The organism is Anoxybacillus sp. ST70, from assembly GCF_019553625.1.
Lineage (GTDB): Bacteria > Bacillota > Bacilli > Bacillales > Anoxybacillaceae > Anoxybacillus > Anoxybacillus gonensis.
Map to the genome: position 1 here is coordinate 113,241 of NZ_JAHZOF010000003.1, position 115,343 is coordinate 228,583.

Consider the following 115,343-nt stretch of genomic DNA (forward strand, 5'->3'; position numbering starts at 1 on the left):
ATTGCCGAAATTCATCAGTTGCACGAAGATTTAACACTCATCATGACCGCGCTTGGCACTCGAACGATTGCTGATTTGCAAAACGTTCCGCTCGTCGTGACGGGAGCAACATATCATTGGTTGCGGGAGCGTGGCATTGAAACGACCCGATATAGCCAACGATAACGGAAAAAAGGTGTCCGAGAAAACGAGGACACCTTTTCCTATGTTTATATTTACTGTTCTGTTTTTGTACTTCCTTTAAAATTTTTTGCTGGATCTCGATCGGACTCGACGCGACGCGATTGCTTTAATTTTTTTTCTTGGCGATCTTTCCCCATTTTCATCCCTCCTTAGTCCTTTATTTTCTCCATTCCCTTTTTTCGCATACAAAGATTAAATTTTTAAAAATAAGACATAATGGAAAGTGGAGGTGTTATGGTTGGAAGGAGGTTATTTTTATTGGCTTTCTTGGTTTTTATGGATTGTTTATACGTTTTTCGCTCCGAAAAATCATGTTCGTTTACGCATTTGCCTATATAGTTTATTGTTAATTACGCTATCTGTGTATGAGATAACGATTTATTCGTTTCACATTTCATTGGCTTACATACTGATGTTGATTGTTAGTTACTCTTTTGTCATGAAACAAACAGGAACAGCATTTATTTATTTTTCCTTTGCCAGTGCGAGTGTCACGATGTTGTATGCTGCGTTTCATTTTTTATTATTGTTCGATCCGGTTTGGGTGTTTGTTGAAGCGACATGGTTGCTTGCATTTGCGCTTTTGTTTGCTTCATTTGCGCTATATCGATCATTTTATGAACGTTTACTTGTTTTGACGGTCGGATGCTGTCAAGGTGATTTTTTGTATGCGTTTGTGTTAAAACAATTTTCTTTTCCACATTCGATTGGTTCCCTTTCCTTTTTAGATGGATGGGCGTTAGCAACCGTATGTTTATTTTTATGGAAATGGCTCGAACAGTTACCGATATATATCGATGCACGATTTCAAAAGCGAGCAAAGGAGGCTAATACGTGAACGAATATACGTATCCCATTTTATTTGGTGTAACCGTTGGTGTGGTAACGAGATTATACTTATTAAAAACAGATTATCGCCAATATCCGACATATTTACATGGGAAAATTATTCATATTGCTTTAGGTTTTATTGCTGCAGGGCTTGGGACGATTGCAGTGCCTGCCATTATGGAAAAAGAGTTTGCTGCCATTACATTTTTAGCACTCGCCGCCTCACAGTTTCGCGATGTGCGCAATATGGAGCGAAATACGTTAAATGAGCTTGATCAGTATGAACTCGTCCCACGCGGAAAAACGTATATTGAAGGAATTGCGATTGTTTTTGAAGGAAGAAACTATTTAGTTATTTTCGCGTCATTCTTAAGCACGTTCGCTTATTTAGTTTGGAATATATGGCTTGGAATTGTTGCGGCAGCGATTGCCTTTATCGTTGCTCGTAAACTGATGTCTGGCAGCCGGCTCGGCGATATTGTTGACGTAGAATACGTGAAGCCGCATTTCAAAGGAGCGGGATTATACGTTGACAATATTTATATTATGAACATCGGTTTAGAAGCGCGGCGAGAAGAAATTTTACGGTATGGCATGGGATTTATTTTAAAACCGAAAAACTTTAATGCTCGCTCAACAATCGCTAATCTCGGACAACGTCAAGCGATTTTACACGATATTTCAACGGCATTAGGTGTATACCGCGATTCAGGCACACCAGCGCTTGTGCCCCTTGCGAAACGCGATTTAGATGATGGGCGAGTTGGTATTTTTATTTTGCCTCAAGAAAAAGATGTTGAAAAAGCAAAAGCGATCATTCGCAATGTACCGACGTTAGAAAATGCGATTCGCATGCCGACGAAATCTGAAACGAATCAAGCGGGGAGGGTGTTACGATGACTGTAGAAAAAATGATTTTAGCGGTCATTACAACGTCGCCACATAAAGTAGCTGGTGGCGTCACGTTCGTTTGTGAAAACGATGAAGAAATGCAACGAATCGCAGCGAATTTAGAAGCGATTTTAGACGGGATTGCCCATGCGCTAAGCGACGATTTGCTCATTATTGTGAAACATTGATTTTTTTGATAAAATGGGAAAGCTAGACCCTTCAGTCGAAGGGCTTCTTTTTTGTTCGGGTTTCGAATTTTAGTGAAGGAGTGTGAGAATATGACGAAACCAGTTGTAGCAATCGTTGGTCGTCCAAACGTCGGAAAGTCGACGATTTTTAACCGCATTGTCGGGGAACGCATTTCGATTGTAGAAGATATACCGGGAGTGACACGCGACCGAATTTATAGTAGCGCAGAATGGTTAAATACAACGTTTAACATTATTGATACAGGCGGCATTGACATTGGTGATGAGCCGCTATTAACGCAAATTCGTCAACAAGCGGAAATTGCGATCGATGAAGCGGATGTGATCATCTTTATGACAAATGGTCGGGACGGTGTCACAGCAGCAGATGAAGAAGTGGCGAAAATTTTATATCGTTCCAATAAGCCAGTCGTTTTGGCGGTAAACAAAATTGATAATCCAGACATGCGTGAAAACATTTACGATTTTTATACGCTCGGATTCGGAGAGCCGATTCCGATTTCCGGCACGCATGGATTAGGGATCGGAGATTTGTTAGATGCCGTCGTTGCCCATTTTCCAAAGCGCGAAACGGAACAATACGACGCGGATGTCATTAAGTTTTGTTTAATTGGTCGTCCAAATGTCGGGAAATCCTCGCTTGTGAACGCCATTTTAGGTGAAGAACGGGTCATTGTGAGCGATATGGCAGGAACGACGCGCGATGCGATCGATACGACATTTAAGCGCGACGGGCAAGAATATGTCATTATTGATACAGCAGGGATGCGCAAAAGAGGAAAAGTGTATGAAAGCACCGAAAAATATAGTGTGTTGCGTGCGTTAAAAGCGATTGAGCGCTCCGATGTTGTGCTTGTCGTCATTAACGCAGAAGAAGGAATTATTGAACAAGATAAAAAAATTGCAGGATATGCGCATGAAGCGGGTCGTGGTGTCGTGATCGTTGTGAATAAATGGGACGCGATTGAAAAAGATGAAAAGACGATGAACGAATTTGAGAAAAAAATTCGTGATCATTTCCAATTTCTAGACTATGCACCTATTGTATTCGTATCTGCGAAAACGAAACAACGATTGCACAAGTTACTTCCAGTCATTCAAATGGTTAGTGAAAATCACGCGATGCGCGTTCAAACGAACGTATTAAATGAAGTGCTAATGGATGCAGTGGCGATGAATCCGACACCAACGCATAACGGACAACGATTAAAAATTTATTACATGACGCAAGTAGCGGTAAAGCCACCAACGTTCGTTGTATTCGTCAACGATCCGGAATTGATGCATTTCTCATACGAACGCTTTTTAGAAAACCGAATTCGCGATACGTTCGGATTTGAAGGAACGCCAATTAAAATTATTGCACGCCCACGAAATTAAGGGGGGATAACATGGTTACTGTATTAGGTGCAGGTAGTTGGGGCACAGCTTTAGCGATCGTTCTTGCTGATAACGGACATCACGTTCGGCTGTGGGGACAACGGCAAGAACAAATAGATGAAATAAATGAAAAACATACGAACGAAAAATATTTGCCGAATATTCATCTCCCTGAGGCGATTGTTGGTTATACCGATCTTGCCCAAGCGCTTGAAGGGGTTGAAACAGTTGTATTAGCCGTTCCAACAAAAGCGATTCGCGAAGTGTTGCAGCGTGTTCGTACGTGCTTGAAACAGCCAATTACAATCGTCTCCGTCAGTAAAGGAATTGAACCGGATACACATAAACGCATTTCAGAAATTATTGAAGAAGAAATGGCAGAACAATTGAAAGATGTCGTCGTTTTATCAGGTCCAAGTCATGCGGAGGAAGTAAGTTTACGCCATCCAACGACCGTGACGGTGTCATCGAAAAACATGGAAGCAGCCGAACGCATTCAAGATTTATTTATGAATCATCAATATTTCCGCGTATATACAAACCCAGATTTAATTGGCGTAGAAATTGGCGGAGCGTTAAAAAATATTATTGCGCTAGCTGCTGGAATTACGGATGGACTTGGTTATGGGGATAATGCAAAAGCAGCGCTTATGACGCGCGGACTTGCGGAAATGGCTCGTCTCGGTAGCCGTCTCGGTGCCAATCCGCTCACATTTGCAGGGTTGACTGGAATCGGTGATTTAATTGTTACGTGTACAAGCGTCCATTCACGCAACTGGCGTGCGGGCAATTTGCTTGGAAAAGGATATGCGCTTGATGATGTGCTAGCAAATATGGGAATGGTCGTTGAAGGTGTGCGAACGACAAAAGCTGCCTATCAGCTAGCGAAAAAAATGAATGTGGACATGCCGATTACAAATGCACTTTACGATGTTTTGTTTAACGGAAAAGATGTGAAAAGTGCAGTCGATTCGCTTATGGCGCGCGGGAAAACGTCAGAACTTGAAGATTTAGCGAACATTTCGTTATAATTTTCTTTGAAATAGGCATGTGAAGAGAGCTTTGTTATGTATGTTGCATACAATGCTATGAAAACATTCTCAGACTCGAATGGATGGTGCATGTTTAGTCATCGTCTGAAGTAAAGAAGCCCCGCTTTACTTCAGCTTTTTTATGCAGCAATTAAGAGAAAGCGAGGGAGAGGAATGTCACCAGGTCTTTTAAAAATGTGGATTTCGTTAACAGGAATCGGTTTAATGTTTATTGCTGTATTTTCGATTTATTTTAGTCGATATAAGGTGAAACATAAGGCGGTAAAAATCGTTTTAGCGACGATTGCATACATAAGTATGATCATCGCTGGCCTTATTATTGTATTTGTCGTATTTAGCGGGCCGGTGCAAGAATAGAAGGATGGATGAATGATGAAAAAGTGGCTATTTTTTGTAATGATCGTTGTCGTGTCCATATTATTATCTGGGTGTTTATATCCGCAAGAGCGGCTAACGCAAAACCAAATTCCATATAAAGAACAAGTCGAACGTGTTCAACAAGCAGTCAATGAATATCGGCAAGCGACAGGCGGTTTGTTACCTATTAAAACGCGAGATATGTCTACGCCCATTTATCAAAAATATCCGATTGATTTCAATTTACTTGTGCCGCGATATATGGCTGAACCACCGGGCAATGCGTTTGAAAGCGGTGGCGTATATCAATACGTTCTTGTCGATGTAGAAACAAATCCGACGGTAAAATTGCTAGATTTGCGTGCGGCGGAAGCCATTCGCGATTTGAAGTTGCGCATTCGCATGTATCAAGACGCCCATGGTTATCCGCCGTTTAAAGACGTGCTCGCTAAAGGGGTATTTACGCTCGATTATAAAAAACTTCGTTTAGACGCCCCGCCTTACGTCGTGAGCCCATACTCAGGGAAAAACCTTCCGCTCATTATTGACGGCAAGGGAGAAATTTATATCGACTACCGTATGGATTTGTATGAAAAATTGCAATCAGAAGCGCATCACTATCGCTATGGAGATGATATTCGCCACTTGCTTGTCAAGCATTCGCTTTTTGTTCCTGCTTATTCCCTTCCCTACACGATTGATGAAAAGAAAAAAGAACCTATTTTTCTTGTGAAATAAGTCATGATCCCTTCTCTAAGCAAATACATTTTAGAGAAGGGATTTTTTTAGTCATAAACAATTAGGACAACGACATATGCATATAGTGTCCTCATATGTTTTAAATATAAGGGAGGGAAGGCAGTTGGAAAAGGTCGATCTTTTTAAAGATATTGCTGAACGAACAGGCGGAGATATTTATTTAGGAGTGGTCGGCGCCGTTCGAACAGGCAAATCAACATTTATTAAAAAGTTTATGGAACTTGTTGTCATTCCGAATATTCAAAACGAAGCAGATAAAGCTCGGGCGCAAGATGAACTGCCACAAAGCGCAGCAGGAAAAACAATTATGACGACAGAGCCAAAGTTTGTTCCAAATCAAGCGGTAAAAGTAAAAGTAGACGATGGATTAGAAGTCAATATTCGCCTCGTTGATTGTGTCGGCTATACCGTACAAGGGGCAAAAGGATTTGAAGATGAAAATGGGCCACGCATGATTCATACGCCGTGGTATGAAGAACCAATTCCATTTCAAGAAGCCGCTGAAATTGGTACGCGCAAAGTCATTCAAGAGCATTCGACGATCGGTGTTGTCATCACAACGGATGGCTCGATTGGAGAAATTCCGCGCGAAAACTATGTGGAAGCGGAAGAACGTGTGGTCAATGAATTAAAAGAAGTGGGTAAGCCGTTTATTATGATTATTAATACCGTTCGTCCACAACATCCGGAAACAGAAACATTGAAGCAACAATTAAGTGAAAAATACGATATTCCAGTATTAGCGTTAAGTGTCGAAGGAATGCGTGAAGCGGATGTGTACCAAGTGCTTCGTGAAGCATTGTATGAATTCCCGGTGTTAGAGGTGAATGTGAATTTACCGAACTGGGTCATGGTTTTGCGCGAAAATCATTGGTTGCGTGAAAGCTATCAAGAGGCGGTGCGCGATACAGTAAAAGATATTAAACGCTTGCGTGATGTTGATCGCGTCGTTCAACAATTTAGTGAGTACGATTTTATTGATGAAGCTCGTTTGGCTGGCATTGAAATGGGGCAAGGGATTGCGGAAATTGATTTATATGCCCCAGACGAACTGTACGATCAAATTTTAAAAGAAGTTGTCGGCGTAGAAATTCGCGGGAAAGATCATTTGTTGCAATTAATGCAAGATTTCGCTTATGCGAAGGCAGAATACGACCAAATTGCCGATGCGCTCCGCATGGTGAAACAAACTGGCTATGGCATTGCTGCTCCATCACTTTCTGATATGAGCTTAGATGAACCGGAAATTATTCGCCAAGGATCACGTTTTGGTGTGCGCTTAAAAGCGGTAGCACCTTCTATTCATATGATTAAAGTCGATGTCGAATCGGAGTTTGCACCGATCATCGGAACAGAAAAACAAAGCGAAGAACTCGTCCGTTACTTAATGCAAGATTTTGAGGACGATCCGCTTTCGATTTGGAACTCAGATATATTTGGCCGCTCGCTCAGTTCGATCGTTCGTGAAGGCATTCAAGCAAAGCTTGCTCTCATGCCTGAAAATGCGCGTTATAAATTAAAAGAGACGTTAGAGCGCATCATCAATGAAGGATCCGGTGGACTCATTGCCATCATCTTATAAAAAGACTCCATTTGGGGTCTTTTTTGCTTTTAGGCGAAAATTTTCTCTTGCAGTGAAAAAGAGCAATATGATAATCTTTATTCAGAAAATGTTAGGCTCCTTGGAGAATAATAGGCAAATTGCATGATTTTGCTGAAAAAATGTTGAATTATGAGCAAGAATCAGTTAATATAAGGCGTGTTAATGTATAGAAACAATAGAAAGTGTAAACAACTGAAAGTAATGTATAATACATACGATTTGGGAGGAGGTGAATGGCATGAACAAAACGGAATTAATTAATGCGGTAGCTGAAGCAAGCGGTCTTTCTAAAAAAGATGCATCTAAAGCAGTTGATGCTGTTTTTGACGCGATTACAGAAGCGCTTAAAAACGGTGATAAAGTGCAATTAATCGGTTTTGGTAACTTCGAAGTGCGTGAGCGTGCGGCGCGCAAAGGACGCAACCCGCAAACAGGAGAAGAAATCGAAATTGCTGCAAGCAAAGTTCCTGCTTTCAAACCTGGGAAAGCGTTAAAAGATGCTGTAAAGTAAGAAATTACATACAGCCAAGAGGTAGCCGGTTGCGAGCTACCTCTTCTTTTTTGCCTTTTTTCATCTTTATATGCTAGAATCGGATTACGTGAAGTTGAATGCTAGGAGGATGCAACAAATGAATGTAGAACAAATCGAACAGGCGGTCCGTTTAATTTTAGAAGCGATTGGTGAAGATCCGAATCGTGAAGGGTTGCTCGATACACCGAAGCGAGTGGCGAAAATGTATGCAGAAGTGTTTTCAGGCTTGAATGAAGATCCAAAAATACATTTGCAAACGGTGTTTAGTGAAGATCATGAAGAGCTTGTCCTCGTCAAAGATATTCCGTTTTATTCTATGTGCGAACATCATCTCGTTCCGTTTTTCGGTGTGGCTCATGTCGCATACATTCCGCGTGGCGGCAAAGTGACAGGGTTAAGCAAACTCGCGCGAACAGTCGAAACAGTGGCGCGACGTCCGCAGTTGCAAGAACGAATTACAGCAACGGTAGCTGATGCGATTATGGAAACGCTCGAGCCGCATGGAGTGATGGTTGTTGTTGAGGCAGAACATATGTGCATGACGATGCGCGGCGTGAAAAAACCAGGAGCGAAAACGGTCACAACTGCTGTGCGTGGAACGCTTGCAACGGATGAGAAAGCACGTGCTGAAATATTAGCGCTTATTAAGTAGGAGGGATCATGATGCAAGGAGATTATGTCGTCATTAAAGCGTTAGAGGACGGAGTGAACGTCATTGGATTGACACGCGGTTCAGATACGCGTTTCCATCATTCAGAAAAGCTTGATCAAGGAGAAGTGCTTATTGCGCAATTTACAGAGCATACATCAGCGATCAAAGTGCGCGGAAAAGCGCTTATTCAAACGCAGCACGGTGAAATTCAATCTGATGCGAAAAATCATCGTTAACGTAAAGGCAGTTTATGATATAATAAAGTTTGAGTTTTTGGGAAGCAAGGGTGATGAGTCATGGATATGCAACAGCAAATGGAACAAGTACGAACGCGCATTCAACGGGCAATTGCCCATTCGTATGTCGATCGCTATATACAACCACGCATCGTAGATGAAGATCGCATATCGTTTGCTCTTTCTATGCTACGTTCGGCTCAAGTGGACGCAAACATCGCACTCGATTATGTGTTTGCCATGATGCTCATTCAGCTCGCCCTTGACACCCATGATGAAATAGATGAGCAACAAACGATGCAACAAAAGCAATTAACAGTGCTAGCAGGAGATTTGTATAGCGGATTGTATTACGAGTTTTTAGCGCGACGACGTGACATTTCACTCATTCGTCGCTTTGCTGAAGCGATTAAAGAGATCAATATACAAAAAATCCGTTTACAGCAACTATCTCCGAACGATCTCGAGCGCTTTCATTGCATCGGTGTCATCGAGTCCGCCTTGCTTTGTAAGCTTGCAGAGCATGTTCATGCTGACGAATGGGGAGAATTAGCATATTACTTGTTCTCACTAAAGCGCATGCATCGTGATGGAGCGAAATCAGGAGCGTCAATGGATTATATCGACCACTGTAAGCGGAAACTACAAGATCTTCTTCCGTTTCATATAGATGAAGAGGTAAAAGAGCGGTTTTCTCATCTCCTCGCTTGATTTCAGTTGAAAGAAGGGGATTTTTATGCAACAGTCGAAAGAAGAACGTGTTCATCGCGTATTTGAAAAAATTTCAGATCATTATGATCGTATGAACTCAGTCATTAGCTTTAAACGTCATGTCGCATGGCGAAAAGATACGATGAGACGAATGAATGTACAAAAAGGAGCGAAAGCGCTCGATGTCTGTTGTGGAACAGCAGATTGGACGATTGCGTTAGCGGAAGCGGTCGGGCCGAGCGGCGAAGTGTACGGGCTTGATTTTAGTCGCAATATGTTAAAAGTCGGAGAAGAAAAAGTGAAAGAACGAGGGTTTCAACATGTGACGCTCGTGCACGGAAATGCGATGAGCTTACCGTTTCCTGACAACACGTTCGACTATGTGACGATTGGTTTCGGATTGCGTAACGTTCCCGACTATATGACCGTATTAAAGGAAATGTATCGTGTCGCAAAGCCAGGCGGAAAAGTCGTTTGTTTAGAAACGTCACAACCAACGCTCATCGGTTTTCGACAACTGTACTATGCATATTTTCGTTACATCATGCCTTTTTTTGGGAAAATTTTTGCAAAAAGTTATGAAGAATACTCATGGTTGCAAGAGTCGGCACGTGAATTTCCGGGAATGGACGAGCTAGCAGACATGTTTCGCCAAGCCGGTTTCGTACGCGTACAAGTGAAACCGTATACGTTCGGAGTGGCAGCGATGCATCTCGGATATAAACCTGATGGACGTTAAGGTGAATAGTGATGAAGCTAAAAGCGATGTATTCGTTTTTAAACGGAGATTTAAACCGAATTGAAGAACAACTAAAAATGACGGTGCAAACGTCTGATCCGCTCGTCAATGAAGCATCGTTACATTTGCTTGAGGCGGGCGGAAAGCGCATTCGTCCGGTTTTTGTTTTACTTGGTGGACAGTTTGGCACATATCATTTCGAGAAAATGAAACGGGTAGCTGTCGCTCTTGAACTTATTCATATGGCTTCTCTTGTCCATGACGATGTCATTGATGGCGCGATGTTGCGACGTGGAAAAGAGACGATTCAAGCGAAATGGGGCGACCAATTTGCCATGTACGTTGGGGACTATTTGTTCGCTCGAGCGCTTGAACAAATGTGTGAAATTGATGATCCGGTTGCCCATCATATTTTAGCGAAAACGATTGTCGAAGTATGTCGTGGGGAAATTGAACAAATTAGCGACAAATATCGCTTTGACCAAAATTTGCGTCGCTATTTACAACGAATCAAAAGAAAAACAGCTTTACTTATTGCGGCAAGCTGTCAGCTTGGCGCCGTCGTGGCAGGGGCGCCTGAAGCGGTTCATAAAAAGCTATACTGGTTTGGTTATTACGTTGGGATGTCTTTTCAAATTACAGACGATATTCTTGATTTTATCGGAACAGAAAAACAGCTCGGCAAACCAGCAGGCAGCGACTTATCGCAAGGAAATGTGACGCTCCCTGTTTTGTATGCGATGAAAGAGCAAGCAGTAAAAGAACAAATTATGCGAGTAAATGAACATACAACAAGTCATGAAATGGCGCACGTGATTGATGGGATTAAGCAAACAAACGCTATTGAGAAATCGTACGAACTCGGAGATCGTTACTTGCAAAAAGCGCTTCACACATTACAAAAGTTGCCGCGCAACCGCGCTTGGACAGCATTGTATAACATTGCGAAATATATCGGAAAACGAAAATATTAGACGGATGAAAAGAAAAAATTAAATCGTTTTCATGGCGAATATTGCTAATTTTCATATAAGGTGATATAATTGCGGAGGAGTGAATTCCAATACATAACGTATCAGGGGTGGAGAATTCGTCATGGAAAGAACATTTCTAATGGTCAAACCAGATGGGGTACAACGCGGTGTCATTGGTGACATCGTTGCGCGTTTTGAGCGCAAAGGCTTTCAGCTTGTAGGTGCAAAGCTTATGCAAGTATCGCGCGAGCTTGCTGAACAACATTACGCAGAGCATAAGGAGCGCCCGTTTTTTGGTGAACTTGTTGAATTTATTACGTCCGGTCCAGTATTCGCGATGGTATGGGAAGGCGAAAACGTCATCGCTACAGCTCGTCAAATGATGGGCAAAACAAACCCGCAAGAAGCGTTGCCTGGTACAATTCGTGGCGACTTCGGTTTAACGGTCGGAAAAAATATTATTCACGGTTCTGACTCAAAAGAAAGCGCAGCGCGCGAAATTCAACTATTTTTCAAAGAAGAAGAGCTCGTTTCTTACAGCAAACTGATGAACGAGTGGATATACTAATAAAAAGGTAGGCATACGCCTATCTTTATTTTTTTATTCCTGTTTTTTCACATTTTCGTTATACTGTATTTATGAAAGAAAAGGAAGAGGAGTTTTTTGTATGAGTGATTATCAACAATTTATTGCAAACGTGAAACGAAAAACAGGCATTGATTTAGCGCTGTATAAAGAAGCGCAAATGAAGCGGCGCTTAACTTCCCTATACGAAAAAAAAGGATTTAAAAATTTCGACGAATTTTTTCGGGCGATGAATCATGATCAAGCGTTGTTTCATGAATTTTTAGATCGCATGACGATTAATGTATCTGAATTTTTCCGCAATGTGAAACGATGGGAAGTGCTTGAAAAAAAGATTATTCCAAAACTTCTTGAAAAAAATAAACGTTTAAAAGTATGGAGCGCTGCTTGCTCGACAGGAGAAGAGCCGTATACGTTGGCAATTATTTTGTCCAAATTTATGCCGTTATCGCAAGTCAGCGTGCTAGCGACTGACATTGATGATAACGCGATGGCTCGGGCGAAGCTCGGCATTTATATGGAACGTTCCCTTCAAGAAGTGCCAGAAGATGTGAAGAAAAAATTTTTTGTCAAAGAAGGATCTCATTACAAAATTATTGAAGACATTAAACGAACGGTCACATTTAAAAAACATAATTTGCTGGCCGACCCGTTTGATACAAATTTCGATTTAATCGTTTGCCGCAACGTGCTCATTTACTTTACGGAAGAAGCAAAACATGAATTGTATTTGAAATTTAATCGCGCTCTTCGTCCTGGAGGAATATTTTTTGTCGGTAGTACGGAACAAATTTTTAATCCGACTGCATACGGTTTTGAAGTGGAAGATACGTTTTTTTATCGAAAAATGTAGCCGCGGCCGAACTCGGTCGCTTTCTGTATAATTAAGGGGTTACGTCTGTAGAAAAAATGTGCTATATTCATACATAATCGCTTTAAAGAGATGAAGGGAGAGAGGAAATTGCGGTACTTAACAGCTGGTGAATCTCACGGTCCACAACTGACAACAATTATTGAAGGTGTTCCAGCAGGATTGACGCTTTTAGCAGAGCATATTAACGAAGATTTAGCGCGTCGGCAAAAAGGATACGGTCGCGGACGACGCATGCAAATTGAAAAAGACGAAGTGAAAATTTTAAGCGGGGTTCGTCACGGGAAAACGCTCGGTTCTCCGATTACCCTTGTCGTTGAAAATCGCGACTGGAAACATTGGACGAACATTATGGGCATTGAACCGTTAGCTGACGATACAGAAGAAGTGAAAAGAAAAGTGACGCGTCCACGCCCAGGGCATGCAGATTTAAATGGGGCGATGAAATACGGCCATCGCGATATGCGCAATGTGTTAGAGCGCTCGTCAGCGCGTGAAACAACGGTGCGCGTCGCTGCTGGTGCGGTAGCGAAACGAATTTTGGCGGAGTTAGGCATTCGCGTCGCAAGCCATGTCGTTGAAATTGGGGGCGTCAAGGCCGAGCATACTGCATATACATCGTTAGAAGAGTTGCAACGAGTGACTGAGCAATCCCCTGTTCGCTGCTTTGATGCAGAAGCGGAAAAAAAGATGATGGCGGCCATTGATGAAGCAAAAGAAAAAGGTGATTCGATCGGTGGAATTGTCGAAGTCATTGTCGAAGGTGTTCCGGTTGGCGTTGGAAGCTACGTCCATTATGATCGCAAGTTAGATGCAAAAATTGCCGCAGCTATTGTAAGCATTAATGCGTTTAAAGGGGTTGAGTTTGGTATCGGCTTTGAAGCGGCACGCCGCTTTGGAAGTGAAGTGCATGACGAAATTATATGGAGCAAAGAAACGGGATATACGCGAAAAACGAATCGACTTGGCGGATTTGAAGGCGGAATGACGACAGGGATGCCGATCGTTGTGCGCGGGGTGATGAAGCCGATTCCGACGTTATATAAACCGCTTATGAGTGTCGATATTGAAACGAAAGAACCGTTTGCCGCAAGCATTGAACGTTCAGACAGTTGTGCAGTCCCTGCCGCAAGCGTTGTCGCTGAAGCAGTAGTGGCGTGGGAAATTGCTGCAGCCATTGTCGAACAATTTGGACAAGATCGCATGGATCTGATTATTGAAAATGTCGAAAACATGCGTCGGTACGCAAAGGAGTTTTAATGATGAAACGCATTCACATCGCTACGCCGTCGAAACGATATGAAGTGGTCATTGGGAATGAATTATTGCACATGATTGATCGAATGATTGATCGCGTTTGCCCGCATGTGACAGCTGTGCTCATCATTACAGATGAAACGGTCGCTTCGCTTTATTTAGCTGATGTGCAACAAGCTCTTCATCAAACATATGACCGTGTGTACGCGCATATTATTCCGAGTGGGGAAGAGGCAAAGTCGTTTGAACAATTTTATGCTTGTCATACGGCAGCGTTAACAAACCATTTAGATCGTGATTCATTAATTGTTGCGCTTGGCGGAGGGGTCGTCGGAGATTTAGCTGGTTTTGTCGCAGCAACATATATGCGAGGCATTCGATTTGTTCAAGTGCCGACGACATTATTAGCGCACGATAGCGCTGTTGGAGGAAAAACGGCCATCAATCATCCGCTTGGAAAAAATATGATTGGTGCTTTCTATCAACCTGAACTCGTTTTTTATGATATTTCTTTTCTATCTACGCTCCCAAAAAGAGAAATGCGGTCTGGTTTTGCGGAAATTATTAAACATTCCTTAATTTACGATCGCGCTTTTTTTGGGTGGTTACAAGCGAACGTACAAAAGATAGAGGATTTGAATGGCGACCGATTACAATATGCGATTCAAAAAGGAATTGAAATTAAAGCAGCAGTTGTCTCGCAAGATGAGAAAGAGCATGGGGTTCGCGCTCATTTAAACTTCGGTCATACGCTCGGGCATGCGCTAGAAAGCGAGCTTGGATACGGGGTGATGACGCATGGAGATGCGGTTGCCCTCGGGATGTTGTTTGCCATTTTTGTCAGTGAACGTTTTTACAACCAACCGCTTTTTTACTCGTCGTTTCGGACGTTATTTCATCATTACGGCTTTCCGACTTCGCTTCCGCCGCACGTATCGCCTGAACGTTTGCTTGAAAAAATGAAAAAAGATAAAAAGGCGAAAGATCAAACGGTGCGCATGGTGTTAATGAAAGAGATCGGAACTGTATGTGTAGAACGGATAAGCGATGAACAATTGTTGCAATGGTTATACGCGTTTGCTGAAGAAGGAGGGGAAACATGTGATTCGAGCGATTCGCGGGGCAACGACTGTGAGCAATAACGATGAACGAGAGATTATAGATGAAACGAAGCAATTGCTAATAGAAATGATCCGCCAAAACGATGTGAACGCAGAAGACGTCGTATCGGTACTTATTTCGATGACCGATGATTTAAACGCCACGTTTCCAGCAAAAGCGTTGCGTCATCTCGATGGATGGACGTATGTGCCGGTGATGTGTATGCGCGAAATTAACGTTCCGCAAGCATTGCCGAAATGTATTCGCGTCATGATGACTGTACATACGAAGCGAGCACAGCAAGATATTCATCACGTCTATTTACGCGATGCCATCCAGCTGCGACCAGATTTACAGTTGACAAAAAAGTTAGATATGTAATATGATGGTTCATAAGTTAGCTGAGTAGAGTAAGAGTTGAGTAGAGAATGAGTGAGAGCGGAGCAGAGGATCGTTAAGGTGCGTATGCCTAAAGACTGCCCGTCTTTAGGCTTTTTTGTTTCCTCTTTGTTTCCCCTCATGTTCATTCTCCAAGAAAGGAGAACGATCATGAATATATCTACATTTTTGCAGACAGCTTCCCAATTTCGGACGATTCCGATTGTGCGTCGTTTTTTCGCTGACACGCTTCAACCGATCCAACTATTTATGGCTTTACGTGATGAAGCAGCCTTTTTACTTGAAAGTGGAGACGACATGTCGCCATGGTCTCGCTATTCATTCATCGGCGTTCGGCCGTTCATGTCCATTGAAAGCGATGATGGCAAACAATTTTTTGTGAAAGAGCAACAACAAGTGTTAGCGTGCACCGGGACGATTCAAGAAGCGTTTGCTGTCATGCAGCAACATCTTCACGTTCAACTGTTATCATTAGACGTCCCATTTCGCGGGGGAGCTGTTGGTTATATTAGCTACGATTTTATTTCTTCTATTGAGAAAATTCCTTATCATGCGTATAACGATTTACAAATGAAAATTGTTCATTTCGTCGTTTGTGAATCACTTTTTGCGTTTGACCATGTAAAAAAAGAGTTGTTGCTTATCCATTATGTGCGTGTACACGAAACAGATGATGAGGCAAAACGAGTAGAAAAGTATGAAGCCGCATGTCGAACAATCGATGAGCTTGCGCGCAAAATGGTTCACGGCTGCGATGAACAAGCGCATATGATGTTCGATCGAAACATTTCTGTTTCGTTTGATCGTGTTCATTCGAATATGGATCGACAAACGTTTTACGAAGCGGTAAAAAACATTCAATCATACATTGCAAGCGGAGATGTGTTTCAAACGGTTTTGTCGCAACGATTTGCGATCGAAACGTCCATTGATGGCATTGAGCTATATCGATTATTGCGCCTATTAAACCCATCGCCCTATTTATTTTATTTAAAACTCGGTGCAGAACAAATTGTCGGCAGCTCTCCAGAAAAGCTTATCCAAGTACGAAATCGGGAACTTGAGATCGATCCGATCGCAGGGACGCGTCGTCGTGGAAAAGATGAACGAGAAGATCGTGCGCTCATGAATGAGTTACTTCATGACCCAAAAGAGCGAGCGGAACATTATATGCTTGTCGATCTTGCCCGCAATGACATTGGTCGTGTCGCTATGTATGGAACGGTTCGTACACCGCAATTTATGCAAGTGGGGAAGTTCTCGCACGTCATGCATTTAATTTCAAAAGTAACGGGAACGCTTCGTCAAGACGTTCATCCGCTTGATGCGTTAATTGCTGCTTTTCCTGCTGGAACGGTGAGCGGGGCACCGAAAATTCGCGCGATGCAAATTATTCAAGAGCTAGAACCGACAGCGCGCAACATATATGCAGGGGCGATTGCGTATATCGGCTTTGATGGAAATATTGACTCGTGCATCGCCATTCGAACAGCGGTGTTAAAAAATAAAATGGCATATGTGCAAGCAGGGGCGGGGGTCGTTGCTGATTCATTGCCCGAGCTAGAATGGAAAGAAACGAGAAATAAAGCGAGCGCTCTCATTCATGCCATTCAGCTGGCAGAGCACGTATTTAAAGGGGGAGAACAACGTGTTTGAACAGTTGTTGCATAAATGCGCTAGACGTGAAACGTTAACGGAACATGAGGCGTATGAAGCGATGCATGCGATGATGAGTGGGGAAGTGGATGAAAAGCAAGTGGCCGCTTTTTTAGCTTTATTACGGTTTCGCGGTGAAACGGTCGATGAGCTTGTCGGCTTTATTCAGGCGATGCGTGAACGAATGAAAACAGTTTCCCTTGGGGAAGCGGTCATTGATACGTGTGGAACAGGCGGAGACGGAAAAGGGACGTTTAATATTTCGACAGCGGTCGCTTTGCTTGTTGCTTCGCTCGATGTAGCGGTTGCAAAACATGGAAATCGGGCGGTGTCATCGAAAAGCGGAAGCGCAAATGTCATTGAACATTTTCACATTCCGATGCCGAAGACGGAAGAAGAAGCCAAAAAAGCGTTGCGTACCCATCGACTCGTCTTTTTATTTGCTCCATTTTATCACGAGGCGATGAAGCATGTTGCCCCTGTTCGCCAAAGTTTAAAAATGCGAACGGTATTTAATTTGCTTGGGCCGCTCGTTAACCCAGCTCAACCGAAACGACAAGTGATCGGTGTACATGGTGAAAAAGATGCGCGAAAAATGGCGGAAGCGCTGCGGCGAATCGGAACAGAACATGCCGTATTCGTTACAAGCCGCGACGGCTTAGACGAATGTAGCATTGCTGCCGAAACAACAATGATTGAACTAAAACACGGACAGATCATTCAACGTGTCATCGCTCCAGAACATGTAGGTTTACCGCGCGGGCGGTTGTCCGACATATGTGTTCATAGTGTAGATGAAAGTGCCCAACTCATTGAGCGCGTGTTTGCCAACGATGCGAATGAAAGTGCAACCCATGTCGTTGCACTAAATGCAGGCGTTGCTTTATATGTCGCTGGTGTCGTATCGCATATTTCAGATGGCGTAAATATGGCAAAACGCGCGATTGAGGACGGCTGTGCATATGCGTATTTACAAAGATTAAGAGGTGAACGGTATGCTTGAAACGATTTTGCAAACGAAAAGAGAAGAAGTGGCAGCGTTACAATTACCTGAACCGTGCGAACGACTTTCTCGGCGCTCGTTTTATGACGCATTAGCAAAGCCGCGCCGCTTTTTAGGGTTAATTGCGGAAGTGAAAAAAACATCTCCGTCGAAAGGCGTCATTCGACAACATCTGAATGTTGTTGATATTGCGCGTGCATACGAACAAGCAGGTGCAGATGCTGTATCCGTATTAACGGATGAACGATATTTTGCTGGTCACCGCTCATACGTCACACAGGTGAAAAAACATATTGAAATACCCGTTTTACGTAAAGACTTCATTATCGATCGCAAACAGCTTGTTGAAAGTGTCCGTATTGGTGCAGATGCGATTTTGCTCATTGGCGAGGCGCTCGATCCAAGTTTTTTACACGAATTATATGAAGAAGCGCACGAGATGGGGCTGCAATGTTTAGTGGAAGTGCATGCACCGAAAACGGTAGAGGCCATTTTAAAACGGTTCACACCGAAAGTGCTTGGCATTAATAACCGTGATTTAATGACGTTTCACACATCGCTTCATGTAACAAAACAAATCGTTCCGCTACTACCAAATTGCATCATTGTGAGTGAAAGCGGCATTCACACATTCGATGACGTGCAAACCGTACAACAAGCAGGTGCACATGCGATGCTCGTCGGCGAAGCGCTCATGCGCAAGCCAGATGTTCGGGCGGCTGTTTATGAATTGTTTGGGGAGCGTTGTGTATGACCGTTTTAAAATATTGTGGCAATCGCTCATTGCAAGATGTACAACTTGTCGCTAAAAGCGAGGCGGACTATATCGGATTCGTATTTGCTGAAAGTAAGCGAAAGGTCAAACCGCAAGATGTGCAGCGATGGCTATCTGTCGTTCAACTGGAAACGAAACAAATTGTTGGCGTCTTCGTTCATCCAACAACGACGTCTGTCGCTTCTGTTCTTGAGCACGTTCCTTTATCGATCATTCAATGTCATGGGATGGAGACGATACAAACGGTAAAGCAATTAAAAGAAACGTTCCAACTTCCTGTTTGGAAAGTCATTCATCATGCTCCAGAGGCGTGGACATATATGCGCGCTTGGAAAGGAATCGCGGACGGTTTTGTTATTGATAGCGGTCGGAAAGGAGCGTGGGGCGGAACAGGCATTTCGTTTGATTGGCGCGTTGTTCCTTATTACATGGAAGAAGCGACTCGCCAAGGTGTACCTTGTTTCATTGCAGGAGGCATTACACCAGATAACGTCGAACAGTTGTTGATGTATGAGCCGTTCGGGATAGACATGAGTAGCGGAATTGAAGAAAATGAGCGGAAAAGTGAACAAAAAATAAAAACCATTGAACAGAAGGTGAAAACATGTTGACATTACCAAATGAACGTGGCCGTTTTGGGATGTTTGGTGGAAAATTTGTGCCTGAAACATTAATGCGTCCGTTAGCTGACATCGAACAACAATTATATGAAGCGTTAGCGGATCCTTCGTTTCACGCTGAATATATGCGTCATTTGTATGAATATTCGGGACGACCGACCGCTTTAACGTTTGCAAAAAACTTGACAGAACGATTAGGCGGGGCGAAAATGTACTTTAAACGTGAAGACTTGAACCATACAGGTGCTCATAAAATTAACAATGCGATTGGCCAGGCGTTGTTAGCGAGACGAATGGGAAAACGAAAAATTATCGCTGAAACGGGTGCCGGACAGCATGGAGTAGCGGCGGCGACCGTAGCCGCTCGTTTTGGGATGGAGTGTAAAGTATTTATGGGCGAAGAAGATGTGAAACGGCAAGCATTAAACGTCTTTCGCATGAAATTGCTAGGTGCGCAAGTCATTCCGGTGAAAAGCGGCAATCGTACGTTAAAAGATGCGACAAACGAAGCAATTCGTTATTGGGTCGAGCATTGTGATGATCATTTTTATATGATTGGCTCTGTCGTTGGACCTCATCCGTATCCGATGATGGTGCGGGAATTTCAACGCATTATTGGAGAAGAAGCGCGCGAACAAATGTTAAAAGCAGAAGGAAAACTTCCTCATACAATTATTGCTTGTGTTGGTGGCGGAAGTAATGCGATCGGCATGTTTCATCCCTTTTTAGACGATAACGTGGAATGTATCGGTGTTGAAGCGGCTGGAAAAGGAGTGCACACGACGGAACATGCCGCCACAATCACAAAAGGAACAAAAGGAGTCATTCACGGTTCGCTCACATACGTATTGCAAGATCAACACGGTCAAATTACAGAACCGTATTCGATTTCAGCCGGTTTAGATTATCCGGGTGTCGGACCGGAGCATGCGTATTTAGCACACGTTGGACGCGTCCGCTATGAAAGTGTCACAGATGACGAAGCGATCGCTGCCCTTCAAATGACAGCAGAAACGGAAGGGATCATCCCGGCAATCGAGTCCGCACACGCGCTTGCCAAAGCGTTTCAAATCGCTCCCCTTCGCTCACGCGAGGAAATCATTCTTGTTTGTTTATCAGGAAGAGGAGATAAAGATGTGCAGACAGTGATGAACTATTTGGAAGGGGATGGACAGAAATGAAACATTTTATTCCATTTATCGTGGCAGGCGATCCGTGTGAAGAAGTGACGGTTGATTTAGCGATCGCTCTTGAACAGACAGGGGCAACGATGTTAGAGCTCGGCGTCCCTTACTCAGATCCGCTTGCAGACGGACCGATCATTCAACGAGCAGCGAGTCGGGCGTTGAAAAATGGCATGACGTTAACAAAAGCGCTTGCTCTCATCGGCCAAATGCGAAAAAAAGGTGTAAAAATTCCGATTATTGTCTTTACGTATTATAATCCTGTGTTACAATTAGGAGAAGAACGCTTTTTTGCTTTAGCGCAACAAAACAGTGCGAGCGGCGTGCTCATTCCAGATTTGCCGTTCGAAGAAAGCGAGCATATGAGAACGTTAGGCGAAACGTACGACATTCCTTACATTTCGCTTGTCGCTCCAACGTCTCATGAACGCATCGCGATGATTGCATCGAAAGCACAATCGTTTTTATATTGTGTCTCATCATTAGGTGTCACAGGTGTTCGGGACTCGTTACCGACACAATTGCACGAATTTTTGCAACAAGTGAAATCATATAGCCGTGTTCCTGTTGTCGTCGGATTCGGCATTTCGACGGCAGAACAAGTGGAGCGACTTCAACATGTATGTGATGGAATCGTCATCGGCAGCGCCATTGTACAAAAAATTGAACAACTTCAAGACGAATTAAACGACGTGCATACGCGTCAAGAGGCGCTTCGTGTTTTTTCGCAATATGTCGCTTCGCTCATTGAACCATTGAAAATGAGGGTGAGAAAAAATGAAAGTGAAACAACAACTAAAACAACTAAAGCCGTATCAACCGGGCAAACCGATTGAAGAAGTAAAACGCGAATATCAATTAGAGACAGTCATTAAGTTAGCATCAAATGAAAATCCGTACGGTTGCTCATCGCTCGTTCCACAAGCGATCACTGCCGAGCTTGCTCATTTGGCGTTGTACCCTGACGGATATAGCCGATCGTTGCGCGAGGCACTCGCTAAGCATGTTGGCGTCAATGAAAAGCAACTCATTTTTGGAAACGGTTCGGATGAAGTTGTTCAAATCATTTGTCGCGCATTTTTGCAAAAAGGAACGAACACGGTGATGGCTACACCAACGTTTCCTCAATATCGTCATAATGCGATCATCGAAGGGGCAGAAGTGCGTGAAATTCCGCTTCAAGACGGACATCATCATTTAGAAGCGATGCTTGAAGCGATCGACGATGATACGCGCGTCGTTTGGATTTGCAGCCCAAACAATCCGACAGGTACGTATGTCAATGACGCTTCTTTGCGTGCATTTTTAGACAAAGTACCTAAACATGTGCTCGTCGTTGTCGATGAAGCGTATTATGAATACGTGCAAGCGGATGACTATCCAAATACCGTTTCTTTGCTTCAACAATATGAAAATATGATGATTTTACGCACGTTTTCAAAAGCATACGGATTAGCCGCGCTTCGTATCGGATATGGCATTGGACATGAGCATATGTTACAAGCGATGGAGCCGGCACGCGAGCCATTTAATACATCTCGCCTTGCGCAAGTCGCTGCATTGGCCGCATTAAACGACCAAACATTTATTCAACAATGTGTCCAAAAAAATAAACAAGGGTTAAACCAATTTTATTCTTTTTGCGATCAACACGGTTTGCGTTACTACAAGTCTGAGGGAAATTTCATTTTAATTGATTTTGGCTTTAGCGGTGATGAAGTGTTTACGTATTTGCTTCAACGTGGCATCATTGTACGTTCAGGATGCGCTCTCGGTTTTCCGACAGCTGTGCGCATTACAGTCGGATCGGCAGAACAAAACGAAACGATCATCCGAGCGTTAACAAACATGTTGAAAGAAAGAAGGGAAAAACTTTGCGAGGAAACGTCTTAATTGCCGGTCTTGGCTTAATTGGAGGTTCGATTGCGCTTGCGATCAAGCGAGCGCATCCGGACGCGGTAATGATTGGATATGATGTATCAGGCGAGTCGTTGCGTTTGGCTCGCTCACTTGGCGTGATTGATGAAGCGGTACCGTCGTTTGCTCATGCTGCTTGTGAGGCGGATGTCATCGTGCTTGCTGCACCTGTTGCCCAAACGGAGCAACTGCTTCTTGAATTAGTCGATCTTCCTTTACGACCACACGTCATTGTAACAGATGTAGGAAGCACGAAAGAGCGCATTGTGAAACAAGCATGGCCGTTATTAGAACAAGGAGTCACGTTTATCGGCGGACATCCGATGGCCGGTTCACATAAAAGTGGAGTTGCGGCTGCGCGTGCCCACTTGTTCGAAAATGCCTTTTACATTTTAACACCGACAGAACATGTAAAAGAAGAAAATATAGTGCGATTAAAGCGATGGCTTGAAGGAACGAAAGCACACTTTGTTACATTAACACCAAAAGAGCATGACCGCATTGCTGGCGTCATTAGTCACTTTCCGCACATCATTGCGGCAAGCCTCGTTCACCAAGCGCAACAGTACGAACGGGAAGATGAGCTTGTGAGTCGATTAGCAGCAGGCGGCTTTCGTGATATTACGCGCATAGCTTCTAGCAATCCAGAAATGTGGCGTGATATTTTCATACATAATAAAGACGAATTGTTACAGCTATTTGATCGTTGGATAGAGGAAATGAAAAAAATTCGTACGTACGTTGCTGACGGGGATAGCGAACGAATTTATCAATACTTTCATGACGCGAAACAGTTTCGCGACGGGTTGCCTGTCCGAACGAAAGGAGCGATTCCTTCCTTTTACGATCTATATGTTGATGTGCCAGACTATCCAGGGGTTATTTCTGAAATTACTGGTTATTTGGCAAAAGAGCGTATTAGCATTACGAATATTCGCATCATTGAAACGCGAGAAGATATTTACGGCGTGCTTCGTTTAAGTTTTCAAACAGACGATGATCGGCAACGCGCGAAACATTGCATCGAAGCGAATACGAACTACGAAACGTATGTTGTGTAAAAGAGGGTGAGATTGTGAATTTAAAAACAAATGTCCATGCATTACGAGGAGAAATTGCTGTTCCAGGTGATAAGTCCATTTCTCACCGTGCCGTTATGTTTGGAGCATTGGCGAATGGAACGACACGGGTGACCAACTTTTTAACAGGGGAAGATTGTTTAAGCACCATCGATTGTTTTCGGAAAATGGGTGTAGCCATTACGCAACAAGGAAATGAAGTGATCATTGAAGGAAAAGGAATCGACGGCTTAAAAGAACCTACACATATATTAAACGTCGGCAACTCAGGTACAACTACCCGTTTATTGTTAGGGATTTTAGCTGCTTGTCCGTTTCATGCTTGTTTAATTGGGGATGATTCGATTGCTAAACGGCCGATGGATCGTGTCACAAAACCGTTAAAACAAATGGGCGCACACATCGATGGAAGGGAACAAGGAAGATATACACCGTTAGCGATACGTGGCGGACAACTCCAGCCCATCACATATCATTCCCCAGTTGCAAGCGCGCAAGTGAAATCGGCCATTTTGCTTGCAGGATTGCATGCGGACGGAACGACGACAGTAATCGAACCACACCAATCGCGCGATCATACCGAGCGAATGTTGCGGGCATTTGGTGCAGAGGTGTGTGTGGACGGATTGAGCGTCTCTATTACAGGACGGCAAACGCTTCGCGCGATCGATATAGAAGTGCCGGGAGATATTTCTTCAGCAGCTTTCTTTTTAGTGGCTGGTGCGATCGTTCCAAACAGCGAAATTACGCTAAAGCATGTCGGAATAAACCCGACGCGCACAGGGATTATTGATGTGTTGAAAAATATGGGAGCAGACATTTCCATTGAAAATGTTCGCCACGAAGAAAGTGAACCGGTAGCTGACATTACTGTTCGCACATCGACGTTAAAGGCAACGCATATTGGTGGTGACATCATTCCTCGATTAATTGATGAAATTCCAATTATTGCTCTTTTGGCGACGCAAGCAGAAGGAACGACAGTCATTACAGATGCGAGCGAGTTGAAAGTGAAAGAGACAGATCGAATTGCGACGGTCGTGTCTGAATTGCGAAAGCTTGGCGCACACATTGAAGCGACAGAAGACGGAATGATTATTCATGGGAAAACGCCGCTACATGCGAACGATGTCCTCGTCGATAGTTATGGCGATCATCGCATCGGCATGATGTTAGCGATCGCATCGTGCATCACAAAAGGACATGTTACTCTTCAACGTCCGGAAGCGATTGCGGTGTCATATCCGACGTTTTTTGACCATCTCCGCATGTTACAAAGCTGATTCGATCATGGATCAGCTTCTTTTTTTGCATGCTTATTTGTTCGATGGTATGATAAAGCGTGACGATATGAATGATAAGGGTGAGATTGATGGGAAAACTAGATGAAATCGTGCAACTTGTTGAGCAAGGTGACGTTGAACGTGCGTTAGCGCTTGTGGAGCAAGTGAAACAAAACGGAAGCGATGAAGAGCGATATATGCTAGCGGATCACTTGTTTTCATGGGGGTTTTTAGAAGAAGCAGAAGCGCTCGTTCACCTGCTGCTTGCGCGCTATCCAGATGAACGTGAATTGCAACTTTTTTTAGCAGAAATATATACAGAAATGGATAAAGAGGAAGAAGCGCTTGAGTTGTTGATTGATATAGAAGAAGACGATCCGTATTACGTGCGCGCATGCTTGCTAATGGCGGATCTTTATCAAATGCAAGGATTAGATGAAGTAAGTGAACAAAAACTATTAAAAGCGTACGAAAAAATGCCAAACGAACCACTTGTTCAATTTGCGTTAGCTGAGCTATATTTTACGAGCGGACAATATCAAAAAAGCTTGCCGTATTATGAGCAAGTCATGAAGCAAACAAAAACGATGGCAGGCACAGTGCTTGCTCAACGTATGGCGGAAGCCTATAGTTTGCTAGGTGAATTTGAACAAGCGATGGTTTATTATGAACAAGCATTAAATGAACGTTTCGATGCTCACACGTTATTCCAATACGGATTTACGGCATATCAAGCGGAAGCATATAAAACAGCGATTGCCAAACTAAGTGAGTTAAAGGCGCTTGATCGCGAATACGTGCCGCTTTATTTATTTTTAGCAAAATCGTATGAACAAGAAGGAGATATACAACAAAGTTACGAAATAGCAAAAGAAGGGTTAACCATTGATGAATGGAATAAAGAATTGCTTGTATATGCTGGAAAAATTGCGTTGAAGCTTGGGAAGCGAGAAGAAGCGATCGAGTATATCGAACAAGCGCTTCATATCGATCCGGGCTATTTAGAAGCGTTGTTCATCCAGACAAGCTTGCTGTTTCATGAAGAAAGGTACGAAGATGTCGTTCGTATCATTCAACAAGCGCTCGATCAAGGGGAATACGATCCGCAATTTGAGTGGGAGCTTGCGAAAGCGAAGCAAAAGCTTGAAATGTATGATCAGGCATTAAATCATTATGAAGAGGCATATACTTTTTTTAAAGATGACCCAAACTTTTTATATGATTTTGGCTATTTTTTATTTGAGGAGGGGAGAAGAGAAAAGGCGAAAGACATATTTGAACAACTATTGCGTATTGATCCGACAAACGAAGAGATTGCCCACATGATGTTGCAATTTGAATGAAGATGTCATTCGGATGCAAGGGGGAAAGGGAATGGTTTCTGTCCGGGAGAAAAAAGAGTTCGTGCGCTGGTTTTTGAATAATTACCAATTAAAACGGCGCGAATGTGTATGGATTTTAAACTATTTACTTAGCCATGATGCGCTGATGGAAAAAGTGCATTTTGTAGAACATGCTGAATATTGCCCGCGCGGCATGATGATGTCGACGCATTGTGTCGACGACGTACCGTTTCGGTTTTATAAGCAAAACGTCATTACGACGGATGCAGAAAAATCGTTTCATGACATTCGTTTAAACCGCGATGAAGATATTTTCATTCAACTAAATTTTCGCGGTGCTTTTCATTCGCCACAATATGTGGCGGTGCTTGAAGAAAATCCGTACATGCCAAAGCGGGTGAATAAACAAGATGAACAGCTGGTGGAAACAATCGTTCATCAATCGATTCAACATTTCCAACGGCAAAAAATTATGCGATTAATTGACGAGGCGCTTGATCAGCAAGATGAACAAAAATTTCGCGAGCTGACTGAACAATTAAAAGCGTTGCGTTAACCTTGTGGTTTCGCAACGCTTTTTATGATGTATATTTGTCACAAAATGTTCAAAAAAATACATACACATTTCGTGTAAGATGGAAACATAAGGAGTGATTTGAATGAAATGGACAGCAAAAGATGTGGACATGTATCATCAAGCAAAAGAGTATGTTGATACAGCGCTCGTTCCGTGTATACCGATAGGAAGCACAAGCATGAAAGCGTTTGCTGAAATGAGCGAGCATACGTTGTTTATTACAAATGAAGTAGAAAGACAGTTTAAAGGGAGGGTGATGTTATTTCCACCATTGACATATTTCGTGCAAGAACAAATACAAGCGCGCGTGCATGAATGGACAAACGTACTTAAACAAGCGGGATTTCAGCATGTATGTTTTGTCACTTCACATGCAGACATCGCTGATGAGTCGTTTATTTATGTGCCAGCGCTTCCACTTGAACATGCAGATGAAGCATATAAGCAAAAAGTTGTTCGTCAACAAGTGGAACAAGTGATGGATGCGTTAGTCGCAAAATGGACGTTAAAAAATTAGATAGCGTTTACACTATCATTATATTGACCTTGGTGGAAACATGATATATCATTAGGTTGTCCTAGTTTTATATATGTGTTATAACAATTCGTCCGGATGGACTTAACTTCGCATAGAGGGGGGAAAACGATGAGCGAGAAAAAGCATCGCGTGTCAAGACGGCAATTTTTAAACTACACGTTAACAGGTGTAGGTGGATTTATGGCAGCTGGCATTTTATCACCGATGGTGCGCTTTGCCTTAGATCCAATCTTGAAAGAAGAAGCTGGGCAAGATATGGTTGCAGTTGCCCAAGTGAAAGACATCACGACAGAGCCACAGCGCTTTGACTTTAAAGTAAAAGTAAAAGACGCGTGGTACGAATCAGAAGAGCCAAGATCGGCTTGGGTATTTAAAGATGAAAAAGGGGATATCGTTGCGCTATCACCAATTTGTAAACATCTTGGCTGTACGGTGAACTGGAACGGTGAAAAAAGCAATCCGAACCGTTTCTTCTGTCCTTGTCACTACGGTTTATATGAAAAGGACGGAACGAACGTGCCAAACACGCCACCACCAGCTCCATTAGACCGTTACGAATACGAAGTAAAAGATGGCACGTTGTATTTAGGGAAAGCGAAACCACGAGGGGAGGCGTAATACATGCTTAATAAGATTTATGATTGGGTTGACGAACGGCTAGATATTACGCCTTTGTGGCGCGATATCGCAGACCATGAAGTGCCAGAGCACGTAAACCCTGCGCATCACTTTTCTGCGTTTGTTTACTGCTTTGGTGGATTAACATTTTTCGTGACAGTCATTCAAATTTTATCTGGTATGTTTTTAACGATGTATTACGTACCAGATATTAAAAACGCTTGGGAATCTGTTTATTACTTACAAAACGAAGTAGCATTTGGACAAATTGTGCGCGGCATGCATCACTGGGGAGCAAGTCTCGTTATTGTGATGATGTTTTTACATACGTTGCGCGTATTTTTCCAAGGTGCTTACAAAAAGCCACGTGAATTAAACTGGATCGTTGGCGTACTTATTTTTATGGTAATGATGGGTCTTGGTTTCACAGGCTACTTATTACCTTGGGATATGAAAGCGCTCTTTGCGACAAAAGTAGGATTGCAAATTGCTGAAGCGACACCAGTCATCGGTCCAGCGATTAAAACGTTATTAGCAGGTCATCACGAAATCGTTGGGGCACAAACGTTAACGCGCTTCTTTGCGATTCACGTCTTCTTCTTGCCTGGAGCGTTATTAGGATTAATGGCTGCACACTTCTTAATGATTCGAAAACAAGGAATTTCTGGTCCACTGTAAAATTTAGCATAAGGGAGGGAACGCTATGCATCGCGGAAAAGGGATGAAATTTGTCGGCGACTCGCGCGTACCTGCAATGCGCAAGCCGAACATTCCGAAAGACTATTCCGAATATCCGGGGAAAACAGAGGCGTTTTGGCCGAACTTTTTATTAAAAGAATGGATGGTCGGCTCCGTCTTTTTAATCGGCTTTTTATGTTTAACCGTTGCGCATCCGTCGCCGCTTGAGCGAATTGCGGATCCGACAGATACAAGTTATATTCCGCTTCCAGACTGGTACTTCTTATTCTTATACCAACTATTGAAGTACTCATTTGCATCTGGTCCATATACAGTTGTTGGAGCGATTATTATTCCTGGACTTGCATTTGGTGCGTTATTGCTTGCACCGTTTTTAGATCGTGGTCCAGAGCGTCGTCCATCAAAACGTCCAGTTGCTGTCGGAATGATGTTGCTTACGCTCGCGGCAATCATTTTCTTAACATGGGAATCTGTCGTCACGCACGACTGGGAAGCAGCGGCTGAACAAGGAAAAATTCGTGCGGAAGTAGACATTGACAAAAATGCAGAAGGATATAAAATTTTAGAAGCAAATACATGTTTAACGTGTCACGGTGAAAACTTGCAAGGAGGTCCGGCAGCACCATCGCTCGTTGGCACAGGATTATCTCCAGAAGAAATTGCTGACATTGCGAAAAATGGTAAAGGTGGCATGCCAGGCGGGATTTTCAAAGGCACAGATGAAGAATTGCAAAAACTTGCAGAGTTTGTCGCTGGTTTAAAAGCAGAATAATGTGTAAAAGCTGACTGAACATCAGTCAGCTTTTTTGTACATACGGGAGGTCAATATATGCTACACATACGTACTTTGTTAATGCATCGGTCGTTTCTTATGCTTTTGTTAATCGTGAATGTCATTGGAACGATTTACGGTTACATATGGTACGGACCGCAATTGTCGGAAACGCCAACGATCTTTCTTCCGTTTGTCCCAGATAGTCCGACAGCGAGCTTATTTTTCGTATTTGTTTTAATGGCGTGGCTTCGTCATACGCATTGGCCGTTTATGGAAGCATTAGCCGTTGTGACGCTTGTGAAATATGGCATTTGGGCGGTTGTGATGAATATGCTTGTATTTGTTGTGACTGGCCAGCTCGGCTTTGCAGGGTGGATGCTCGTTATCTCGCACGGAGCGATGGCGGTGCAAGCGTTGTTGTATGCTCCACACTATCGCATGTCGTTCGTTCATGTTGTTGTCGCAGCCATTTGGACGTTGCATAACGACGTCATTGATTACGTGTTTGGCATGATGCCACAATATCACATGTTAGCGCAATATACGTCACAAATCGGCTACTTTACGTTTTGGCTCAGCATCGCTTCTATTGCCGTTGCGTACATTTTTTCACATCGGCGATAAATCATGGTCTATGTCTCTTTTTGCGGTCATATATTCAATAGTAAGATCGTAAGGAGGGACAAGGAGATGCGCATTCGACTCGTCGTGATGTTTATCATCATTTATTTATTTCCGTATACAGTATATGCAACCGGTCATGAATGGGACAAACTAGATCAAATTTCTGACGAAGCGCTTCAGCTAACAAAAAATGACCGTTTGCAAGAAGCAAAGCAGTTATTGGAATACTTTGAACAACAATTCACATTGTTTCGTGAAGATATTCATTCGATGGATGTTATATATGTGTTAACAGCTACACACGAAGAAGCGTTGAAAGCGGTCACAGCATCGAGTGTACCGATGGAACAACGAATCAACCAATTGACACAATTTCGGCTTGCGGTCGATGCTGTTCACGCTAAACATCAACCTCTTTGGAAAGAAATGAAAAATGTTGTCATGTCCGCGTTTGACAAGATGAAACAAGCGATGGAGCGAGAAGACGAACAATCGTTTCAACAAGCGTTTCATCAATTTTTACAACAATACCAACTCATTGAACCGAGCGTGAAAATTAACGGTGATCGTGAACAAGTACAACGTGTATCTGCCCATATTTCTCTTTTGGAAGCGCCTGCTTTTCGTCAATTGCATGCAACAGAGCGAATGAAAGAGTTGCGGCAAATGGAAGAAGATTTACAAGCGTTGTTTGCGGACGGAAAAAAAGAAACGGCACTTCCTTCACTTTGGTGGGTGATGACGTCGATCGGTGGCATGATCGTGATGACGTTAACGTATGTAGGGTGGCGAAAATACCGTGGTGAAAAAGAACGAAAAATGGTAAGGGATAAACAATAAAAGCGTCCAACATCGGACGCTTTTATTCATGTAGCGGTTGTTTATTTTCATCTAACGTAAATCCTTCACCGTGCACATCATGCACATCGCTAATCGCAACGAACGCATACGGATCAACGGACGTGATGATCGCTTTTAAACGGGATAATTCGTTTTTCGCTACGACGCAATATAAAACATCTCGTTCACGTTTTGTGTAAGAGCCGATTCCTTTTAAAATCGTAACCCCTCGTTCCATTTCTGTCATAATTTTTTCGGAAATTAAGTCGCTTTTTTCAGAAATAATGGTTGCCCCTTTTGCTGCGTATGCTCCTTCTTGTAAAAAGTCGATGACGCGCGCACCGACAAACACCGCAACGAGCGTATACATCCCTTCACGATAAGGTAAATACGTAAGCAACGAGAGAAAAATGACGCACGAGTCAAATAGAAACATCGTTTTTCCCATACTAATGCCTTTATATTTATAAACGAGCCGAGCGATAATATCGACACCGCCTGTTGTTCCTCCATAGCGGAAAATAATACCGAGACCGACCCCGATAAAAACACCAGCAAACAAAGCGGCTAATGTGAGGTCGTTATTTAACGGAATGTGAAATCCGTATCGTTGAAAAATCCAAAGAAAGACAGATAAACTAACCGTTCCGAGAATCGTATAAAAAAACGTCGTCCGTCCGAGCAATTTCCACCCGATAAAAAAGAGAGGAATATTCAATACTAAGTTCGAAATCGAAGGATCGATCCCAAACAAAAAGTATAAAAGAAGGGTAATCCCTGTAAACCCGCCTTCTGCTAATTTATTTTCCATATTGAAATGGACAAGTCCAAACGCAAAAATAGCCGAGCCTAGTAAAATAAATGCTACATTTTTCAGCTTCATCAACTTCACCCCTTGAATATGACTGCGTTTTTTATTATAGAGGAATGTGATCATACCCGTCAAAAACATTTGTCAAACGTCCCACTTTTAGCTAACATGAATGTAAGAGGTGAAAGTCATGGAAAAAACGATGCGACAACTGCAACAAGAAGTGGACGAATACATTGGACAGTTTAAAGAAGGATATTTTAGCCCGCTAGCGATGCTCGCCCGTTTAACGGAAGAATTGGGGGAACTCGCTCGTGAAGTCAACCATTATTATGGAGAAAAACCAAAAAAGAAAACGGAGCAAGAAAAAACGATTCAAGAAGAACTAGGTGATTTATTGTTTGTCCTTATATGCATGGCGAATTCGTTACATATCGATTTACAAGAAGCACATGATGCGGTCATGCATAAATTTCAAACGCGAGATCGCGATCGTTGGACAAGAAAGGAAGAGGAACGATGATTCGAATTGTCATTGCTGGACCACGTGGACGAATGGGACGAGAAGCTGTTTCCCTCGTTCATCATACAGAACATTTTGAACTTGTGGCGGTTGTAGACCGAATGAACGAAGGAAAAACGTTAGCGGAACTTGACGGCTTTCCTGCGATAGAAGCGCCAATTTTTACAGATTTAGAACGGTGCTTGCAAACGGTACAAGCCGATGTGCTCATTGATTTGACAACGCCGGAAGTGGGAAAACGTCATACAGAAATAGCATTGCGTTATGGCGTTCGACCTGTTGTTGGCACGACAGGATTTACAGAAGATGATTTAGCACGTTTAACAAAAATAGCGGAAGAGAAAAAAATAGGTGCGATTATTGCGCCAAACTTTGCGATCGGTGCCATTTTAATGATGAAATTTGCGCAAATGGCGGCCAAATATTTTCCTCACGTAGAAATCATTGAACTTCATCACGATCAAAAGCTTGATGCTCCATCCGGTACAGCGTTAAAAACAGCTCAGCTCATTCAGCAAGTACGCTCTTCGTTTATGCAAGGGCATCATGCGGAAAAAGAGACGATCGAAGGTGCTCGCGGTGCATTATATGATGGCATGCGCATTCATAGTGTTCGCTTGCCGGGGCTTGTGGCGCATCAAGAAGTCATTTTTGGTGGCGATGGACAGACGCTCACCATTCGTCATGATTCGTTTAACCGCGCATCGTTTATGTCAGGCGTTCGCTTTTCTGTTGAAACGGTGATGAAGCTAGAAACGCTCGTATATGGATTAGAGCATTTAATTGAATAAGGAGGCGAGGACATTGAAAATCGCATTAATTGCGCACGATAAGAAAAAAGAAGATATGGTACAATTTGCGACGGCATATCAACACATTTTAGCTGAACATGAGTTATATGCAACAGGTACGACAGGATTGCGCATTCAAGAAGCGACGGGTCTTTCTGTCCATCGCTTTCAATCTGGCCCGCTTGGCGGCGATCAACAAATAGGTGCGATGATCGCAAATAATGATATGGATATGGTGATTTTTTTTCGTGATCCATTGACTGCCCAACCGCATGAGCCGGATGTGAGCGCGCTCATCCGCCTTTGTGACGTGTATGCCATTCCGCTAGCGACGAACATGGGAACAGCAGAGGTGCTCATACACGGCTTAGAGCGCGGCGATTTTGCATGGCGAAATATTGTGAAGCGAGGAAAAGAATGATGCATATGTTAGCGTTTGGCGCTCATCCAGATGATGTAGAAATCGGAATGGGCGGAACGATTGCGAAATACGCTCAACAAGGGTATGACATCGGCATATGCGATTTGACGCTAGCGGAACTTTCATCGAACGGAACGATACATACTCGGCAACAAGAGGCGAAGCGGGCAGCCGACATTCTCGGCGTTCGCACGCGTATACAGCTACAACTTCCTGATCGTGGATTAACGATCCAAAAAGAGCATATTGATCCGATCGTGACTGTCATTCGTACGTATCGGCCGCGCATCGTATTTGCACCATATTGGGAAGATCGCCATCCCGATCATGGGCAATGTGCGAAGTTAGTGGAAGAAGCGGTGTTTTCAGCCGCTATTCGCCGTTACGGAGAACTTCCTCCTCATCGTGTGCAAGCGGTTTATTTTTATATGATTAACGGCTTTCATCGTCCTCAGTTTGTTATTGATATTAGCGATACGATCGACAAAAAATTGGCGAGTTTACGGGCGTACGAAAGTCAGTTTGAACGAATGAGCGGTTCAGTTGACACGCCGTTAACAAACGGCTATATTGAAACCGTTGAAAGCCGCGAGCGATTGTTCGGAAAAGAAGTAGGTGTTTCGTTTGCGGAAGGATTTATTTCGAAAAAACCACTTATACTTGCACATGATTTGTTAGGGGAAGAACGATGAAACTGAAAATAGGAATTGTTTGTTATCCGTCGGTTGGCGGCTCTGGAGTCGTTGCGACGGAATTAGGAAAAATGCTTGCCGAACGCGGTCATGATATTCATTTTATTTCTTCAAGCATTCCGTTTCGGCTAAATAAAGTGTATCCAAACATTTATTATCATGAAGTAACAGTCAATCAGTATTCTGTATTTCAATATCCGCCATACGATTTAGCGTTGGCGAGTAAAATCGCGGAAGTGGCAAAGCGGGAGCAGCTAGATATTATTCATGCACATTACGCTGTTCCGCACGCCCTTTGCGCCTTTTTAGCAAAGCAAATGGTCGGCGACCATTTAAAAATTGTGACGACGCTACACGGGACAGATATTACCGTTCTTGGATACGACCCGTCATTAAGCGACTTAATTAAATTTGGTATCGAACGATCAGATGTGGTAACGGCGGTATCGAATGCGTTAGCCATTCAAACGTATGAGCTACTTGACGTACAAAAGCCTATTCAAACGGTGTACAACTTCGTTGATGAACGTGTATACAGCAAACAGCGAAATGATGAACTTCGGCGTCAATACGGCATCGCCCCGCATGAAAAAGTGGTCATTCACGTATCGAATTTTCGCAAAGTGAAGCGGGTATGCGATGTCGTTCGCACGTTTGCGCTCGTCGTGAAACAAGTCCCGGCGAAATTGCTTCTTGTCGGTGATGGACCGGAAATGACGGTCGTTTGTCGCCTTGTAAAAGAATTAAAACTATGCGACCACGTTCGCTTTTTAGGAAAGCAAGAAAACTTAGCGGAGTTATATTCCATGAGCGATGTAAAATTGTTATTGTCAGAAAAAGAAAGTTTCGGTCTCGTCTTGCTTGAAGCGATGGCATGTCGCGTTCCTTGTGTAGGAACGGCGATTGGCGGCATTCCTGAAGTAATTGAAGATGGAAAAAACGGCTTTTTATGTGCGCTCGGTGATATAAACGAAGCGGCGCATCATACCGTTCGCTTATTGACGGATGAAGCTCTTCGGGAAACGATGGGACAAAAGGCGTATGAAACGGTGTATGAAAAATTTTATTCCGAACGAATTGTGGCACAATATGAACACATTTATTTTCAACTTAAAGGGGATGAATGATGAACGAACAATTTCGACAGGCGCTTTCTGTCATTGAAACATTAAAACGTCACGGGCATGAAGCGTATTTTGTCGGCGGTGCCGTTCGTGACTATATATTGCAAAGACCAATCGGAGATATTGATATTGCGACATCCGCCCATCCGCAAGAAGTGATGGCCATCTTCCCGAAAACCGTTCCTGTTGGTATTGCCCACGGAACAGTGATGGTCATTGAGCGCGGGATTTCATATGAAGTGACGACATTTCGAAAAGAGGGGCGTTACGAAGATTATCGAAGACCGAAAGACGTCACGTTTGTTCGTTCGCTTTATGAAGATTTGCAGCGGCGGGATTTTACGATGAACGCCATTGCGATGAATGAACACGGCGAGATGATCGATCCGTTTGGCGGAATCGAAGCGTTAAAACAACGCATGATCGAAACGGTTGGCGATGCGGCCGAGCGATTTAACGAAGATGCGTTGCGAATGATGCGCGCGCTTCGATTTGTTAGTCAGCTTGGCTTTTCTTTATCGCCAAACACAAAACAAGCGATCATGCAATACGGTCATTTACTGCAACATATTGCAGTTGAGCGCATAGCGGTTGAATTCGAAAAATTGTTGCTCGGCCCATTTATGTCTAAAGCGATCGAGCTTTTTATCGAAACGAATTTATTTTTGTACTTGCCTGAGCTTGCGACGAAAAAAGGAGAGCTCGCTCAACTAGGGGCTTCTCCACTTGTGCCAGCTCATCGCATTGAAGCGTGGGCGCGATTAGCATCTGTCGCTCATTTTCAAAACCAACAATTGAAAAAATGGAAATTGCCGAACCACCTCATTCGCGACGTGTCGATTTGCTTAAAAGCGCTCGAACATATTCGCTCCTTTGAGGATTGGACAATCGATGCGCTGTATAAGTACGGACCGTATATTCCGCATATCGAGCGTACACGCGCAGCGCTTTATGGTGACGAACCGCATGTGTCTCTGTTAATGAAACAGTGGGAAGCGCTGCCGATTCGCGATCGGAAAGAGCTTGCGATCAACGGTCACGATTTGCTTGCATTATTTGAAAGAAAATCTGGTCCGTGGTTAGCTGAAATGATTGAAAATATGGAGCGTGCCGTGCTGCATCGTCAAGTGGAAAATGAGAAAGAGAAGTTAAAGGAGTGGGCGGTGTGCAATCAGAAACGAGAAAACAACTGCTGAAACTATTTACAGAAGCAGGAGAGTCATTTTTATCGGGACAAAAAATTAGCGAACAGCTCGGTTGCTCACGAACCGCGGTTTGGAAACATATTGAAGACTTAAGAAAAGAAGGGTTTGAGGTCGAAGCGGTTCGACGGCTCGGCTATCGTCTAAAACAAATGCCTGACAAACTAAACGCGAATGAATTACAACTTGGTTTAAAAACGAAACGTTTTGGTTGGAACGTATACGATCAAGAAAGCGTGCCGTCAACGCAACAATTAGCCCATCAACTTGCGCACGAAGGTGCCGAAGAAGGAACGATTGTCATTGCCGAGGAACAAACAGCAGGGAGAGGACGTTTAAACCGGTCATGGCATTCACCGAAAGGAACAGGCATTTGGATGAGCATTATTTTACGTCCGTCCGTTCCACCACAACAAGCACCTCAGCTGACGCTTTTAGTTGCTGTTGCGGTTGCCCAAGCGATTCAAGAAGTAACAAATATCGTACCGGACATTAAATGGCCAAACGATGTATTAATCAACGGGAAAAAAGTTGTGGGCATTTTAACAGAATTGCAAGCGGATCCCGATCAAGTGCGAGCAGTCATCGTCGGCATTGGCATGAACGTCAATCAAACACAATTTCCGAGCGATATTGCTTCGATTGCGACGTCGCTTGCGATTGAAACAGGACGAACGTTTCATCGACCGAAAATTGTTCAAACGTTATTACAAAAATTAGAACAGTTATATGAACAATATTTACAACACGGATTTTTACCCATTAAACTGTTATGGGAAGGTTATTCCGTAACGATTGGTCAACAAATTGTAGCGCGTACGCTAAATGGAGCGATTCGCGGTGTTGCACTCGGCATTACAGATTCCGGGACATTAAAAGTACAAACAGAAGACGGAGCGATCCATTACGTCTACTCAGCGGACATTGAAATAAAAAAACAGTAGGAAAATTTCGAAATATTTGTTAAAATGAAAGCGGTTGAAATTGGGCAGTATCTTTGTAAGAACTGCACCACGCAGACGATATGTTTAACATGGTTTCTGCCTTGATCCGATGAAGCGGACGGGGACAGAGGGATGGAGCGAAACAAAAAGTCCTTCTTTCTCGATTTTGGCAGAAAGAAGGCTTTTTTTATCCATTTCCTCTGCATATGAGAGGAGGATGTATATGAAAACAAAATTAGATTTTCTTCGCATGAAAAAAAATCACGAGCCAATCGTTATGCTGACTGCTTACGATTATCCGTCAGCCAAGCTTGCTGAAGCCGCCGGGGTTGATATGATTTTAGTTGGCGACTCGCTCGGCATGGTCGTATTAGGATACGACTCAACGATCCCAGTCACCGTTGAAGAGATGATTCATCATACGAAAGCGGTTCGACGTGGTGCGCCGAATACGTTTATCGTGACAGACATGCCTTTTATGTCCTATAGTACGGTGAACGACGCATTGCAACATGCAAAAGCGATCATGCAACAATCAGGTGCAAATGCTGTAAAAGTCGAAGGAGCAGGCACAGCATTACAAGTGATTTCTGCTTTAACAGAAATGGGAGTTCCTGTTGTTGCCCATCTTGGCTTAACGCCACAATCGGTCGGCGTATTAGGAGGATATAAAGTGCAAGGAAAAGATGCCGAAAGTGCAAAGCGTCTTTTAGAAGAAGCGAAAGCGTGTGAGCAAGCAGGAGCGATTGCGCTCGTGTTAGAATGTGTGCCGAAACAACTTGGAGAGGCGATCACGAAACAACTAACCATTCCGACGATTGGCATTGGAGCGGGAGTTGGTACTGACGGACAAGTGCTCGTTTATCACGATGTGCTTGGATATGGTGTAGACCGTGTGCCAAAGTTTGTTAAACAATATGCGAACGTTCAACAAACGATGCAACAAGCGCTTGCGGAGTATGTTGCCGACGTCAAAACACGTCAATTCCCGAGCGATGAACAATCATTTACGATGAATGAGCAACAATGGATTGCATTGTATGGAGGGAAATAAGGTGGTTATCATCGAAACAATTAAGCAAATGCAAGCGCATATCATTGCTGAACGACAAAAAGGAAAAACAATCGGTTTTGTACCGACGATGGGTTATTTACATGAAGGGCATGTCGCATTATTACAACGAGCACGCCAAGAAAATGACATCGTTGTTTTAAGCATTTTCGTCAATCCGCTCCAATTTGGACCAAATGAAGATTTCGATCGTTATCCGCGCGATTTTGAACGCGATTGTGAAATGGCTAAACAGGCGGGCGTCGACATTGTTTTTTATCCATCAGTCGATGAAATGTACCCACACGAGCCATCTGTGACGGTGAAAGTGCATGAGCGCGTCGATGTGCTTTGTGGAAAATCGCGCCCAGGTCATTTTGATGGTGTGGCGACGGTTGTGACGAAACTATTTCACATCGTCATGCCACATCGTGCCTATTTCGGAATGAAAGATGCGCAGCAAGTCGCTGTGATCGATGGGCTTATTCGAGATTTTCATTTTCCGATTGAGCTCATTGCTGTTCCGACCGTTCGTGAAGAGGACGGACTTGCTAAAAGCTCGCGCAACGTGTATTTAAGCGAACGGGAGCGACAAGAAGCTCCTGCATTATATGCTGCTTTACAAAAAGGAAAAGCATTCATCGAAGCGGGAGAACGCGACGTAGAGAAGGTACGACAAGCCATTGTACATCATATCGAACAACATACAAGCGGTGTGATTGATTACGTTGAAATTTATTCGTATCCTGAGTTAAAGCCAATTCAAACGTTACAAGGAAATATCATTATTGCGCTCTCTGTGCGGTTTACAAACGCTCGTTTGATTGATAATATCGTTATGAACGTACAATAAGGGGGAAACATCATGTTTCGCACATTAATGAACGCTAAAATTCACCGTGCTCGCGTAACGGAAGCGAATTTAAACTATGTTGGCAGCATTACGATCGATGAAGATATTTTAGATGCAGTCGGCATGGTTCCAAACGAAAAAGTGCAAATTGTAAATAACAATAACGGTGCACGATTTGAAACATATATTATTCCAGGAGAAAGAGGGAGCGGTGTATTTTGCTTAAATGGGGCAGCTGCTCGTCTCGTTCAAAAAGACGATGTCATTATCGTCATTTCATATGTGCTCGTACCAGAAGAAAAAGTAGCTTCACACCGTCCGAAAATCGCGATTATGGACGAGCATAATCGCATTAAAGAGCTTATTGTTCAAGAGCCGGCGGCGACCGTTTTATAACGGGAGCCATGCCGCCTCTTTTTATTTGTGATACACATGCGAGGTGGAGAAATATGAATGATCGCTTTGTCGTCGTCGATATTGAAACGACAGGAAATGCCCCGAAAAAAGAAGATCGCATCATTCAAATTGGTTTTGTCGTCATCGAGGGCGACAAAGTTAGCGAACGTTTTTCAACATTCATTCAGCCTGAACGGGACATTCCGCCATTTATTCAACAGTTAACAGGCATTGATCATACGATGGTGCACGATGCTCCTCCGTTTCATCATATTGCACCGATGCTTGTTGAAAAATGGGAAGGAGCTTATTTTGTTGCCCATAACGTTCATTTTGATTGGGCGTTTTTGCAAGAGGAATTTATTCGTAGCGGCGTACAACCACCGACATGTCGGCTTTTAGATACGGTAGAGCTCGCACGTTTTCTCATGCCGACACAATCAAGTTATAAGCTTAGCCATTTAGCTGAATCGTTGTCGCTTGCGCACGATCGGCCACATCAAGCCAATTATGACGCGGAAGCGACTGCCCAACTTCTTCTTTTTTTACTTCGCAAGCTATCTCGTTTACCGCTTGTGACATTAAAGCAACTCCGCCGGCATAGCCAACCGTTAAAAAGCGAGCTGACCGCTTTGCTAAACGAGTTTATTGCAAAAAAAGAACGCACGGTTCAACCGGATGACTCAGTCGTTGAATATGAAGGAGTCGCTTTAAAAGCATGGTTTTTACCAAAACATGAAGATCGGAATGAACATGTTCCGTCTTTTTCAGAATGGCTTGCGACAAACCCGTTTGTTGCGCCATTTGAATATCGCGACGGGCAACAGCAAATGATGATCGATGTAAACGAAGCGTTGCAAACGTGTCAACATGCGCTCATTGAAGCAGGAACAGGGGTTGGAAAAACGATCGCTTATTTGCTTCCTGCAGCGTTTTATGCAGTAACCCAACAGCGCCCTGTCGTCATTAGCACACATACGCTCCAACTGCAAAAACAAATGATTGAAAAAGAATTGCCACGCGTCGCTAAGCTCGTTCCGTTTTCATTTACAACCGCGATGTTAAAAGGAAAAAGAAACTATATTAGCGTGCGAAAATTTGCTCGTACGTTAAAACATGTCGACACAAACTACGATATCGCTTTGACAAAATGTCAATTGCTCGTTTGGCTAACGGAAACGGAGACAGGAGATGTCGATGAATTAAACTTAACTGCAGGGGGCGCGCTATTTTGGGAAGAGGTGCATAGCGATGAAACAAATGAAGAGCACGATTTTTTTGTGCGCGCCAAAGAAAAAGCGAAACACGCACATGTGATTATTACAAATCACTCGTTCGTTATGCATGATTTAACAGCAGACGAAAAGTTTTTGCCGCCACACGAACAGCTTATTATCGATGAGGCGCATCATTTAGAAGACGTCGCTGCCCATTTTTTCGGTCGGCACGTGTCATATGAGTACGTTCGGCTATTATGGACGCGGATGAACGATATGGCGACGATGCACCAAATGGGTGCGCTTCGCTCGCTTCTTGGAGATTTGGAATATGAACTAAATCAACTGTTTCAATCTCTTCGCCATTACGTACTGCGCCGACAAAAAGGGGACGGTCGCATACGTTACCGTTTCGTTCCTTGGAAAGAGTATGGGGAAGAATGGAACGGGACGATAGAATTGCTTATGCGTATTATGAGCGATGTACAGCAACTGTCACATATGATGAACGATGTTCCGAAAGAAGATGTCAAACCTTTTACAACATTTGTAGACGTTTTATATACGTTACAACATTTACTAACGAGCGACGATGATGACATCGTGCGCTGGCTAGAGGTAGATACAAAAGCGGCAGTCAATGCGGTTACGGTTATTTCACAGCCGCTTGATTTAGCTCCGTTTTTTGCAGATCAACTATTTTCACGTAAGCGGAGCGTCATTTTAACATCCGCTACGTTAACGACAAACAATCGTTTTTCGTTTATAATTGCGCGGCTTGGTCTCGACGATTTTTATCCGTTTACACGCACCATTCCGTCGCCATTTTCATATGAAAAACAAGCGGCGCTTATGGTTCCGACCGATTTGCCGACGTTTCCTTCAGCTACTGTTGAACAATACGCTGAGCAAGCGGCACAACAAATTATACGCATCGCTAAACATACGAAAGGACGAATGCTCGTATTATTTACGTCATATGAGCTATTGAAACAAACGTATGCATTTGCTAAACAGCTCAATGATGAACAATCATTTGTATTGCTTGCGCAAGGAGTAAGCGGAGGCAATGCTGCGAAATTAACACGCCATTTTCAACAGTTTGAGCAAGCGATTTTATTTGGTACAAGTAGCTTTTGGGAAGGAGTAGACCTTCCGGGAGATGAAGTGACATGCGTCGTTATCGTTCGTTTACCTTTCGCTCCACCAGACGATCCGGTCATGGCGGCAAAAAGCGACTATATTCGTTCAAAAGGAGGCAATCCATTTTACGATTTATCGTTGCCACAAGCGATTTTGCGCTTTAAACAAGGATTCGGGCGATTAATTCGCACAAAAGAAGATCGTGGCATCATTTTCGTTTTAGACCAACGTTTATTAACGGCATCATACAGTAAATATTTTTTGCAATCTTTACCGCCTATCCGTGTATATCATGCGCCGCTTGCGGAACTTTTACAACATGTAAATGAGTGGCTATAATTTTCCCTTCATCGGTGAAAAATAAAAGGGGTAGATGAAGGGAGTGGGCGGTTTTGCAGTGGGCGTTATTATTTTTGCTACTCAATAGTTTAATGCATCCTTCTACGACAGGAGAGCATATTCAAAAAATTGATATGATGCTTGAAGAAGAAGAAATGGCCATTATTTTTTTGCCGCTTAGTAACGGAGAAGCGACGTTATTTAAACATGCAAGCGGAAAGACGATATTGTTCAATACAGGTGCCCCACATACAGAACGGGAACTAAAAAGATGGTTTGAACATTTTCATATTACTGAAATTGATGAACTCATCCTCACGAGCGATGATGAAGAGTATGTGGGGAATGTAAAATGGATTGAACAAACGTACGGTCCGAAAATTGTGAATGAATGGGAAGAACAAAAAGTGTATGAGCCGTTTCCGCATTTTCGTATGCAGCCGCTCTATATTGCCCATGGGGATGTGACGATGTCGCTTCAATATGGCCAGCTTCGCCTTTTATATATGGCGCACGCTGATCATCATGTCGAACGAACATTGATGACGATGCCGCTTAGCGATGTAAACATATTGAAAATTGCTCATTTCGGCCTCTATGATTATCCGCGGACATCTTTTTTAAAACATGTTGATCCGCAAGTAGCTATCATCTTTAAAAAGCACGGAAGTTGGCCGAATGAGCGATTGCTTGAACGGTTGTACGCAGCTTGGATTGACTGTTATGAGACGAATCGTTTCGGAGTGATTGTTGTGAAATGTAATTTACACGAATATGACGTCATGACGTTTTAAAAAAAGGGCCAACGTTCGGCCCGCGGTGTGTACGATAGGAATTTTTTTTATTTCAAATTGACCAATGTAGGAAACCGTTGCTACAATGAAGATGTTTATACACTAAAATCGGTGTGTAGTTGTATTGTTTCCGTTCGCAATAAACGATATAAGTAACAAAATTTGTGCGCATGGAGGATCGGATCGTGGAAAGTAAAATTGAAGTATTAGCTACTGTAAAAGTTGAATACTCATCAGATTTATACAAAATTGTCGATTGTTTAAATCGGACGTTAAAAGAAAAAGACTTAATGTTCGGGCTCGCGCTTGATGAAGAAAATAAAGAAAAGGCCGTGTTTACGATTTATCGAACGTAAGAAGGGATGAGGGTGAGAAAAATAATCATTGCTTTCGCGTGCGTTTTGTTCGCTGCGTTATCGCTATATATTCATGCATATAGTGAGGCGGTATCGTCTAAAAATGAAAGCGAACAACGTGCAGTGAAACAAGCGGAGAAAAAAGGAATTGTTCAAGTGACTGACGTATATACGTATCGAGGAAACGATGTATACGTCATTGTGACAGGGAAAGATGATGAAGGTGAACAATGGATCGTTTGGGTGACAGAAAAAGGGAAAGTGGCTGTGATGCATCGGGCTTCAGAAGGAATAACGAAACAAGAAGCGTTATCTTCCGTTAAGCCGTATCGTCCAAAAACAGTCATTTCTGTAAAATTAGGAATGGAAAAAGGGATCCCGCTTTGGGAAATTACATATATTGACGAACAAAACCGTTACTCGTTTTATTACGTTCGTTTTGAAGACGGGGCCTTTTTAAAAAGATATCATTTGACGAGGGGGAAGGATGTATGAAATTAGCGAAACGCGTCGCCGCATTAACGCCGTCATCAACGCTTGCCATTACGGCAAAAGCAAAAGAATTAAAAGCAGCAGGGCACGATGTGATTGGGCTTGGTGCCGGTGAACCAGATTTTAATACACCTCAACATATTATGGAAGCTGCTGTAAAAGCGATGTACGACGGACATACAAAATATACGCCATCCGGTGGATTAGCGACGTTAAAACAAGAGATTATAAAAAAATTTCAACAAGATCAACAACTCGATTATAAACCGTCGGAAATTATCGTATGTGTTGGAGCAAAACATGCGCTTTATACGCTATTTCAAGTTATTTTAGACGAAGGCGATGAAGTCATTATTCCGACGCCGTATTGGGTTAGCTATCCAGAGCAAGTAAAACTAGCAGGTGGCGTCCCTGTTTACGTGGAAGGGCTTGAAGAAAACGAGTTCAAAATTACACCGGAGCAGCTAAAACAGGCAATAACAAATCGGACGAAGGCGGTGATTATTAACTCGCCAAGCAATCCAACGGGCGTCATTTATACGAAAGAAGAGCTACAGGCGCTCGGTGAAGTATGCGTAGCCCACGACATTCTCATCGTTTCTGATGAAATTTATGAAAAGCTCGTTTACGGTGGACATGAACACGTTTCAATTGCGCAACTTTCACCGGAATTGAAAAAACAAACGATCATTATTAACGGCGTGTCCAAATCACATTCAATGACAGGATGGCGAATTGGCTATGCAGCAGGCGATGCCGACATCATTCGTGCGATGACAGACTTAGCAAGCCATAGCACATCGAATCCAACATCGATTGCTCAATATGCAGCGATTGCCGCATATAGCGGACCGCAAGAGCCAGTAGAACATATGCGTCAAGCGTTTGAACAACGTTTAAACATTATTTACGATCGCCTCGTTCAAATTCCAGGGTTTTCTTGCGTGAAACCACAAGGCGCATTTTACTTGTTCCCGAATGCAAAAGAAGCGGCGACGATGACTGGATACGAAAACGTTGATGCGTTTGTCGAAGCGTTGCTTGACGAAGCGAAAGTGGCGCTCGTGCCAGGTTCAGGTTTCGGTGCGCCAAATAACGTGCGTTTATCCTATGCAACATCACTTGATTTGTTAGAAAAAGCAATCCAACGAATAGAATGGTTTATTAGTGAGAAAGTAAGATAATCAAACGAAAGGGAGGAAAGTATCCTCCCTTTTCGAGTTTATGGCTTTGTTAGTTTTACTCTCTCAAATAAAGCAAGCAACCATGATCTTTTTCTCTCATGAGTGGTTTCGCTTTCAGTGTTTATGTTTTCACTTTCTTCGTTTAGCTGTAATAGCGTTTGAGAAGAGTTTTTTTTATCTAACATATTTTTTAAGTCCGTTTTTTCAAAAGTATAATCCGTTCTAGGAATAGTTAGATTTAGGATAGGTTCTTCGGACACAGTATCAAAGGGGGGTTCGAAGATAAATTCGATAGTATCTTCTGAATTCTTTGATAATGAGTTGAGCACATCAGAAGAAGGTACATTTCTCACGTAATATTCAGTAGTTGACAACGTTAAATTAGATAATTGTTCGTCGTCGTCCTCTTTGTTTTTAGACCGAATATGTGTTATATTGCTCTTATCGGTATTTTTAGGTTTTATTTGGTTTAGTTTCGACGGAGATGGTTGATTTTTTTTTTGTATGGGTGAAACGACAATCGGTTGGTTTGTTTCATTGCTGAACTGTTGAAGCTTCAAAAAACTGTTCGTAGGTGGAGTTGTTTTTGCCTCAGAAAAACCAGTCGTATCTTTTTCTCGCTCTGTTTTTTCTGTATTTGATCCTTTTTTTTGTTTGGAGAGCAGTTGAATGACATGCATTAACATCTCTTTCATCTCATTTATATCTGGGGTTGTATGTTCCTCTTTTTTCTTTTCAGCGCACTCAGTTAATTGTTTTAATTCAGAGATTTGATGTGCAATTTTTTCAATACCAGTAGAAAAATGAGCTGTTTTTTCAAAAAGGTTTTCAATTTCAATATGTTGGTGTGAAACTTTTTGCTTTAAATTGATAATATCATTTTGATTTTTTTGTTGCTCTTTGTCTAACCCGTTTAACATCGTTTCGAAGGTAGATATTTTATCTGCTAATGATTGCATTGCTTCTTTTAAAAGTTCAGTTTCTTCTTTTTGATTTGATAATTTTTTACTTATTTCTTCAACATGCCCTAATATTTTTTCGCCGCTTTTTTTAGAGAAATCATGTTCTTTTTCCATACTGTTAATCCTCTCCATGAACGATATAATAATTGATCGCAAAGAATGATGGTCTGCTAATTGGTTCTGATACTCATCTATTTCTTTCCTTAATGTGTGTGCTTGCTCCGTAATAATCTGCTTTTCATTTTCAAATTGATAATAAGTATCAAAAAAAAGTTGAATGCTTTCCTCAATTTTATCTAAATATCCCTTTAAATCTGAATAATATTCTTTTGTACTACTTTGTAATTGGGAATAACTATCCTTTATTTGTTGCACTTCGTTAATTAATTGTTTCATCTCATGTTTTTGGTTTGTAATTAGTTCGTTGGATTTTTTAAAAATATTTTTTAAGTTATTATTATCCGTTTTTAATTGATCGATTTGTTTATTTATATCAGCGAATTGTTGTTCAATTTGCATGGAAGCGATAATGGTTTTATATTTTTCTAATTCGGACTTTAAGTGAATGATTTTTTGTTCGAGCTGAATAGACTTGCTTTCTTTGTTCATGTTCTCACCACCTTTATCATTCATTCGTTAAAATTGTATGCATAGGGAATTTAAAGTTTGACTGCGTGATAAAAATAATTTGGTTAAATAAAATGCATCTACAACTGAAAATAGGCGTTTGTTTTGGCACGCCTTTAAGTAAATGACATAGTATAGAGTAGTCTTAAAAAATGATGAAAGGAGATTACACTAATGCCGATTAATTTAGAACAGTTTGCCCAAGAATTTAGCCCTGAGTGTATTCAAGTATGTAAAGTTTATGATTGGACAACAAACGTTATATCACTTACTCAAGAACTCACATTTACTTTTCCTACAGGATCTCTTCCGTCAACAATTTCTCAAGTTAATTGTGCAACTACTCTTTTAGAATGTGTAGAAGATGGGCCAAGACGAGATATTGAGTGTGTGGTTGGAGATGAACGTGTAACATTACAAGTTGTTACATTAAGTAAGACGATTCAAGTTATTTTAGAGGTGACAGGGACAACAACAACAGGTACGCAAACAACGGTAACGAGTAATCCAACATTAATTACAACGAGTGAAGAAGTCATTCTTTGTGCACCTGAAGGAACAACAGTATGTTGTAATGCTACACAAAATACGTTCAATACTTGTCGTGTTGGCTCTTTTACAAGAAATGGCGATACAATAACAGCTACAGTACTCATTCGTGTATGCCAAAATATCGTTGTAACGTTTGAAGTTATTTTGGAAGTAGCAGCTAAGTTTTGTCAACCTCGTCCGAAAATTGTTTGTGAAGAAGAGTGTCCAGTTGATGTATTTCCACCACAATGTCCATCCATTTTTCCAATGTGATAAAGTATGAAAACAATTAGAAAAGGGGATTTTTCTCCCCTTTTCTTCATACATATGGGAGAGAAACATATTTTTATGTTGTAGGGGAGAGAGGAAGAATGAAACATTTATTTGAGGACATTGAAAAAAAAATGCGCGTATTGGAACAAGAGTTTCAATTGGTCAATAAATTATTGTACGAAATGAAAAAAGAAAAGAATAACAATTATCCCTCATCTATTCAAGCGATTTCGTACTTTACTTATTCATTTATGTTACCAAGAAGAGAAAGCAAAGATGGTATGGTAATAGGGAATTTTATTATCCGTAATATGGGGTCTATCCCTCTCGATAATCCAGTCATTTGTTTGAAAATGATTCCAAAAGAGTATACAGGATTAACAGCCAAATTAGGGGAACATGTTTCATACGATCGTCGAATAAATCCCTTAGTAATGGAGGCTTGGCAATACATTGATGAAAATGCAGAACGTATTGCTGAAGAAAATGGAGAGTTTTGGATAAAACCTATTCAAATTCGTCAGATTAAAGAAGGGGAGCAACTCGCATTTGCTAATTTCCAAATTAAGTTAAGGTTTTCAGATGAAATCAATGCTTACAAAATATATGGTTTTTTTTATTGCACACAATTTCCAAAAGGAATAAAATCGCTTAATGATATTATTATTCATGGATAATAAAATCGGCTGACTCGTACATGAGCCAGCCGATTTTTATTACGCTTCTCGGACGACTAGTGCGTTTAATGCCCGTGTTTCGGCAGTAATTGAACTTAGAACATTTAGAACACTTCCCGAAGCTTCAATGACAATGCGGTAAATGTGTGTTCCAATGCTAGGTGTATCGACCCATGTTAGATTAGGAATTAGAGTAGTATCAACAGCAACAGTCAATATAGGGAGAAGAGATTCGATATCTAATTCTGTAACCGTTGTAAATGCTCCTCCATTTGTTGAGCGCTCTAAACGATAGGTGATTCCTGTTAATGATACCCCTGTTACAATAACTAATAAACTAAGTTCTAATTCCACCATAGAGTCTAATTTCACTCGGTCGTTGCTAAGGGTTGTGATAGGTTGTAAGCGAAGAACTTCAGTTACAGCAGTGCCGGCTACTGGGATTGTTATAGGTAAGTCTGTGGTAGATTGGGTAAAATACAGTTGAGGTAATAAACCACTATTACATAAACATGACATCTTATTTCCTTCCTTTCAAAAAGATTTATGCTTTCGCATCTAATGTATTAAATGAAAAAATAGAGAAAGTTGTTTCAGGCAACTATCTATTTTTTAAAAATAGGAAAAAAATAAATGAAGTTTAGCTGGTCTCTGCCTGGTGAAGAGACCAAACGAAGGAATGTTTGAACAAGGATGCGCAGAGACACGGGAAGGTTCGTCCTCATCAGATATGCAGAGATCCAAAGGCGCATTGTATATCAATCCTTCTCACTTGGGTGGAAATATAAAAATACCAAGTGTCCGTGAAGCTTGCCTATGGATTGTTATATATAAAAAAATGAAAAAGTGTGCTATGTACTTGATCAAAAAATTTTTTGGTACCCCTAAGATGTCAAGAAACCTGGATATATCAACATTTCTAGAGGGAGGGTCATTGTTTCTTCCTTGCTTGTGTTACATTTGAACAGTATAATATGAGATGTACACATACATAGTTTTTCAAGCAGATTGGTTGGAGGGACTTTTTGTGAAAACGACGATTGCAGAAGTACATAAATATGTAGGTCAAGAAGTAACGATTGGGGCTTGGCTTGCGAACAAACGGTCAAGCGGAAAAATTGCCTTTTTACAATTGCGCGATGGCACAGGCTTTATTCAAGGAGTTGTGGAAAAAGCGCAAGTGAGCGAAGACGTCTTTCAAGCGGCAAAAAGCATAACGCAAGAAAGTTCGCTCTATGTCACGGGTGTTGTGCGTGAAGATGCACGTTCGCCGTTCGGATACGAGCTTTCTGTCACAAACATTGAACTTATTCATATGGCTGTTGATTATCCGATTACACCAAAAGAACACGGGATCGAGTTTTTAATGGATCACCGTCATTTATGGCTTCGTTCGAAACGTCAACATGCGATTATGAAAATTCGCAACGAAGTCATTCGGGCAACGTATGAATTTTTCAATGAAAATGGCTTTGTCAAAGTCGATCCACCAATTTTAACAGGAAGCGCGCCAGAAGGAACGACAGAATTGTTCCATACGAAATATTTTGATGAAGATGCATACCTTTCTCAAAGTGGCCAGCTATATATGGAAGCAGCGGCGATGGCACTTGGCAAAGTGTTTTCGTTCGGTCCAACGTTCCGTGCTGAAAAATCAAAAACGCGTCGCCATTTAATCGAGTTTTGGATGATCGAGCCGGAAATGGCATTTTACCAATTCGAAGATAACTTACAAGTACAAGAACAATACGTATCCCATATTGTACAGTCGGTGTTAAAACATTGTCAGCTAGAGCTAAAAACGCTCGGTCGTGATACGTCTAAATTGGAAAATGTAAAGCCGCCATTTGCGCGCATTACGTATGATGAAGCGATTCAGCTTCTCCATGAAAAAGGATTTGACGACATTCAATGGGGCGATGACTTCGGTGCTCCACATGAAACGGCGATTGCAGAAAGCTTTGATAAACCGGTATTTATTACACATTATCCAACGACATTAAAGCCGTTTTACATGCAGCCGGATCCGAATCGTCCTGAAGTTGTTCTTTGCGCCGATTTAATTGCTCCAGAAGGATATGGAGAAATTATCGGCGGTTCAGAGCGCATTCATGATTACGATTTATTAAAGCAACGGTTAGAAGAACATCAACTATCGCTCGATGCGTATAAATGGTATTTAGAGCTTCGTCAATACGGCTCTGTGCCGCATTCTGGTTTCGGATTAGGTCTTGAGCGAACAATCGCGTGGATTTGCGGCGTCGAACACGTTCGTGAAACGATTCCGTTCCCGCGTTTATTAAATCGTTTATATCCATAATGAACAAATCCCCCGTGCTCACATGGGGGATTTGTTTTATGATATAATAGGGCGTGAGGTGTTTGACATGAATAATGAAATGATTCGTTTTTTCCGTACAGGAAGCATTGCCATTCCACGATTATTGTTAACGAACTATAAGACGCTTGGATTAAATGAAACAGAGTTTATGCTGCTTTTACACATTCATTCGTTTCTTGAGCAAGGCATTTCGTTTCCAACGCCAGATGAAATTGCGGCTCGAATGACAATTTCTCCAGAAATGTGCATGCAACAATTAAGAAAACTCGTTCAAAAAGGGTTTTTAGCCATTGAAGAACAGATGGATAACCATATTCGAAGTGAATGTTATTCGCTTGATCCGCTTTGGGAAAAGCTCATTCGCACAGTTTTTCAAGGACAAAAACAAGCGGAAGAACAAGAGGAGCAATTATATACTGTTTTCGAGCATGAGTTTGGTCGTCCGCTTTCACCGATGGAGTGTGAAACGTTAGCGATGTGGATGGATCAAGATGAACATGATCCGACGATCATTAAAGCGGCATTACGGGAGGCTGTATTATCTGGAAAACTAAATTTCCGTTATATTGATCGAATTTTATTTGAATGGAAAAAGAACGGCATTAAAACAATTGAACAAGCGCAACAACATGCAAAAAAGTTTCGCAAAAACCAAGGAAAACAAGATCAACCATATAAACCAACCGTTCCGATTTATAATTGGCTTGAACAGTCGTAGAAAGGATGGTTACATGCTAACAAAACAACAAATTCGCTACTGTTTAGACGAGATCGCAAACATGTTTCCAAATGCGCATTGTGAGCTTATTCATCGCAACCCGTTTGAACTGTTAATCGCCGTCGTTTTATCGGCGCAATGTACAGATGCGCTCGTCAATAAAGTGACGAAGCAATTATTTGAAAAATATAAAACACCAGAAGATTACGTGTCTGTGTCGTTAGAAGAGTTGCAACAAGATATTCGTTCGATCGGTTTATATCGGAATAAAGCGAAAAACATCCAGCAATTATGTCGAATATTAATTGAACAATATGATGGAAACGTGCCGCAAAGCCGCGAGGAATTAATGAAGCTTCCTGGCGTTGGGCGCAAAACAGCGAACGTTGTCGTATCTGTTGCCTTTGGCGTTCCTGCCATTGCTGTGGATACGCATGTCGAACGAGTAAGCAAACGGCTCGGTATTTGTCGCTGGAAAGATTCGGTGTTAGAAGTAGAAGAAACGTTAATGCGTAAAATTCCGAAAGAAGAATGGTCGGTGACCCATCATCGCCTTATTTTTTTTGGGCGTTATCATTGTAAAGCACAGTCGCCTAAATGCGACATATGTCCGCTTCTTCATCTTTGTCGTGAAGGAAAAAAACGGATGAAAGGAAAGATGTAAATGATCGTTCCAAAAACGTTTCAACATCCGCTCTTTTTTGCGACCGATACGGTCGATATCAAGACGCTTCAACCGTTTCCGATGATCATGAAGCATGTGCCGTTTTATTATGATATGACAAATGAAGAAAAGCCATGGCAACAAAAAGAACGTGCGCTTCCTGCCGTATTTCAGCTTTGGGAAGAAGAAAAACGTGAGCTTGCCCCGTTGTTTGCAAAACGTCAAGCGAAACAAGCAAAAGACGGGATCATTCGGGGGGAGGCTATTTTTTATGCGCGCTATATTGGCAGAACGAACGCCCAGTAGGAAATGTATGCTGCTGGGAAGAAGAAGTTTTATCTCTTCCGCTTCGACCGTTAAATGTCGTTGATCGGCTTTCCTTTATTTTCGCTCGACCGGCTCTTCATCATTCGTTTATTCAATTAGACGAATTATTTATCGAGCTTACGAAACTGTTTTATAAACAAATGGTTCAACAAAAAAGAGGCTGAGCATGTGCGCTCAGCCTCTTTCTTATGATTGACGATCGGTCGTTCCGTTATTGTTTCCGTTTCGTTGCTGGTTATTCGTCCCTGATGAATTGTTATTCGGATTGTTTGGTTCGTTCGGATTTGTCGGGTTTGTTGGCGTCCCCGGATTGCTTGGATTTGGCTCGCTCGGGTTTGTTGGATTTTCCGGGTTTGTTGGCGTCTCCGGGGTTTCTTCGTTTCCCGACTGTCCTGGTGACTCATTTTCGTTCGGTTGTTCCGGTTCTTCTTTTGGAATTTGCACAAGCGCTGTCGCTGGCGCGCTTTGTGTGCCGTCAGCTGTCACAACGTATACTTCAAACAAGTATACGGAGCCTTCTTTTGCGTCGACAGTTAGCTGTGAGTCTTTTGTTTTTGCGATCACTGTCGGGTTGCCACCGTCTACCGTTTGCCGTACTTCAAACGATACATCTTTTTCTGGGTCGATCGTATATGACCATGCGAGCGAAATCGTTTGTGTTGTTGGATCGTATTGCGCTCGTAAGTCTTTTACTGGTTCAATCACTTCCGGTTCATCTTCAGCCACTTCTGTCGGTTCTTCATAACCGCGAACGAAATATTCGTACGTAATTTCGCTTTCTGGCGTATGTTCGCTGGCGAGTTTCGGCGGATTCGTTCCTTTTTTCACCGCTAGTTTCACAACGCTTTTCGGTTGTTTAAAATCACCGCCACTGCCGTCGTCAATATGGGAAATGACGCGTTTAAACAACTGTTTCGCATATTGTTGTTCAGGCTTCGATAAATACGCTTCGCTACTTTTTTTACTAAAACCGGTCCAAATGGCAGCCGTATAGTTTGGCGTATAACCGACAAACCAGCTGTCAGGCACAGCCCCTCTTTGTAGACCATACTTGCGTCGGTCTTTTTCATCGTAGTTCGTCGTTCCTGTTTTTCCGGCAATATGAAGCCCTGGTACGTTCGCTGCTGTTCCTGTTCCAGATTGAACGACCGTTTTTAACATATCGGTAATCATAAACGCTGTATAATCTTTCATCGCCGCTTTTGGCTCTGGACGAAGATCGATTTCTGTTCCATCTGGAAACACCACTTTTTTCACCGCATGCGGTTCAATGTAAATGCCACCGTTTCCGAATGCGCTATATGCGCCAGCCATTTGTAGCGGAGATACCCCCTTGCCGACGCCGCCAACCGCATAGGCCTCATGCATTTCTTCAAAGCCCATGCCAAGCTTGTTCGCAAACTGTTTTGCTCGCTCTAAACCGACTTCTTGAAGCGCTTTTAAGGCAGGGATGTTTCGGGAACGAGCAAGTGCTGTTCGCATTGACATTTGTCCTTCATATTTGCCGTCCCAGTTTTTAATTGGCGTTCCATCAGAATATTGATACGGTTCATCTTTTAATTGATGATACGTTGACCATTTTAAATATTCAATCGCTGGGCCGTAATCGACGATCGGTTTAATGGTTGAACCTGGCTGTTTTCGTGTATCGGTTGCATAGTTAAATCCGAACGTAACACCTTCTTCTTTTTTCCGTCCGCCGCCAAGCGCCCGAATTTCGCCTGTTTTCGTATCTACGACCGCAATACCAGCTTGAAAATCAGCTTTATTTGTACGAATGACTTCATCAGAATTCAATAAATTCTCTACATATGATTGAGCGTTCGGATCTAATGTTGTATAAATGTGTAATCCGGCAGTAAATACATCAAGCCCTGTTTTTTCTGTTACTTCATCGATCACTTGATCAATAAAGGAATCGTACGGAATATCGCTTTGTTGTTTATTTTCTGTTAATAGCGATTGAACAGGTATTTTTTTCGCTTCTTCTGCTTCTTCTTTTGAAATAAACCCGTGTTTTACCATTAGCGACAATACTGTATTTCGCCGCTTTTCCGCCGCTTCTGGATGCGTAAACGGATTGTAGTTGTTCGGGCTTTGTGGAATGCCGGCGAGCAATGCCGCTTCCGGAAGCGTTAATTGCGATAAATCACTTTTGCCAAAGTACGTTTCCGCCGCTTTTGCGACACCGTACGCCCGATTTGAATAATAAATTTTGTTTAAATACATTTCTAAAATTTCGTGTTTCGAGTATTTTTGTTCAAGCCGAATGGCAAGCCATAGCTCTTGCACTTTTCGTTTTAATGTTTTTTCAGGCGTTAAAAAAGAAAGTTTGACGACTTGTTGTGTAATCGTACTTCCACCTTCAGCGCCAAATCCTTCGCGAATGTTTGCTAAAACGGCGCCGAAAAAGCGTACAATATCAAAACCGTGATGTTCGTAGAAGCGCGCATCTTCTGTCGCAAGCACCGCGTTCTCAAGCACTTTTGGAATATCGTTATACGATACGTAAATGCGCTTTTGTTGACCGAGCTCTGTTACTTTTTCGCCATTCACGTCGTACACGATCGAAGCTAAAGGATCGCGCAGCAACGTTTCATCGAGCGGCGGCGCATCTTTAATCATCCAAGCAAATGCGGCTACTCCAGAAAACATGCCAATGGTCATGATGAGCAACATGATCAACACAATTTTTTTCATCATCGAACGCCCTCGCTCTCGCGGACGTTGTTTTTTTTGTTCTACTTGTTTTCGTTCTGTTCGTGAACGATAATTCGCCATATCGTTCCTCCTATTCTAAAAATATAGTTTGTCCACAATTTGAATATAATCGATTCGTGGATGATAGCCAAGCGGAATGAGATGGCCATGCCGTTCTACTTCCGCCTTTGTGATTGATTTGCGTCCACCTTGTTGTTTTCGCTCCCAATATTCAAGGAGGTGATGTGCATCGAATAAATACGTTTCATCGAGTGTTGTAAAACGCAAAATCACGAAGCAAATCGCTCCGTGGGCTAGTACTTGTTTCATATGTTCAATTTGATGTTCATGAAAATTTTGAAGCGGGAACGACGTGCGATTTCTCGTTTCTTTTGCTTCAAAGTCAATATATTTCCCACGGTATACGCCGTTATAGTCCGTCGTTGACGGTTGTTTAAAATACGCTTCTTTAATGACGGCCGCGCTTCGTTTCGGGTAATCGACTCGGACGATTTGCACCGGCGTCGGTTTTTTATGAATGACGGCAATGCCTTGAGCTAAATAATAGGCGTTTGTTTCGTTTAAATCCGCCTCTAGCGTCATTCCGCGATTTCCATACGTATCAGAAGTACGAGCAGACAATGTGCTTTCATTTTCTTTTTTTTCATATGCTCGCCCATTCGGATATTTAAACATATCATCCCCCCTTGAATGTTCAACATTATACCATATGTTTTATCTGTTCGTCATTTGCCCGAAAATTAGAAAAAAGCGAGCAAATATACTCGCTTTTTCTAAAACATGACTTTGGATATTTTTCGATTTTATGTAGAAGGGCGGTCTGGACCTTCTAGTTTTTTGTCGCCAAATCCTGTTGTTTCTTCTTGCTTCGGCTTTTGTTTTTTCTTTTGCTCTTTTTTCGCCATGTTGTCGCCTCCTTTCACCATTTTATTTTGACCGTTCATATAAAAAACATGCGAACATATTTGTCGAATTTTGTACGTATACCACTTTGTTTGCCGAATTTCTTCTAGTTTTGTCAATCGAGAAGGGACGAGGAGGTGGATAGCGAATGTGTATGGCAAAGGGCGAAAGGGGAGTTGGAGGATGGAACATATTCAAATGCAATTACAACAATTGTTTGATGACATTGAACAATTAGAAAAAAAATTAAAAGAGCGTACGACTGAGCAAATGGATACACATTACGATATGCAACAAGACAGTTTACAAGACATCGAACGCCAACTCGACAACATTGAACAACAAATCGAAAAAAAAGAGACGTATATGTTTGCTCCGGCGATATAAAAAGGTGGCGCGTTGGCCACCTTTATTCTTTTACACGTTCAATTGTCACTGGACGATGCGTTTCGCTTCCTACTGTGTCAATGGCATAGTCGACAACTTCACGTTGCTTCGACTCAACATGTTCGCCATGTTTTGGCTTCTCGCTTTCATGTCCTTTTTTCTTATGGTGAAAATGAACACCACGACCCATTTTCATCCGCCTCCTTTTCCATGCTAGCGTCTCATTTAGCATGGCACAAGAGAGGCGAAATCATTCAGCGCTTCCTGAATATTGTTCTACTCGTTCGTCATCAGGCTTATACGCTCCAAGCGCTTCTAAATCGCGCACAAGATGGCGGTATACGCCAAGCGGCAATTCATTGCGCAAATAAAGTTGACGCGCAAAGTCAAGCAGCTCGTTTGCATCGATCGGCTCATACTGTTTTGTCGCGATAAATTTGTTTTTTAATTCAATAATTGTCATAATTATTCCCTCCCCCTTTTGCACTTATCATAACATAAAAAAAGACGACATGTTAAATTCAAAAAATTGAGAATTCCGACATTGATTGACACGATTAGTCATGAACCATTTTGCGAAAAACGAATACGATGTAGTGAAAGGGGAGAGAAAAGATGTACCAGCCATGGTCTACGATGCAAATGCCGCATATGGTACCTGTTCATTATCATCCATATTATTCCCAACCGGCTTCGTTTCCTGTTCCACCAGTCGTTCCGCCCATGTCTCCATTTGCTACACCGCCTGCCTCTCCGTTCGCTCCACCCATGTCTCCATTCGCTCCTGCAAAGCCGCCAAGCTTGCTTGAGCAGTTTAAAACGAAAGAAGGAACGTACGATATTACAAAAATGATGAATACGATGGGGCAGGCGGTGCAAGTCATGAACCAAATGAGCGGGCTCGTAAAAGGATTAACGCAAACGTTTAAAATGTAACGTTTGCGTTTTTTTATCGTTTATTCAATTGGAATAAATGTTTTCTTTTGTGGGAGGCGAATGATAAGTTTACCGTCTTGAAATGACGCTTGAATGTCTGATTCACGAACAGGATAAGGGAGAAAAATAGATTTTGTCGCGCGTTCATACGTTCGCTGACGATGAATCATTTTCTTTTCATCATCAATCGTTTCCGTTTGTTCATCGTAAACGACCGACAACAATAGACGTGTGTCGTCTATAAACTGTAAATGAACGTTCTCACGTTTCACATTTGGAAGATGGGCGATGATGATATATTGTTCTTTTGTTTCTCGTACATCGATTGGGATATAGATCGGCGAAAACGTGCGATGAACATATTCATCAAGCGTATACAACAATTTTTTTAATGAACGATCATCAAAAAACGAATCGAGCATATGAGATAAATCTTTTTTCATAACATATTCACTCCTTATGACATACGTTTGTTCGTAATATATGCAGGAAAAAATAAATTGTTCGCGAAACTTTTTATGTTGTGATTCGTAAATATGTGAAAGAGATGAGAAGGGAAGAGAGCGTGTGCAAAGAAAACGAGAGAAAAACAAGCGGTCAAACGTCAAACATATCGTAAACAAATATAAAGAAAAAGGAATCAACATTAGCTTATGTAAGCCGCGTGCAGCGATCAAATGGCTTTTTGTGCAAAATAGTTGCCTTTTTCCACATATATGATACAATGAAACTAAAGTTCATATATGTCAAGAGACGAAGAGAGACCATACATGCATAATAAGTAAAGCTTATTGTGCTTGTTTTGGTCTCTTTTTATTTTTATAGGGGGAATGATGATGTTTTCAGCGAAACAACGAATGGAAATAATCGAGGAAATGAGTAAAACGACGTATGATGTGCTTGTGATTGGCGGAGGTATTACCGGTTGTGGCATCGCGCTCGACGCAACGACGCGCGGAATGAAAACAGCGCTCATTGAGATGCAAGATTTTGCGGCTGGCACGTCAAGTCGTTCGACGAAACTCGTTCATGGGGGATTACGTTATTTAAAACAGTTCGAAGTAAAAATGGTCGCAGAAGTAGGAAAAGAGCGGGCCATTGTATATGAAAACGGTCCGCATGTTACGACACCAGAATGGATGTTATTGCCGATTCATCGCGGTGGCACGTTCGGGAAATGGAGTACGTCTATCGGATTATGGGTGTATGATCATTTAGCGCGCGTCAAAAAAGAGGAACGGCGAACGATGTTATCACCATATGAAACGTTGCAAAAAGAGCCGTTAATTAAACAAGACGGATTGCTTGGCGGCGGTTATTACGTTGAATATCGAACAGATGATGCACGATTGACGATTGAAGTAATAAAAAAAGCGGTGGAATGCGGAGCTCACGCAGTCAATTATGTAAAAGCAGAATCGTTTTTGTACGATGAAAATGGGCGAATCAATGGAGTGACATGTCGCGAGCAAACGACAGGGAAAACGTTTACGATATATGCGGAAAAAATTGTAAATGCGGCAGGGCCATGGGTCGATATATTACGTGAAAAAGATGGCTCACACGTCGGAAAAAAATTGCGCTTAACAAAAGGGGTGCACATTGTCGTTGATCAAGCACATTTCCCGCTTAAGCAAGCGGTATATTTTGATACGCCTGACGGTCGCATGGTATTTGCGATCCCGCGCGAAGGGAAGACGTACGTCGGCACGACAGATACGTTTTATGACGGAGATCGCGTCCACCCGAAAATGACAAGCGATGATCGCGACTATTTACTGCGCGCCATTCGATACATGTTCCCGACCGTTCATTTAACGGAACAACATATTGAATCAAGTTGGGCTGGATTGCGTCCACTCATTTATGAGGAAGGGAAAGATCCATCTGAAATTTCTAGGAAAGATGAAGTTTGGCAATCTCCATCTGGTCTGATTACGATTGCAGGAGGAAAGTTAACAGGCTATCGCAAAATGGCTGAAACGGTTGTTGATTTGATCGCTAAACAGCTAGGTGGGACATATCCACCGTGTCAAACGAAACATTTGCCGATTTCAGGTGGGGACGTTGGCGGTGCGAGCCGATGGCATACGTTTATGTGTGAAAAAATCGCTGAAGGAATGGCTTGCGGCTTGACGGAGCAACAAGCAAAACGGCTCGTGCAGCGATACGGTACAAATGTCGATCGTTTATTCGCTTTTGCTAGCACATACAATCGAGAGGAAATAGCTCTTCCTATTGATTGGTATGTGATGTGCATATATGCACTTGAATGCGAAATGACGGTAACACCGCTCGACTTTTTCATTCGGCGTACCGGAGCGCTCTTTTTTGACATTCAGGCGGTTCGTCAGTTAAAAGAAGCAGTCGTTACGTTGATGCAATCGTATTTTCATTGGACAGAAGAGGAGCGAAATAAATACGAACAGCAAGTAAACGTTGCGCTTCATGATGCCGTTATTCCGAGCAATGAAGCACAACGTTAGAGCGCTAGGCGGGATCTTCCGCCTTTTCTATTTCTTTCAATTTTTCTATAATGCGCCGTTTACGATAAAACATGGAACCAACTTCAGCAATATCAGCAATCATTGTTTGATTTGTCCACGCTCCGAATAACATCCCGACAATGGGAATCGCTTGAAATAGTTTTTTCCAGCCGTATTGATCGCGAAATGCCCAAACGATTTCCCGCCAACCTTGCAGTTGAGACATCGTTTGTCGTTCATTTTTCATCGACCATTCGTTTAAAATGGCTTGTTTTCCAACGACATCAGCAAGCGCAAATTGTAAACATTTGACGATAAATAATCGTTCTTCTTTCTCATGTGGATCAAATCCATAGATCATTGCAATTTCTTGCAACGTTTTTAAAGCGGTTCCGAGAACGACAACAACATCGAGAAGCAACGTAAACGCACCGCCAAATCCTGTCGTAGCCCCTTGATATGTCGCAAACGTTTTTCGTTTAGCAACGAGTGCTTCACACGCTTCATTCATCTTTTGTAAAGGTAGCGAGCGAACATCGTCTAACGTGATCTCCCCATAAAAAGAGGATAAAACCGCTTCTTTATTTACGAGATATTGTCCACCTGTTTGAATATATTGTCCGAGCTCATCAAGCAATTGCGCCATTTTTTTATGTATCCATGCGGGCGTGAGCCGATCAAGTAACATAAACGGTAAACGGCTCATTTTTTCCCAAAACCATATACGCTTTTGTTCTTTTTCCCATTGTTCAATGTGATGGAGCTGTTCCATTAAAAACGATTGATGATCCATTTCATTCACCTCACCGATACATACGAATGAAAACACGAGAAGTTTCAAAAAACACCGGCAATCGTGCCGGTGTTAATGAAATTGTACGTCAATTCGTTTTTTCCCCTCAGATTGTGCTTTCGGAATGCGAATTTCAAGTACACCATTTTTATATGATGCTTGTACGTTTTCGTGTGCAGCATGGGACGGAAGTGGAATCGTGCGATAAAATCGTCCGTAAAACCGCTCTTGTCGATGCATATGTTCATCTTTTACATCATGTTGTCGCCGCACTTGACCGCTAATTGATAATGTTTGATCGTCAATATGAATGTCAACATCTTCTTTTCGTTCTAGTCCCGGAATGTCGCACGTGACAATCATTTCTTTGTCATTTTCATGCACATCGACGCGCGGCATACGAAACATATCATCCATATGCGATAAAAAGGAAGGGAAGTTCGAAAACATACGTTCTACATCTCGGCGCATCACATCTAACGAACGAAATGGATCCATCGTAAAGCCTCCTCGTATCATATTCGATACGTATTTTGTGCAAATCGGACAAAGTTATACAAAAAAACTTGCCTCAGCGCGAAGGCAAGTTTTCCAACTGTTGCACGTATAAACGAACGAGCTCGTATTGCTGTTTGGCATCAAGCGATGATGTGGCAATTCGCTTCACGGCTAATGAAAATTTTTCATAAGGTGATTTTCTTAAGCGTGGATGTGTCATTTCATCTAATAAATCGCGCTGAATAGCATCGAGCAGCACATGTTCCGCTTCGTTTTCCCCGACAGGCAACGAACGGTTTGACCATAATGATCGATATGCCTCTAACAGTTCCACGACTACCCCTCCTTAATCAATCCGTTCAATCGTTTCTGCCATTTGTAAAAAAGGATCTAATTCGTTTGCTTGTTGAACAAAAATCGTCAGCCGCATCGGCGTTCCATTTTTTACGACAAACACGTATACTTCGCCACTTTCAATGGCGCTTTTATATACATCGGCACCGTTTAAACGAGTTCCTTTTGTCCACGTCATTTTTTCGACTGTTCCATCTTTGCTGCTTGCCTTTACGTACTGTTCTGCTTGTTCGGCAATGAGAGACCAATCCGCTCCTTCATCAATGAGTTCAACAGTCATCGACGCTTTTTCTTCATCGAGAAAAATCATATCTTTCCCTGGCTCGACCGCTTCCGCCATATAACCGTTTAAAATATTTGCTTGAAACGGCTGATTGCTACTTTTATATATGAAAGAAGAAGGTTGCGGTTGTTCGCTCGTTTCCGTTTCCGTCCGTTCAATCGTTTTCGCCATCGTCATAAACGTATTTAGCCAGTTATCTTCTTTTTTCGTAAATACCGTTAAAAACATCGGGTCATCTCCCGTCACACCAATGATATAAACGATATCGTTATCGACAGGTGCTTCATATACGATCGCATCTTCAAACGGGAGTGTGCCTTCAAACGGTGTAGCTTGTTCAGAGACGGCCATGGCTCTTTCTTTTGCGTACGTTTCCATCTGATCTTTCGCTTCTTTCGGCAGCAGCTCAATACGCATCCATTGGTCTTGTTCGCTTTCATGCATCACGACATCTTTTCCCGGTTCTTCAGCTTCTAAAGTGAATGCTGGTAATAACGAAATCGTAAACGATTGATTTGTGCTTTCGACAGGTGTGAAATTTTGCGGCGTTTGCTCTTTTGTTTCTTGTTTATGTTCGACAGGCTGTTTCGCTGGCGCTGTCGTTTGTTCGTTACATGCGGAAAGCAATGTAGCGACAGCCGCCGCACAAATGAGTAGCTTCGATCGTTGTTTCATTTGTTTCGCTCCTTTAATTGTTTTTACTTTTATTGTCTTATAGTTTCACGTTTCATGCAAGTATTCCTTTTTATATACAATGGTGCGATTTCGTCCTTGTTGCTTCGCTTCATACAAAGCGATGTCCGCTTGCTTAAATAGCTCTGATTCATTTGTTGCAAGCGTTGGAAAAACAGAAATGCCGATGGAAATCGTAATATGCACCGTTTGTTGTTGTACGAAAAACGGATGACGTTCAATCGTTGTTCGAATATGTTCGGCAAATGTCACCGCTTCATGTTCACAGCTTGAAAGTAATATTGAAAATTCTTCCCCGCCATTGCGAAAAGCCATCCCGTCTTTCGAAACGAGCGAGCGGACCAGTTCTCCAAGATCACGTAAAATGACATCCCCGCCATCATGCCCATATGTGTCGTTAATCAATTTAAAGCGATCAATATCAAATAAAATAAGAGATAAGCAGCTGTTTTTCTCTTTCGCTTGCTCGAGATGTTGCCCAAATAACGTATGAAACTGACGAACATTATAAAGCCCGGTCAAAAAATCAGTCGTTGCCCATTGTTTATAATGTTGCAACATGTCTTTTGATTGCCGAATATCTTTACAAATATTCGCAGCTACATATGTAGCGACAATCGAAATAGGCCAAAAAACAACGAGTGTTTGCGTATAGATGTGTTCATCTGGCATGTTAATAAACAAAGCAAGCGAAATGAAGCACATGCTGTAGACGTTCATCCAAAACGTTGTAATCGCTATATGTCGTTTCATTCGTTGACTGATCCATCCGCAACCGATCGCAATCGCAAGAGAAATAAAAAAAGAAACGATCGATGCAAACGTATTGCCGAACAAAAAACGCCCTGTTCCCATGATCATGCCTGCCGCCAGTGCGCTCGGCATCCCGCCGTAGTAGCTTACGACAACGAGTGGCACGTGGCGCAAATCTGCGATGATTCCATGTCCAAGCGGAATGGAAAAAAACATAAGCACGATGCTTAATAAACCGCAAAAAGCCCCAGCAAGTAAACGCATATGAAAAGGGGATTGTTGATGAATGGTAGAAGGGAAAAACTTGCTAATCAAATAAAATCCGGCAATAAGTATGCCGCTATTGGCAATAAATTGCTTAAACATCGTCCGCTCCTCCTCTCTTTGCCAATATATGCGGACGAAAAAAAATGTTGCGGACAAACGCCGCAACATTGTTAAATGGAAATGGCCCACTCGCCGTTTCGCATAATCGGCTCACGAACCCCGTCTTTTGTCACTCCATCGACGTTTAATTCATGAGAACCGATCATAAAATCTTCATGTACTAAGCTATCGTTTGCCCCACGCTCAAGCAGTTCTTCTGTACGCATATTTGTCCCGCCTTCGATGTTTGTCGGGTACGCTTTTCCGAGCGCTAAATGTGAGGCAGCGTTTTCATCAAATAACGTATTATAAAAGACAAGATTTGATTGTGAAATTGGAGATTGATGTGGTACGAGCGCAATTTCTCCTAGTCGGCGTGCGCCTTCGTCTGTATCAAGCAAATGTTTGAGCGTGTCATAGCCGACTTCTGCAGTAAAATCAACGACTTTTCCGTCTTTAAATGTAAGCGTAAAACCGTCAATAATATTGCCGCCATAGTTCAGCGGTTTCGTATTTCGCACAACCCCATTCGTTCCATCTTTATGTGGCATTGTAAACACTTCTTCTGTTGGCATATTCGGATTAAATACGATGCCGTCTGTACTTTTTGCTGCACCACCGGCCCAAATATGTCCATCTGGCAGTTCAACTGTTAAGTCTGTCCCTGGGCCGTTATAAATGAGCTGTTTATATTGCTTATTGTTTAAATAATCAACGATGCGAGCTAATTTTTCATTATGCGCTTTCCATGCTGCGATCGGATCTTCTTGATCGACGCGTGTGACGCGGAAAATGACTTCCCATAACGCTTTTATTCCTTCTTCTTCGCTCATATGAGGAAATACTTTTTTCGCCCATGCAGGTGTCGGCACGGCAATTAAAGACCAGCAGTTATGGTCCGCCATTAAGCGACTGCGGTAATGTTGTAACGCAAGGCTTGCCGCTTTTGTTGCCGCAGCTACACGTGCCGGATCAATATCTTTCAATAAATCTGGATTTGGTGCATAAATACTTAAAAACGCCCCACCTTTTTCAGCCACTTCTTCACGTCCTTTAGCGAGCCAAGACGGATATTCATGAAGCGCTTCTTCGGGTGCATGTTTAAATTTTATGTACGTGATTTCTTCATCGCTCCACTCGACATGCACATGTTTTGCACCAGCTTCGTACGCTTTTTTCGCAATTTCACGTACAAGTGGGGCAGACGGAAGCGGAGCGTTAATATACAACGTTTGCCCAGGTTGAATGTTAACGCCAACACGTACAGCTAATTCTGCATATTTTTGTAACATACCAAAGCCTCCTTGTTGTAAAGCATACTATCATTTTAACAAAAGGAATGATGTTGTGAAAACATTTTCGCCTGTATTATGATTAAGGAAGGAACATAACGAGAAAGGGAATGACTTATGGCATGTGGTGACCAACAATTATTTTATATTGAAGGACTATTTATTTGTGCTTATGAACGAACAGTTGATGTGCAAGTGAAAGGAGAGACGCTTACGTTTACAACGAACGAGCCGATCATTGGCTTTTGTGCAGGGGATGATGTTGGCGTCGCTTTTTATGAAATAGATGGGGAGAAAAAGCTGATTTCGCTTGAAAGAAAAGACGGCCCACCACTTTCGTATGTAAATGGGGAATGGTTTGCTGAAATTATATTTGTCGAATCGATTGATGCGACAACGTTTTTATTTGATTTGTATCGTTCACCTTATCGCGATTACGAACAGATGATTACGAACGAGCCGTTTTCATGTGAACGCGAAACGATCATGACGGTTGTTTTCGTTCGTGAAAATGGAAAAAATATATTGAAAAAGGTTGTTGGATAATGCGTGTCGTCATTGCGTCAGATTCATTTAAAGGAAGCTTATCAGCAAAAAACGTATGTTCCATTATACAAGAAGCATTTCAACATGAATATCCAGAAGCGACTGTCATTTCTGTTCCGATGGCAGACGGAGGAGAAGGAACAATGGAAGCGATCGTTTCAGCAATGAACGGTTCCGTTCGCTATGTAACGGTTCGCGGTCCGCTGTTTGAAACGCGGCAAGCGGCATACGGTGTCGTTGGGGATACGGTCATTATTGAAGTCGCGCAAGTGATCGGCTTACCACTCGTTCCGAATGAAAAGCGTCATCCGCTTTATACGACAACATATGGTGTAGGTGAAATCATTACCGCAGCGCTTCATGCGGGGTATCGCCGGTTTGTGATCGGGCTTGGCGGGAGTAGCACAAACGATGGTGGTTTCGGGATGTTATGTGCGCTTGGAGCGACGTTTACAAATGAAAAAGGGGAGTCATTGCCGCCCATGCCTTCTTCTTTGCCACATATTGCCCATGTCCATATGGCATCGCTTGATCGACGGATATATGAAAGCGAATTTCTTATCGCTTGCGATGTCGATAATCCACTTTATGGCGAGCGAGGAGCATCGTACGTATTCGGACCACAAAAGGGGGCAGATCGTGAAACGGTTCGCACATTAGATAAATGGCTATATACGTATGCGGAAAAAATCGAGCAGCAAATCGGGCGCTCATACGCTCTTGAACGCGGAGCAGGAGCGGCAGGCGGTTTAGGATTTGCCTTTTTATTGCTCGGTGGAACGTTGATTTCTGGAGCAAAACTTGTCGGTGAAACAGTGCAATTGCCACAAAAAGTGAAGCATGCCCACATCGTTATTACTGGCGAAGGACAAAGCGACGAACAAACGGTATATGGAAAAGTGCCGTTTTATGTTGGTCAATTAGCCAAACAATATGATGTTCCTGCTTTTTTATTGTCCGGTAGCCTCGGTGACGGATTTGAAAAACTATATGAATATTTCGTTACTTGTGATGCCATTGCGACAAAACCGATGACGGTAGAACAAAGTATGCAATCAGCGGCTACACTTTTATATACAAAAGCACGCAATCTTGCACGAATGCTCAAGCGGTTTTCGTAGTCGAAAACCGCTTGAATAATGCCTGAATTTTACTAATTAAACATTGTTCTAAATAAACAACGTGTCATCCTCTTTTTCTTATTCTGTCTGTTCAACTAATTCAGTCGATAAGGAAGATAAGTGTCGCATAACCCGATGAATTTCTTCAATTGAGCGTAAAATATAGTCAATTTGTTGTTGGCTCTCGTGAAATAAATGAATATGATGATCGAGCTCCATTTTTGATGCGACCATCGTCCCTTTTGTTTGCTCCATTTGTTTGGCTGCTTCTGTCGCGATCGTGCTCATGCCGTTCATTTTTTGCACAAGTATTTCAACTTGTCGATAATTCGTTTCTACTCCTTCAATAATGTGAGCGCTCATTTGTTTTGTGTACTCAGCAAGTTTACGTACTTCATCCGCCACGACAGCAAACCCTTTTCCTGCCTCTCCTGCCCGTGCCGCTTCGATCGCAGCATTTAGAGCAAGCAAGTTTGTTTGATCAGCAATCGTTTGAATTTGGGAAGATGTGCTGCGAATGACATCTGATGAGTTAGATAACTGTTGCAAAATAGTAAGCACGTCGCTAACTTTGTCGACCACTTCATCGAATGTTACGCGTGTTTGCTCGACTTGTTTTTCTGTTGTATTCATAAGACCAGACAAGTTTTTACTGCTTCTTTCCGTCATCTCCGTTTGTGCGCGTACGTTTTTCGCTTTTTCTTCCGTTTCACTTAGTGCAGCTTCTGTTTGTTCAATAGAAGCGGCAAGTTGCTGTCCTATGTCACGCAGTTGTAATTGAATAGAAGTTTGTTTGTTATTCAGTTGCTCCAATTCTTTCATTCGATCATCCATATAGGCGCTCATAATAAGTTGTGAGTCAAAATTAATAAGATGGAAAAGAGCAGTGACTACATGAGTCCATTTATCGATTCGTCCTTCTTGTTCCGCATATGGTAATAGGCGCGGAAGAAGAGCAGTTACGATCGCTTCATATGTTGCGATCATCCATTCGATCGGTAAGCCACGTTTATGATGATTACTACCGAGTTGCTTGCGAAAAGAGATATACTCTTCATTAATTGTTGCTGAAAAAAGAGAATCGACATATTGAACAAACACTTGTTTTAAACGCTCGCGCGTCGTTTTTGCATGTGCGACTGACTGCAATAATGAAAACGAATATAAATGATTGAGCACGTCTTCCACTGCCTCATCAACATGTTCCATAACGAGCGGTTTCATTTCACGCAATAGTTGTAAATGCCCTTCCGTCACTCCCATGTAAGACAGTCGTGCTTTTACTTCATTTGTTGTATGTACAATCGGCTCTCTACTGTCTAAGTAAAACGGCGAAAGCTGTTTTTTATGTTTAGTAAAAAGCATAGAACATCACTCCTTTTTATTTTGTAATCCAATTATATTCCTTTTGTTAATGAATTGACGAACAATAATGCTCTGTAGATATATTAAACATTGTTCTAAATGAACAATAAAAGAAAAGAGAAACACATTTTTAACCACACAGTTTGTTGTCCTATTCGTTTCTTTTTCTTGTGCATATGATGTGAAAAAAGGAGGGGTGCGGGTGCAAGTCATTGTTTTTATGTATGTCATCGTTTATTACATCGCATTGTTTAGTACGTCTGGACAAACAGAAATGGTTGTTAGTTCGTTCTTTTCATTAGGTGGCATATGTCTTTCAGCCATTTTGTTATGGCGCGTGTCGATTCGTATAAAAACGAATGATCGAATATTTTGGAAATGGATGACCATCGGTGCAATTTGTTACTTGATCGCCGAAACGATTTATCGCATATACGAGTGGTCGTCTCAAACCGAACCTTCGTTTCCGAATTGGTCGGATGTATTTTATATTGCTCATTCATTGATGTATATTGCTTCATTACTATATATCATCATGCAACAACGAAAACAAATAGCGATGTGGCAAGCGTTATTCGATGCGCTCATCGTGACATGTGTGACGATGGCATATAGCTGGATATATATCATTCAGCCGATTATTCGTTTAGAAGAAAAAGTCTTATATGTCGCTGTTTTAGTTGCTTATCCTTTCCTTGATCTTGTGATGTTATTTTTACTGTTGCTTCTCTTTTTTGTAACAAATGTTCGTCGGATTTGGCTATGGAATATTGTAGGTGTTGGATTGTTTGTGTTTACAGATACGATATATTTCATTCAAATGATGCAATGGAATGAGGTATACAGTTCGTGGTTAGATCCGCTATGGATGATGAGCTTACTCATGATCAGTTTTTCAAGTTATGATGCAAAAGAAGGAGAGTTATCTTTTCAAAAGGAAGAACAATCGTTCCATATAAAAGTTCTCTTTCCATATATCAGTTTTCTTACTTTGATGTGGATGCCTTTTATTTATCTTGGCGACCAGATCGTCATCACATGTTTTGCTTTTTCGGTTGTATTCATTTTCATTCGTCAATTTATGACGTTAAAAGAAAACCGCCAGCTCGTTCAACAATTACAAACATTAAACAACGACTTAGAACAAAAAGTCATGAAACGCACGCAAGAGTTGACTCAGCTGAATGAGCAATTAACATACGCTGCGAATCACGATTTTTTAACAGGGCTTTTTAATCGCAAAGCTTTCGTAACTGCACTTGAGCAGTCGATCGCTCAAGCGAATAAACAAAAACATAGCATGGCCGTTGTTTTTATTGATGTCGATCGCTTTAAACAAATCAATGACTATTTCGGACATGAAATAGGTGATGCGCTCATTGTACAAATCGGTCAATGGTTAAAAAAACAAGTCCGCTCAACAGATATCGTAGCACGACAAGGCGGAGATGAATTTACGATTATTGTTACACCAATTTATCACTTACATGAATTACAAATGATTGTTGAAAAAATGATGACCATTACCGAACAACCGATGACAGTTAAACATTTAGATGTGCGCATCACGTTAAGTGTAGGAATTGCTGTTTACCCATTCGACGGAGAAACGAGCGATACGTTAATGAAGCATGCAGATATTGCAATGTATCGCGCCAAAGAGCAAGGAAAAAATCAATATCAATTTTTTAATAGCGAAATGGACCGTATCGTTTTACAAAAAACGATCATTGAAACGGCGCTTCACGAAGCGATTGAGAAGAAACAGTTCACCTTATTTTATCAGCCGCAATTTGATGTGCAAACGAAGGAATTAATCGGCATGGAAGCGCTCATTCGCTGGATTCATCCAAAGCTCGGTACAATTTCACCAAGCGTTTTTATTCCGATTGCAGAAGAAACGGGACAAATTATTCCAATCGGTGAATGGGTGATTGAAGAAGCGTGCCGACAAATGAAAAGCTGGAATGAACAAACTGGACGATCGCTTCGGATAAGCGTCAACATTTCTCCAAAACAATTTTTAAAAGAAAACTTTGTGGAACATATTCATTCCGTGTTACAAAACACGCCATTGCCACCTCGTCAACTCGATTTAGAAATTACAGAAGGTGTCGCTGTATTTAAGGAACAGTATACGATTCATAAGCTCCAACAACTAAAGCAGCTCGGCGTGCACATATCGATTGACGATTTCGGGACAGGTTACTCATCGCTCAGTTATTTGCGCAAATTTCCGATTGATCGACTAAAAATTGCAAAACCGTTTATCGATGGAATGACGGAGGAAAAAGAAGACGTTGCCGTCGTTAAAGCGATTATTGTGCTGGCGAAAAACTTAAAATTGCGCGTCATTGCTGAAGGAGTCGAGACGTTGCAACAGTTAGATATTCTTCGTTCCCTTCAATGCGATGAAATTCAAGGATATGTGCTCGGTAAACCACTTCCAGCAGACGTATTTGAAAAAACATACATCAAAAACCAACTTCCAAACGAATGAAGTTGGTTTTTTTCACAAAAAATGCATTGACAATGATAATCAATTCGTGTAAATTACAATATGTATTGATATTAATTCTCAATATCGATTAGTTAACTTGTTGTTCGAGGGGGGAAACATATATGCCGCGGTTGTATACAGAGCAGCTTTCTGTTGGATATGGAGAACGCGTCATTGTTGATCGGCTAACTGTACATATTCCAGATGAAAAAATCACGACGATTATCGGCCCAAACGGTTGCGGAAAATCGACGTTGTTAAAAGCGATGACACGCATTATTCGTCATCAAGAAGGAGCAGTCATTTTAGATGGAAAACAAATCTCGCAAGAGCATACGAAACTGTTAGCGCAAAAAATGGCCATTTTACCGCAAACACCAGAAAGTCCGGGCGGTTTAACGGTTGGTGAACTTGTTTCGTACGGACGGTTTCCGTATCAAAAAGGATTCGGTCGGCTAACGAAACGAGATTATGAAGTCATTGATTGGGCGCTTGAAGTGACCGGAACGATCGAATTTAAACACCGTCCAGTTGATTCGCTATCAGGCGGTCAAAGACAGCGGGTATGGATTGCGATGGCGCTTGCGCAAGAAACAGACATTATTTTTTTAGATGAACCGACAACATATTTAGATATGGCGCATCAATTAGAAGTGCTCGAACTGTTACAACGTTTAAACCGCGAACAACAGCGCACAATCGTCATGGTGTTGCATGATTTAAACCAAGCGGCGCGTTTTGCTGATTATATGATTGCGATGAAAGACGGAAAAATTGTTCAGGCGGGAACGTGCGAGCAAGTGATGACGCCTGACGTATTACGAAAAGTGTTTCATATTGACGCGGAAATCGGTCGCGACCCTCGAACAAACAAGCCAATGTGTATCACATATCATTTAATTAAAGGAGATGCAGAACATGTTGAAAAAGCGAATGATGTCCATGCTACTTTTGTTCGTGCTCATCTTGAGTGCGTGCGGTAATCAAGCAGCAGAAAAAGAACAAGAGAAAGCGACAAAAGAAGCAAACGAACCAAAAACGATGACGTATCAATCTGAAACAGGTCCAATCGAAGTGCCTACAAATCCGAAGCGCGTCGTTGTTTTGTCTTCGTTTTTAGCGGGTAGCGTGATGGCGTTAGACGTACCGATTGTTGGGGTAGATTCTTGGGCGAAAATGAACCCGCGTTATGAGCCATATTTAAAAGACGCAAAAGAAGTGACAGATGAAAGCTTAGAACAAATTATTGAGCTTGAACCAGATTTAATTATTGCCGCATCAACAAATAAAAATTTAGATAAGCTAAAAGAAATTGCGCCAACGGTGACGTACACGTATGGCAAAGTAGATTACTTAACACAACATTTGGAAATTGGTAAATTGTTAAATAAAGAAGAAGAAGCGAAAAAGTGGATCGAAGACTTTAAAAAACGTGCACAACAAGCTGGTGAAGAGATTCGCGCAAAAATCGGTGAAAATGCAACCGTTTCTGTCATTGAAAACTTCGACAAGCAATTGTACGTATTCGGCAACAACTGGGGCCGTGGGACAGAAATTTTATATCAAGAAATGAAATTAAAAATGCCAAAAGCAGTGGAAGAACATGCATTGAAAGACGGATATTACGCCATTTCACTTGAAGTGCTTCCACAATTTGCTGGCGACTATGTCATTTTCAGCAAAAACGCAGATGGAGACCTTTCATTTACAGAAACAGAAACGTACAAAAACATTCCAGCTGTGAAAAACAACCGCGTTTTTGAAGCGAATGCAAAAGAATTTTACTTTAACGATCCAATTACATTAGAATATCAGCTTGAGTTTTTCAAAAAGCATTTTTTAGGTGAGTAATATAATTAAAGAGGAGTTCGTCGCGAATTCCTCTTTCTTTATGTGAATGGAAAAGAGAGGGTGCGTATGCTGAAAAAATTTTTGTTCGCATGTGTTGCATTGTTTGTGACATTCGTTTGCTCCATTGTTATCGGAGCGGCGGATACGACAATCAAAGACGTCTGGCTAGCGATTACAGCGCCAGAGACAAACAAAATAGCGACGATGATTCACGAAGTTCGCCTGCCGCGTGAAACGGCTGCGGCTGTTGTTGGAGCCGCTCTCGCTGTAGCGGGAGCTGTGATGCAAGGGATGACCCGTAACCCTCTCGCCGATCCTGGACTCATTGGGCTAACCGCAGGGGCGAACGCTGCTTTAGCGATGATGTTTGCCTTTTTCCCTTCCGCAAACTATATCGAAACGGTGTTCGCTTGTTTTGGCGGGGCTGCGCTTGGAGGGTTGCTCGTTTTTAGCATTGGCGCGCAACAATTTTCACCGTTTCGCATCGTCTTAGCAGGAGCGGCGATTTCTACTTTTTTATACGCCGTCGCAGAAGGGATCGGACTTATATATAAAGTATCAAAAGACGTATCGATGTGGACGGCTGGCGGGATGATGGGTACAACGTGGCATGAGTTACAAATCGTTACGCCATTTATTTGTTTGGCGATGCTTATTGCTTTTTGGCAAAGCCGTCAATTAACGATTTTAAGCATGAGTGAAGAAGTAGCGGTCGGGCTCGGTCAACAACTGACGCGCGTAAAAACGATTCTTTTTTTCATTGTCATTATTTTAGCCGGTGCATCTGTAGCTCTTGTCGGAAATTTAGCGTTTGTCGGCTTAATGATCCCACATCTTGTTCGTTTGTTTGTCGGAACGGATTATCGTTTCATTTTACCGATGAGTGCGATCGGTGGGGCGACATTTATGTTGTTTGCCGATACGATTGCCCGAACGATTCACGCACCGTATGAAACGCCTGTTGTAGCAGTTGTGGCGGTCATGGGGCTTCCGTTTTTTCTTTTCATCGTTCGTAAAGGAGGAAAAGGGTTGTGATCGTACCTCTACGAAAAAAACAACGCATCATTTTGCTCGTATTATTTACGCTCATTTGCATGACAGCGATCATCAGCATGGGGACAGGCTATTCTTCTTTATCTTTTGACCGATTGATCCCAGTGCTTTTAGGTGAAGGAACGTTTAAAGAACAATTCGTTCTTTTCTCCATTCGTTTGCCGCGCATCGCGATCACGTTGCTTGCGGGAATGGCTTTAGCGTTGTCTGGTGCCATTTTACAAGTTGTCATGCGCAATGACTTAGCCGATCCAGGTGTCATCGGTATAAACGCCGGAGCAGGTGTGGGAGTCGCCTTGTTCTTTTTATTTATTCCGATTCAAGCGGAATCATTTGCCTACATTATTCCGCTCGTCGCTTTTTTCAGTGCGCTACTGACAGCTATCCTCATTTATATGTTGTCATACAATAAGCAAACAGGACTTCAACCGATTCGTCTCGTGTTAATTGGAATCGGTTTTGCCACTGCGTTTTCAGGTTTGATGATCGTCCTTATTTCAGGAGCTGATCGAACGAAAGTCGACTTTATTGCAAAATGGTTAGCTGGCGGCATTTGGGGGCTCGATTGGGCGTTTGTTCTCGCATTGTTGCCGTGGCTTATTATTCTCGTTCCGTTCGTTTTATATAAAGCTCATCGCCTCAATGCATTGCAGTTAAGCGATTCGGTAGCGATTGGCATCGGCGTATCGCTCGATCGTGAACGGCTTGTTTTATTGCTTACAGCAGTGGCACTTGCGGCATCGGCCGTCTCTGTTACAGGGGGCATTGCATTCGTCGGTTTAATGGCGCCGCACATGGCTCGCGCGCTTGTTGGGCCGCGCAACGAGTTAAGTTTACCTGTTGCGATGCTAATGGGAGGGGCGTTGTTGCTGTTTGCTGATACAGTTGGACGCAACTTAATTGAGCCAGATGGTCTTCCGGCGGGTGTGCTCGTATCGCTCATTGGCGCGCCTTATTTCGTTTATTTATTATGGAAAAAGAAATAAACGTATGATAAGATATTTGTAAACTTTTCTTTTAATGAGGTTTACAAAGGGGAGAGGGGCATTGTGGGAAGAGTTGCAAACACATATAGAACAGCTCGAGAAAAAAGCGCAAAAACGAGCGTTAGTCAACGTGGAAAGCGATGGGTGTTTTATACGTATAGACGGACAACATGCATTTAATTTTTCGTCAAACAATTATTTAGGATTAGCGAATGACGAACGATTAATTCAAGCGAATATGGAAGCAACGAGAACATACGGCGTTGGAGCAACCGCATCCCGCCTTGTTGTCGGCAACCATCCGCTATACGAACAGGCGGAAGATGCGCTTATTCGTTGGAAAGGCTATGAAGCTGCACTCATCGTCAATAGTGGATACACAGCAAATGTCGGCATTCTTTCTTCTTTAGCAGGACGAGATGCGGTCATTTTCAGCGACAAATGGAATCATGCAAGCATTGTGGATGGCGCCATATTAAGCCGAGCAGAAGTCAAACGTTACCGTCACGCTGACATCGATCATTTAGAAACGCTATTAAAAAAGACAGACAAACATAAACGAAAACTGATCGTTACCGATACGATTTTCAGCATGGACGGCGACGTCGCCCCATTGCGTGAACTCGTTTCGTTAAAGGAAGCATACGGAGCGATACTCGTCGTCGATGAAGCGCATGCAAGCGGTGTATATGGAAAAAACGGAGAAGGAATGGCTCACGAATGTCAAGTGGCACAACATGTAGACGTACATATGGGAACATTCAGCAAAGCGCTCGGTTCATATGGGGCTTATGTCGCTGGAAAGCGCGTGTTCATCGATTATTTGATAAACACGATGAGACCGTTTATTTTTACAACAGCGCTACCTCCAAGCGTACTTGGCGCCATTTATGCCGCGATTGACGTTGTACAAAAAGAGCCGGCACGGCGTTACCATTTACGTGCGTTAAGCGACCATTTTCGCACGCGTCTTCAACAGGCGGGGTTTCATATAGGTGAAAGTACGACGCACATCGTACCCCTGATCGTTGGCGACAACGAACGGGCGCTAGCGTTTAGTGCCCGATTGCGCGAGCGTGGCATTTTCGCCGTGGCAATTCGTCCACCAACGGTCCCAGAAGGAACGGCACGCATTCGTTTTTCGCTCATGGCAACGATGACAAAAGAACAAATCGATTGGGCGCTTGAGCACATTTGTGCAGTCGGAAAAGAAATGGGGTTGATCGCGTGAACGTGTTATTATTGCCAGGATGGGGGATGAAAGGAGAAGTGTTTACCCCGCTCATTCACGCACTTCAGCCAAGCCATGTGACCGTCGTCGCATGGGAGCATATGCGTGATGTCGATCATTTTTTAGAGAAAGCAGAAGAAGCCCTAACCGTTCCATCTCTTGTGATCGGTTGGTCGCTCGGATCGCTCGTCGCTTTACAGCTTGCGATGCATGAACATGTTCAAGCGCTCGTATGTATCGGGGGAACGAGCCGATTTACGATGACAGACCATTATCGGATCGGCTGGCATGCGCGCGTGGTTGAACGAATGAAAGAACAATTGCTACGCCAGCCGGAAAAAACGATACAATCATTTATTGATATGTTATGGGGCGAGGAAGAGGCAGAGCCGTTCCCGTATATGTATCGTCATACGCCTGACTTGCTGCTCGGACTAGACTATTTACTCAAAACAGATGTGCGCGACAAGCTGTCAAGCATTCGTGTGCCGCTATTACTTATTCACGGAGAATGTGATCGCATTTGTCCGCCGCAAGCCGCTCAATATATATACGAACGAACAAACGATTGTACATTTATGCTTATGCCAAATGTCGGACACGCTCCGCACGTCACGCAACCAAGCGTGTGCGCCCATTACATTGAAACGTGGTTAGGCGGTGGGAAAAATGATTGATAAACAATTAATGCAAAAGCGATTTAGCGAACGAGCAAATACGTACGACCAGTTCGCAAACGTCCAAAAAAAGATGGCGCACGAGTTAATGGCACGCATTTGTCGCCCGCCAAAAACAATTTTAGAAATTGGTTGTGGCACAGGATATTTGACAAAATTGCTGTATGACGCCTATCCGCATGCACAGCTCACCGCTGTCGATATCGCCCCGGGCATGATTGAAGTCGCAAAAGAACGACTAGGGGATGCGCCGGTGACGTGGCTTTGCGCGGATGTAGAAGAAGTAACGCTACATGAAACGTACGATTTGATGATTTCGAATGCCACGTTTCAATGGTTCACAAATCCAAAACAAACGATCGCCAAACTCGCCGAACGAAGAAACGAAGGGGGACAACTTCTTTTTTCAACATTTGGCGACCGAACGTTTTACGAGCTGCATACATCGTTTGCTTATGCGTTAGCGAAACAACATATTCATGAACCGCTTCGCATCGGACCATCGTTTCCGACATTTCATGAGTGGCTGCATATGCATTCCCATGCGCGTGGCCACGAGCAGTTTGAAGTCGAATATTTTCCATCTGTGCGCGACTTTTTTTTATCGCTTCGCCATATTGGCGCAACGAATAGTACATCTGGTCGCTATTGTCAACGACCGTCTGTATTTAAAACAATGATGCATGAATATGAACAACGTTTTTCGGAACAAGGGTTTATTCGCGCGACATACCATTGCATTTGGATCGACATTAGTTAGGTAGCGTCATGTTTTTTCCGTAAAAAATTTCATCCATTTCTATGCGTAATTTTTGTGTAATGTCTTCTACTTCTTCTTTTGTGAGCTGATCTTTAGACAGCTCAAACAAATAGCTATCTAAATCAAACTCGCGCAATTTACATTTCGTATGGAAAATATGTTCTTGATACACGTTCACATCAATCATATCGTATTGTTTGCGAATGTCGTCAGGAATGTAGTTTTGAATCGATGTAATATCGTGATCAATAAATAGCTTTTTCCCGGAAATATCGCGTGTAAATCCGCGCACGCGATAGTCGATAATCATAATATCGGTCTCAAATGAGCGAATTAAATAATCAAGTGCTTTCAATGGTGAAATTTCCCCGCACGTGGCGACATCAATATCAGCCCGAAACGTGCTAATTCCATCGTTCGGATGATATTCGGGATATGTATGTACGGTAATATGGCTTTTATCAAGGGCACAAACGACCGCTTGTGGCACAGGCGGTTCTTCTTTTGGCACTTCAATCGGTCCTTCTGAAATGAGCATCGTCACACTGGCCCCTTGAGGAACGTAATCTTGTTTGGCGACATTTAAAATATGCGCGCCAATGATATCCGCCACATTTTTTAAAATGCTCGTCAACCGATCCGCATTATACACTTCGTCAATGTATGCAATGTAAGCTTCCCGCTCACTTGCGCTCTTTGTATAACAAATATCGTACATATTAAAACTAAGCGACTTTGTTAAGTTGTTAAATCCGTGTAGTTTCATGATGCATCTTCCTTTCTTTTTTCTTATGTTGCCCCGTTTATGCGAAAAAATTGTAACTTTGCTCACAAACTTATATAATGGGTGAAAAGATTGGAAGGAGGGATAAATGATGCATGCATCGCTTTCATCATTAGTTATTGTCATCGTTGCCGCGTTCCTCACACCACTTTTATTGCATCGTTTTCGTCTGCACATGATTCCTGTCGTGGTGGCGGAAATTATTGTAGGGATTATCATCGGGAAGACGGGGTTCAATATTGTTGAACAAGATATGTGGCTCGAGACGTTATCGACGTTAGGGTTTTTGTTTTTAATGTTTTTAAGCGGGTTAGAAATTGATTTTTCTGCTTTCGCAAACAAAAAGAAGAGGAAGGGAGAAAAAGAGCCGAATGCGTTTTTCGTCGCTTCTATTATATTTGTCGGCATTTTTCTCGTTTCGCTCGGTCTTTCTTACACATTTGTTTGGTTCGGTTACATCGATAACGCCTTTTTAATGACGCTCATCATTTCGACCATCTCGCTTGGTGTTGTCGTTCCGACGCTGAAAGATGCGCAATTAATGAAGACAACCATCGGACAAACCATTTTATTAATTGCGGTTATCGCAGATTTAGTCACGATGGTGTTGTTAGCTGTTTTTGTATCGACGTATGATCCGAGCCATGGAAACACATGGTTATTGCTCGGTTTATTTCTCGTTGGTGTGTTGTTTTATTTTGCAGGGAAATATTTTAAAAAACGTTCGTTTATCGAAACGATGGCAAAAGGGACAATTCAAATTGGCACGCGCGCTGTATTTGCGCTTATTATCGTTCTCGTCGCGTTATCAGAAACGCTTGGTGCTGAAAACATTTTAGGGGCGTTTCTTGCCGGGGTGCTCGTTTCTTTATTGGCGCCAAATCAAGATTTCGTTCATAAGCTTGACTCATTTGGCTACGGCTTTTTTATCCCGATTTTTTTCGTGATGGTTGGTGTCAATTTAGACTTGCGCCCGTTGTTTACACAATTTGATATTTTATTGCTTATTCCACTTTTATTTATCGCACTTGTCATTTCTAAAGTCGTTCCGGTGTATATGTTACGCATTTGGTACGATCGAAAGACAACGCTTGCGGCAGGCTTTTTACTCGTCTCGACGCTTTCACTCGTCATCGCTGCTGCAACGATCGCAGAGCGAATGGGGATGATTGATGAAAATATGAAAGGGGCGTTAATTTTAGTCGCTGTACTCACGAGCGTCGTTTCACCAATTATGTTTAAAAAATTATATCGAGTGGAAAAAGAGGATCGGAAAAAAGTTGTCAAACTCATCGGGACAAATCAATTTACACTTGCGGCTGTTCGCGATTTGCGTGCCGATGAATATGAACCGACATTGTACCATATTCGCCAAGATAAAATTGAACAAACGGAACATATTTTCCCGATTGTCGATATCGATGATTATTCATTCGAAACGTTACAAGCACATGAGGCACTAACAGCTGACGTTGTCGTCGTTTTGACAGGTAACGAACAGACGAACGCCCAAATCGCCACGTGGGCAAAACAACAAGGGGCTTCACGCGTCATCGCCTTCGCCGAGTCCCCATCCATTGTCCAACAATTAAAAGACGTTGGCGTTGAAACCATTTCTCTCGCCCTATCAGCTGGAGCGATGTTAAAAGCGTTTATCGAATCACCAAACGTTGTCCATATGTTGACACACCGCGACATCACATTGCATGAAATAGAAATGAACAACCTTGCTTATCACGGTGTGCTCCTTCGCCAATTCCCATTTCTCGGCGACTGCATCATCGTCCGCATTTTCCGTGGGCACGAATCGATCGTTCCACACGGAGACACCGAAATGCGCATCGGCGACCGCATGATCGTCACCGGATCGGAGGAATATGTAAAAGAATTGCGTGAGCTGTTAGAGGGGGAGTAAGAGCATAAGCCATTCGTTTTGTGATTTTATTTGTTTTATTTAGTATTATGGACGTTTTTGTGTTACTTTGTACTTCTGTTGTTGGCATATGAAGCAAAACGTATATTTTTCTGTTGCCAACAATAAACGCCAGAGAACAAAGTGGAAAAGTATTTTGTTTTTGAATAGTAGTATCTTGAGAAAGTAACTCTTCAACAAAGAGTTGCTTTTTTATTTTTCAAACATGTTTGTAGAAGACTTCAATACGTATTGAAAATCTAGTAAAATATGTAATAGATAAAGGACAGAGATAGGAGAGGATCATGATGCCTGTTTATAATAAACTTGTTCGTGACAACATTCCACAAGTCATTGAAGCAGCTGGGAAGACATGTACAACGCGCACGTTAGGCGATGAAGAATATCGGCAACAGTTGCGGAAAAAAGCGTTTGAGGAGTTGGAGGAATATATGAACGCACCGGATGATGTGACGGCTGTGGAGGAGTTGGCGGATTTGTTAGAAATCGTACATGCACTTGCCGAATGCCATGGAGCGACGATTGAGCAAGTCGAAGCAATTCGTGCATCGAAAGCGGAGAAACGAGGCGGATTTAAGGAAAAAATTTTCTTAATTGAGGTACATGATGAGTAAAATCGAGTTTGTCAAAGGTCGTCTAATTGAAAAGTTAACTGAACAGATTGAAACGGCTTCCACGATTTACATATTGACGTCGTTTGTGATGAAGTCGGGGGTCGATATAATAAAAGAGCCGTTAAAAAAAGCGGCTGAACGAGGAGCCGATATTAAAATTTGTGCCGGGGATTATTTATATGTCACACAGCCAGACGCTTTACGTGAACTCATAGCGATCCACCCGAATATCGAAATTCGTTTATGGAAAAGCGAGGGCATTTCTTTTCATCCGAAAGCGTATTTGTTTGAACATGAAAATGACGGCTATTTTATTATCGGTTCGTCCAATTTATCGCGTTCTGCGCTAACGAGCGGGGTAGAATGGAATATCGGCATACATAAATGTGTGGAAGAACGTGTGTTTGTAGAAGTGATGAATGAGTTTTTAACTCTTTTTTATGCTGAACAAACGGTGCAAGTGAACGAGGAGACAGTAAAAGACTATGAAAAGCAATACGCTGATTACCACCAACGTCATGCAAATCTCGTGCGACAATGGACAAAGTTAGAAGAATTAGAATTTATGCTTCCTATTGAAACGGAACAAGAAACAGAAATCATTCATGATGAAAAAGTACCGTACGGGGTGATTCAGCCACGCTTTGCGCAAGTGGAAGCACTCGCCCAATTGGAAGCAACATATGCCGAAGGATACGATCGCGCGATGGTCGTCATGGCGACGGGGTTAGGAAAAACGTATTTAGCTGCTTTTTTCGCTCAAAAGTTTCAAAGAGTGCTATTTATCGCCCATCGCGAAGAAATTTTGCATCAGGCAAAACGGTCATTTGCGCAAGTTCTTCCACATAAGACGTTTGGCATTTATGATGGAAAAGCGAAAGAAGGACAAGCAGATGTCGTTTTTGCATCTATTTTTACGTTAAGCATGAAAAAGCATCTTGAAATATTTGCACAAGATGCGTTCGATTTAATTGTTGTCGATGAATTTCATCATGCGGCGGCGAAGTCTTATGAGCGTGTGCTTGCCTATTTCCAGCCAAAGTTTTTACTTGGCATTACAGCTACACCTGATCGCAATGATTATAAAGACGTATATGCCATTTGCGACGGAAATGTGGCGTATCGCATCGATTTTATCGAAGCCGTACAGCGAGGATGGCTTGCGCCATTTCGTTATTATGGCGTATATGATGATACGGATTATACGAAAATCGCATGGCGTGGCAATCGCTATGATGAAGAACAACTATTGCAAGTACAACTTCGTAAAGAAATGGCAGAACGTATTTTGCAAGCTTGGGAGAAGTACAAACAGACGAAAACGCTCGTGTTTTGCTCCTCCATTCGCCAAGCCGATTTTCTAGCAAATTATTTCAACGAACACGGCTACCGTACCGTTAGCTTGCATTCTAAACAAGTACATATTACGCGTACGGAAGCGATTTCGTTGCTCGAAAAAGGTGAATTAGACGCGATTTTTACTGTCGATTTATTTAATGAAGGTGTCGATATTCCAACGGTTGATACGTTATTATTCGTTCGTCCAACGGAATCACTCACGATATTTACGCAACAAGTTGGGCGCGGCTTGCGTCTCCATCCAGCCAAACAGTATTGCGTCATTATTGACTTGATCGGGAACTACCGCAATGCCGATGTCAAACTCGCGCTATTTGATACAGAAAAAGAAGAAAAAAGAAAACAAAAATCCACTATTCCTGTTGTTCCAGACGGATGTGTTATTGACTTTGATGTTCGTGTCGTTCACTTATTGGAGGAAATGCGTCGAAAACGGCAACCGCGCAAAGAAAAATTGCTCATTGACTACTATGACGTCAAACAACAACTCGGCCGCCGCCCGACGTATCTTGAACTTCACTTGCACGGCCGCAGCATCGCAAAAGAATATCGCGATGAGTTTAAATCGTACGTGGGGTTTCTTTATTGGGCGGATGAATTGTCAGAGCGGGAAAAAGAAGTGTTTTTGCGATATGAATCGTGGCTTGTCGAAGTCGAGCGAACAACGATGACAAAAAGCTACAAAATGGTTGTTTTACAGGCGATGCTAAACCGCGGGTCGTCACGCTGGCACTTGCCAATGACGCCGAACGAAGCCGCGCCATTTTTCCATCAATACTTTATGGAGAAAGACTATCGAAAACGTATCGACTTCTCCGACGGCGAAACGAAACGCCTATGGCAATACGACGAACAAAAAGTGGCGAAACTTATCGCCAAAATGCCGATGACAAAATGGAGCGGCAGCTCAAACGGACTCATCTCGTTTGAAAACAACGTCTTCTCGCTAACCTTTTCCATCGCACCAGAAGACGAACATCTATTGTACAAATGGACGCAAGAAATTTGCGAGTATCGGTTGCATGTGTATTTTGAGAGGAGAGGTGGAGAGAAGAGTTAAAAGCTGTAATAGTACAAGTTCCTTTTCGAACAAAGCTATTTTTTGTTTGAAAAGGAGCGCATTTGTAAAATTTATACAAGTAATAAAATTGAAAGTCTACTGTGTTTTAGTAAATTACGCTGTCGGATTTAGCTCACAATATAGGACTTGGCACTATGATGATTGTATTTGTGCAATACTGGAAGATGAATTTTTTTCTTCTGCTAATCAAGTATGCTTCGTATCAATTATCGAATAGTCAAATTTCTATGTTAAGGAATTAGATAAGTGATATGCAACGAGCCTATGACATCACATCGAATGAGATAGAGGTAAACAAAAAACGAGAGTCTATGCTGTGAAACTAAGCAAACGAATTTGAATTGTTGAAAGTAAATCATGGGAAGCGGGTGGTTGATCGTGAAGATACAATCTTTGGAACTCTATCATTTCAAAAACCATACATATGCTCATTTCGAATTCAAGGATACGAATCATTTTTTTTGGAGATAACTTTACTGGTAAAACATCAATTGGGGATGCGATTGTGTTTGCCTTGTATGGAGTAACAAAGCACGGTTTTAAAACATACGTCCATGACTTTGTTCAAATAGGGAAAAAGTCGCTGTCTGTTAAAATAGTTGTACAATTAAACAATGCCACTTTAGAAATTGAACGCTCCATCAATGGAAATAAAGAAACACTGCTTCTAAACAAAAACACCACAACTCAGAAACAACTCTCGAGGTTAATTGGAGATCATTCTGCTTTTATTTATAGTTTTTTTCCAGACGTGTTTCCAGAACAAGAAAAAAAACAGCACGTGAATTTCTCATCTCGTTACTCCCTAACAAAAATGAAGTAGACGTTACAATAGCGCATTTAGAAGCTAAAATAAAAAGTCTACTTGAGCAAGAGAAAAAGCTTAAACAAAACATTACTTATTACTATGGGCAACTTAATCTTCTAGAAAACGAGTTTACCGCTTTTTCCGACTCAATGTATAATAAATCATACGACATGAGCAAGGTTGAAGCAGAGATAAGCAACTATGAACATCATTTAAAAACATTACTAAAGAGCAAGGAAAAATTGAATATAGTTAGAACTTCTTTTGAAAAACAAATCCAGGAAATCGACGTACGGTATGAACATATGCAAAAATACAACGAACTGAAGGTAACCGAACCATGTCCGTTTTGTAAACAACCGTTAGCTCGTGAATATTTGTCCTTGCTTAATGAAAACAATCTTTCAAAAAAGATGCTTCTCGCACGTAAGGATCAATTGGAACAAAAAGAGCGGGAACTGACTGGTCAGTTGGCTGAGTTAGAATTGGAAATTGAACGATTACAAGTCGAGATTCAAAAACGAAAAGGACTCATTGATCAACATAAAATGATTGAAAATCAACAAACTCTTCAAAAAAATTTGCAGCAAAAGAAAAGCGAGATTGTGGAAAGCATTCAGAAAAGGGAACTACTCATCAAAAACATTAAATCCGAAATTAAATTAGCAAAAAACCAGCTTGCGCATGTTTTTGAAAGCATACAAGATACAATTAATGAAAAATTGACAAATACAAAAATTGTTCTTTTTAAGCAGTTAAAAAACGGAGAGTTGCGTCCTGATTTTCAAATACTTTACAATGACAAGCCGTACCGTATTTTATCGTATAGTGAAAAGATGAGATGTATGATTGAAATTTCATCTATTTTTCGGCACTTTACGAATGTCACATATCCGATTTTTATTGATAACTTAGAGAGCATTACTCATTTAAATCCGCCTGCAACTCAAATTTTTACAGCGAGTGTAAAGAAAATGGCACCTCTTCAATTGTACTCCAAATAGTGGGGGTATGTAGAAAACAATCCTTTTATTCATTTTTCTAGCCACAACTTGCTTATTTTATATTATAATGGTACAAAAATCCTATTTTCCACTGGAGCTGGTTTAGATGGCGTACACGATTCCGGAAACGATTCGTTCGAGTGCGACGGCGGGGGAGCGATTGTTGTTTCGAACGCTAAAAACATATTTGCCAGATGACTATATTGTCTACTATGAACCGGAGATTCGAGGAAGACGTCCGGATTTTGTCATTATTGGCCCTGATTTAGGGCTTGTTGTGCTTGAGGTAAAAGATTATACATTATCGACATTGCTTCATTTGAATAATGATGAATGGACGATTGTAAGTAGTGCTGGTGAGCAGGCGACGGTAAAAAGCCCGTTTAAGCAAGCGAGAGATAATGCGTTTCACATTGTGGATGCGTTAAAAAAAGATAAAAATTTAGTTCACTTAGAAGGGAAATATCAATTCCAGCTGAAATTTCCTTATGGCTATGGAGTTGTGTTTACGCGAATTTCGCAAAAAGATTTAGTGAAAAAGCAGTTGTATCCCGTTGTTGATCCGAATTTTTGTTTGTTGCGTGATGAAATTGATCCGGACAAAGAAACGTTTAGCGAAGAGGTGTTGTTTGAAAAAATATGCAATATGTTTGTCGTTCCGTATCGATTGCGAACGCCGTTGACGAAAGAGGAAATCAATGCGATTCGTTATCATCTTTTTCCAGAGGTGCGCATCAGTGCGGAGTTTCGCCCTCCTACGCCATATCAAGATCAAGTGCTTTTATCTCTTCATGACATTAAAGCGATGGATTTGCACCAAGAAAATCTCGCAAAGCAGCTCGGAGATAAAAACCGTTTGATTCGTGGAGTAGCAGGAAGCGGAAAGACGCTTATTTTAGCTAGTCGAGCGAAGCTGTTGGCGAAACAACATCCCGATTGGAAAATTTTAATTTTATGCTATAATATTTCGCTTGCGCAAGGGATTCGACAAATGCTCCACCATATGTTACATGAACCAGATTCGTTATTTGATTTTGACTTTACGAAAAAAGATGGGATGGCGAAAACGGTAGGCGATCAAATTATTGTCCGTAACTTTCATGAATGGTTAAAACATGATTTAAAAATATCAGAACAACAAATTCCGTATATATTAGAGAAAATAGATAAAAAAGAAGCCATTTTGCCAATGTATGATGCTATTTTAGTTGATGAAGGACAAGATTTTTCTTCGGACTGGTTGGCGCTGATTAGTAAATTATTAAATCCAGCAACACAATCGCTTCTTCTTGTAGAAGATCGAGCACAAACAATTTATAAACGAAAACGATCGTATGTACAAGATACGGGATTAAGTTTTCAAGGACGTTCTAAGGTGTTGACGATTAATTATCGAAATACGGCACAAATCGTGAAATTTGCATGGGATTTTTATCGTGAGCATTCGGTACTAAGCAATAAAGTGGCTCAACGGGAGTTTGAAGGGGAAATTATCGCCCCACAAAGTACGCGGCGGAAAGGGCCGGAGCCGGCAATTGTAAAAGAAACGAACTTTGGGGAAGAGATGAAATTTGTTGCGAAGCAAATGAAACGGTTACGTGAAGAGAGAAACGTGCCGTATTCGGAAATGCTTATTTTGTATCGAGTGAAACGAACGCATAAACAAAGCATCATCGATGTCATCAAGCGAACGTTGGAAAAAGAGCAAATCCCTTATTATTGGCTCGCGGAAGATGAAACAACAAAGCGAAAATTTTCCCGCGATGAAGAAACCGTTAAAATTAGCACAATTGAAAGTAGTAAAGGACTTGATTTTCAAGCGGTGTTTATTGTCAATGTGGACAACATGCCATTTGCACTCGAAGAAGACCGTGAACGGGAAGTATCGTTATTGTATATCGGCATGACACGGGCGAAAGAATACTTATGTTTGTCTTATTCAGGAGAGTCCGAATTCACACGGTATTTCGAGCAAGTTCGCACGAGCAGATTGCAGAAGAAAAAGGAAGAAAACGTAAACGGTTCGTAACTTTGTTCTTTTGAAAGGAGAATTTCATGAGACGATCCGAAATAACCTTAGATACATTATACGACCGCGAAGAACAACTTCTTGAAGAGCTAAATAGCGGTGAGGCAAAAGATTGGGTTTATTATGAAATTGTCGATGTGTATGAGAAAATGGTCCGTTACTTATCCCGTTGTTCAGCAGAGGAAAAAGAGGAACATGGGTTTGAGTATGTGAAAAAACAGCTCGTGAGTTATTTGATTCATTATGGAACATATTTGAAAACACAGCTTAGAAAAGACGAGCGTATGGCGAAAACAGCGTTTCAAAAAGCGTTGAGATATGATTCGGAAAATCCGATTGCCTATTATCGTCTCGGGTTTTTAACGTATAACGAACAGCGCTACACAGAGGCGCTTCGTTATTTTGAACAAGCGCTTGAATATCAAAAGACGTATTCGAATCGCGAGTTTTGTTTAAATGAACGACAGCTATATTATGCGCATCTTTATTTGGCGAATAGCGCCTTGTTTATCGCGGAAAAAACGTATCAATCAGTAGCGCAATTTCCTGATTACATAAGCGCTCAAGAGAAACCTGCGGAACTTTCGTTTTTGCATGAATGGTTGCAGCGAAATGAAAACATTTTAACGATGCAAGCATTTACGAAATGGACGGCGAGTGGAAAAGAGTATTGTTCAAAAGAACAATGTGAACAAGTGATGATGAATCCTCCTAAAAATACAGTCGTTCTTTATTTTTCCGATCGCGAAAATGTTGTATCTTATCACGGTAGCGAAGTATGTTTGCCACGCGATCCTGCGGAAATGCTTTGTTATTTTTTAGTGGAAACAAACAAAGAGCGTCCGGCAACGAAATATGATACGGAGGTATTTTTCCAATCGAGACGGAATGGGGACATTCCTACAAATACGTTCGTTCAAAAAGTAAAGCGTCTTCGGGAAAAGCTAGGACGTATTGGAGTGTCTACGATCATCGACTCATGCTCATGTCGAGGAGAAACGGCCTACTATTATAACGGGCTTGTCGATTATATTATTATGCATCGCAGTGATTATACGTTTATGTTTGACGATGAATGGTGATGACATGTGTGTCATCGCTCTTTTTTTATATTGAACTTGTAAATAACGAAAAGGAGTGATGACGCCATGAAAACATGGAATCAATTATTTATTCGTCAAGGTTTTATTTTAGAGGAAAAAAGTCCAAATGAGTTTATTTGCACAAATGAGAAAAAAGAAAACGTCGAGTTTTTATTGAAAAGTTTGGACGTAGCGAATGTCGATTATACGTTTTGGAACGATGTATTAACAATCGATAATCCGCCGATTAGCGAAAAACAATGGCTAGAAGCAGTGGATTTTCGGCAGCGTGGAGTTAGCGAGATAATAGGGCTAGAAGAGCCGAAAGTGTTTGAGGTAGATACGTATATTAGTGGCGTGATTCGTGAGTTAAACCGTCTTGGCTTATATACTATTGCTTGTTGTGGTGGCCATGAGAAGAGACAACCACATATATATTTTCATAGAGAAACAAACATGGAGAAAGTCATGAAGTTGTTCCGTGCGCTGCGCGTCAATGTCCATTTATCACCGTCTTATCCTCATCGGGTGTCGCTTCGGATGAACAGAGAGCAGCTTCTTGATCTCGCGGAGAACATGCGGAACGTACAAATCGATTGGTTAGAACAAGAAGAACAATATATTCAAAAAACAGTTTTCCTTCAAGAGCTTGAACAATTGCTTAGCGTCTCAGGGGAAAGTGGCAATGAAGGAGACATTCGCGCTGTCGTGTATGAAAAACTGAAGCCATATGTCGATCATATCACGGTGGATCGATATGGGAATTTGCTGGCGCAAAAGACGTACAAAACAGGACATGGACCGACGATTTTGTTGAACGCTCATTTAGATACGGTAGAAGCATTTGCGCCAGGAAGAACAATTGTGAAACAAGGAGCGATTTGGTCAAGTAGTGAAGGGATTTTAGGAGCGGATGATCGCGCTGGAGTGGCGGTGTTGCTTGAAATTGCGAAATGGCTTGACACATCTTCATTTAACGGAACGATAAAATTTGTTTTTACCGTAGAAGAAGAATGCGGACTTGTTGGAGCGCGGAAGCTAGAGGAATATTTTCTATGGGACGTTGATGCAGCGATTGTTGTTGATCGGCGGGGAAGTGGGGATATCGTTACATCATGTGGCACGATTCAGCCGTTTTGCGATATTCGCTACGGACAGTTTTTTGAACAAGTAGCTCGTGACATTGGATTAACTCATTGGACATGTACGGCTGGTAGAAGTAGCGATACGAGAGTTTGGGCAGAACATGGCATTCAAAGCGTAAACTTATCTGCAGGATATGAGTGGGAACATACGGACGACGAAATATTAAACACAGATGCTTGTTATGGAACGGTGCAACTCATTCAAGCGGTGCTTAATCAATGGCGAGACTTTTCAACAATGTTGCGTGATTTGCGTCGTGGTGATCGAAACGATGTATGTTATGTTGGTCGAAATGATTTACGTCGTGTCGATCGAAAAGTTGTCAAAGTGGAGAGAGTGTCAAAAGTGAAATCGAAGCAGATGGAATGATCCATTTGGCGCTGTGAAAAGGACGTCGCTTAGGCGTCCTTTTGGTGGTGTGCTCGGCAGGGGTGCAATCTCGAGGGTGAAAGTCCCGAATTGCGAAGGCGGAAGCAGCAGCTAGCTTAACGCAAGGGTGTCCGTGGTGACGCGGAATCTGAAAGAAGCGAGCGGCAAACTTCCGGTCTATGGAGGGAAATATTGCACTCTTACCCGAGGAGGTCTGATGGATACGTGAAGTACGCTTCATAACCTACTTCGTGATAGGTAGCTTAACCATCAGAAGTCAGCAGAGGTCGTCGTACGAATCGGTCTAGAACGATTCGGAAGGACCGAACAATCAAGAGAAAATAGCCCTTGGCATTCAGTTCGTCATGGTGAACACAGAAAACGCAGTACCTCCCAAGAGAAAGGAAAACGGTGAATCCCGTGGGGGGCTCTTGGAGGGTGGAGTGACGACTGACATAAGAAGATCAGCTATTTACGGAAGGAAGAAGAACGATGCTCTTAAATCAAAAAAATTTCTTGCGTCACTGATCTTGATTGAACCGCCGTATACGGAACCGTACGCACGGTGGTGTGAGAGGACGGAGGTTAATCACCTTCTCCTACTTGATTATACGTGTGAGCGGGCTGCTAAATCTGTGCAGTTTCATGATTTGTATGCATCGAAAGAGGAAAGAAGAAACAAAAGGCGTATATGTTTTTTAGGAAGTGGAGCAAAAACAAAGGAGAAGGAAAATGAAAAAATGGGCAGTGATGTTATTCTATACGATTAGCGTCGCGGCAGTCACGTATGTATCGTTTCGATTGTCTCTTTTTGGAATTTTCGAAGCAACGCAATTTCCGAATCGGCTCTTTTTGTTCGGGCTCACATTGCTTTTATTCGGTACGTTAGCCATTGGAGCGGGTGCAAGAAAGTATATATTTTCTGTTTCTAACAATAAGCAAGAAAGAACGAAGCTGCAAGCAAGTTTTCTTTTATGCACCGTAGCGGCGATTTGGGTGACGATTTGGTTTTTAGTTTAGGGAGTGGCGGAAGGGCATCGCCCCCACACGATTCCTACAGACTCTTGGTTTGTCAAAAAGATCCGTTTTTTCTTTGTTTGTGTTAAGATAAAAGCAAAAAGAAATGGGTGAAAGACGATGAAGTGGGAAGAGATTCGGAAAGCTTTTCCAAATCGTTGGGTGCTCATTGAGGCGGTGGATGCCTATACAAATGAGAAAAACGAACGTGTTTTAAACAAATTAATCCCGATTGAAACGTTTTCGGACCCAATGAAAGCAATGAGTGAGTATAAACATCTTCATAAGGAAAATCCTCATCGAGAATTGTATGTTCTTCATACGAATCGCAAAGAAACAAATATTGTGGAAAGAACATGGACGGGAGTGCGCCGAGGATGATAGAGCTTCGTATCGAAGAAGGGATGTTGCTCGCTACATTGCAGTTAACCCATAAAAATAAAACGATTGAGTTAAAAAGAGCGTTAATCGATACCGGCTCAACAGGAACCATCGTATCTGCTGATCAAGCAGCAACAATTGGAATCGTTCCAGAAGAAAACGATTCTATTTATCGAATTAGCGGGGTGGGGGGGGAACGGAATTTGTTTACGCAAAAATTGTAGATGAAATCATGATAGGATCCATGAAAGCAGCAAATTTTGAAATTGAATTTGGTGCGATGGAGTACGGAGTAGAGCTAGATGCGATTATAGGACTTGATTGTCTTTTGCATATTGGCGCTGTCATCGATTTAGAAAAACTTATTCTTTATGCACGCTAGCGGAGAGATGAGGAAGGAATGCGGTTCACAAATGGTGAATGGCTTTATCCTGAATCCGTGACACATGAACAATTATTATAATCAAGCATTGATTGCCCTGTTGCGAGGACAGGAAGATCGGTTCGAGAATTTGAAAAAGAAAGTAAAAAAAAACCTTTTTGTTATGTATTTGAAGCGGAAAGGGCGTTTCGAAATGGCGATCAAAAAGAAGCTGAGCGATATGGAAACCTAGCCATTTCTACTTCACGTGGACTTCAACGGTATGTGCTTGTTCGTTCGTTAGAACACCAACAAAATCATCCAAAACGCCAAACGTTTTTCTAATTAACATAGTCGATATAAATTAGAGAGTAAGGATGATACAGACGCATGTACATAAACAACGTATTTGCACAAATTGTGTTTAGTCTTTTATCTTTCCTGCTTGGGATTAGCGGGATTTTTAGACTAACTGATCCGACGGGCTCATTTGACCGAGTACTCGGCTTGCTTCTTGTCGTATTCGGTTTTCCAGGTGCTTTTATAGGCATAAAAACGTGGTGGGAAGATCGGAAGCTAAGAAAAAAGCAGAAAAGATAGCAAAATACAATGTAATATGGAACGATATGTTAAGTTCTCGTAATGCAACGGCACATGTATATGGTTCTGTTTTTTCATTCAATCGTAAAAATATATTAAAAATTTTGATAAAATATATTTGAGATCCCACTTCTTTCGTGATTATTTTTACATCTTATTGCATGGCTCTCTGATGAACATGTATAGTAAAAGAGAAAGCGAGGTGAACAACGATCATGATGGCGAATCGAGTGGAAAGGCATATGATTTGCGCCACTCATCCGTATTATCCGATGATCGACGAGTATTGTTTTCGGTCAAAAAACTTGTACAACTTCGCCAACTATCAAGTGAGGCAAACGTTTTTCCAACACGGCACGTATCTTTCTTACAACAAGCTAGACAAGCTGCTGAAAACAGAAGGGATGGATACAGACTATCGAGCGATGCCAATGGCTCAATGTGCCCAACAAACGTTAAGAATGCTCCATCAAAATTGGCAATCATTTTTTAAGTCGATGAAAGATTGGACAAAAAACAAAGACAAATATACAGGCAGACCGAAACCGCCCAAATATCTCAAAAAAGACGGACGATATGTACTTGTGCTAACGAATCAATCATGCAAAGTCGTCGATGAGCATATAACATTTCCTGCCTGTTTTCAAGGGTTTCGGTTAAAGACAAACATGAAAGGGAAGCTACAACAAGTCCGATTCGTTCCGAAACACCGCCATATCATCATCGAAGTCGTTTACAAAATCCCTATTCCACCGCAAAAACAAGATCATAACAGATACATCAGTATTGATTTAGGATTAGATAACTTCGCAACCATTGTGAACAACGTGGGCAAACAACCGATCGTCATCAATGGTAAAGGTCTAAAATCCGCCAATCAATACTACAACAAACAAATGAGCCATTATCGCAAAGTAGCGAAACAGATGAATGGACTTGATTGGACAAAACGAATGAGCAAAATGACAGAAAAACGAAACCGCATCGTAGAAAACTTTATGCACCAAGCGAGTGCCTTTGTCATGAAACATGCGCTGTCTTTAGACTGCGATACGATTGTGGTGGGGATGAATAAAGATTGGAAGCGTGAAGTCCATCTTGGAAAGCGTACAAATCAAGCATTCGTTCACATTCCGTATCAAACGTTTCTTCATCAGTTGCAGTACAAAGCGGTACAGCATGGCATTCGCGTCATTGTGACAGAAGAAAGCTATACATCGAAATGCAGTTTTTTAGACATGGAAGAAATGAAGAAACAAAAGCAATACAAAGGAAAACGAATCAAGCGTGGGCTGTTTCAATCTGCGAATGGAACGCTCATCCACGCAGATGTCAACGGGGCATACAACATCATGAGAAAAGTATTCCCAAAGGCGTTCGCCAATGGGATAGTGGGTGTGGGGTTACACCCGATCCGAGTACATGTCGCTTAAACGACGTGGACGGATAAACAATTTTATTAAAATCTTTATCATTATTCTATGATTTTAATAAAATTGATAACCTAATGAAGAAGATTATGAACAAATTAAGCAAAAAATTGTTGATGAATACGTCCAACCAATTGAAGCGCTGTTGCAAAAAATAAAAGAAGAAGTGATCGATCGTGACAACATATGGAATTAGCCGGAACGTATTTGAACGCTTATTGGCATATTTTCAAAGTGAAGAAGAGATCCAACGAGTTGTTTTATTCGGTTCGCGGGCAAAAGGGACGGCGCGTTACAACTCCGATATTGACTTGTGCATTGATTATACAGGAAAGCAAAAATGGAAAGTCATTGATGCAATCGATGAAATTGTTGGCATTTATTCGTTCGATGTGCTGTTTTTTGATTCATTGAATAAAGAGATCGCGCGGCAAATTGAGCGTGACGGAATCGTTATTTATGAGAGATAAAAAAGCAGGGGAGACGATCGTCCACCTGCTTTTTCTCCTTTAAATCGTAACCGATGTTTTTGTTTTTTTCCGAAGGTCGAATCGGTCGGCGTTCATGACTTTTACCCAAGCTTGAATAAAGTCGCGGACAAATTTTTCTTTGTTGTCGTCTTGGGCGTAAAATTCAGCGTAGGAGCGAAGGATCGAGTTTGATCCGAAAATTAAATCTACACGAGTGGCGGTCCAACGAACAGCCTTCGTTTTCCGGTCGCGAATGTCATACAAGCCATCTTCCCTTGGTACCCATTCATAGTTCATATCGACAAGATGAACAAAGAAATCGTTTGTGAGCACCCCGATGCGATCCGTAAATACACCGTGAGGAAGATCGCGATACGTTGCTCCTAACACACGCAAGCCACCGACTAATACCGTCATCTCTGGGGCGGTTAAGCCGAGCAATTGGGCTTTGTCGACAAGCAGTTCCTCAGGGCCGACGCGATATTTTTTCTTTTCATAGTTGCGGAATCCGTCAGCGAACGGTTCTAATACGGAAAAGCTTTCCACATCCGTTTGTTCCTCCGTAGCATCCCCTCGTCCAGGCATAAACGGTACGTGGACGTCAAACCCGGCATCGCGGGCTGCTTTCTCGACTGCCGCGCTGCCGCCGAGTACGATTAAATCAGCGATGCTTACTTTTTTAGGGAGCGCGCGTTGAATGTCTTCATAAACGGCAAGCACTTTCGCAAGTCGCTCTGGTTCGTTCACTTCCCAATCTTTTTGTGGCGCGAGCCGAATGCGCGCACCGTTCGCTCCGCCACGCTTATCGGAGTTACGGAACGTGCTAGCGGATGCCCAAGCCGTTTTCACAAGTTCGCTAATCGTTAACCCTGAATGTAAAATTTCCGTTTTGATCTCTTCGATTTCCGCATCCGTTAATTCATAATCAGCTTCTGGAATCGGGTCTTGCCAAATGAAATCTTCTTTCGGCACTTCTGGGCCAAGATATCTCGTTTTCGGCCCCATGTCGCGATGAATGAGCTTAAACCAAGCGCGCGCAAACGCATCTGCAAATTCCTCTGGATGTTCATAAAAGCGACGAGCAATTTTTTCATATATTGGATCAAAGCGCAACGCTAAATCGGTCGTCAACATCATCGGCGGCACTTTCACATTGGCATCTTCGACATCAGGCGCTAAATGTTCTTCTTTTATATTCACTGCTTCCCATTGATACGCACCAGCTGGACTTTTCGTCAACTTCCATTCATATTCAAAAAGCAATTGTAAATAGCTATTATCCCATTGCGTAGGTGTTGGCGTCCAAGCACCTTCCAGACCGCTTGTAATCGTATCGCGTCCGTTCCCTTTTCCGTACGAGCTAAGCCATCCTAACCCTTGCGCTTCAATCGGAGCTGCTTCTGGTTCAGGGCCGACATGCGATGCAGCACCAGCTCCATGCGCCTTCCCAAACGTATGGCCGCCTGCGATGAGCGCCACAGTTTCTTCGTCGTTCATTCCCATTCGTTTAAACGTCTCGCGAATGTCACGCGCCGCCGCGAGCGGATCTGGGTTGCCATCAGGACCTTCTGGATTGACATAAATCAGCCCCATTTGAACGGCGGCAAGCGGATTTTCTAATTCGCGGTCGCCTGTATAGCGTTCGGAGGCGAGCCATTCTTTTTCCGCCCCCCAATAAATGTCTTCTTCTGGGTGCCATACGTCCTCTCTGCCAGCGCCAAAACCGATCGTTTTTCCACCCATAGACTCAATCGCCACGTTGCCAGCTAACACAATTAAATCCGCCCAAGAAATTTTATTGCCGTATTTTTGTTTAATCGGCCACAACAGGCGACGTGCTTTATCTAAGTTCGCGTTGTCTGGCCAACTGTTTAACGGGGCGAACCGTTGCGTACCTGTGGAAGCGCCGCCTCGTCCGTCGCCAATGCGATATGTTCCTGCAGAATGCCAAGCCATGCGGATAAATAGTGGACCGTAATGTCCGTAGTCGGCAGGCCACCAATCCTGGCTTGTCGTCATGAGTTTACGCAAATCTTCTTTTAACGCCCAATAGTCAAGTGTTTGAAATTGTTCCGCATAATCGAACGTTTCGTCATGGGGATTCGTTTTTCGGTCATGTTGATGAAGAATGCTTAAATTCAGTTGATTCGGCCACCAGTCTTTGTTTGTTGTTTTGTTTGAAGTATGATTCGTCACACTTCCATGGAACGGGCATTTGTTTTCCATTCTTTTATTCTCCTTTCCTACATATAAATGAAATATGATGCTAGGTGTTCACTTGTTGAGAGTGATAATAATTAGCACATTAGAATTATACTAAATTAATATTTAATAGTAAAGTAAAAATGATATTTTTATTTAAAAATTATAAAAATCCCCCATTTCATTCTGTTTGCAGAATAAAATGGGGGATTTATACGTTCACATCCGCATTTCCGTTCATCGTTTCACTCCAATCTTTAATGTTGCAGCATATATTTGACTTGTTCAGTTGTCAAGTTGCGAATAAATTCGATTAAGTCAATCGCCTCGATTCCGAATTCATTACATTTTTCAACGTATCTTTGGTAAGCTTTAGTATACATTTCCATAAACAAAACCCCTTTCGCACGTTTCTTTTGTTAGTTATATTGTATTATAACAGACTTAAAAAATCAACGACTGTTATATAATTATTTTATATTTATACAATGGTTAATTTTTGTAATAATATAGTCAAATCTTTTTGAATATCATGTGAAATTTCGAACAAATTTGGTTTGAATAATACAAAAAGTGGTATGATAAAAGTGTAATAATTATAAAAAATTATAAATAAGGAGAGATGCAACATGGTAGTAAAATGGTTACGTGAGCATGTAAGCGCAGCGGCCGTTTTGACAGTGTTTCGTTTGTATCTCGGTTATGAATGGTTTATGGCGGGATGGCATAAAGTAACAGGAGGATTTGATGCGACAGGATTTTTAAAAGGAGCACTTAGTAAAGCAACAGGGGAGCATCCAGCAGTACAAGGATGGTGGGCGTCTTTTATTGAACATGTTGCATTACCAAACGTTAGTTTTTTCAATTTTCTTGTACCATGGGGTGAGGTGCTCGTTGGAATTGCGTTGCTTTTAGGTGTGTTTACAACATTTTCTGCTTTGATGGGTGCTGTAATGAATTTTGCATTTATGTTTTCGGGTACAACAAGCACAAACCCGCAAATGGTTTTGTTAACATGTTTCATTCTTGTTGCAGGGGCGAATGCAGGAAAGTTCGGGCTTGATCGTTGGGTAATTCCGTATCTTCGTAAATATGTGAGTGAATATCAGAATAAGCGAAAAATCGCATCGACTTCTTAAATAAAAAAAGAAGACGGCCATACGCATCTTGGTGCGTGGCCGTTTTTTGTTTTAAGTAATTTTCACATGTAAGTAGTAGAATGAAAATGTTTGTAGTACAATAGAGTAGGCAAATGAAAGAGATTATACATATTTTACCGTTTTAGAAAGGATGGACATACATGCATGTAATAGAGTTAATTAAAGCGCTCATTTTAGGACTAGTTGAAGGAGCGACAGAGTTTGCGCCTGTTTCGTCGACAGGTCATATGATTATCGTTGATGATATGTGGCTCAAGTCAAGTGAGTTTTTAGGGAAGTATGGGGCGAATACGTTTAAAGTCGTCATTCAGCTCGGTTCGGTTTTAGCTGCCGTTGTGGTGTTTAAAGATAAATTTTTCGAATTGCTTTATTTACGAAAAAGCGAAGTGAGAACAGGACCGCGTTTGACGCTTATGCACATTTTTATCGGTCTTTTGCCAGCTGGTGTGTTAGGTGTTTTATTTGAAGACTATATTGATGAACATTTGTTTTCGACGGAAACGGTGCTCATTGGGCTCGTGCTTGGAGCATTGTTGATGATCGCAGCAGACCGTTTCGGAAAACGAACGAAAGTAGCGCAAACAGTAGATGATATAACGTATAAACAAGCATTCATTGTCGGTCTCGTTCAATGTTTATCCCTTTGGCCAGGGTTTTCACGTTCGGGGTCGACCATTTCAGGTGGCGTGCTTGTCGGAATGAGCCATCGCGCAGCAGCTGATTTTACATTTATTATGGCGGTGCCAATTATGGCTGGAGCAAGCTTCATTTCGTTGTTGAAAAACTGGCAGTACATCACAGTGGATGCTTTACCATTTTTCATTGTCGGTTTTATTAGTGCTTTTGTTTTTGCTTTGTTAGCGATTCGCTTTTTCTTGCGTTTAATTAATCGTGTTCGCCTTGTGCCATTTGCCATTTATCGCATCGTGCTTGCGGCAGTTATTTATATGGTTTATTTTGCGTAACAAAAAAAGGCTCCTTGCGCGGGAGCCTTTATACATTTAGCTGTTTTATCACTTTTGCTGGGTTGCCGCCGACGACAACGTGATCGGGAACGTCTTTTGTGACAACCGCACCGGAAGCGATGACAACGTTATTTCCGATTTTTACTCCTGGATTAATGATTGCCCCGCCACCGATCCATACATGATCACCGATGGAAACGGGCGCTCCGTATTCTAATCCTGATATTCTTTCCGTTGGATCAATTGGATGGGTAGCTGTATAAATGTGGACACCGGGACCGATAAGGCAGTTATCTCCGATGTGAATGTGACATACATCTAAAAAGACGCAATGAAAATTGGCAAAAAAGTTTTCCCCAACATGAATATTATATCCGTAATCGCAATAAAAAGGGGGCTCAATATATAAGTTTTCACCTGTTGAGCCAAATAGTTCTTTCAATAAAGAAACACGTCGTTCATGTTCCGTTTCTAATGTTTGATTAAATAGCCTTGTTAAGCGACGAGCATGTTCGCGTTCTTTCACTAACTCTGGATCTGTGGCACGGTATAATTGACCGCTTAACATTTTTTCTTTTTCGGACTTCATCTTTTTCACTCCTTTATTTTCCTATTTTCATTGTATCATAACAAAGCGCTATGTTTAAAAAAATCGTCAAAAACGCGCGAACGCATGATGAAAAAATAAGCCTATAATGAATGTGAAAAATAACACGAAAAGCTGGTGATGAAATATGCATGAACATGCGCTTGCGGTAGATTATAACGAACATCCGTTTATTGTCATTTGGGAAGTGACAAGAGCTTGCCAGTTAAAATGTGTACATTGTCGCGCCGATGCTCAACCGATCCCTGATCCGCGTGAGTTGATGCACGAAGAAGGGCTTCGGCTTATCGATGACATATATGAAATGAACAATCCAATGCTTGTGTTTACAGGCGGGGACTGTATGATGCGCGAAGATTTGTTTGAACTTGCATCGTATGCGATTAAAAAAGGGATGCGCGTTTCGATCACACCGAGTGCGACACCAAATGTGACGAAAGAAAAAATGAAAAAAGCGAAAGAGATTGGACTGTCACGCTGGGCATTTAGTTTAGATGGACCGACGGCTGACATTCATGATCGATTTCGCGGTACACCGGGTTCGTTTGATTTAACGATTGAAAACATTCGTTATTTAAATGAGCTACATATGCCATTGCAAATTAATACAGTCATTTCGCGTTATAACTATAATCATTTAGAACAAATGGCGAAATTAGTTGCAGAGTTAAAGGCAGTGATGTGGTACATTTTTTTACTCGTGCCAACCGGTCGGGGACAAATGGGCGATTGCATTAGCCCGGAGGAGCATGAACAAGTATTTCGTTGGTTGTATGAGTTAAGTAAAACAGCACCGTATGATATCAAAACGACAGCAGCGCAACATTATCGTCGTGTTGTCATTCAACAAAAAATGCGCGAAAAACGAATTGCAGCAGGGGATATTCGTTATGAGCATGCGATAACTACAGATCATGCTTCGATGATTGACGGCTTAAAACGAGCGCCAAAAGGCGTCAATGACGGCAACGGTTTCGTTTTTGTTTCGCATACAGGAGATGTGATGCCAAGCGGCTTGCTTCCGATCGTATGCGGCAACGTGCGTGAGCAATCGTTATCGCATATTTATCGTGAATCGGAAGTGATGAAACAGTTGCGTCAGCCAGACTTATATAAAGGAAAATGTGGCATTTGTGAGTTCCGCTACGTTTGCGGTGGATCGCGTGCCCGCGCCTATGCAGTGACAGGTGATTATATGGAAAGTGAACCGTTTTGTGTATACGTTCCTTTAGGGATGAGAAAAGAAAAAGCCCGAACGGTGTTCGCTTAATGCGGACGCTGTTCGGGTTCTTTATGTTGGTTCTTTTTTCGAAACAGGTGAAGGCATGTGTTAAATATCCATAGACTGATAAGGGAGAACAAAACGGCTAATTCAATTGGTTCCATTACTTGAAAAGGATTGAAAATGTCAAACCAAGCTTGATGAATGCTCATTCCTAGCAATAAATTCATACTAATCGCTATACTGCCTAACAACATAGAAATAACGATACAAACCACGACAGTTTTCATCATTTCATCTCCATGGATGCACTTTTATTTAGCATCTGACCTTTTTGTACGTTTATTCCTTTTGCATAATATATGCATTGTATGCTTATTCTAACCATCAAGGAGACAATGGATGGAGGAGGAAAGATGTGGACACGATCGAAAGGTAAGAAAGAAAAGCATACGCATGCATATGGGTTGTTGGCACAAAAGGGCATATACGGGACGATTGAGCAGAATTTACATGCGAATATAGAAAAAGTGAGAGATATTACTGGAAATAGTGCAGATATCATCATCCGCCGTTTTTTACTTGGAAAGGAGGATAATTTGCCTGCTGCACTTTGTTTTGTGAGCGGAATGGTTGATGAACATATTGTTCAGCAATTGTTGCTTGAAATAAGTGTACAATTATCACTTCCTTCAAGTAGTTGCAATCTAGACTATATTGAACAAAAAATAGCTACAGCTAATACAACACGGCGCATTCAGCAATGGCACGACATATTTTCCTCGCTTATGTCTGGGGAAGTCATTTTATTTATTGATGGGATGCTAGAAGCAGTTGGTGTATCAGTAAAAGGTGGTGAGTATCGTGCGATTACAGAACCGAGTACACAACTATCTATTCGAGGGCCACGAGAGGGTTTTACGGAATCGTTGGCAACAAATGTTGCTATGGTCCGCCGACGAATTCAAAATCCACATGTGTGGGTAGAAGCCATTACATTAGGTGAAGTGACACAAACAAATGTCCGTATCATGTATATTAAAGGAATTGCAAATGACAAAATTGTTGAAGAAGTGCGTAGTCGATTGCGACGCATTTGTATAGATGGCGTTCTTGAATCTGGATATATTGAACAATTGATTGAAGATGAATCATTTACAACGTTTCCAACTGTTTATCATACGGAAAGACCAGATAGTGTTGCGGCTAATTTGTTGGAAGGAAGAATCGCTATTTTTGTAGAGGGGACGCCATTTGTCCTTATTGTCCCAACTGTATTTATACAATTTTTTCAAGCTGTAGAAGATTATTATGCACGCTTTGATATTGCGACAGCGTTGCGTTTTTTACGTATGCTCGTTTTTTTTATTTCCCTTGTTGCACCGTCTGTGTATATTGCACTGACGACATTTCATCAAGAAATGATTCCTACTTCCCTTGTCATTGCAATTGCTGCACAACGTGAAGCGGTTCCTTTTCCCGCTTTTATTGAAGCATTGCTCATGGAGGTGACGTTTGAAATTTTGCGTGAAGCTGGAGTGCGCTTGCCAAGGGCTGTTGGACAGGCTGTATCGATTGTTGGAGCGCTCGTCATCGGACAAGCTGCTGTAGAAGCAGGTTTTGTTTCGTCAGCTATGGTTATCGTTGTGTCCATCACGGCAATTGCTAGCTTTGCGACACCATCGTTTGCAATTGCTATTTCCGCACGTTTAATTCGTTTTGCCCTAATGGTACTAGCTGCTCTATTTGGTTTTTATGGCATTTTGATTGGCATGATTTTAATGACTATTCATTTATGTAGTCTTCGGTCATTTGGAGTGCCATACATGGCACCACTTGCTCCCCTTATTTTAGAAAATATAGGTGATACATTTATACGTTTTCCGTTATGGGGATTAAAAGAGAGACCTCGCTTGATCATGAATACAGACACGGTTCGTCAAAAGGGGGGGCAACGTCCAAAGCCGCCTCAACAAACAGAGAAAGAAGGGGATTCAAATTAAACGATATCTTTTCCTCATCTTTGTCCTGTTATTTACGTGTATTATTTACGGTTGTTGGAGCAAAAGAGAGCTGACAGACTTAGCATTCATTATTGCAGTTGGTATAGATAAAAGGGATGGAAAATATATGTCGACATTTCAAATTGTCAATCCTGGAAACGTAGCAGGGGCGACTCAAAGAGGGGGAGGGAGCGCAGGGCTTCCCGTTGCCTTGTATACATCAACTGGCGATACGTTAGTTGAGGCAAGTCGGAAGGCATCAAAACAAATATCACGCATTCCATATTATTCTCATACAAACCTTGTTGTCATTGGGGAGGAGCTTGCGAAAGAAGGAATTCAGCAAATTTTTGATGCTGTTGAGCGCAATCCCCAGTTTCGACCTGCAGCGAATATTATTATTGCGCGTAAACAAACAGCGAAACAATTATTATCTGTACTTACGCCGATCGATAAAATTCCTGCAAATCAAATAATTAAAACATTGCAATTTACAAAAGGTTTGTTAGGAGAAAACGTTGATACTCGCATAAGGGAAATCATCGAAAATTTTTCGCTTGATGGAAAAGAAGTGGTCATAAGTAGTTTTCGTATTGCCGGTGATTGGCAGAAGGGAGACGAACAAGATAATGTTCGTACCATTGAACCTTCGGCACGTCTTCGCGCTGCTGAATTAGCTGTTTTTAAGAATGGGAAGCTTGTTGGCTGGATGAAAAATGAAGAGGCTCGTGGGGTTTTGTGGGTACTTAATAAAGTGAAACAAACAAGTGTAAATATTGATTGGGGTGAATCTAAGGAAGGATTGTCCTATAAGGTTATGCGTGCGCAAGCAAAGGTAACAGCAAAACTAAAAGACGGGAATCCGATAATATCGGTTTTTATTAAAACAGAGGGAGATATTAGCGAAACATTTGTTTCTATTGACTTCACAGATCCAAAGCAAATAATAGAGCTCGAAAAAAAAATACAACAAGAGATAAAAAAAGAGGTGAAAAAAGCAGTACATGCTGCTCAAAAGAAGAAAAGCGACATTTTTGGATTTGGAGAGGTGGTTCATCGAACGTATCCAGAGGAATGGAAAGAAATGAAAAAAATGTGGCATAACAAATATTTTCCTAAATCAGAAATTCACGTGAAAGTCGATTCATTTATTCGAAGAACAGGATTGAGAACTCGCTCATACATTCAGTGAAAAGGCGGTGAGATGCAGTGGAACGAGCGTGTATAAGTGCGCGGCAATTATTTATGCTTGCCATTTTATTTGAACACGGTAGCGCCATGGTTATTCCACTTGGAGTAGATGCGAAACAAGACGTTTGGCTTGCTATTTTATGTGGCATGGTTTTAGGAGGAGGATTGCTGTTCGTTTATTACCGCCTTTTTACATATTATCCAAGACTACCTCTTACATCATATAGTCAGCGCATTGTTGGTTCTTTTTTTGGAAGGGTACTGGGGCTTATATACGTACTTTATTTTTTATACATTGCGGCTCGAGTGTTACGCGATTTCGGTGAGCTTCTATTGACGTTTGCGTATCCTGAAACCCCCTTGTTTATTTTAAATGCTGTCATGATGCTAACAGTAATGTATGCTGTTTATAAAGGAATTGAAGTCATTGCGCGAGCGAGTCAATTATTTTTCTTTTCACTTTACTGGATACTTATATTAGGATTTGTACTGATCATCATTGCAGGAGCAGTTGATCTTCATCGTTTACAGCCGATATTAGAAGAAGGATGGGGACCCATTTTTCATGTTGTATTTACACAAACACTATATGTTCCATTTGGCGAAATGATTGTCTTTACGATGATTTTTCCTTATTTGCAAAAACAAGAAAAAGTAATGAAGGCAGGGTTTCTCGCGTTGTTTTTAAGTGGCATCAATTTAGCAATCATCATGGCAATGAATATAGCCGTATTGGGGGCGGATATGGTTTCGCGTTCCACCTTTCCCTTGTTGAACACGATTCAAGAAATTCGTGTAGCAAATTTTTTAGAGCGATTAGATGTGTTATTTATGATTGCACTCATTGTCGGAGGATTTTTCAAAGTCGGTGTCTTTTTTTATGCAGGAGTAATCGGAGCGGCAGATTTATTTCAAATCAAAGAATATCAACGTCTTGTTTATCCGCTAGGTATTTCTGTTTTGTTTTTGTCCATTGCAATCGCCAGCAATTTTGCTGAGCATATTAAAGAGGGGCTACAAATCGTTACAATTTATATGCATATTCCACTTCAAATTGTGATCCCAGTTCTTCTTCTTTTAATTGCTATGTTGAGACAGGGAAAAAGGGGACGAAAACCACAAGGTGCCCGCGAGCAACGGACAACTTAGCATGATTCTTCTATTTTTGAAAGGACATTTGTGCATATGCGTCGTGTAAATGAATAGATTCTTCATTGCGACATGTAATATGAAAGCTTCTCACCCAAGCTTGTTCATATAAGTCAGCCGCAATTAAACGGATAAGATCTTCCACGAATCTAGGATTTTCATATGCTCGTTCTGTCACATATTTTTCATCCGGCCGTTTTAGTACTGAATACATTTGGGAGCTTGCATTAGATTCTGCGATATGTAAAAGTTGTTCTTTAAAGCTTTCTGGCCATTCTGCATCATGTTGTAAATCAGCGATGATAGATACAATACTACGTTGGTTGTGTGCACTATATTCACTAATTTCCTTCGAACATGGACATAATGTTGTGACCGTGCAGTCGATACCGACCGATGCTTTCCAGCCTTTTTCGTGTTCATACGTCATGGTCGTTAATACGTTTGCGTGCACCATCCCTTTATGTAATGTTTCCGGCGCTTCTTTTTCATAGTACCATGGATAACGTACAGAAACGCTTGATTTGCGTTGCTTCATTCTTTCTGCCATGTCTTTAGAAAAAGATTGAAGGGAGCGTAACGTTACTGTCCAATTTTTCTCATAGTACTCATGTAGTAGCTCAGTTAGACGACTCATGTTAATGCCTTTCTCATCTCGGTTCAAACTCGTTGTTAATGTGAATGTACCGATTGTTGTTTGCACATGCGGTTTCATGCTCGACTCAATTGTTATTGGATGCGAGACATTGAAAATTCCTACATGATCAATATGAAAAAAGAAATCTTTTTTCTCTCTTTGTAAATCAACCATTTGTTCTTTCTCGGTTGGTTTCGTTTTATTAATTAACGGATTAGTGGATCCGAAATATATGAGTCGATCTTCTTTTTTAGGTAAGTGTAGATGTTCCATTTCTTCGTCTCCTTTTTAATCGTAATGGTTACTATTTATTATTACAAAATGGAATAAAAAATCAAGAAATAAGCACCTTAAATCGAAAAGATTACGTTTTTCATTTATAATAAAATAGAAAAGGAACATTTCTAGAGGGAGGTTGAAAACTTTTGGATGTATATATTTTGTCAGGTTTTTTAGGAAGTGGGAAAACAACAGTTTTGCAACGACTTTTACAAAATGATAAGCATAGTGGGAGACGAGCGAGTGTACTTATGAATGAATTTGGTGAGTTTGCTGTTGATTCGTTATTAATTGATCAACATACCCCTTTGAAAGAGTTACTAAATGGATGTATTTGTTGTACGATGAAAGATGAAGTAGAACTTCATTTATTATCTTTATACAAGGAACATAAACCGGATGTTGTATATGTTGAAACGACAGGAGTGGCTCATCCAATTGACGTATTTGACGCATGCTTATCTCCTTTAATTGCGCCGTATATTTGCGTCAAATGTATTATTACTGTTGTTGATGTCGCGAGATGGAACAGTCGTGACCAGTTACCTAGACGCATGCTTAAATTAATTACGGAGCAGGTTAAGCATGCAGATAACATTATCTTAAATAAGTGTGACAGTGTCGACCAATTTGTTGTCGATCGTGCGATGGAGGAAATAAAGGCATTCAATGCTCGAGCTAGTATACAATGTGTAACATATGGAAATATACGTGTTAATGCGTTACTTGAACGAGATGATATAGTGATTGAGAACAAGTATGAAGTGTTGCACGTGAAAAAACATCTCCACATTCGTTCAATGACGTACGAGTTTCAAAATCCAATCGATCGGAGGACGTTTTTAAAGTGGACGGAACATGTGGAAGAAAACATATTTCGCATAAAAGGATTTGTTCGGTTTACGGATGATCCAAGCCAAACGTATATTTTTCAGTACGCCTATGGAGAACCGTGTCTCATACCGATTTCGTTTTCATTTCCAAATAATCTCGTATTGATCGGTACAGATCTGGATAGAGAAAAAATTATTCCAATGCTTCAATGTATGTAAACTAAAATACGTAAACGAGGAGTCCTTATTGTTTAAGGATCTCCCGTTTACGTATGAGCTAAAAATCAAAATGATCTGGGTCTGGGCCGATGCGGCGGTTTTCGTTTAGCGCGTCAATCGCATCCATTTCTTCTTTTGTTAAAGTAAAGTCAAAAATGTTTGCGTTTTGAGCAATTCGTTGAGGCGTGACAGACTTTGGAATAGTAACGACTTCGTGTTGCAAGTCCCAACGTAAAATCACTTGAGCTGGTGTTTTATTGTATTTTTGTGCTATGTCGACAAGCGTTGGTTCGTTTAACAGCTCGCCGCCACGCATAAGTGGTGACCACGCTTCTAATTGAATCTGATGCTGCTTACAAAATGCAAGAAGTTCTTTTTGTGTTAAACGTGGATGAAACTCCACTTGGTTGACCATCGGTTTTATTTCGCAATCAGCAAAAATATCTTCTAAATGATGAATTTGGAAGTTGCTCACTCCGATCGCACGCACGAAGCCATCTTTATACAACTTTTCGAGCGCCTTGTACGTTTCTTTATATTTTTCTTTGACAGGCCAGTGAACTAAATACAAATCAATATAATCAAAGCCGAGTTTTTTTAGGCTTGTATGAAACGCTTTTAATGTTGATTCGTATCCTTGGTCGGAATTCCATACTTTTGTTGTGACAAAAATTTCTTCACGACGAATGCCCGACTCGCGAATCGCTTGACCGACTCCTTCTTCATTTTCATAAAATGCAGCCGTATCAATATGACGATATCCGATTTCAAGCGCTGTGCGAACAGAACGAATGACTTCCTCGCCTTCTTGCACTTTATAAACCCCTAAGCCAAGCCATGGCATACGAACGCCGTTATGTAACGTTGCAGCATCTTGTAAACTTTTCATCTCTATGCTCCTTTCCAATATTTTTCCCTTTTATTATGAAATGGATTGTATGAGAAAGCAAAACATATGCTCATTTGGAAGGAGCTACAAATTTAAGTCACGATAGTTTGGATGATGTTTTAACAGTTCAGAGACAGTGACAAATGTATATCCTTTTTCTTTTAAAATTGGTAAAATTTCTTTTAATGCTTGAACAGTTTGTTTTCGGCTACCGCTTCCGTGATCGTGAAACAAAATAATTTGTCCAGGCTGAATATGTTGAACGACACGGCGGACAATTCGTCTTGTCCCAGGATTTTGCCAGTCACATGTGTCTTGATGTTTTGACCACATGACGACAGTATATCCTCGTTGTTTGGCGATGTCTATGATCTGTTTGTTGTAGTAGCCGAGTGGGGGACGAAATAACGTCGGGCGTTTTCCGGTAATGTCATATAGCACATCCTCGCTTTTTTTTATTTCTTCCTCAATCGTTTGTTTAGATTTGCCGCGAAAATCAAGATGCTTATACGTATGATTTGCAATTTCATGCCCTTCGTTCATTTGTCGCTTAATAATGTCAGGATATTTTTCAGCACGAAATCCAACGACGAAAAAAGTAGCTTTGGCGTCATATTGTTTTAAAATCGTTAAAATGTCAGGAGTGTATAATATGTCTGGCCCGTCGTCAAATGTAATCGCGACCATTTTTTCATCAGTCGGCACATTCCAAACAATATCATCATGTATTCGGTGAACAGGTGTTGTCGTGATGAGTAACAAAGACAAAAATAAGAAAAGTGCGTTCATTTTTCATCCCCGCTTTTTTATATATCATGTGAAAAAAGTCGTTTTGTCATTCTCTTTTCCATACAAGACGTAGTAAAATAAAGATAATCAGGTCATGGGAAGGGATATCAATGAAAAAAATTGTTGGCATCCTCGCATTTTTATTCACACTTGTTGTGGGAGGAGTATATTTGTTTGCACAAGAAAGACAGCCGGTGCGTGCAACGTGGCTTTGGAACCCATGGTTATTTGTGAAAGATGAAGATCGCGTCTTCTCTTTTTTACAGGAAAAACAAGTGAGCGATGTATACGTGCAAATCGACGAAGACATTCCGATTGATACGTATCGTCAATTTGTTCGGCGTGCAACCGAAAAAGGTATTCGTGTGTATGCGCTCGATGGGGCGCCGAATTGGATTGAAAGTGGAGAAGGAATGGAACGCTTATTTCAATGGTTGACTAAATATGAAAGCGTTGCCGAGAAGAACGAAAAGTTTTTCGGTGTACACTTAGACGTTGAGCCGTACTTGCACGCATGGTGGCGGACGAATGAAGAAGGGGCGATCGCTTCGTATCAAACGGTGTTACAACGAGCACGTGAGCTTGCGAAAGAACGATCGCTACGGTTTGAAGTAGATATACCGTTTTGGTTTGATAGAGTACGGTATGGAAACAGCAATTTAGCGGAATGGGTGATTGCGAATACAGACGGTGTGACAATGATGGCATATCGCGATCAAGCAAGAGATATCATTAACATCGTAAAAAAAGAAATGCAAATAGCTAAAAAATACGGGAAACAAATTGTTGTAGGGGTTGAAACAGGGCAAGTTGATGAAGGGGATGACGTTTCGTTTTTTGAAGAAGATGAGACGTATATGAACGAGCAATTGGCGATTGTTCAGAAGCACTACGCACGAACAAAAAGCTTTTCTGGCATCGCTGTGCATCATGTCGAGCAATGGATGAATAGGAACGGAAAAACAAGTGAAGGTGAGATAGATGAGTGAGCGTGAAGAAAAACAGCTGTATACGCTTGCAGAGTTTTTTGAGCTTGTCGGAGAACGACGAATGGAGTTGTACGAAGGTGTTCCTGTGCTCATGGCTCCAGCCTCATACGAACATGAGGGGGTTGTAGCGAATGTAATTGGGGAAATCACATTTGCGTTAAAAGGCAGCCCTTGTTTTGTGTTTGGAAGCAATTTGCAAGTCGTGCTTCTTTTCCAAGATGAGCAAAAAGGAAAAGAAAATGTCACGGTGTTACCGGACATCTCAGTTGTTTGTGAGAAAGAGAAACTGCGCAATAAGCGTTGTTATGGCGCCCCAGACCTTGTTGTCGAAGTTCTTTCTCCAAGCACTGCAAGAAATGACCGATTATTAAAGCGTTATTACTATGAAAAAGCAGGGGTAAAGGAATATTGGATTGTTGATTATCGGCATCAGACGATTGAAAAATATGTCCTTTATAACGATCGTTTGCAACTAGAAGAAGTATATGATGCGCAAAACAATCATTTTGTCTCAACTTTGTTTCCAAATATACAGTTCTCTACACATGATATTTTTTCATTTTCTGATATATAAACAAAAAGGAAGGGGAAAATGTATGTCGAAACATACGAAGCACATTTATGAAGCAGAAACACGAGTACAACAGGCAAAAGAAAAAATGGACAGCACGTATCGCTTAGCATACCATATTATGGCGCCGGTAAACTGGATGAACGACCCGAATGGGCTCATTCAATGGAACGGGGAGTACCATGTGTTTTATCAGTTTCATCCAGACAGCCCAAAGTGGGGGCCGATGCATTGGGGGCATGTGAAAAGTAAAGACCTTGTGCATTGGGAGCGTGCACCGATTGCACTTGCGCCGAGCGAATGGTACGATGAAGGCGGCTGTTTTTCAGGAAGCGCGGTAAATGACCAAGGAGTGCTAACCCTTATTTACACCGGAAATGTTTGGATGAACGAGGAGCAAACGGAACTGAAACAATATCAATGTATTGCAACAAGCAAAGACGGCATCCATTTTGAAAAAGACCCGAACAATCCGGTGCTTTCTGAGCCACCATTTGACTGCCAAGGGCATATTCGCGATCCGAAAGTGTGGAAACGTGGCGACGATTGGTATATGGTGCTTGGGACAAGAGAAGGAAACAACGGAAAAGTTGTTTTATACAAGTCGAACGATTTGCGCCATTGGGAATATGTCAATATCATTGCGCAAAGTGATGGCAACTTAGGCTATATGTGGGAGTGTCCAGATGTTTTCCGTTTGAACGGCAAAGATATTTTGTTGTTTTCACCGCAAGGAATCGAACCAGAAGGCGATCGCTTTCAAAACCTTCATCAAACAGGTTATGTTGTTGGTACGCTTGATTATGAAACGGGAAAACTAGTGCACGGAGCGTTTGAAGAGCTCGATAAAGGATTTGATTTTTACGCTGCGCAAACGTTTGAAGACGAGAAAGGTCGACGCATTTTGTTCGGTTGGATGGACATGTGGGAGTCGCAAATGCCGACGCAACAACACGGATGGGCAGGCGCGTTAACGATTCCGCGTCTTTTGGAATTGACAGATGACGAGAAACTGTTAATGAAGCCGGTGCCGGAATTACAATTATTGCGCCAAGAGCATATGCATCTGGAATCGATCTCAGTAAAAGAAGAGGGCGGAACGTATACACTTCCATGGAAAGGGGATCGACTAGAGCTACTCGTTCGTTTTTCGGTAGCTGATTTTCAAGGAAATGCATTTGGTGTGAAAGTGCGTTGTGCGGAAGACGGAAGCGAAGAAACGATTTTCCGTTATGATGGAGAACAATCTATTGTCACATTTGACCGAAACCGCTCTGGAAAAGGCGAAGGCGGCATTCGTCGAGCGGCGCTAGATAAACAGGGAGATGTTGTTACGTTCCATTTCTTTATCGATCGTTCATCGGTCGAACTATTTGTCAACGACGGTCGACTTGTGATGACAGGAAGAATTTATCCATCCGAAACGAGCCAAGGAATCGAATTGTTCGCAGAAGGCGGGGACGTGACTGTCCTTTCTATCGATGCGTGGACATTGAAGGATATTTGGAGTGAAAAATAGGAGAGACGGTATACGAAGCCGTCTCTTTTCGTTTCCAACGGTTATCGTGTCCACATGAGAGGAATAGTATAAATGTATAAAGAAGAGATGGGGGATGATGATGAGCCGGTTTGTTATTTATATGATTGCATATGTCGTTATGGTCGTTGTGAATATCATTGCTGAGCGGCTTCCGTTAAATGGTCAGACGACAGGGGAAATATCGCGAAAAGTAGACGTCTTATTTACTCCGGCAGGGTATGTGTTTTCGATTTGGGGGCTCATTTACATCTTACTGGCGATTTGGATTTTAAGACAAGTTCCTTTTTCACGACGCGACTTGCCAATGTATCGTCAAGCGCTCGTCCCTTTTGTTATTAGCTGTATATTGAATGCGTTATGGATTGTTGTGTGGCATTATGAATATTTTTTCTTTTCGGTCATTGTGATGCTTTCTCTTCTTTTTACGCTGATCTCGTTATATACAGTGGTCAAACGTACGAATCCACGTTTTTTTGATCTTTTGCCATTTTCTATTTATTTAAGTTGGATTAGTGTTGCAACGATTGCCAACATTTCATTTACTTTAAAATATAACGGTTGGGATGGATTTGGATTATCTGATGCATTTTGGGCAATCGTGATGTTACTTATTGCGACAGCTTTAGCCTTTTTGTTCATGATCCGACAACGAGATAACATATATCCACTTGTATTTGTTTGGGCGTTTGTTGGCATCGGGGTGAAAAACCAAGGGACTGCGTCGCTTGTTGCATACGTTTCATTTTTGCTGGCAGGGGTTATATTAATTGGCACAGCATCTTTATACAAAGAAAAAACATAATCGCCCATACTTGCCTATGGGCGATTTATACATATTGACGTATTGTTTCATGAAATTTTTTTTGCATATCTTCGTCATGCAAAAGTTTTTTGAAGTTTGTTTTTGAAAATAAATATGTAGTGATGCTAGGGTCTTTTAACATATGTTTTATCGTATTTCGCTCGAACGTTTTTTGTGGTGAAATAATTCCTATTTTTTGCAGATGTTTTAATTTTCGTTTTGCGGTGAGATAACTAAACTGACCGAGCAACAAAAAATCTAACGATCCACCTATTGCTTCGAAACACATAGTGACTAGCATTTCCATGCTTCCCATTGCCCCCTTCTTCTATTTTTGATAAATCACTCAAATTTTACCTTTTTTCATCGTAACATATTGACAAAAAAAAAAAGGAGAGGATAAAATTTTATTGTGAATATTGCGACGATTGGGTGTGTTTGCTGTGAAATTGTATTTACCTTTTTTAAGAGAGATCGAGGTGAAATTCAAGGAAAATTATTGTCGTATCGACTCGACTGACGGTTTTTTTGATTTAAATCATGCAATCGAAAAGGGGGAAGAAAATGGGCAAAATGTAGTAAGTATTTTCTTTATGAATAAAAAAATTCTAGAAATAAACATCAACCTATTAGCAAAAATGAATGAGAATTTTAAGGGTATTCGCCTAGTAAAATGTTTAACATGCATGGGGGTGGAAAAAAATCATCAAGGGGTGCTTTTTCCATTACAGCCAATAAGTGATTTTAGCATGAATGATCAAGAACTATGTATTTTTTCTGAATTTTATGGTATTCAAAGAGATATGCCTGTCGTCATCATCATCGAACATAATAGCGAACTTGTATATGGAAATATAGACGTTATACCAGCTGGAAAGAGAGGGGATTATCACAGAACTTTTGCACACGTTATTTTACTTGAGTACAATCAGCTCCTAGAGCATGTTCAAAAAATGAATGAATATAAATTTTTCTTGTATTTGTTAAATGGAAGGAAGCTGGCTGAAGGTGTTTTTCGTATAAGGCGAGAAAAGCTCTCATATGGTAAGAAGTACCTCAATCTTTATAGCTATCATGTTGATGAAAAAATATAAGAGGCACTGCTTTAATTTTTCTTAGGGATATGTAAGGATAAAGAAGGCTTTCTATTATATAGGTAAATGATTCTATGGAATACAGCTATTCATTACTTATCACTACACTTCGTTTCTAGTGGAAAGGATGGTTAGCAATGTCTACATGGAATAAAATTGAATCAGGAATTAAGCAAGGATTAAAGGATGTAGCAGCTTCTTATGGAATTAATTGGAGTGGTGCTGCTAATACTGCTAGTAAGGCAGGCCCGGCTACAGTAGGTGCCCGTAATGGTTGGAAAGAAGCAGAAGCAGAAGTGAGAACTAAGATATCTCAAGCAGAAACAAGATTGGCAGCTGGGAGAATTGAAAAGGCAGCAACACAAGCGATGATCAAAGGAGCAGCTAAAGGAGCGATCAAAGCGATAGGAATATGGGGATTCATACCTGATATCGTTATATTTGCGAATGGTTTTAGAAAAGGGTACTCAGCTGCAGGTAACTAGGAGGGCTTATAGTGGGAGCTTACGAAATAAACGGAATTTTCCTAGTGGTCTTTATTTATTGGCAACTATTTTATGCTGTTAAGAAAAAAGATACTAGTCATATTGTTTACGTTGTTGCTCCTATATTATTAATGTTTATCTTTATTTATACTACTCTTTTTGATTTCATCCCCCCTTATCTACGTATCGGGATTGTTGTTATTGTATATATGTTGCTTATTGTAGTTGGTTTTAGAAATGCAAAGAGAAAAATGAAAGAAGCAAGATTTAGAAGCAAGAATGAAGTGTAACTTGTGATGTTATATAGACTTCCATGACGAAACATTTTCGTCATCATCGGAAGGATGAAAATGTCCCTATGTTGAATGCTACAACTTTACGCATTTTGGAGTTCGGGTATTTTCAGTATAGATACAACTGAGGAGTTTAACGTACTTTTTTCGATCACCGAGGCAAGCCTATGGCTTGCCTCGCAGTAGTTGAAAAATAACGATGCGATCCATATGTGTTATTTTTATAATTTTATGAATTTTATTTACACAATCTTCATAAGTTCACGGATATCAAACTTTTTGCGGTGATGAAAAGGACACAGCGATAAAAACGTATTGGATAAATATAGAAATAATCGATGCAAATATTGGAGCGATCATGCTAGTCCTCTATCACAACTCCACAGGTGCATATCGTCCCTCCACATTTTCTCCATATTTTTTCTGCTATAATGAAGAAAAACGCCAGTAAGGGAAGGAATTGTTTGTGCGAAAGCTTTCATTTAAGTTAGGGCTATTATTTTTTGTCTTTGTGTTAGGGATTGAAACAGTTTTATTTGTGGCTTTATATGTGACGCTTGTTCATGCGAAGGTTGATGAAGAATTTGAACAATTACTAGCAAGAGGCAACAATCATCGGGCCGTGTTAGAAAGTCATTACGATGAAGTCACGTTAGAACATGTCGTCATGATGGAGTCGGAAGCGGAGACGGATGTCGTCATTACAGATGAGAAAGGAGACATTTTATATTTTTCTGATCACATTTTGCCGTTTGCCAAAAAAATCATTCCTCATGCCGATGCTCGCCACATTCCTCACAGTGGGATGGTTGTGCAAAACAACTGGAAAAACGAATCGTATATTGCCACCGCTAGCCCGATTCGGATGGACGGCAAGACAAAAGGATATGTATATATGTTTCAGCGGACGGCTTCTATTCAAAATATGATTGCCAAATTAAAACATCATTTTCTCGTTGTCGGCATTGTTTCTGTCTTTTTGACGATTTTGACGATGTTTTTCTTATCAAGAGTCATTACGATTCCGCTTATTCGCATGAAACAAGCGACCGAAAAACTGAGCAAGGGAGATTTTTCTGTCCGCCTGCAAGTGAAAGGGGAGGACGAGCTAGCGCAACTCGGAAAAGCGATCCAAACACTTGCGACCGACTTAGAATATTTGAAAAAAGAACGAAACGAATTTTTAGCGAGCATTTCGCATGAACTGCGCACCCCGCTCACATATGTGAAAGGATATGCGGACGTTGCGCGCAGACCGAATATTGCTGAGGAAGAACGAGCGAAATATTTATCCATTATTTATGAAGAAGCAGAGCATATGCAAAAGCTAGTGAAAGATTTGTTTGAGCTTGCGAAAATGGATCAACATTCGTTTCAAATTAAGAAAGAGCCAACTTCACTATGCCTTTTTTTGAAAAAAATATACGAAAAAATGTATCCTGCATTTCACACGAAAAATATGTCGCTTGTCTACCGCTGTGAGGAAAACGTTACCGTCCATATCGATCAACAGCGGTTTGAACAAGTGATGATGAATCTTTTAGACAATGCGTTAAAATATTCTCGCCAAGGTTCTACAGTTTCTATTGACGTGAAAACAGAGAAAAAGAACGTGATCCTCATTATTTCTGATGAAGGAATCGGCATCCCTAAAAAAGATTTGCCACACATTTTTGAACGGTTTTATCGAGTCGATAAATCACGGTCGCGAACAGGCGGGGGCACAGGGTTAGGTCTGGCGATTGCCAAAGAAATTGTCGAAGCGCATGGCGGTTCGATTCATGCGACAAGCGAATTCGGAAAGGGGACAAGCATCATCATTACGTTAGCGAGGGGGGAATGAAGGTGTATACCGTTTTACTAGTGGATGATGAAAAACGAATGTTGGATTTATTAGAGCTGTATTTAATCCCAAACGGGTATCGTTGTGTGAAATGCGAGTCAGGAGAGTCCGCTGTTCGCTATTTAGAAAATGACGAAGTAGACATCGTGTTGCTTGATGTGATGATGCCAGAGATGGACGGATGGGAGACGTGCAAACAAATCCGTAAATTTTCAAACGTCCCGATTATTATGGTTACCGCAAGAGATGCG

General features: G+C 41.7%; 128 protein-coding genes and 1 pseudogene (2 of these 129 cut by a window edge). 104 read left to right on the plus strand and 25 right to left on the minus strand.

Features of this window, described 5'->3' with window-relative positions:
- Positions 1–165, plus strand: partial view of a type 2 isopentenyl-diphosphate Delta-isomerase gene (gene fni / locus K1I43_RS06315; protein ID WP_026011662.1) — the end only. It extends 885 nt beyond the left edge of the window; only the last 165 of its 1,050 coding nucleotides appear in the window; its start codon lies beyond the left edge, outside the window; it ends in the stop codon at positions 163–165.
- A 50-nt stretch (positions 166–215) separates the two neighbouring features.
- On the opposite strand, the gene K1I43_RS06320 is transcribed toward fni, so the two are convergent.
- Positions 216–320 (minus strand): YpzI family protein, encoded by a 105-nt coding sequence (locus K1I43_RS06320; RefSeq protein ID WP_009373698.1) that lies wholly within the window; start codon positions 318–320, stop codon positions 216–218.
- 92 nt (positions 321–412) lie between these two features.
- Here K1I43_RS06320 and K1I43_RS06325 point away from each other — a divergent pair, with 92 nt between their 5' ends.
- From K1I43_RS06325 to ypjB, 36 genes are all read left to right on the plus strand, one after another.
- Positions 413–1,021: a YphA family membrane protein gene (locus tag K1I43_RS06325; protein ID WP_238148404.1), complete on the plus strand. Its 609-nt coding sequence runs from the start codon at positions 413–415 to the stop codon at positions 1,019–1,021.
- The gene (locus K1I43_RS06330) at positions 1,018–1,914 is read left to right on the plus strand and encodes a YIEGIA family protein (RefSeq protein WP_019417627.1); all 897 of its coding nucleotides are present in this window, start codon (positions 1,018–1,020) and stop codon (positions 1,912–1,914) included. The genes K1I43_RS06325 and K1I43_RS06330 overlap by 4 nt, the downstream gene beginning before the upstream one ends.
- A complete protein-coding gene (locus K1I43_RS06335; protein ID WP_006319423.1) occupies positions 1,911–2,093 on the plus strand; it encodes a capping complex subunit for YIEGIA in 183 nt (60 codons plus the stop codon). The genes K1I43_RS06330 and K1I43_RS06335 overlap by 4 nt, the downstream gene beginning before the upstream one ends.
- A gap of 90 nt (positions 2,094–2,183) precedes the next feature.
- Complete coding sequence (gene der / locus K1I43_RS06340; RefSeq protein ID WP_021095018.1) at positions 2,184–3,494, plus strand: ribosome biogenesis GTPase Der; 1,311 nt, start codon at positions 2,184–2,186, stop codon at positions 3,492–3,494.
- Between the two features lie 11 nt (positions 3,495–3,505).
- A complete protein-coding gene (locus K1I43_RS06345; RefSeq protein ID WP_009373694.1) occupies positions 3,506–4,525 on the plus strand; it encodes an NAD(P)H-dependent glycerol-3-phosphate dehydrogenase in 1,020 nt (339 codons plus the stop codon).
- Between the two features lie 174 nt (positions 4,526–4,699).
- Positions 4,700–4,903 carry a DUF2768 domain-containing protein gene (locus K1I43_RS06350; protein WP_009373693.1) on the plus strand — a complete coding sequence of 68 codons (204 nt, stop codon included), beginning with the start codon at positions 4,700–4,702 and terminating at the stop codon, positions 4,901–4,903.
- A 15-nt stretch (positions 4,904–4,918) separates the two neighbouring features.
- On the plus strand, positions 4,919–5,641 hold the full coding sequence (locus K1I43_RS06355) for a hypothetical protein (protein WP_026011661.1): 723 nt from the start codon (positions 4,919–4,921) through the stop codon (positions 5,639–5,641).
- A gap of 124 nt (positions 5,642–5,765) precedes the next feature.
- Positions 5,766–7,244 carry a stage IV sporulation protein A gene (spoIVA, locus tag K1I43_RS06360; RefSeq protein ID WP_009373691.1) on the plus strand — a complete coding sequence of 493 codons (1,479 nt, stop codon included), beginning with the start codon at positions 5,766–5,768 and terminating at the stop codon, positions 7,242–7,244.
- A 259-nt stretch (positions 7,245–7,503) separates the two neighbouring features.
- Positions 7,504–7,776 carry an HU family DNA-binding protein gene (locus K1I43_RS06365; RefSeq protein ID WP_003394524.1) on the plus strand — a complete coding sequence of 91 codons (273 nt, stop codon included), beginning with the start codon at positions 7,504–7,506 and terminating at the stop codon, positions 7,774–7,776.
- A gap of 109 nt (positions 7,777–7,885) precedes the next feature.
- The gene (gene folE / locus K1I43_RS06370; RefSeq protein WP_026011659.1) at positions 7,886–8,449 is read left to right on the plus strand and encodes a GTP cyclohydrolase I FolE; all 564 of its coding nucleotides are present in this window, start codon (positions 7,886–7,888) and stop codon (positions 8,447–8,449) included.
- 8 nt (positions 8,450–8,457) lie between these two features.
- The gene (gene mtrB, locus K1I43_RS06375; protein ID WP_004889838.1) at positions 8,458–8,685 is read left to right on the plus strand and encodes a trp RNA-binding attenuation protein MtrB; all 228 of its coding nucleotides are present in this window, start codon (positions 8,458–8,460) and stop codon (positions 8,683–8,685) included.
- Positions 8,686–8,745: 60 nt separating this feature from the next.
- Positions 8,746–9,396 carry a heptaprenyl diphosphate synthase component 1 gene (locus K1I43_RS06380; RefSeq protein WP_009373687.1) on the plus strand — a complete coding sequence of 217 codons (651 nt, stop codon included), beginning with the start codon at positions 8,746–8,748 and terminating at the stop codon, positions 9,394–9,396.
- Positions 9,397–9,421: 25 nt separating this feature from the next.
- Positions 9,422–10,135, plus strand: coding sequence for a demethylmenaquinone methyltransferase (locus K1I43_RS06385; protein ID WP_009373686.1), 714 nt, complete (start codon positions 9,422–9,424; stop codon positions 10,133–10,135).
- 11 nt (positions 10,136–10,146) lie between these two features.
- Entirely contained in the window at positions 10,147–11,109 is a 963-nt protein-coding gene (hepT, locus tag K1I43_RS06390) for a heptaprenyl diphosphate synthase component II (RefSeq protein WP_009373685.1), read from the plus strand.
- 121 nt (positions 11,110–11,230) lie between these two features.
- The gene (gene ndk, locus K1I43_RS06395) at positions 11,231–11,677 is read left to right on the plus strand and encodes a nucleoside-diphosphate kinase (protein WP_009373682.1); all 447 of its coding nucleotides are present in this window, start codon (positions 11,231–11,233) and stop codon (positions 11,675–11,677) included.
- 100 nt (positions 11,678–11,777) lie between these two features.
- Positions 11,778–12,548, plus strand: coding sequence for a CheR family methyltransferase (locus K1I43_RS06400; protein WP_009373681.1), 771 nt, complete (start codon positions 11,778–11,780; stop codon positions 12,546–12,548).
- 108 nt (positions 12,549–12,656) lie between these two features.
- Entirely contained in the window at positions 12,657–13,826 is a 1,170-nt protein-coding gene (gene aroC, locus K1I43_RS06405) for a chorismate synthase (RefSeq protein ID WP_009373679.1), read from the plus strand.
- On the plus strand, positions 13,826–14,965 hold the full coding sequence (gene aroB / locus K1I43_RS06410) for a 3-dehydroquinate synthase (protein ID WP_019417619.1): 1,140 nt from the start codon (positions 13,826–13,828) through the stop codon (positions 14,963–14,965). Before aroC ends, aroB begins: the two co-directional genes overlap by 1 nt.
- Complete coding sequence (gene aroH / locus K1I43_RS06415; RefSeq protein ID WP_026011657.1) at positions 14,925–15,305, plus strand: chorismate mutase; 381 nt, start codon at positions 14,925–14,927, stop codon at positions 15,303–15,305. Before aroB ends, aroH begins: the two co-directional genes overlap by 41 nt.
- A 168-nt stretch (positions 15,306–15,473) precedes the next feature.
- The gene (gene trpE / locus K1I43_RS06420) at positions 15,474–16,979 is read left to right on the plus strand and encodes an anthranilate synthase component I (protein WP_026011656.1); all 1,506 of its coding nucleotides are present in this window, start codon (positions 15,474–15,476) and stop codon (positions 16,977–16,979) included.
- Positions 16,972–17,982 (plus strand): anthranilate phosphoribosyltransferase, encoded by a 1,011-nt coding sequence (trpD, locus tag K1I43_RS06425; protein WP_019417616.1) that lies wholly within the window; start codon positions 16,972–16,974, stop codon positions 17,980–17,982. Before trpE ends, trpD begins: the two co-directional genes overlap by 8 nt.
- The gene (gene trpC, locus K1I43_RS06430) at positions 17,975–18,736 is read left to right on the plus strand and encodes an indole-3-glycerol phosphate synthase TrpC (RefSeq protein WP_019417615.1); all 762 of its coding nucleotides are present in this window, start codon (positions 17,975–17,977) and stop codon (positions 18,734–18,736) included. Before trpD ends, trpC begins: the two co-directional genes overlap by 8 nt.
- The gene (locus K1I43_RS06435) at positions 18,733–19,368 is read left to right on the plus strand and encodes a phosphoribosylanthranilate isomerase (protein WP_019417614.1); all 636 of its coding nucleotides are present in this window, start codon (positions 18,733–18,735) and stop codon (positions 19,366–19,368) included. Before trpC ends, K1I43_RS06435 begins: the two co-directional genes overlap by 4 nt.
- Positions 19,362–20,558, plus strand: a complete 1,197-nt coding sequence (gene trpB, locus K1I43_RS06440) for a tryptophan synthase subunit beta (protein WP_019417613.1) — start codon at positions 19,362–19,364, stop codon at positions 20,556–20,558. Before K1I43_RS06435 ends, trpB begins: the two co-directional genes overlap by 7 nt.
- Complete coding sequence (gene trpA, locus K1I43_RS06445; RefSeq protein WP_019417612.1) at positions 20,555–21,397, plus strand: tryptophan synthase subunit alpha; 843 nt, start codon at positions 20,555–20,557, stop codon at positions 21,395–21,397. The genes trpB and trpA overlap by 4 nt, the downstream gene beginning before the upstream one ends.
- Positions 21,339–22,454: a histidinol-phosphate transaminase gene (hisC, locus tag K1I43_RS06450; protein ID WP_019417611.1), complete on the plus strand. Its 1,116-nt coding sequence runs from the start codon at positions 21,339–21,341 to the stop codon at positions 22,452–22,454. The genes trpA and hisC overlap by 59 nt, the downstream gene beginning before the upstream one ends.
- On the plus strand, positions 22,436–23,539 hold the full coding sequence (locus K1I43_RS06455) for a prephenate dehydrogenase (protein WP_019417610.1): 1,104 nt from the start codon (positions 22,436–22,438) through the stop codon (positions 23,537–23,539). The genes hisC and K1I43_RS06455 overlap by 19 nt, the downstream gene beginning before the upstream one ends.
- A 14-nt stretch (positions 23,540–23,553) precedes the next feature.
- Positions 23,554–24,840, plus strand: a complete 1,287-nt coding sequence (aroA, locus tag K1I43_RS06460; protein ID WP_019417609.1) for a 3-phosphoshikimate 1-carboxyvinyltransferase — start codon at positions 23,554–23,556, stop codon at positions 24,838–24,840.
- Between the two features lie 89 nt (positions 24,841–24,929).
- Positions 24,930–26,183: a tetratricopeptide repeat protein gene (locus K1I43_RS06465; protein ID WP_009373664.1), complete on the plus strand. Its 1,254-nt coding sequence runs from the start codon at positions 24,930–24,932 to the stop codon at positions 26,181–26,183.
- 31 nt (positions 26,184–26,214) lie between these two features.
- The gene (locus K1I43_RS06470; protein ID WP_033383409.1) at positions 26,215–26,739 is read left to right on the plus strand and encodes a ReoY family proteolytic degradation factor; all 525 of its coding nucleotides are present in this window, start codon (positions 26,215–26,217) and stop codon (positions 26,737–26,739) included.
- A gap of 103 nt (positions 26,740–26,842) precedes the next feature.
- Positions 26,843–27,277, plus strand: a complete 435-nt coding sequence (locus tag K1I43_RS06475; RefSeq protein ID WP_220382622.1) for a YpiF family protein — start codon at positions 26,843–26,845, stop codon at positions 27,275–27,277.
- A 129-nt stretch (positions 27,278–27,406) separates the two neighbouring features.
- Positions 27,407–27,916: a Rieske (2Fe-2S) protein gene (locus K1I43_RS06480; RefSeq protein ID WP_009373661.1), complete on the plus strand. Its 510-nt coding sequence runs from the start codon at positions 27,407–27,409 to the stop codon at positions 27,914–27,916.
- A 3-nt stretch (positions 27,917–27,919) separates the two neighbouring features.
- Positions 27,920–28,594 (plus strand): menaquinol-cytochrome c reductase cytochrome b subunit, encoded by a 675-nt coding sequence (gene qcrB / locus K1I43_RS06485; RefSeq protein ID WP_006319468.1) that lies wholly within the window; start codon positions 27,920–27,922, stop codon positions 28,592–28,594.
- A 25-nt stretch (positions 28,595–28,619) separates the two neighbouring features.
- Positions 28,620–29,387: a menaquinol-cytochrome c reductase cytochrome b/c subunit gene (locus tag K1I43_RS06490; RefSeq protein WP_009373659.1), complete on the plus strand. Its 768-nt coding sequence runs from the start codon at positions 28,620–28,622 to the stop codon at positions 29,385–29,387.
- Positions 29,388–29,444: 57 nt separating this feature from the next.
- Positions 29,445–30,014 (plus strand): lipoprotein heptaprenylglyceryl N-acetyltransferase LhaT, encoded by a 570-nt coding sequence (gene lhaT, locus K1I43_RS06495; RefSeq protein WP_019417606.1) that lies wholly within the window; start codon positions 29,445–29,447, stop codon positions 30,012–30,014.
- 66 nt (positions 30,015–30,080) lie between these two features.
- Positions 30,081–30,854, plus strand: coding sequence for a sporulation protein YpjB (gene ypjB, locus K1I43_RS06500; RefSeq protein ID WP_019417605.1), 774 nt, complete (start codon positions 30,081–30,083; stop codon positions 30,852–30,854).
- 22 nt (positions 30,855–30,876) lie between these two features.
- Here the strand turns inward: ypjB and K1I43_RS06505 are convergent, their stop codons facing one another.
- Entirely contained in the window at positions 30,877–31,737 is an 861-nt protein-coding gene (locus K1I43_RS06505) for a YitT family protein (RefSeq protein WP_033383406.1), read from the minus strand.
- Positions 31,738–31,855: 118 nt separating this feature from the next.
- Here K1I43_RS06505 and K1I43_RS06510 point away from each other — a divergent pair, with 118 nt between their 5' ends.
- The 15 genes from K1I43_RS06510 (at position 31,856) to K1I43_RS06580 (ending at position 45,187) form a co-directional block, all read left to right on the plus strand.
- Entirely contained in the window at positions 31,856–32,188 is a 333-nt protein-coding gene (locus K1I43_RS06510) for a nucleotide pyrophosphohydrolase (protein ID WP_026011653.1), read from the plus strand.
- Complete coding sequence (gene dapB, locus K1I43_RS06515; protein WP_009373653.1) at positions 32,185–32,979, plus strand: 4-hydroxy-tetrahydrodipicolinate reductase; 795 nt, start codon at positions 32,185–32,187, stop codon at positions 32,977–32,979. The genes K1I43_RS06510 and dapB overlap by 4 nt, the downstream gene beginning before the upstream one ends.
- 13 nt (positions 32,980–32,992) lie before the next feature.
- Positions 32,993–33,400, plus strand: coding sequence for a methylglyoxal synthase (gene mgsA, locus K1I43_RS06520; protein ID WP_009373651.1), 408 nt, complete (start codon positions 32,993–32,995; stop codon positions 33,398–33,400).
- Positions 33,400–34,092, plus strand: coding sequence for a bacillithiol biosynthesis deacetylase BshB1 (gene bshB1 / locus K1I43_RS06525; RefSeq protein ID WP_009373649.1), 693 nt, complete (start codon positions 33,400–33,402; stop codon positions 34,090–34,092). The genes mgsA and bshB1 overlap by 1 nt, the downstream gene beginning before the upstream one ends.
- Entirely contained in the window at positions 34,089–35,219 is a 1,131-nt protein-coding gene (gene bshA, locus K1I43_RS06530; protein WP_019417601.1) for an N-acetyl-alpha-D-glucosaminyl L-malate synthase BshA, read from the plus strand. Before bshB1 ends, bshA begins: the two co-directional genes overlap by 4 nt.
- On the plus strand, positions 35,219–36,412 hold the full coding sequence (locus tag K1I43_RS06535; RefSeq protein WP_019417600.1) for a CCA tRNA nucleotidyltransferase: 1,194 nt from the start codon (positions 35,219–35,221) through the stop codon (positions 36,410–36,412). Before bshA ends, K1I43_RS06535 begins: the two co-directional genes overlap by 1 nt.
- Positions 36,373–37,362 (plus strand): bifunctional biotin--[acetyl-CoA-carboxylase] synthetase/biotin operon repressor, encoded by a 990-nt coding sequence (locus K1I43_RS06540; protein WP_019417599.1) that lies wholly within the window; start codon positions 36,373–36,375, stop codon positions 37,360–37,362. The genes K1I43_RS06535 and K1I43_RS06540 overlap by 40 nt, the downstream gene beginning before the upstream one ends.
- Positions 37,363–37,585: 223 nt before the next feature.
- Positions 37,586–38,416 carry a 3-methyl-2-oxobutanoate hydroxymethyltransferase gene (gene panB / locus K1I43_RS06545; protein WP_026011652.1) on the plus strand — a complete coding sequence of 277 codons (831 nt, stop codon included), beginning with the start codon at positions 37,586–37,588 and terminating at the stop codon, positions 38,414–38,416.
- A gap of 1 nt (position 38,417) precedes the next feature.
- On the plus strand, positions 38,418–39,266 hold the full coding sequence (gene panC, locus K1I43_RS06550) for a pantoate--beta-alanine ligase (RefSeq protein WP_026011651.1): 849 nt from the start codon (positions 38,418–38,420) through the stop codon (positions 39,264–39,266).
- A 12-nt stretch (positions 39,267–39,278) separates the two neighbouring features.
- Positions 39,279–39,662 carry an aspartate 1-decarboxylase gene (panD, locus tag K1I43_RS06555; protein ID WP_009373643.1) on the plus strand — a complete coding sequence of 128 codons (384 nt, stop codon included), beginning with the start codon at positions 39,279–39,281 and terminating at the stop codon, positions 39,660–39,662.
- Positions 39,663–39,715: 53 nt separating this feature from the next.
- A complete protein-coding gene (dinG, locus tag K1I43_RS06560; RefSeq protein WP_019417596.1) occupies positions 39,716–42,361 on the plus strand; it encodes an ATP-dependent DNA helicase DinG in 2,646 nt (881 codons plus the stop codon).
- Between the two features lie 53 nt (positions 42,362–42,414).
- Complete coding sequence (locus K1I43_RS06565) at positions 42,415–43,155, plus strand: ComEC/Rec2 family competence protein (RefSeq protein ID WP_019417595.1); 741 nt, start codon at positions 42,415–42,417, stop codon at positions 43,153–43,155.
- Positions 43,156–43,340: 185 nt separating this feature from the next.
- Positions 43,341–43,511: a YpmA family protein gene (locus K1I43_RS06570; RefSeq protein WP_006319505.1), complete on the plus strand. Its 171-nt coding sequence runs from the start codon at positions 43,341–43,343 to the stop codon at positions 43,509–43,511.
- A 6-nt stretch (positions 43,512–43,517) separates the two neighbouring features.
- Complete coding sequence (locus tag K1I43_RS06575; RefSeq protein WP_033383404.1) at positions 43,518–44,006, plus strand: cell wall elongation regulator TseB-like domain-containing protein; 489 nt, start codon at positions 43,518–43,520, stop codon at positions 44,004–44,006.
- Complete coding sequence (locus K1I43_RS06580) at positions 44,003–45,187, plus strand: pyridoxal phosphate-dependent aminotransferase (protein WP_019417592.1); 1,185 nt, start codon at positions 44,003–44,005, stop codon at positions 45,185–45,187. Before K1I43_RS06575 ends, K1I43_RS06580 begins: the two co-directional genes overlap by 4 nt.
- 38 nt (positions 45,188–45,225) lie before the next feature.
- On the opposite strand, the gene K1I43_RS06585 is transcribed toward K1I43_RS06580, so the two are convergent.
- Positions 45,226–46,758 carry a coiled-coil domain-containing protein gene (locus tag K1I43_RS06585; RefSeq protein ID WP_019417591.1) on the minus strand — a complete coding sequence of 511 codons (1,533 nt, stop codon included), beginning with the start codon at positions 46,756–46,758 and terminating at the stop codon, positions 45,226–45,228.
- Between the two features lie 192 nt (positions 46,759–46,950).
- On the opposite strand from K1I43_RS06585, the gene K1I43_RS06590 reads away from it, so the two are divergent.
- Positions 46,951–47,580 carry a BMQ_0737 family morphogenetic spore coat protein gene (locus K1I43_RS06590; protein WP_019417590.1) on the plus strand — a complete coding sequence of 210 codons (630 nt, stop codon included), beginning with the start codon at positions 46,951–46,953 and terminating at the stop codon, positions 47,578–47,580.
- A gap of 98 nt (positions 47,581–47,678) precedes the next feature.
- On the plus strand, positions 47,679–48,257 hold the full coding sequence (locus tag K1I43_RS06595; RefSeq protein ID WP_019417589.1) for a hypothetical protein: 579 nt from the start codon (positions 47,679–47,681) through the stop codon (positions 48,255–48,257).
- 39 nt (positions 48,258–48,296) lie between these two features.
- On the opposite strand, the gene K1I43_RS06600 is transcribed toward K1I43_RS06595, so the two are convergent.
- Positions 48,297–48,776, minus strand: coding sequence for a hypothetical protein (locus K1I43_RS06600; protein ID WP_019417588.1), 480 nt, complete (start codon positions 48,774–48,776; stop codon positions 48,297–48,299).
- A 508-nt stretch (positions 48,777–49,284) separates the two neighbouring features.
- Between K1I43_RS06600 and asnS the strand changes: the two genes are divergently transcribed.
- From asnS to K1I43_RS15855, 5 genes and pseudogenes are all read left to right on the plus strand, one after another.
- Positions 49,285–50,577, plus strand: a complete 1,293-nt coding sequence (gene asnS / locus K1I43_RS06605) for an asparagine--tRNA ligase (protein ID WP_026011650.1) — start codon at positions 49,285–49,287, stop codon at positions 50,575–50,577.
- 67 nt (positions 50,578–50,644) lie between these two features.
- On the plus strand, positions 50,645–51,316 hold the full coding sequence (locus tag K1I43_RS06610; RefSeq protein ID WP_019417586.1) for a DnaD domain-containing protein: 672 nt from the start codon (positions 50,645–50,647) through the stop codon (positions 51,314–51,316).
- Positions 51,317–51,329: 13 nt separating this feature from the next.
- Positions 51,330–51,980 (plus strand): endonuclease III, encoded by a 651-nt coding sequence (gene nth, locus K1I43_RS06615; RefSeq protein ID WP_026011649.1) that lies wholly within the window; start codon positions 51,330–51,332, stop codon positions 51,978–51,980.
- On the plus strand, positions 51,981–52,286 hold the full coding sequence (locus K1I43_RS15640; RefSeq protein ID WP_255571917.1) for a hypothetical protein: 306 nt from the start codon (positions 51,981–51,983) through the stop codon (positions 52,284–52,286). It abuts the gene before it with no gap.
- Between the two features lie 5 nt (positions 52,287–52,291).
- Positions 52,292–52,471, plus strand: a pseudogene (locus K1I43_RS15855) (YpoC family protein); the annotation flags it as partial.
- A gap of 22 nt (positions 52,472–52,493) precedes the next feature.
- Here K1I43_RS15855 and K1I43_RS06625 read toward each other — a convergent pair.
- Both K1I43_RS06625 and recU read right to left on the minus strand, forming a co-directional pair.
- Positions 52,494–55,088, minus strand: a complete 2,595-nt coding sequence (locus tag K1I43_RS06625; RefSeq protein WP_019417583.1) for a transglycosylase domain-containing protein — start codon at positions 55,086–55,088, stop codon at positions 52,494–52,496.
- Positions 55,089–55,103: 15 nt separating this feature from the next.
- Positions 55,104–55,703, minus strand: a complete 600-nt coding sequence (gene recU, locus K1I43_RS06630) for a Holliday junction resolvase RecU (protein ID WP_026011648.1) — start codon at positions 55,701–55,703, stop codon at positions 55,104–55,106.
- Positions 55,704–56,114: 411 nt separating this feature from the next.
- Here recU and K1I43_RS06640 point away from each other — a divergent pair, with 411 nt between their 5' ends.
- Complete coding sequence (locus K1I43_RS06640) at positions 56,115–56,318, plus strand: hypothetical protein (protein ID WP_009373629.1); 204 nt, start codon at positions 56,115–56,117, stop codon at positions 56,316–56,318.
- Between the two features lie 22 nt (positions 56,319–56,340).
- Here the strand turns inward: K1I43_RS06640 and K1I43_RS06645 are convergent, their stop codons facing one another.
- Positions 56,341–56,508: a hypothetical protein gene (locus K1I43_RS06645; protein ID WP_019417582.1), complete on the minus strand. Its 168-nt coding sequence runs from the start codon at positions 56,506–56,508 to the stop codon at positions 56,341–56,343.
- Positions 56,509–56,568: 60 nt separating this feature from the next.
- A complete protein-coding gene (locus tag K1I43_RS06650; RefSeq protein ID WP_009373627.1) occupies positions 56,569–56,781 on the minus strand; it encodes a YppF family protein in 213 nt (70 codons plus the stop codon).
- A 152-nt stretch (positions 56,782–56,933) separates the two neighbouring features.
- Here K1I43_RS06650 and K1I43_RS06655 point away from each other — a divergent pair, with 152 nt between their 5' ends.
- Positions 56,934–57,254: a YppG family protein gene (locus K1I43_RS06655; protein ID WP_019417581.1), complete on the plus strand. Its 321-nt coding sequence runs from the start codon at positions 56,934–56,936 to the stop codon at positions 57,252–57,254.
- 20 nt (positions 57,255–57,274) lie between these two features.
- Here K1I43_RS06655 and K1I43_RS06660 read toward each other — a convergent pair whose 3' ends face one another.
- Positions 57,275–57,697 (minus strand): Hsp20 family protein, encoded by a 423-nt coding sequence (locus tag K1I43_RS06660; RefSeq protein WP_009373625.1) that lies wholly within the window; start codon positions 57,695–57,697, stop codon positions 57,275–57,277.
- A gap of 124 nt (positions 57,698–57,821) precedes the next feature.
- Here K1I43_RS06660 and K1I43_RS06665 point away from each other — a divergent pair, with 124 nt between their 5' ends.
- Positions 57,822–57,974 carry a hypothetical protein gene (locus K1I43_RS06665; protein ID WP_019417580.1) on the plus strand — a complete coding sequence of 51 codons (153 nt, stop codon included), beginning with the start codon at positions 57,822–57,824 and terminating at the stop codon, positions 57,972–57,974.
- 113 nt (positions 57,975–58,087) lie between these two features.
- Positions 58,088–59,740 (plus strand): glycerol-3-phosphate dehydrogenase/oxidase, encoded by a 1,653-nt coding sequence (locus K1I43_RS06670; protein ID WP_033383402.1) that lies wholly within the window; start codon positions 58,088–58,090, stop codon positions 59,738–59,740.
- 4 nt (positions 59,741–59,744) lie between these two features.
- On the opposite strand, the gene K1I43_RS06675 is transcribed toward K1I43_RS06670, so the two are convergent.
- From K1I43_RS06675 to K1I43_RS06700, 6 genes are all read right to left on the minus strand, one after another.
- A complete protein-coding gene (locus K1I43_RS06675) occupies positions 59,745–60,533 on the minus strand; it encodes an EcsC family protein (protein ID WP_009373623.1) in 789 nt (262 codons plus the stop codon).
- A gap of 72 nt (positions 60,534–60,605) precedes the next feature.
- Positions 60,606–61,031 carry an Hsp20/alpha crystallin family protein gene (locus K1I43_RS06680; RefSeq protein WP_009373622.1) on the minus strand — a complete coding sequence of 142 codons (426 nt, stop codon included), beginning with the start codon at positions 61,029–61,031 and terminating at the stop codon, positions 60,606–60,608.
- Positions 61,032–61,104: 73 nt separating this feature from the next.
- Positions 61,105–61,365 (minus strand): hypothetical protein, encoded by a 261-nt coding sequence (locus tag K1I43_RS06685; protein ID WP_009373621.1) that lies wholly within the window; start codon positions 61,363–61,365, stop codon positions 61,105–61,107.
- A 12-nt stretch (positions 61,366–61,377) separates the two neighbouring features.
- Positions 61,378–62,343 carry a hypothetical protein gene (locus tag K1I43_RS06690; RefSeq protein ID WP_019417578.1) on the minus strand — a complete coding sequence of 322 codons (966 nt, stop codon included), beginning with the start codon at positions 62,341–62,343 and terminating at the stop codon, positions 61,378–61,380.
- A 45-nt stretch (positions 62,344–62,388) separates the two neighbouring features.
- A complete protein-coding gene (locus tag K1I43_RS06695; protein WP_019417577.1) occupies positions 62,389–63,480 on the minus strand; it encodes a GGDEF domain-containing protein in 1,092 nt (363 codons plus the stop codon).
- A 71-nt stretch (positions 63,481–63,551) separates the two neighbouring features.
- Positions 63,552–64,772 carry an aminopeptidase gene (locus K1I43_RS06700; RefSeq protein WP_019417576.1) on the minus strand — a complete coding sequence of 407 codons (1,221 nt, stop codon included), beginning with the start codon at positions 64,770–64,772 and terminating at the stop codon, positions 63,552–63,554.
- A gap of 117 nt (positions 64,773–64,889) precedes the next feature.
- On the opposite strand from K1I43_RS06700, the gene K1I43_RS06705 reads away from it, so the two are divergent.
- Together K1I43_RS06705 and K1I43_RS06710 are read left to right on the plus strand one after the other, a co-directional pair.
- A complete protein-coding gene (locus K1I43_RS06705) occupies positions 64,890–65,318 on the plus strand; it encodes a hypothetical protein (protein WP_009373616.1) in 429 nt (142 codons plus the stop codon).
- A complete protein-coding gene (locus K1I43_RS06710; RefSeq protein ID WP_019417575.1) occupies positions 65,318–66,439 on the plus strand; it encodes a glycerate kinase in 1,122 nt (373 codons plus the stop codon). The genes K1I43_RS06705 and K1I43_RS06710 overlap by 1 nt, the downstream gene beginning before the upstream one ends.
- A 78-nt stretch (positions 66,440–66,517) precedes the next feature.
- Here K1I43_RS06710 and K1I43_RS06715 read toward each other — a convergent pair whose 3' ends face one another.
- Complete coding sequence (locus K1I43_RS06715; protein ID WP_019417574.1) at positions 66,518–67,804, minus strand: globin-coupled sensor protein; 1,287 nt, start codon at positions 67,802–67,804, stop codon at positions 66,518–66,520.
- Positions 67,805–68,006: 202 nt separating this feature from the next.
- Here K1I43_RS06715 and K1I43_RS06720 point away from each other — a divergent pair, with 202 nt between their 5' ends.
- From K1I43_RS06720 to bioC, 8 genes are all read left to right on the plus strand, one after another.
- Positions 68,007–70,304, plus strand: coding sequence for a putative bifunctional diguanylate cyclase/phosphodiesterase (locus K1I43_RS06720; protein WP_019417573.1), 2,298 nt, complete (start codon positions 68,007–68,009; stop codon positions 70,302–70,304).
- A 122-nt stretch (positions 70,305–70,426) separates the two neighbouring features.
- Positions 70,427–71,287 (plus strand): ABC transporter ATP-binding protein, encoded by an 861-nt coding sequence (locus K1I43_RS06725; RefSeq protein ID WP_019417572.1) that lies wholly within the window; start codon positions 70,427–70,429, stop codon positions 71,285–71,287.
- Positions 71,223–72,155 (plus strand): iron-hydroxamate ABC transporter substrate-binding protein, encoded by a 933-nt coding sequence (locus K1I43_RS06730; RefSeq protein ID WP_370628345.1) that lies wholly within the window; start codon positions 71,223–71,225, stop codon positions 72,153–72,155. The genes K1I43_RS06725 and K1I43_RS06730 overlap by 65 nt, the downstream gene beginning before the upstream one ends.
- A 66-nt stretch (positions 72,156–72,221) precedes the next feature.
- Entirely contained in the window at positions 72,222–73,190 is a 969-nt protein-coding gene (locus K1I43_RS06735) for a FecCD family ABC transporter permease (protein WP_033383394.1), read from the plus strand.
- Positions 73,187–74,194: a FecCD family ABC transporter permease gene (locus tag K1I43_RS06740; protein ID WP_019417569.1), complete on the plus strand. Its 1,008-nt coding sequence runs from the start codon at positions 73,187–73,189 to the stop codon at positions 74,192–74,194. The genes K1I43_RS06735 and K1I43_RS06740 overlap by 4 nt, the downstream gene beginning before the upstream one ends.
- A 61-nt stretch (positions 74,195–74,255) precedes the next feature.
- Positions 74,256–75,425 (plus strand): 8-amino-7-oxononanoate synthase, encoded by a 1,170-nt coding sequence (gene bioF, locus K1I43_RS06745; protein ID WP_019417568.1) that lies wholly within the window; start codon positions 74,256–74,258, stop codon positions 75,423–75,425.
- Positions 75,422–76,102, plus strand: coding sequence for an alpha/beta fold hydrolase (locus tag K1I43_RS06750; protein ID WP_136260332.1), 681 nt, complete (start codon positions 75,422–75,424; stop codon positions 76,100–76,102). The genes bioF and K1I43_RS06750 overlap by 4 nt, the downstream gene beginning before the upstream one ends.
- Entirely contained in the window at positions 76,095–76,862 is a 768-nt protein-coding gene (gene bioC / locus K1I43_RS06755; RefSeq protein ID WP_026011644.1) for a malonyl-ACP O-methyltransferase BioC, read from the plus strand. Before K1I43_RS06750 ends, bioC begins: the two co-directional genes overlap by 8 nt.
- Here the strand turns inward: bioC and speD are convergent.
- Positions 76,855–77,628 carry an adenosylmethionine decarboxylase gene (gene speD / locus K1I43_RS06760; protein WP_026011643.1) on the minus strand — a complete coding sequence of 258 codons (774 nt, stop codon included), beginning with the start codon at positions 77,626–77,628 and terminating at the stop codon, positions 76,855–76,857. The two genes, bioC and speD, sit on opposite strands and share 8 nt — an antisense overlap.
- 109 nt (positions 77,629–77,737) lie before the next feature.
- On the opposite strand from speD, the gene K1I43_RS06765 reads away from it, so the two are divergent.
- From K1I43_RS06765 to K1I43_RS06835, 15 genes are all read left to right on the plus strand, one after another.
- Positions 77,738–79,561, plus strand: coding sequence for a monovalent cation:proton antiporter family protein (locus K1I43_RS06765; RefSeq protein ID WP_019417564.1), 1,824 nt, complete (start codon positions 77,738–77,740; stop codon positions 79,559–79,561).
- Positions 79,562–79,866: 305 nt separating this feature from the next.
- The gene (locus tag K1I43_RS06770) at positions 79,867–80,193 is read left to right on the plus strand and encodes a nucleoside triphosphate pyrophosphohydrolase (protein ID WP_019417563.1); all 327 of its coding nucleotides are present in this window, start codon (positions 79,867–79,869) and stop codon (positions 80,191–80,193) included.
- A complete protein-coding gene (locus K1I43_RS06775) occupies positions 80,186–82,612 on the plus strand; it encodes a DEAD/DEAH box helicase family protein (RefSeq protein WP_026011642.1) in 2,427 nt (808 codons plus the stop codon). The genes K1I43_RS06770 and K1I43_RS06775 overlap by 8 nt, the downstream gene beginning before the upstream one ends.
- Before the next feature lie 445 nt (positions 82,613–83,057).
- Positions 83,058–83,456 (plus strand): AAA family ATPase, encoded by a 399-nt coding sequence (locus K1I43_RS15860; protein WP_083842726.1) that lies wholly within the window; start codon positions 83,058–83,060, stop codon positions 83,454–83,456.
- A gap of 227 nt (positions 83,457–83,683) precedes the next feature.
- Positions 83,684–84,445, plus strand: a complete 762-nt coding sequence (locus tag K1I43_RS06785; RefSeq protein WP_019417560.1) for a hypothetical protein — start codon at positions 83,684–83,686, stop codon at positions 84,443–84,445.
- A 106-nt stretch (positions 84,446–84,551) separates the two neighbouring features.
- Positions 84,552–86,474, plus strand: coding sequence for a 3'-5' exonuclease (locus K1I43_RS06790; protein ID WP_019417559.1), 1,923 nt, complete (start codon positions 84,552–84,554; stop codon positions 86,472–86,474).
- 26 nt (positions 86,475–86,500) lie between these two features.
- Positions 86,501–87,556, plus strand: coding sequence for a tetratricopeptide repeat protein (locus tag K1I43_RS06795; protein ID WP_019417558.1), 1,056 nt, complete (start codon positions 86,501–86,503; stop codon positions 87,554–87,556).
- Between the two features lie 66 nt (positions 87,557–87,622).
- Complete coding sequence (locus K1I43_RS06800; RefSeq protein ID WP_019417557.1) at positions 87,623–89,071, plus strand: M20/M25/M40 family metallo-hydrolase; 1,449 nt, start codon at positions 87,623–87,625, stop codon at positions 89,069–89,071.
- A gap of 732 nt (positions 89,072–89,803) precedes the next feature.
- Positions 89,804–90,091 (plus strand): hypothetical protein, encoded by a 288-nt coding sequence (locus K1I43_RS06805; protein ID WP_019417555.1) that lies wholly within the window; start codon positions 89,804–89,806, stop codon positions 90,089–90,091.
- A gap of 117 nt (positions 90,092–90,208) precedes the next feature.
- Complete coding sequence (locus K1I43_RS06810) at positions 90,209–90,469, plus strand: hypothetical protein (protein ID WP_019417554.1); 261 nt, start codon at positions 90,209–90,211, stop codon at positions 90,467–90,469.
- Positions 90,466–90,693: an aspartyl protease family protein gene (locus tag K1I43_RS06815; protein WP_100215862.1), complete on the plus strand. Its 228-nt coding sequence runs from the start codon at positions 90,466–90,468 to the stop codon at positions 90,691–90,693. Before K1I43_RS06810 ends, K1I43_RS06815 begins: the two co-directional genes overlap by 4 nt.
- Positions 90,694–90,713: 20 nt before the next feature.
- Positions 90,714–90,851: a hypothetical protein gene (locus K1I43_RS06820; protein ID WP_157966500.1), complete on the plus strand. Its 138-nt coding sequence runs from the start codon at positions 90,714–90,716 to the stop codon at positions 90,849–90,851.
- Between the two features lie 369 nt (positions 90,852–91,220).
- Positions 91,221–91,430, plus strand: coding sequence for a hypothetical protein (locus tag K1I43_RS06825; protein ID WP_019417552.1), 210 nt, complete (start codon positions 91,221–91,223; stop codon positions 91,428–91,430).
- Between the two features lie 215 nt (positions 91,431–91,645).
- Positions 91,646–92,863: an RNA-guided endonuclease InsQ/TnpB family protein gene (locus tag K1I43_RS06830; protein WP_116052129.1), complete on the plus strand. Its 1,218-nt coding sequence runs from the start codon at positions 91,646–91,648 to the stop codon at positions 92,861–92,863.
- A gap of 173 nt (positions 92,864–93,036) precedes the next feature.
- Positions 93,037–93,330: a nucleotidyltransferase domain-containing protein gene (locus tag K1I43_RS06835; protein WP_019417848.1), complete on the plus strand. Its 294-nt coding sequence runs from the start codon at positions 93,037–93,039 to the stop codon at positions 93,328–93,330.
- Between the two features lie 39 nt (positions 93,331–93,369).
- Here K1I43_RS06835 and katG read toward each other — a convergent pair whose 3' ends face one another.
- Positions 93,370–95,556 (minus strand): catalase/peroxidase HPI, encoded by a 2,187-nt coding sequence (katG, locus tag K1I43_RS06840; protein WP_019417847.1) that lies wholly within the window; start codon positions 95,554–95,556, stop codon positions 93,370–93,372.
- Positions 95,557–95,789: 233 nt separating this feature from the next.
- The gene (locus K1I43_RS15650) at positions 95,790–95,921 is read right to left on the minus strand and encodes a hypothetical protein (protein ID WP_019417846.1); all 132 of its coding nucleotides are present in this window, start codon (positions 95,919–95,921) and stop codon (positions 95,790–95,792) included.
- A gap of 240 nt (positions 95,922–96,161) precedes the next feature.
- Here K1I43_RS15650 and K1I43_RS06845 point away from each other — a divergent pair, with 240 nt between their 5' ends.
- Both K1I43_RS06845 and K1I43_RS06850 read left to right on the plus strand, forming a co-directional pair.
- Positions 96,162–96,671 carry a DoxX family protein gene (locus K1I43_RS06845; protein ID WP_019417845.1) on the plus strand — a complete coding sequence of 170 codons (510 nt, stop codon included), beginning with the start codon at positions 96,162–96,164 and terminating at the stop codon, positions 96,669–96,671.
- Positions 96,672–96,832: 161 nt separating this feature from the next.
- Positions 96,833–97,657 (plus strand): undecaprenyl-diphosphate phosphatase, encoded by an 825-nt coding sequence (locus tag K1I43_RS06850; protein WP_009362343.1) that lies wholly within the window; start codon positions 96,833–96,835, stop codon positions 97,655–97,657.
- 28 nt (positions 97,658–97,685) lie between these two features.
- Here K1I43_RS06850 and K1I43_RS06855 read toward each other — a convergent pair whose 3' ends face one another.
- Positions 97,686–98,246 carry a sugar O-acetyltransferase gene (locus K1I43_RS06855; RefSeq protein ID WP_019417844.1) on the minus strand — a complete coding sequence of 187 codons (561 nt, stop codon included), beginning with the start codon at positions 98,244–98,246 and terminating at the stop codon, positions 97,686–97,688.
- 145 nt (positions 98,247–98,391) lie between these two features.
- Between K1I43_RS06855 and K1I43_RS06860 the strand changes: the two genes are divergently transcribed.
- Complete coding sequence (locus tag K1I43_RS06860) at positions 98,392–99,534, plus strand: TIGR04053 family radical SAM/SPASM domain-containing protein (RefSeq protein WP_019417842.1); 1,143 nt, start codon at positions 98,392–98,394, stop codon at positions 99,532–99,534.
- Here K1I43_RS06860 and K1I43_RS15930 read toward each other — a convergent pair.
- Positions 99,531–99,779 (minus strand): YczF family membrane protein, encoded by a 249-nt coding sequence (locus tag K1I43_RS15930; RefSeq protein ID WP_483297891.1) that lies wholly within the window; start codon positions 99,777–99,779, stop codon positions 99,531–99,533. The genes K1I43_RS06860 and K1I43_RS15930 overlap by 4 nt on opposite strands.
- A gap of 69 nt (positions 99,780–99,848) precedes the next feature.
- Here K1I43_RS15930 and K1I43_RS06865 point away from each other — a divergent pair, with 69 nt between their 5' ends.
- Genes K1I43_RS06865 through K1I43_RS06875 form a run of 3 tightly spaced genes read left to right on the plus strand, consistent with a single transcriptional unit; the run spans position 99,849 to position 103,829 of the window.
- Positions 99,849–101,489 carry a spore germination protein gene (locus tag K1I43_RS06865; RefSeq protein WP_019417840.1) on the plus strand — a complete coding sequence of 547 codons (1,641 nt, stop codon included), beginning with the start codon at positions 99,849–99,851 and terminating at the stop codon, positions 101,487–101,489.
- Positions 101,490–101,514: 25 nt separating this feature from the next.
- Positions 101,515–102,681, plus strand: a complete 1,167-nt coding sequence (locus K1I43_RS06870; protein ID WP_255571951.1) for a Ger(x)C family spore germination protein — start codon at positions 101,515–101,517, stop codon at positions 102,679–102,681.
- A gap of 17 nt (positions 102,682–102,698) precedes the next feature.
- Complete coding sequence (locus K1I43_RS06875; RefSeq protein ID WP_019417838.1) at positions 102,699–103,829, plus strand: GerAB/ArcD/ProY family transporter; 1,131 nt, start codon at positions 102,699–102,701, stop codon at positions 103,827–103,829.
- A 10-nt stretch (positions 103,830–103,839) separates the two neighbouring features.
- Here K1I43_RS06875 and folE2 read toward each other — a convergent pair whose 3' ends face one another.
- Positions 103,840–104,739: a GTP cyclohydrolase FolE2 gene (gene folE2 / locus K1I43_RS06880; RefSeq protein WP_019417837.1), complete on the minus strand. Its 900-nt coding sequence runs from the start codon at positions 104,737–104,739 to the stop codon at positions 103,840–103,842.
- Positions 104,740–104,891: 152 nt separating this feature from the next.
- Between folE2 and K1I43_RS06885 the strand changes: the two genes are divergently transcribed.
- Positions 104,892–105,797: a CobW family GTP-binding protein gene (locus K1I43_RS06885; protein WP_019417836.1), complete on the plus strand. Its 906-nt coding sequence runs from the start codon at positions 104,892–104,894 to the stop codon at positions 105,795–105,797.
- 58 nt (positions 105,798–105,855) lie between these two features.
- Here K1I43_RS06885 and K1I43_RS06890 read toward each other — a convergent pair whose 3' ends face one another.
- Positions 105,856–106,686, minus strand: coding sequence for an aldo/keto reductase (locus K1I43_RS06890; RefSeq protein WP_009362340.1), 831 nt, complete (start codon positions 106,684–106,686; stop codon positions 105,856–105,858).
- An 84-nt stretch (positions 106,687–106,770) separates the two neighbouring features.
- Positions 106,771–107,475 carry a polysaccharide deacetylase family protein gene (locus K1I43_RS06895; RefSeq protein ID WP_019417835.1) on the minus strand — a complete coding sequence of 235 codons (705 nt, stop codon included), beginning with the start codon at positions 107,473–107,475 and terminating at the stop codon, positions 106,771–106,773.
- Positions 107,476–107,585: 110 nt separating this feature from the next.
- Here K1I43_RS06895 and K1I43_RS06900 point away from each other — a divergent pair, with 110 nt between their 5' ends.
- The 4 genes from K1I43_RS06900 to K1I43_RS06915 all read left to right on the plus strand — a co-directional run bounded on the left by K1I43_RS06900 (position 107,586) and on the right by K1I43_RS06915 (position 111,377).
- Complete coding sequence (locus K1I43_RS06900) at positions 107,586–108,464, plus strand: hypothetical protein (protein ID WP_019417834.1); 879 nt, start codon at positions 107,586–107,588, stop codon at positions 108,462–108,464.
- On the plus strand, positions 108,457–109,038 hold the full coding sequence (locus K1I43_RS06905; protein ID WP_019417833.1) for a Uma2 family endonuclease: 582 nt from the start codon (positions 108,457–108,459) through the stop codon (positions 109,036–109,038). Before K1I43_RS06900 ends, K1I43_RS06905 begins: the two co-directional genes overlap by 8 nt.
- 22 nt (positions 109,039–109,060) lie before the next feature.
- Complete coding sequence (locus K1I43_RS06910) at positions 109,061–110,554, plus strand: glycoside hydrolase family 32 protein (protein ID WP_019417832.1); 1,494 nt, start codon at positions 109,061–109,063, stop codon at positions 110,552–110,554.
- 100 nt (positions 110,555–110,654) lie between these two features.
- Positions 110,655–111,377, plus strand: coding sequence for a TspO/MBR family protein (locus tag K1I43_RS06915; protein WP_020424561.1), 723 nt, complete (start codon positions 110,655–110,657; stop codon positions 111,375–111,377).
- Positions 111,378–111,402: 25 nt separating this feature from the next.
- Here the strand turns inward: K1I43_RS06915 and K1I43_RS06920 are convergent, their stop codons facing one another.
- Positions 111,403–111,684 (minus strand): hypothetical protein, encoded by a 282-nt coding sequence (locus K1I43_RS06920; protein ID WP_019417830.1) that lies wholly within the window; start codon positions 111,682–111,684, stop codon positions 111,403–111,405.
- 172 nt (positions 111,685–111,856) lie between these two features.
- Here K1I43_RS06920 and K1I43_RS06925 point away from each other — a divergent pair, with 172 nt between their 5' ends.
- From K1I43_RS06925 to K1I43_RS06945, 5 genes are all read left to right on the plus strand, one after another.
- Complete coding sequence (locus K1I43_RS06925) at positions 111,857–112,471, plus strand: hypothetical protein (RefSeq protein ID WP_238148405.1); 615 nt, start codon at positions 111,857–111,859, stop codon at positions 112,469–112,471.
- 137 nt (positions 112,472–112,608) lie between these two features.
- The gene (locus K1I43_RS06930) at positions 112,609–112,956 is read left to right on the plus strand and encodes a hypothetical protein (RefSeq protein ID WP_019417828.1); all 348 of its coding nucleotides are present in this window, start codon (positions 112,609–112,611) and stop codon (positions 112,954–112,956) included.
- An 11-nt stretch (positions 112,957–112,967) separates the two neighbouring features.
- The gene (locus tag K1I43_RS06935) at positions 112,968–113,246 is read left to right on the plus strand and encodes a hypothetical protein (protein WP_019417827.1); all 279 of its coding nucleotides are present in this window, start codon (positions 112,968–112,970) and stop codon (positions 113,244–113,246) included.
- A gap of 469 nt (positions 113,247–113,715) precedes the next feature.
- Positions 113,716–115,092: a sensor histidine kinase gene (locus K1I43_RS06940; protein WP_019417826.1), complete on the plus strand. Its 1,377-nt coding sequence runs from the start codon at positions 113,716–113,718 to the stop codon at positions 115,090–115,092.
- Between the two features lie 2 nt (positions 115,093–115,094).
- Positions 115,095–115,343, plus strand: the start of a protein-coding gene (locus tag K1I43_RS06945) for a response regulator transcription factor (RefSeq protein WP_019417825.1). 426 nt of this gene lie beyond the right edge of the window; only the first 249 of its 675 coding nucleotides appear in the window; its start codon is at positions 115,095–115,097; its stop codon lies off the right edge, out of view.

What these genes read in the sequence shown, in the direction of transcription:
- K1I43_RS06320 (WP_009373698.1), bottom strand. Translation starts at nt 320, where the DNA reads ATGGGGAAAGATCGCCAAGAAAAAAAATTAAAGCAATCGCGTCGCGTC.
- K1I43_RS06335 (WP_006319423.1), top strand. Translation starts at nt 1,911, where the DNA reads ATGACTGTAGAAAAAATGATTTTAGCGGTCATTACAACGTCGCCACAT.
- der (WP_021095018.1), top strand. Translation starts at nt 2,184, where the DNA reads ATGACGAAACCAGTTGTAGCAATCGTTGGTCGTCCAAACGTCGGAAAG.
- K1I43_RS06345 (WP_009373694.1), top strand. Translation starts at nt 3,506, where the DNA reads ATGGTTACTGTATTAGGTGCAGGTAGTTGGGGCACAGCTTTAGCGATC.
- K1I43_RS06350 (WP_009373693.1), top strand. Translation starts at nt 4,700, where the DNA reads ATGTCACCAGGTCTTTTAAAAATGTGGATTTCGTTAACAGGAATCGGT.
- K1I43_RS06355 (WP_026011661.1), top strand. Translation starts at nt 4,919, where the DNA reads ATGAAAAAGTGGCTATTTTTTGTAATGATCGTTGTCGTGTCCATATTA.
- K1I43_RS06365 (WP_003394524.1), top strand. Translation starts at nt 7,504, where the DNA reads ATGAACAAAACGGAATTAATTAATGCGGTAGCTGAAGCAAGCGGTCTT.
- folE (WP_026011659.1), top strand. Translation starts at nt 7,886, where the DNA reads ATGCAACAAATGAATGTAGAACAAATCGAACAGGCGGTCCGTTTAATT.
- mtrB (WP_004889838.1), top strand. Translation starts at nt 8,458, where the DNA reads ATGATGCAAGGAGATTATGTCGTCATTAAAGCGTTAGAGGACGGAGTG.
- K1I43_RS06380 (WP_009373687.1), top strand. Translation starts at nt 8,746, where the DNA reads ATGGATATGCAACAGCAAATGGAACAAGTACGAACGCGCATTCAACGG.
- K1I43_RS06385 (WP_009373686.1), top strand. Translation starts at nt 9,422, where the DNA reads ATGCAACAGTCGAAAGAAGAACGTGTTCATCGCGTATTTGAAAAAATT.
- hepT (WP_009373685.1), top strand. Translation starts at nt 10,147, where the DNA reads ATGAAGCTAAAAGCGATGTATTCGTTTTTAAACGGAGATTTAAACCGA.
- ndk (WP_009373682.1), top strand. Translation starts at nt 11,231, where the DNA reads ATGGAAAGAACATTTCTAATGGTCAAACCAGATGGGGTACAACGCGGT.
- K1I43_RS06400 (WP_009373681.1), top strand. Translation starts at nt 11,778, where the DNA reads ATGAGTGATTATCAACAATTTATTGCAAACGTGAAACGAAAAACAGGC.
- aroB (WP_019417619.1), top strand. Translation starts at nt 13,826, where the DNA reads ATGATGAAACGCATTCACATCGCTACGCCGTCGAAACGATATGAAGTG.
- trpE (WP_026011656.1), top strand. Translation starts at nt 15,474, where the DNA reads ATGAATATATCTACATTTTTGCAGACAGCTTCCCAATTTCGGACGATT.
- trpC (WP_019417615.1), top strand. Translation starts at nt 17,975, where the DNA reads ATGCTTGAAACGATTTTGCAAACGAAAAGAGAAGAAGTGGCAGCGTTA.
- K1I43_RS06435 (WP_019417614.1), top strand. Translation starts at nt 18,733, where the DNA reads ATGACCGTTTTAAAATATTGTGGCAATCGCTCATTGCAAGATGTACAA.
- trpB (WP_019417613.1), top strand. Translation starts at nt 19,362, where the DNA reads ATGTTGACATTACCAAATGAACGTGGCCGTTTTGGGATGTTTGGTGGA.
- trpA (WP_019417612.1), top strand. Translation starts at nt 20,555, where the DNA reads ATGAAACATTTTATTCCATTTATCGTGGCAGGCGATCCGTGTGAAGAA.
- hisC (WP_019417611.1), top strand. Translation starts at nt 21,339, where the DNA reads ATGAAAGTGAAACAACAACTAAAACAACTAAAGCCGTATCAACCGGGC.
- K1I43_RS06465 (WP_009373664.1), top strand. Translation starts at nt 24,930, where the DNA reads ATGGGAAAACTAGATGAAATCGTGCAACTTGTTGAGCAAGGTGACGTT.
- K1I43_RS06470 (WP_033383409.1), top strand. Translation starts at nt 26,215, where the DNA reads ATGGTTTCTGTCCGGGAGAAAAAAGAGTTCGTGCGCTGGTTTTTGAAT.
- K1I43_RS06475 (WP_220382622.1), top strand. Translation starts at nt 26,843, where the DNA reads ATGAAATGGACAGCAAAAGATGTGGACATGTATCATCAAGCAAAAGAG.
- K1I43_RS06480 (WP_009373661.1), top strand. Translation starts at nt 27,407, where the DNA reads ATGAGCGAGAAAAAGCATCGCGTGTCAAGACGGCAATTTTTAAACTAC.
- qcrB (WP_006319468.1), top strand. Translation starts at nt 27,920, where the DNA reads ATGCTTAATAAGATTTATGATTGGGTTGACGAACGGCTAGATATTACG.
- K1I43_RS06490 (WP_009373659.1), top strand. Translation starts at nt 28,620, where the DNA reads ATGCATCGCGGAAAAGGGATGAAATTTGTCGGCGACTCGCGCGTACCT.
- lhaT (WP_019417606.1), top strand. Translation starts at nt 29,445, where the DNA reads ATGCTACACATACGTACTTTGTTAATGCATCGGTCGTTTCTTATGCTT.
- ypjB (WP_019417605.1), top strand. Translation starts at nt 30,081, where the DNA reads ATGCGCATTCGACTCGTCGTGATGTTTATCATCATTTATTTATTTCCG.
- K1I43_RS06505 (WP_033383406.1), bottom strand. Translation starts at nt 31,737, where the DNA reads ATGAAGCTGAAAAATGTAGCATTTATTTTACTAGGCTCGGCTATTTTT.
- K1I43_RS06510 (WP_026011653.1), top strand. Translation starts at nt 31,856, where the DNA reads ATGGAAAAAACGATGCGACAACTGCAACAAGAAGTGGACGAATACATT.
- dapB (WP_009373653.1), top strand. Translation starts at nt 32,185, where the DNA reads ATGATTCGAATTGTCATTGCTGGACCACGTGGACGAATGGGACGAGAA.
- bshB1 (WP_009373649.1), top strand. Translation starts at nt 33,400, where the DNA reads ATGCATATGTTAGCGTTTGGCGCTCATCCAGATGATGTAGAAATCGGA.
- bshA (WP_019417601.1), top strand. Translation starts at nt 34,089, where the DNA reads ATGAAACTGAAAATAGGAATTGTTTGTTATCCGTCGGTTGGCGGCTCT.
- K1I43_RS06535 (WP_019417600.1), top strand. Translation starts at nt 35,219, where the DNA reads ATGAACGAACAATTTCGACAGGCGCTTTCTGTCATTGAAACATTAAAA.
- panB (WP_026011652.1), top strand. Translation starts at nt 37,586, where the DNA reads ATGAAAACAAAATTAGATTTTCTTCGCATGAAAAAAAATCACGAGCCA.
- panD (WP_009373643.1), top strand. Translation starts at nt 39,279, where the DNA reads ATGTTTCGCACATTAATGAACGCTAAAATTCACCGTGCTCGCGTAACG.
- dinG (WP_019417596.1), top strand. Translation starts at nt 39,716, where the DNA reads ATGAATGATCGCTTTGTCGTCGTCGATATTGAAACGACAGGAAATGCC.
- K1I43_RS06575 (WP_033383404.1), top strand. Translation starts at nt 43,518, where the DNA reads ATGAGGGTGAGAAAAATAATCATTGCTTTCGCGTGCGTTTTGTTCGCT.
- K1I43_RS06580 (WP_019417592.1), top strand. Translation starts at nt 44,003, where the DNA reads ATGAAATTAGCGAAACGCGTCGCCGCATTAACGCCGTCATCAACGCTT.
- K1I43_RS06585 (WP_019417591.1), bottom strand. Translation starts at nt 46,758, where the DNA reads ATGAACAAAGAAAGCAAGTCTATTCAGCTCGAACAAAAAATCATTCAC.
- K1I43_RS06590 (WP_019417590.1), top strand. Translation starts at nt 46,951, where the DNA reads ATGCCGATTAATTTAGAACAGTTTGCCCAAGAATTTAGCCCTGAGTGT.
- K1I43_RS06595 (WP_019417589.1), top strand. Translation starts at nt 47,679, where the DNA reads ATGAAACATTTATTTGAGGACATTGAAAAAAAAATGCGCGTATTGGAA.
- K1I43_RS06600 (WP_019417588.1), bottom strand. Translation starts at nt 48,776, where the DNA reads ATGTCATGTTTATGTAATAGTGGTTTATTACCTCAACTGTATTTTACC.
- K1I43_RS06610 (WP_019417586.1), top strand. Translation starts at nt 50,645, where the DNA reads ATGAATAATGAAATGATTCGTTTTTTCCGTACAGGAAGCATTGCCATT.
- nth (WP_026011649.1), top strand. Translation starts at nt 51,330, where the DNA reads ATGCTAACAAAACAACAAATTCGCTACTGTTTAGACGAGATCGCAAAC.
- K1I43_RS15640 (WP_255571917.1), top strand. Translation starts at nt 51,981, where the DNA reads ATGATCGTTCCAAAAACGTTTCAACATCCGCTCTTTTTTGCGACCGAT.
- K1I43_RS06625 (WP_019417583.1), bottom strand. Translation starts at nt 55,088, where the DNA reads ATGGCGAATTATCGTTCACGAACAGAACGAAAACAAGTAGAACAAAAA.
- recU (WP_026011648.1), bottom strand. Translation starts at nt 55,703, where the DNA reads ATGTTTAAATATCCGAATGGGCGAGCATATGAAAAAAAAGAAAATGAA.
- K1I43_RS06640 (WP_009373629.1), top strand. Translation starts at nt 56,115, where the DNA reads ATGGAACATATTCAAATGCAATTACAACAATTGTTTGATGACATTGAA.
- K1I43_RS06645 (WP_019417582.1), bottom strand. Translation starts at nt 56,508, where the DNA reads ATGGGTCGTGGTGTTCATTTTCACCATAAGAAAAAAGGACATGAAAGC.
- K1I43_RS06650 (WP_009373627.1), bottom strand. Translation starts at nt 56,781, where the DNA reads ATGACAATTATTGAATTAAAAAACAAATTTATCGCGACAAAACAGTAT.
- K1I43_RS06655 (WP_019417581.1), top strand. Translation starts at nt 56,934, where the DNA reads ATGTACCAGCCATGGTCTACGATGCAAATGCCGCATATGGTACCTGTT.
- K1I43_RS06660 (WP_009373625.1), bottom strand. Translation starts at nt 57,697, where the DNA reads ATGAAAAAAGATTTATCTCATATGCTCGATTCGTTTTTTGATGATCGT.
- K1I43_RS06670 (WP_033383402.1), top strand. Translation starts at nt 58,088, where the DNA reads ATGATGTTTTCAGCGAAACAACGAATGGAAATAATCGAGGAAATGAGT.
- K1I43_RS06675 (WP_009373623.1), bottom strand. Translation starts at nt 60,533, where the DNA reads ATGGATCATCAATCGTTTTTAATGGAACAGCTCCATCACATTGAACAA.
- K1I43_RS06680 (WP_009373622.1), bottom strand. Translation starts at nt 61,031, where the DNA reads ATGGATCCATTTCGTTCGTTAGATGTGATGCGCCGAGATGTAGAACGT.
- K1I43_RS06690 (WP_019417578.1), bottom strand. Translation starts at nt 62,343, where the DNA reads ATGAAACAACGATCGAAGCTACTCATTTGTGCGGCGGCTGTCGCTACA.
- K1I43_RS06695 (WP_019417577.1), bottom strand. Translation starts at nt 63,480, where the DNA reads ATGTTTAAGCAATTTATTGCCAATAGCGGCATACTTATTGCCGGATTT.
- K1I43_RS06700 (WP_019417576.1), bottom strand. Translation starts at nt 64,772, where the DNA reads ATGTTACAAAAATATGCAGAATTAGCTGTACGTGTTGGCGTTAACATT.
- K1I43_RS06705 (WP_009373616.1), top strand. Translation starts at nt 64,890, where the DNA reads ATGGCATGTGGTGACCAACAATTATTTTATATTGAAGGACTATTTATT.
- K1I43_RS06710 (WP_019417575.1), top strand. Translation starts at nt 65,318, where the DNA reads ATGCGTGTCGTCATTGCGTCAGATTCATTTAAAGGAAGCTTATCAGCA.
- K1I43_RS06715 (WP_019417574.1), bottom strand. Translation starts at nt 67,804, where the DNA reads ATGCTTTTTACTAAACATAAAAAACAGCTTTCGCCGTTTTACTTAGAC.
- K1I43_RS06725 (WP_019417572.1), top strand. Translation starts at nt 70,427, where the DNA reads ATGCCGCGGTTGTATACAGAGCAGCTTTCTGTTGGATATGGAGAACGC.
- K1I43_RS06730 (WP_370628345.1), top strand. Translation starts at nt 71,223, where the DNA reads ATGTTGAAAAAGCGAATGATGTCCATGCTACTTTTGTTCGTGCTCATC.
- K1I43_RS06735 (WP_033383394.1), top strand. Translation starts at nt 72,222, where the DNA reads ATGCTGAAAAAATTTTTGTTCGCATGTGTTGCATTGTTTGTGACATTC.
- bioC (WP_026011644.1), top strand. Translation starts at nt 76,095, where the DNA reads ATGATTGATAAACAATTAATGCAAAAGCGATTTAGCGAACGAGCAAAT.
- speD (WP_026011643.1), bottom strand. Translation starts at nt 77,628, where the DNA reads ATGAAACTACACGGATTTAACAACTTAACAAAGTCGCTTAGTTTTAAT.
- K1I43_RS06765 (WP_019417564.1), top strand. Translation starts at nt 77,738, where the DNA reads ATGCATGCATCGCTTTCATCATTAGTTATTGTCATCGTTGCCGCGTTC.
- K1I43_RS06770 (WP_019417563.1), top strand. Translation starts at nt 79,867, where the DNA reads ATGCCTGTTTATAATAAACTTGTTCGTGACAACATTCCACAAGTCATT.
- K1I43_RS06775 (WP_026011642.1), top strand. Translation starts at nt 80,186, where the DNA reads ATGAGTAAAATCGAGTTTGTCAAAGGTCGTCTAATTGAAAAGTTAACT.
- K1I43_RS15860 (WP_083842726.1), top strand. Translation starts at nt 83,058, where the DNA reads ATGCTCATTTCGAATTCAAGGATACGAATCATTTTTTTTGGAGATAAC.
- K1I43_RS06790 (WP_019417559.1), top strand. Translation starts at nt 84,552, where the DNA reads ATGGCGTACACGATTCCGGAAACGATTCGTTCGAGTGCGACGGCGGGG.
- K1I43_RS06795 (WP_019417558.1), top strand. Translation starts at nt 86,501, where the DNA reads ATGAGACGATCCGAAATAACCTTAGATACATTATACGACCGCGAAGAA.
- K1I43_RS06800 (WP_019417557.1), top strand. Translation starts at nt 87,623, where the DNA reads ATGAAAACATGGAATCAATTATTTATTCGTCAAGGTTTTATTTTAGAG.
- K1I43_RS06805 (WP_019417555.1), top strand. Translation starts at nt 89,804, where the DNA reads ATGAAAAAATGGGCAGTGATGTTATTCTATACGATTAGCGTCGCGGCA.
- K1I43_RS06810 (WP_019417554.1), top strand. Translation starts at nt 90,209, where the DNA reads ATGAAGTGGGAAGAGATTCGGAAAGCTTTTCCAAATCGTTGGGTGCTC.
- K1I43_RS06815 (WP_100215862.1), top strand. Translation starts at nt 90,466, where the DNA reads ATGATAGAGCTTCGTATCGAAGAAGGGATGTTGCTCGCTACATTGCAG.
- K1I43_RS06820 (WP_157966500.1), top strand. Translation starts at nt 90,714, where the DNA reads ATGAAAGCAGCAAATTTTGAAATTGAATTTGGTGCGATGGAGTACGGA.
- K1I43_RS06825 (WP_019417552.1), top strand. Translation starts at nt 91,221, where the DNA reads ATGTACATAAACAACGTATTTGCACAAATTGTGTTTAGTCTTTTATCT.
- K1I43_RS06830 (WP_116052129.1), top strand. Translation starts at nt 91,646, where the DNA reads ATGATGGCGAATCGAGTGGAAAGGCATATGATTTGCGCCACTCATCCG.
- katG (WP_019417847.1), bottom strand. Translation starts at nt 95,556, where the DNA reads ATGGAAAACAAATGCCCGTTCCATGGAAGTGTGACGAATCATACTTCA.
- K1I43_RS15650 (WP_019417846.1), bottom strand. Translation starts at nt 95,921, where the DNA reads ATGGAAATGTATACTAAAGCTTACCAAAGATACGTTGAAAAATGTAAT.
- K1I43_RS06845 (WP_019417845.1), top strand. Translation starts at nt 96,162, where the DNA reads ATGGTAGTAAAATGGTTACGTGAGCATGTAAGCGCAGCGGCCGTTTTG.
- K1I43_RS06850 (WP_009362343.1), top strand. Translation starts at nt 96,833, where the DNA reads ATGCATGTAATAGAGTTAATTAAAGCGCTCATTTTAGGACTAGTTGAA.
- K1I43_RS06855 (WP_019417844.1), bottom strand. Translation starts at nt 98,246, where the DNA reads ATGAAGTCCGAAAAAGAAAAAATGTTAAGCGGTCAATTATACCGTGCC.
- K1I43_RS06860 (WP_019417842.1), top strand. Translation starts at nt 98,392, where the DNA reads ATGCATGAACATGCGCTTGCGGTAGATTATAACGAACATCCGTTTATT.
- K1I43_RS15930 (WP_483297891.1), bottom strand. Translation starts at nt 99,779, where the DNA reads ATGATGAAAACTGTCGTGGTTTGTATCGTTATTTCTATGTTGTTAGGC.
- K1I43_RS06865 (WP_019417840.1), top strand. Translation starts at nt 99,849, where the DNA reads ATGCATTGTATGCTTATTCTAACCATCAAGGAGACAATGGATGGAGGA.
- folE2 (WP_019417837.1), bottom strand. Translation starts at nt 104,739, where the DNA reads ATGGAACATCTACACTTACCTAAAAAAGAAGATCGACTCATATATTTC.
- K1I43_RS06890 (WP_009362340.1), bottom strand. Translation starts at nt 106,686, where the DNA reads ATGAAAAGTTTACAAGATGCTGCAACGTTACATAACGGCGTTCGTATG.
- K1I43_RS06895 (WP_019417835.1), bottom strand. Translation starts at nt 107,475, where the DNA reads ATGAACGCACTTTTCTTATTTTTGTCTTTGTTACTCATCACGACAACA.
- K1I43_RS06900 (WP_019417834.1), top strand. Translation starts at nt 107,586, where the DNA reads ATGAAAAAAATTGTTGGCATCCTCGCATTTTTATTCACACTTGTTGTG.
- K1I43_RS06905 (WP_019417833.1), top strand. Translation starts at nt 108,457, where the DNA reads ATGAGTGAGCGTGAAGAAAAACAGCTGTATACGCTTGCAGAGTTTTTT.
- K1I43_RS06910 (WP_019417832.1), top strand. Translation starts at nt 109,061, where the DNA reads ATGTCGAAACATACGAAGCACATTTATGAAGCAGAAACACGAGTACAA.
- K1I43_RS06915 (WP_020424561.1), top strand. Translation starts at nt 110,655, where the DNA reads ATGAGCCGGTTTGTTATTTATATGATTGCATATGTCGTTATGGTCGTT.
- K1I43_RS06920 (WP_019417830.1), bottom strand. Translation starts at nt 111,684, where the DNA reads ATGGAAATGCTAGTCACTATGTGTTTCGAAGCAATAGGTGGATCGTTA.
- K1I43_RS06930 (WP_019417828.1), top strand. Translation starts at nt 112,609, where the DNA reads ATGTCTACATGGAATAAAATTGAATCAGGAATTAAGCAAGGATTAAAG.